101 protein-coding genes and 2 tRNA genes (2 of these 103 running past the window's edge) are annotated in these 112,909 nt (G+C 69.7%); 68 read left to right on the forward strand and 35 right to left on the reverse strand.

Annotation, left to right across the window (positions count from 1 at the left end; translation table 11 throughout):
• The 12 genes from MKP15_RS05010 to MKP15_RS05065 all read left to right on the forward strand — a co-directional run.
• Positions 1-835, forward strand: the 3' portion of a protein-coding gene (locus MKP15_RS05010) for a LysR family transcriptional regulator (protein WP_104939010.1). 173 nt of this gene lie to the left of the window's left edge; the window shows 835 of its 1,008 coding nt (coding positions 174-1,008); the start codon falls outside the window, past its left edge; its stop codon occupies positions 833-835.
• Positions 836-904: 69 nt separating this feature from the next.
• Positions 905-994: transfer RNA gene (locus tag MKP15_RS05015), tRNA-Ser, on the forward strand.
• Between the two features lie 63 nt (positions 995-1,057).
• Positions 1,058-1,522 carry an acetyltransferase gene (locus MKP15_RS05020; RefSeq protein ID WP_240211987.1) on the forward strand — a complete coding sequence of 155 codons (465 nt, stop codon included), beginning with the start codon at positions 1,058-1,060 and terminating at the stop codon, positions 1,520-1,522.
• Complete coding sequence (gene tadA, locus MKP15_RS05025) at positions 1,519-2,031, forward strand: tRNA adenosine(34) deaminase TadA (protein WP_240211988.1); 513 nt, start codon at positions 1,519-1,521, stop codon at positions 2,029-2,031. The genes MKP15_RS05020 and tadA overlap by 4 nt, the downstream gene beginning before the upstream one ends.
• A gap of 97 nt (positions 2,032-2,128) precedes the next feature.
• Positions 2,129-2,713, forward strand: a complete 585-nt coding sequence (orn, locus tag MKP15_RS05030; protein WP_104939007.1) for an oligoribonuclease — start codon at positions 2,129-2,131, stop codon at positions 2,711-2,713.
• Between the two features lie 3 nt (positions 2,714-2,716).
• Entirely contained in the window at positions 2,717-3,571 is an 855-nt protein-coding gene (locus tag MKP15_RS05035; RefSeq protein WP_240211989.1) for an EcsC family protein, read from the forward strand.
• 48 nt (positions 3,572-3,619) lie between these two features.
• Complete coding sequence (locus MKP15_RS05040; RefSeq protein ID WP_240211990.1) at positions 3,620-4,156, forward strand: GNAT family N-acetyltransferase; 537 nt, start codon at positions 3,620-3,622, stop codon at positions 4,154-4,156.
• A gap of 216 nt (positions 4,157-4,372) precedes the next feature.
• Positions 4,373-5,032, forward strand: a complete 660-nt coding sequence (locus MKP15_RS05045; protein ID WP_202626338.1) for a glutathione S-transferase family protein — start codon at positions 4,373-4,375, stop codon at positions 5,030-5,032.
• Between the two features lie 43 nt (positions 5,033-5,075).
• Positions 5,076-7,352, forward strand: coding sequence for a thiamine pyrophosphate-dependent enzyme (locus MKP15_RS05050; protein WP_240211991.1), 2,277 nt, complete (start codon positions 5,076-5,078; stop codon positions 7,350-7,352).
• Positions 7,353-7,360: 8 nt separating this feature from the next.
• On the forward strand, positions 7,361-9,304 hold the full coding sequence (gene asnB, locus MKP15_RS05055) for an asparagine synthase (glutamine-hydrolyzing) (RefSeq protein ID WP_240211992.1): 1,944 nt from the start codon (positions 7,361-7,363) through the stop codon (positions 9,302-9,304).
• Between the two features lie 73 nt (positions 9,305-9,377).
• The gene (locus tag MKP15_RS05060) at positions 9,378-9,935 is read left to right on the forward strand and encodes an NADPH-dependent FMN reductase (RefSeq protein ID WP_240211993.1); all 558 of its coding nucleotides are present in this window, start codon (positions 9,378-9,380) and stop codon (positions 9,933-9,935) included.
• Positions 9,936-10,151: 216 nt separating this feature from the next.
• On the forward strand, positions 10,152-11,567 hold the full coding sequence (locus MKP15_RS05065; RefSeq protein WP_054666361.1) for a replicative DNA helicase: 1,416 nt from the start codon (positions 10,152-10,154) through the stop codon (positions 11,565-11,567).
• A gap of 13 nt (positions 11,568-11,580) precedes the next feature.
• Here MKP15_RS05065 and MKP15_RS05070 read toward each other — a convergent pair whose 3' ends face one another.
• A complete protein-coding gene (locus MKP15_RS05070; protein ID WP_240211994.1) occupies positions 11,581-12,720 on the reverse strand; it encodes a membrane dipeptidase in 1,140 nt (379 codons plus the stop codon).
• 585 nt (positions 12,721-13,305) lie between these two features.
• A complete protein-coding gene (gene acnA / locus MKP15_RS05075) occupies positions 13,306-16,062 on the reverse strand; it encodes an aconitate hydratase AcnA (protein ID WP_240211995.1) in 2,757 nt (918 codons plus the stop codon).
• A 280-nt stretch (positions 16,063-16,342) separates the two neighbouring features.
• On the opposite strand from acnA, the gene MKP15_RS05080 reads away from it, so the two are divergent.
• The 4 genes from MKP15_RS05080 (at position 16,343) to MKP15_RS05095 (ending at position 20,529) form a co-directional block, all read left to right on the forward strand.
• Positions 16,343-16,585 carry an AbrB/MazE/SpoVT family DNA-binding domain-containing protein gene (locus MKP15_RS05080; RefSeq protein WP_104938999.1) on the forward strand — a complete coding sequence of 81 codons (243 nt, stop codon included), beginning with the start codon at positions 16,343-16,345 and terminating at the stop codon, positions 16,583-16,585.
• Positions 16,582-16,983 (forward strand): type II toxin-antitoxin system VapC family toxin, encoded by a 402-nt coding sequence (locus MKP15_RS05085; protein WP_161613677.1) that lies wholly within the window; start codon positions 16,582-16,584, stop codon positions 16,981-16,983. Before MKP15_RS05080 ends, MKP15_RS05085 begins: the two co-directional genes overlap by 4 nt.
• Before the next feature lie 41 nt (positions 16,984-17,024).
• Entirely contained in the window at positions 17,025-19,616 is a 2,592-nt protein-coding gene (acnB, locus tag MKP15_RS05090; protein WP_104938998.1) for a bifunctional aconitate hydratase 2/2-methylisocitrate dehydratase, read from the forward strand.
• A gap of 145 nt (positions 19,617-19,761) precedes the next feature.
• A complete protein-coding gene (locus MKP15_RS05095) occupies positions 19,762-20,529 on the forward strand; it encodes an SDR family oxidoreductase (RefSeq protein ID WP_240211996.1) in 768 nt (255 codons plus the stop codon).
• Positions 20,530-20,562: 33 nt separating this feature from the next.
• Here MKP15_RS05095 and MKP15_RS05100 read toward each other — a convergent pair whose 3' ends face one another.
• Both MKP15_RS05100 and MKP15_RS05105 read right to left on the reverse strand, forming a co-directional pair.
• Positions 20,563-21,126 carry a response regulator transcription factor gene (locus tag MKP15_RS05100; protein ID WP_104938996.1) on the reverse strand — a complete coding sequence of 188 codons (564 nt, stop codon included), beginning with the start codon at positions 21,124-21,126 and terminating at the stop codon, positions 20,563-20,565.
• Positions 21,123-22,358, reverse strand: coding sequence for an ATP-binding protein (locus MKP15_RS05105; RefSeq protein ID WP_104938995.1), 1,236 nt, complete (start codon positions 22,356-22,358; stop codon positions 21,123-21,125). Before MKP15_RS05105 ends, MKP15_RS05100 begins: the two co-directional genes overlap by 4 nt.
• Before the next feature lie 82 nt (positions 22,359-22,440).
• Between MKP15_RS05105 and ispG the strand changes: the two genes are divergently transcribed.
• The 3 genes from ispG (at position 22,441) to MKP15_RS05120 (ending at position 25,300) form a co-directional block, all read left to right on the forward strand.
• On the forward strand, positions 22,441-23,706 hold the full coding sequence (ispG, locus tag MKP15_RS05110) for a flavodoxin-dependent (E)-4-hydroxy-3-methylbut-2-enyl-diphosphate synthase (RefSeq protein ID WP_104938994.1): 1,266 nt from the start codon (positions 22,441-22,443) through the stop codon (positions 23,704-23,706).
• Entirely contained in the window at positions 23,687-24,385 is a 699-nt protein-coding gene (locus tag MKP15_RS05115; protein ID WP_104938993.1) for a phosphatase PAP2 family protein, read from the forward strand. Before ispG ends, MKP15_RS05115 begins: the two co-directional genes overlap by 20 nt.
• 267 nt (positions 24,386-24,652) lie before the next feature.
• Positions 24,653-25,300, forward strand: coding sequence for a response regulator (locus tag MKP15_RS05120; RefSeq protein WP_104938992.1), 648 nt, complete (start codon positions 24,653-24,655; stop codon positions 25,298-25,300).
• A gap of 75 nt (positions 25,301-25,375) precedes the next feature.
• Here MKP15_RS05120 and rne read toward each other — a convergent pair whose 3' ends face one another.
• A complete protein-coding gene (rne, locus tag MKP15_RS05125) occupies positions 25,376-28,519 on the reverse strand; it encodes a ribonuclease E (protein WP_240211997.1) in 3,144 nt (1,047 codons plus the stop codon).
• Between the two features lie 409 nt (positions 28,520-28,928).
• On the opposite strand from rne, the gene MKP15_RS05130 reads away from it, so the two are divergent.
• Positions 28,929-29,918, forward strand: coding sequence for an RluA family pseudouridine synthase (locus tag MKP15_RS05130; protein WP_104938990.1), 990 nt, complete (start codon positions 28,929-28,931; stop codon positions 29,916-29,918).
• Between the two features lie 99 nt (positions 29,919-30,017).
• On the opposite strand, the gene MKP15_RS05135 is transcribed toward MKP15_RS05130, so the two are convergent.
• The gene (locus tag MKP15_RS05135; RefSeq protein ID WP_104938989.1) at positions 30,018-30,431 is read right to left on the reverse strand and encodes an energy transducer TonB; all 414 of its coding nucleotides are present in this window, start codon (positions 30,429-30,431) and stop codon (positions 30,018-30,020) included.
• Between the two features lies 1 nt (position 30,432).
• Complete coding sequence (locus tag MKP15_RS05140) at positions 30,433-30,777, reverse strand: 4a-hydroxytetrahydrobiopterin dehydratase (RefSeq protein ID WP_054668699.1); 345 nt, start codon at positions 30,775-30,777, stop codon at positions 30,433-30,435.
• An 88-nt stretch (positions 30,778-30,865) separates the two neighbouring features.
• On the opposite strand from MKP15_RS05140, the gene MKP15_RS05145 reads away from it, so the two are divergent.
• Both MKP15_RS05145 and MKP15_RS05150 read left to right on the forward strand, forming a co-directional pair.
• Positions 30,866-31,465 carry an NfuA family Fe-S biogenesis protein gene (locus MKP15_RS05145; protein WP_161613682.1) on the forward strand — a complete coding sequence of 200 codons (600 nt, stop codon included), beginning with the start codon at positions 30,866-30,868 and terminating at the stop codon, positions 31,463-31,465.
• Between the two features lie 18 nt (positions 31,466-31,483).
• Entirely contained in the window at positions 31,484-33,250 is a 1,767-nt protein-coding gene (locus tag MKP15_RS05150) for a hypothetical protein (RefSeq protein WP_240211998.1), read from the forward strand.
• Between the two features lie 338 nt (positions 33,251-33,588).
• Here MKP15_RS05150 and MKP15_RS05155 read toward each other — a convergent pair whose 3' ends face one another.
• Both MKP15_RS05155 and MKP15_RS05160 read right to left on the reverse strand, forming a co-directional pair.
• Positions 33,589-34,050, reverse strand: coding sequence for a cytochrome c (locus MKP15_RS05155; RefSeq protein WP_104938986.1), 462 nt, complete (start codon positions 34,048-34,050; stop codon positions 33,589-33,591).
• 9 nt (positions 34,051-34,059) lie between these two features.
• Entirely contained in the window at positions 34,060-34,452 is a 393-nt protein-coding gene (locus MKP15_RS05160; protein ID WP_161613685.1) for a c-type cytochrome, read from the reverse strand.
• 205 nt (positions 34,453-34,657) lie between these two features.
• Between MKP15_RS05160 and MKP15_RS05165 the strand changes: the two genes are divergently transcribed.
• From MKP15_RS05165 to MKP15_RS05185, 5 genes are read left to right on the forward strand one after another with little or no spacing between them, the layout of a single operon-like run.
• Positions 34,658-35,797, forward strand: coding sequence for an efflux RND transporter periplasmic adaptor subunit (locus MKP15_RS05165; protein WP_104938984.1), 1,140 nt, complete (start codon positions 34,658-34,660; stop codon positions 35,795-35,797).
• On the forward strand, positions 35,794-39,285 hold the full coding sequence (locus MKP15_RS05170) for an efflux RND transporter permease subunit (protein WP_240211999.1): 3,492 nt from the start codon (positions 35,794-35,796) through the stop codon (positions 39,283-39,285). The genes MKP15_RS05165 and MKP15_RS05170 overlap by 4 nt, the downstream gene beginning before the upstream one ends.
• Positions 39,286-39,290: 5 nt before the next feature.
• Entirely contained in the window at positions 39,291-42,368 is a 3,078-nt protein-coding gene (locus tag MKP15_RS05175; protein ID WP_104938982.1) for an efflux RND transporter permease subunit, read from the forward strand.
• A gap of 52 nt (positions 42,369-42,420) precedes the next feature.
• Positions 42,421-43,134: a DUF4386 family protein gene (locus MKP15_RS05180; RefSeq protein WP_240212000.1), complete on the forward strand. Its 714-nt coding sequence runs from the start codon at positions 42,421-42,423 to the stop codon at positions 43,132-43,134.
• Positions 43,135-43,145: 11 nt separating this feature from the next.
• A complete protein-coding gene (locus MKP15_RS05185) occupies positions 43,146-43,556 on the forward strand; it encodes a DUF6326 family protein (protein ID WP_240212001.1) in 411 nt (136 codons plus the stop codon).
• Between the two features lie 22 nt (positions 43,557-43,578).
• Here MKP15_RS05185 and MKP15_RS05190 read toward each other — a convergent pair whose 3' ends face one another.
• The 6 genes from MKP15_RS05190 to ykgO all read right to left on the reverse strand — a co-directional run bounded on the left by MKP15_RS05190 (position 43,579) and on the right by ykgO (position 48,211).
• Complete coding sequence (locus MKP15_RS05190) at positions 43,579-44,796, reverse strand: TraB/GumN family protein (RefSeq protein ID WP_240212002.1); 1,218 nt, start codon at positions 44,794-44,796, stop codon at positions 43,579-43,581.
• Positions 44,797-44,800: 4 nt separating this feature from the next.
• The gene (locus tag MKP15_RS05195; RefSeq protein WP_240212003.1) at positions 44,801-45,331 is read right to left on the reverse strand and encodes a GNAT family N-acetyltransferase; all 531 of its coding nucleotides are present in this window, start codon (positions 45,329-45,331) and stop codon (positions 44,801-44,803) included.
• Between the two features lie 15 nt (positions 45,332-45,346).
• Positions 45,347-46,231, reverse strand: coding sequence for a carbon-nitrogen hydrolase (locus tag MKP15_RS05200; protein WP_161613692.1), 885 nt, complete (start codon positions 46,229-46,231; stop codon positions 45,347-45,349).
• A gap of 127 nt (positions 46,232-46,358) precedes the next feature.
• Entirely contained in the window at positions 46,359-47,393 is a 1,035-nt protein-coding gene (locus MKP15_RS05205; protein ID WP_240212004.1) for an agmatine deiminase family protein, read from the reverse strand.
• A gap of 124 nt (positions 47,394-47,517) precedes the next feature.
• Entirely contained in the window at positions 47,518-47,850 is a 333-nt protein-coding gene (locus MKP15_RS05210; RefSeq protein WP_240212005.1) for a hypothetical protein, read from the reverse strand.
• Positions 47,851-48,085: 235 nt separating this feature from the next.
• A complete protein-coding gene (ykgO, locus tag MKP15_RS05215; RefSeq protein ID WP_005409283.1) occupies positions 48,086-48,211 on the reverse strand; it encodes a type B 50S ribosomal protein L36 in 126 nt (41 codons plus the stop codon).
• A 189-nt stretch (positions 48,212-48,400) separates the two neighbouring features.
• Here ykgO and cmk point away from each other — a divergent pair, with 189 nt between their 5' ends.
• From cmk to galU, 8 genes are all read left to right on the forward strand, one after another.
• A complete protein-coding gene (cmk, locus tag MKP15_RS05220) occupies positions 48,401-49,078 on the forward strand; it encodes a (d)CMP kinase (protein ID WP_161613695.1) in 678 nt (225 codons plus the stop codon).
• A 193-nt stretch (positions 49,079-49,271) separates the two neighbouring features.
• A complete protein-coding gene (rpsA, locus tag MKP15_RS05225) occupies positions 49,272-50,963 on the forward strand; it encodes a 30S ribosomal protein S1 (RefSeq protein WP_054666289.1) in 1,692 nt (563 codons plus the stop codon).
• Between the two features lie 89 nt (positions 50,964-51,052).
• Positions 51,053-51,358: an integration host factor subunit beta gene (locus MKP15_RS05230; RefSeq protein ID WP_054666286.1), complete on the forward strand. Its 306-nt coding sequence runs from the start codon at positions 51,053-51,055 to the stop codon at positions 51,356-51,358.
• Between the two features lie 153 nt (positions 51,359-51,511).
• Complete coding sequence (locus MKP15_RS05235) at positions 51,512-51,802, forward strand: lipopolysaccharide assembly protein LapA domain-containing protein (protein ID WP_161613696.1); 291 nt, start codon at positions 51,512-51,514, stop codon at positions 51,800-51,802.
• 6 nt (positions 51,803-51,808) lie between these two features.
• Positions 51,809-52,987: a lipopolysaccharide assembly protein LapB gene (gene lapB, locus MKP15_RS05240; RefSeq protein WP_240212006.1), complete on the forward strand. Its 1,179-nt coding sequence runs from the start codon at positions 51,809-51,811 to the stop codon at positions 52,985-52,987.
• Positions 52,988-52,990: 3 nt separating this feature from the next.
• Positions 52,991-53,977, forward strand: coding sequence for a lipopolysaccharide biosynthesis protein (locus MKP15_RS05245; protein WP_240212007.1), 987 nt, complete (start codon positions 52,991-52,993; stop codon positions 53,975-53,977).
• Positions 53,978-53,979: 2 nt separating this feature from the next.
• Positions 53,980-55,881, forward strand: coding sequence for a nucleoside-diphosphate sugar epimerase/dehydratase (locus tag MKP15_RS05250; RefSeq protein ID WP_240212008.1), 1,902 nt, complete (start codon positions 53,980-53,982; stop codon positions 55,879-55,881).
• The gene (gene galU / locus MKP15_RS05255) at positions 55,881-56,759 is read left to right on the forward strand and encodes a UTP--glucose-1-phosphate uridylyltransferase GalU (protein ID WP_240212009.1); all 879 of its coding nucleotides are present in this window, start codon (positions 55,881-55,883) and stop codon (positions 56,757-56,759) included. The genes MKP15_RS05250 and galU overlap by 1 nt, the downstream gene beginning before the upstream one ends.
• Positions 56,760-57,376: 617 nt before the next feature.
• Here galU and MKP15_RS05260 read toward each other — a convergent pair.
• The 3 genes from MKP15_RS05260 to MKP15_RS05270 all read right to left on the reverse strand — a co-directional run bounded on the left by MKP15_RS05260 (position 57,377) and on the right by MKP15_RS05270 (position 61,717).
• Complete coding sequence (locus MKP15_RS05260) at positions 57,377-58,585, reverse strand: acetyl-CoA C-acyltransferase (RefSeq protein WP_240212010.1); 1,209 nt, start codon at positions 58,583-58,585, stop codon at positions 57,377-57,379.
• A 74-nt stretch (positions 58,586-58,659) separates the two neighbouring features.
• The gene (locus tag MKP15_RS05265; RefSeq protein ID WP_240212011.1) at positions 58,660-61,032 is read right to left on the reverse strand and encodes a 3-hydroxyacyl-CoA dehydrogenase/enoyl-CoA hydratase family protein; all 2,373 of its coding nucleotides are present in this window, start codon (positions 61,030-61,032) and stop codon (positions 58,660-58,662) included.
• Between the two features lie 31 nt (positions 61,033-61,063).
• On the reverse strand, positions 61,064-61,717 hold the full coding sequence (locus MKP15_RS05270; protein WP_240212012.1) for a TetR/AcrR family transcriptional regulator: 654 nt from the start codon (positions 61,715-61,717) through the stop codon (positions 61,064-61,066).
• Positions 61,718-61,926: 209 nt separating this feature from the next.
• Between MKP15_RS05270 and ndk the strand changes: the two genes are divergently transcribed.
• From ndk to guaA, 11 genes are all read left to right on the forward strand, one after another.
• Complete coding sequence (ndk, locus tag MKP15_RS05275; protein WP_104938969.1) at positions 61,927-62,352, forward strand: nucleoside-diphosphate kinase; 426 nt, start codon at positions 61,927-61,929, stop codon at positions 62,350-62,352.
• 23 nt (positions 62,353-62,375) lie between these two features.
• Complete coding sequence (gene rlmN, locus MKP15_RS05280; protein ID WP_104938968.1) at positions 62,376-63,593, forward strand: 23S rRNA (adenine(2503)-C(2))-methyltransferase RlmN; 1,218 nt, start codon at positions 62,376-62,378, stop codon at positions 63,591-63,593.
• On the forward strand, positions 63,586-64,377 hold the full coding sequence (gene pilW / locus MKP15_RS05285) for a type IV pilus biogenesis/stability protein PilW (protein WP_237723439.1): 792 nt from the start codon (positions 63,586-63,588) through the stop codon (positions 64,375-64,377). Before rlmN ends, pilW begins: the two co-directional genes overlap by 8 nt.
• Positions 64,378-64,401: 24 nt before the next feature.
• A complete protein-coding gene (locus MKP15_RS05290) occupies positions 64,402-65,235 on the forward strand; it encodes a RodZ domain-containing protein (protein WP_240212013.1) in 834 nt (277 codons plus the stop codon).
• A gap of 58 nt (positions 65,236-65,293) precedes the next feature.
• Entirely contained in the window at positions 65,294-65,935 is a 642-nt protein-coding gene (locus MKP15_RS05295; protein ID WP_104938967.1) for a tetratricopeptide repeat protein, read from the forward strand.
• Positions 65,935-67,131, forward strand: a complete 1,197-nt coding sequence (gene bamB / locus MKP15_RS05300) for an outer membrane protein assembly factor BamB (protein ID WP_240212014.1) — start codon at positions 65,935-65,937, stop codon at positions 67,129-67,131. Before MKP15_RS05295 ends, bamB begins: the two co-directional genes overlap by 1 nt.
• A 12-nt stretch (positions 67,132-67,143) precedes the next feature.
• Complete coding sequence (gene der, locus MKP15_RS05305) at positions 67,144-68,544, forward strand: ribosome biogenesis GTPase Der (RefSeq protein WP_161613707.1); 1,401 nt, start codon at positions 67,144-67,146, stop codon at positions 68,542-68,544.
• Positions 68,545-68,643: 99 nt separating this feature from the next.
• Entirely contained in the window at positions 68,644-69,783 is a 1,140-nt protein-coding gene (moeB, locus tag MKP15_RS05310) for a molybdopterin-synthase adenylyltransferase MoeB (protein ID WP_240212015.1), read from the forward strand.
• 81 nt (positions 69,784-69,864) lie between these two features.
• Positions 69,865-70,749 carry a bifunctional methylenetetrahydrofolate dehydrogenase/methenyltetrahydrofolate cyclohydrolase FolD gene (folD, locus tag MKP15_RS05315; RefSeq protein WP_240212016.1) on the forward strand — a complete coding sequence of 295 codons (885 nt, stop codon included), beginning with the start codon at positions 69,865-69,867 and terminating at the stop codon, positions 70,747-70,749.
• A gap of 184 nt (positions 70,750-70,933) precedes the next feature.
• On the forward strand, positions 70,934-72,391 hold the full coding sequence (guaB, locus tag MKP15_RS05320; RefSeq protein WP_104940209.1) for an IMP dehydrogenase: 1,458 nt from the start codon (positions 70,934-70,936) through the stop codon (positions 72,389-72,391).
• Between the two features lie 106 nt (positions 72,392-72,497).
• Entirely contained in the window at positions 72,498-74,063 is a 1,566-nt protein-coding gene (gene guaA, locus MKP15_RS05325) for a glutamine-hydrolyzing GMP synthase (protein WP_240212017.1), read from the forward strand.
• Between the two features lie 130 nt (positions 74,064-74,193).
• Here guaA and MKP15_RS05330 read toward each other — a convergent pair whose 3' ends face one another.
• From MKP15_RS05330 to MKP15_RS05355, 6 genes are all read right to left on the reverse strand, one after another.
• A complete protein-coding gene (locus MKP15_RS05330) occupies positions 74,194-75,057 on the reverse strand; it encodes a DMT family transporter (protein ID WP_275692492.1) in 864 nt (287 codons plus the stop codon).
• A gap of 32 nt (positions 75,058-75,089) precedes the next feature.
• The gene (gene murB / locus MKP15_RS05335) at positions 75,090-76,130 is read right to left on the reverse strand and encodes a UDP-N-acetylmuramate dehydrogenase (RefSeq protein ID WP_240212018.1); all 1,041 of its coding nucleotides are present in this window, start codon (positions 76,128-76,130) and stop codon (positions 75,090-75,092) included.
• Positions 76,127-77,182, reverse strand: coding sequence for a quinone-dependent dihydroorotate dehydrogenase (locus MKP15_RS05340; RefSeq protein WP_240212019.1), 1,056 nt, complete (start codon positions 77,180-77,182; stop codon positions 76,127-76,129). The genes murB and MKP15_RS05340 overlap by 4 nt, the downstream gene beginning before the upstream one ends.
• Positions 77,183-77,187: 5 nt before the next feature.
• Complete coding sequence (locus MKP15_RS05345; protein ID WP_240212020.1) at positions 77,188-77,958, reverse strand: class I SAM-dependent methyltransferase; 771 nt, start codon at positions 77,956-77,958, stop codon at positions 77,188-77,190.
• A gap of 7 nt (positions 77,959-77,965) precedes the next feature.
• Positions 77,966-78,253, reverse strand: a complete 288-nt coding sequence (locus MKP15_RS05350; RefSeq protein WP_104938950.1) for a DUF4190 domain-containing protein — start codon at positions 78,251-78,253, stop codon at positions 77,966-77,968.
• A 199-nt stretch (positions 78,254-78,452) separates the two neighbouring features.
• Entirely contained in the window at positions 78,453-79,985 is a 1,533-nt protein-coding gene (locus MKP15_RS05355; RefSeq protein ID WP_104938949.1) for an aldehyde dehydrogenase family protein, read from the reverse strand.
• Between the two features lie 151 nt (positions 79,986-80,136).
• Here MKP15_RS05355 and MKP15_RS05360 point away from each other — a divergent pair.
• From MKP15_RS05360 to thrC, 7 genes are all read left to right on the forward strand, one after another.
• Positions 80,137-80,213: transfer RNA gene (locus MKP15_RS05360), tRNA-Arg, on the forward strand.
• Positions 80,214-80,265: 52 nt separating this feature from the next.
• Positions 80,266-80,967, forward strand: coding sequence for an AraC family transcriptional regulator (locus tag MKP15_RS05365; protein ID WP_240212021.1), 702 nt, complete (start codon positions 80,266-80,268; stop codon positions 80,965-80,967).
• Positions 80,968-81,050: 83 nt separating this feature from the next.
• Positions 81,051-81,983, forward strand: a complete 933-nt coding sequence (locus MKP15_RS05370) for a DMT family transporter (RefSeq protein WP_161613724.1) — start codon at positions 81,051-81,053, stop codon at positions 81,981-81,983.
• A 292-nt stretch (positions 81,984-82,275) separates the two neighbouring features.
• The gene (locus MKP15_RS16960) at positions 82,276-82,407 is read left to right on the forward strand and encodes a hypothetical protein (RefSeq protein WP_275692472.1); all 132 of its coding nucleotides are present in this window, start codon (positions 82,276-82,278) and stop codon (positions 82,405-82,407) included.
• A gap of 88 nt (positions 82,408-82,495) precedes the next feature.
• Positions 82,496-85,006 (forward strand): bifunctional aspartate kinase/homoserine dehydrogenase I, encoded by a 2,511-nt coding sequence (gene thrA, locus MKP15_RS05375; protein ID WP_240212022.1) that lies wholly within the window; start codon positions 82,496-82,498, stop codon positions 85,004-85,006.
• 11 nt (positions 85,007-85,017) lie between these two features.
• Entirely contained in the window at positions 85,018-85,953 is a 936-nt protein-coding gene (locus MKP15_RS05380; RefSeq protein WP_240212023.1) for a homoserine kinase, read from the forward strand.
• A gap of 46 nt (positions 85,954-85,999) precedes the next feature.
• Complete coding sequence (gene thrC / locus MKP15_RS05385; RefSeq protein ID WP_240212024.1) at positions 86,000-87,298, forward strand: threonine synthase; 1,299 nt, start codon at positions 86,000-86,002, stop codon at positions 87,296-87,298.
• Positions 87,299-87,433: 135 nt separating this feature from the next.
• On the opposite strand, the gene MKP15_RS05390 is transcribed toward thrC, so the two are convergent.
• Together MKP15_RS05390 and MKP15_RS05395 are read right to left on the reverse strand one after the other, a co-directional pair.
• Complete coding sequence (locus MKP15_RS05390; protein ID WP_104938946.1) at positions 87,434-87,877, reverse strand: hypothetical protein; 444 nt, start codon at positions 87,875-87,877, stop codon at positions 87,434-87,436.
• A gap of 89 nt (positions 87,878-87,966) precedes the next feature.
• Positions 87,967-88,725, reverse strand: a complete 759-nt coding sequence (locus MKP15_RS05395; RefSeq protein ID WP_161613729.1) for a helix-turn-helix domain-containing protein — start codon at positions 88,723-88,725, stop codon at positions 87,967-87,969.
• A gap of 109 nt (positions 88,726-88,834) precedes the next feature.
• On the opposite strand from MKP15_RS05395, the gene hisS reads away from it, so the two are divergent.
• The 11 genes from hisS (at position 88,835) to MKP15_RS05450 (ending at position 99,410) form a co-directional block, all read left to right on the forward strand.
• Positions 88,835-90,241, forward strand: coding sequence for a histidine--tRNA ligase (hisS, locus tag MKP15_RS05400; RefSeq protein WP_161613730.1), 1,407 nt, complete (start codon positions 88,835-88,837; stop codon positions 90,239-90,241).
• Positions 90,242-90,364: 123 nt separating this feature from the next.
• Positions 90,365-90,691, forward strand: a complete 327-nt coding sequence (locus MKP15_RS05405; protein ID WP_161613731.1) for a YerC/YecD family TrpR-related protein — start codon at positions 90,365-90,367, stop codon at positions 90,689-90,691.
• A gap of 10 nt (positions 90,692-90,701) precedes the next feature.
• Positions 90,702-91,613 carry an ATP phosphoribosyltransferase gene (gene hisG, locus MKP15_RS05410; RefSeq protein WP_240212025.1) on the forward strand — a complete coding sequence of 304 codons (912 nt, stop codon included), beginning with the start codon at positions 90,702-90,704 and terminating at the stop codon, positions 91,611-91,613.
• The gene (gene hisD / locus MKP15_RS05415) at positions 91,610-92,905 is read left to right on the forward strand and encodes a histidinol dehydrogenase (RefSeq protein WP_161613733.1); all 1,296 of its coding nucleotides are present in this window, start codon (positions 91,610-91,612) and stop codon (positions 92,903-92,905) included. The genes hisG and hisD overlap by 4 nt, the downstream gene beginning before the upstream one ends.
• On the forward strand, positions 92,902-93,984 hold the full coding sequence (hisC, locus tag MKP15_RS05420; RefSeq protein ID WP_240212026.1) for a histidinol-phosphate transaminase: 1,083 nt from the start codon (positions 92,902-92,904) through the stop codon (positions 93,982-93,984). Before hisD ends, hisC begins: the two co-directional genes overlap by 4 nt.
• Positions 93,981-95,054: a bifunctional histidinol-phosphatase/imidazoleglycerol-phosphate dehydratase HisB gene (gene hisB / locus MKP15_RS05425; RefSeq protein ID WP_240212027.1), complete on the forward strand. Its 1,074-nt coding sequence runs from the start codon at positions 93,981-93,983 to the stop codon at positions 95,052-95,054. Before hisC ends, hisB begins: the two co-directional genes overlap by 4 nt.
• Positions 95,051-95,653 (forward strand): imidazole glycerol phosphate synthase subunit HisH, encoded by a 603-nt coding sequence (gene hisH / locus MKP15_RS05430; protein WP_240212028.1) that lies wholly within the window; start codon positions 95,051-95,053, stop codon positions 95,651-95,653. The genes hisB and hisH overlap by 4 nt, the downstream gene beginning before the upstream one ends.
• Positions 95,650-96,384, forward strand: a complete 735-nt coding sequence (hisA, locus tag MKP15_RS05435) for a 1-(5-phosphoribosyl)-5-[(5-phosphoribosylamino)methylideneamino]imidazole-4-carboxamide isomerase (protein ID WP_240212029.1) — start codon at positions 95,650-95,652, stop codon at positions 96,382-96,384. Before hisH ends, hisA begins: the two co-directional genes overlap by 4 nt.
• Positions 96,378-97,154, forward strand: a complete 777-nt coding sequence (gene hisF / locus MKP15_RS05440; protein ID WP_240212030.1) for an imidazole glycerol phosphate synthase subunit HisF — start codon at positions 96,378-96,380, stop codon at positions 97,152-97,154. The genes hisA and hisF overlap by 7 nt, the downstream gene beginning before the upstream one ends.
• Positions 97,144-97,779, forward strand: coding sequence for a bifunctional phosphoribosyl-AMP cyclohydrolase/phosphoribosyl-ATP diphosphatase HisIE (hisIE, locus tag MKP15_RS05445; RefSeq protein WP_240212031.1), 636 nt, complete (start codon positions 97,144-97,146; stop codon positions 97,777-97,779). The genes hisF and hisIE overlap by 11 nt, the downstream gene beginning before the upstream one ends.
• Positions 97,780-97,883: 104 nt before the next feature.
• Positions 97,884-99,410: a calcineurin-like phosphoesterase C-terminal domain-containing protein gene (locus tag MKP15_RS05450; protein ID WP_240212032.1), complete on the forward strand. Its 1,527-nt coding sequence runs from the start codon at positions 97,884-97,886 to the stop codon at positions 99,408-99,410.
• 9 nt (positions 99,411-99,419) lie between these two features.
• Here the strand turns inward: MKP15_RS05450 and MKP15_RS05455 are convergent, their stop codons facing one another.
• Complete coding sequence (locus MKP15_RS05455) at positions 99,420-99,884, reverse strand: YciI family protein (protein ID WP_240212033.1); 465 nt, start codon at positions 99,882-99,884, stop codon at positions 99,420-99,422.
• Positions 99,885-99,967: 83 nt separating this feature from the next.
• On the opposite strand from MKP15_RS05455, the gene MKP15_RS05460 reads away from it, so the two are divergent.
• Positions 99,968-100,648, forward strand: coding sequence for a hypothetical protein (locus MKP15_RS05460; protein ID WP_240212034.1), 681 nt, complete (start codon positions 99,968-99,970; stop codon positions 100,646-100,648).
• A 22-nt stretch (positions 100,649-100,670) separates the two neighbouring features.
• Here MKP15_RS05460 and MKP15_RS05465 read toward each other — a convergent pair whose 3' ends face one another.
• Together MKP15_RS05465 and MKP15_RS05470 are read right to left on the reverse strand one after the other, a co-directional pair.
• Positions 100,671-101,648, reverse strand: coding sequence for a C13 family peptidase (locus MKP15_RS05465; protein WP_240212035.1), 978 nt, complete (start codon positions 101,646-101,648; stop codon positions 100,671-100,673).
• 89 nt (positions 101,649-101,737) lie between these two features.
• A complete protein-coding gene (locus MKP15_RS05470; protein WP_240212036.1) occupies positions 101,738-103,009 on the reverse strand; it encodes an amino acid permease in 1,272 nt (423 codons plus the stop codon).
• Positions 103,010-103,223: 214 nt separating this feature from the next.
• On the opposite strand from MKP15_RS05470, the gene MKP15_RS05475 reads away from it, so the two are divergent.
• Together MKP15_RS05475 and MKP15_RS05480 are read left to right on the forward strand one after the other, a co-directional pair.
• The gene (locus tag MKP15_RS05475; RefSeq protein ID WP_345778721.1) at positions 103,224-105,044 is read left to right on the forward strand and encodes a DUF885 family protein; all 1,821 of its coding nucleotides are present in this window, start codon (positions 103,224-103,226) and stop codon (positions 105,042-105,044) included.
• A gap of 239 nt (positions 105,045-105,283) precedes the next feature.
• The gene (locus MKP15_RS05480; RefSeq protein WP_240212037.1) at positions 105,284-106,450 is read left to right on the forward strand and encodes a metallophosphoesterase; all 1,167 of its coding nucleotides are present in this window, start codon (positions 105,284-105,286) and stop codon (positions 106,448-106,450) included.
• A 14-nt stretch (positions 106,451-106,464) separates the two neighbouring features.
• Here the strand turns inward: MKP15_RS05480 and MKP15_RS05485 are convergent, their stop codons facing one another.
• The 6 genes from MKP15_RS05485 to MKP15_RS05510 all read right to left on the reverse strand — a co-directional run bounded on the left by MKP15_RS05485 (position 106,465) and on the right by MKP15_RS05510 (position 112,600).
• Positions 106,465-106,956: an MgtC/SapB family protein gene (locus MKP15_RS05485; RefSeq protein ID WP_104938931.1), complete on the reverse strand. Its 492-nt coding sequence runs from the start codon at positions 106,954-106,956 to the stop codon at positions 106,465-106,467.
• Positions 106,957-107,146: 190 nt separating this feature from the next.
• Entirely contained in the window at positions 107,147-107,845 is a 699-nt protein-coding gene (gene mtnC, locus MKP15_RS05490; RefSeq protein ID WP_240212038.1) for an acireductone synthase, read from the reverse strand.
• A gap of 304 nt (positions 107,846-108,149) precedes the next feature.
• Positions 108,150-108,704 carry an acireductone dioxygenase gene (locus MKP15_RS05495; RefSeq protein WP_240212039.1) on the reverse strand — a complete coding sequence of 185 codons (555 nt, stop codon included), beginning with the start codon at positions 108,702-108,704 and terminating at the stop codon, positions 108,150-108,152.
• 84 nt (positions 108,705-108,788) lie between these two features.
• Positions 108,789-109,436, reverse strand: a complete 648-nt coding sequence (locus tag MKP15_RS05500) for a methylthioribulose 1-phosphate dehydratase (protein WP_104938928.1) — start codon at positions 109,434-109,436, stop codon at positions 108,789-108,791.
• A gap of 187 nt (positions 109,437-109,623) precedes the next feature.
• Complete coding sequence (locus tag MKP15_RS05505; protein WP_104938927.1) at positions 109,624-111,057, reverse strand: amino acid permease; 1,434 nt, start codon at positions 111,055-111,057, stop codon at positions 109,624-109,626.
• A 64-nt stretch (positions 111,058-111,121) separates the two neighbouring features.
• The gene (locus tag MKP15_RS05510) at positions 111,122-112,600 is read right to left on the reverse strand and encodes an amino acid permease (RefSeq protein WP_240212040.1); all 1,479 of its coding nucleotides are present in this window, start codon (positions 112,598-112,600) and stop codon (positions 111,122-111,124) included.
• 182 nt (positions 112,601-112,782) lie between these two features.
• On the opposite strand from MKP15_RS05510, the gene MKP15_RS05515 reads away from it, so the two are divergent.
• Positions 112,783-112,909, forward strand: partial view of an NUDIX hydrolase gene (locus MKP15_RS05515; RefSeq protein ID WP_161613751.1) — the start only. 431 nt of this gene lie beyond the right edge of the window; only the first 127 of its 558 coding nucleotides appear in the window; its start codon is at positions 112,783-112,785; its stop codon lies off the right edge, out of view.

The raw sequence follows: 112,909 nt of genomic DNA on the forward strand, positions 1-112,909 counted from the left end.
GCGCCGCTTCGCGGTGACCGACGTCGGCATGAGCGTGCACCGCCATGCGCAGACCATGCTGGCCGAGGCGCAGGCCGCGCGCGAAGTGGTGGACCGGCTCAGTGCCGAGCCGCGCGGGCTGGTGCGTGCCAGCGTGCCGGTGTCGCTGGCGCAGATGCAGTTGCCCAAGCTGCTGCCGAAGTTCCTGGAGCAGTACCCCAAGGTGCGGCTGCAGCTGAACATCAGCAACCGCCGCGTGGACATCATCAACGAGGGCTACGACGTGGCGCTGCGGGTACGCTCGCGGCTGGACGACGACGGCAGCCTGGTGATGCGAAGCTTCGGCCAGGTGCAGGAGCTGCTGGTGGCCAGCCCGAAATACCTGGACCGCGCCGGCCGCCCCAAGACGCCCGACGACCTGGCCCAGCACGTCACCCTGAGCATCAGCGAGGACGAGGCGCGCCAGCGCTGGGAACTGCACGGCCCGGGTGGCGTGGTCAGCCGCGTGGACCTGCAGCCGCGCGTGGCCGGTTTCGATTTCCCGCTGCTGCAGAGCATGGTCAAGGACGGCTTCGGCATCACCATGCTGCCGGAAACGGTCTGCGCCGAAGCGGTGCGCAACGGCGAACTGGAAGTGGTGCTGCCGGACTGGTCGCTGCCGCAGGGCATCTGCCATGCGGTGTTCGCCTCGCGCCGCGGGCTGTTGCCGGCGGTGCGGGTGTTCATCGACTTCCTCGCCGAACACCTGCCGCCGCAGCTGGAGGCCTCGCGCCTGGACTGCGGCGGCGCCTGCGAACGCGCCAAGGAAAAGATCCGCGCCTCGACCATGGGCGCGCTGGCGATCGAGGCCGGTTGAGCACAATCCCCGGCGGCGTGCGAGAATGCGCGCCCCTGGCCGGTGCGCAGGCATCGGCACGACAGTCACGGGCAGATGGCCGAGCGGTTTAAGGCACCGGTCTTGAAAACCGGCGAAGGGTCAAACCTTCCGTGGGTTCGAATCCCACTCTGCCCGCCATTCCGACGGCCCGGGCGCATGTGGCCCCGGCCCCGTCGCCGGCTCTTTCCGGACTTGCGAACCATGCCGACACTGCGTCCATCGCGCCCGCAAGACGGCGCCCGGGTCATCGACATCTGGCGTCGCGCCGTCGATGCCACGCATCACTTCCTTGCCCCCGCCGACCGCCAGGCCCTCGATGCCGAGGTCAGTGCATTGCTGCCCGCGGCGCCGCTGCGGCTGGCGGTGGACGCCGACGATGTGCCGCAGGCCTTCATGTGGGTCGTGGACGGCCAGCTGGAGGCGCTGTTCGTGGATCCGGCGCAGCACGGCCGCGGGCTGGGACGCCGGCTGGTGGAGCAGGCGCTGCGCGAACACCCGCACCTGTGTACCGACGTCAACGCGCAGAACCCGCAGGCGCTGGCGTTCTACACGCGCCTGGGTTTCGTCGAGACCGGGCGCTCGCCGCTGGATGGGCAGGGGCGCGCATATCCGCTGGTGCACCTGCGCCACGCCGGTGCGCCCACCGCAGCGGACGCGGCAGCATGAACGCTGCCGCCACCGGCCCCGATCCGCAGGCCGACGAACGCTGGATGCGGCATGCGCTGGCGCTGGCCGAACGCGCGCAGCGCGAGTTCGACGAAATCCCGGTGGGCGCGGTGCTGGTCGGCGCCGACGGGCAGCTGCTGGGCGAGGGCTGGAACCTCAACATCGCCCGCCACGATCCCAGCGCGCATGCCGAGATCGTGGCCATGCGCGAGGCCGGCGCACGGCTGCGCAATCACCGGCTGGTCGGCTGCACCCTGTACGTGACGCTGGAGCCGTGCGCGATGTGCGCGATGGCACTGGTGCACGCGCGGGTGGCGCGGGTGGTGTATGCCGCCACCGATCCGAAGACAGGCGCCTGCGGCAGTGTGTTCGACCTGCTGGGCGACCCGCGCCACAACCACCGCGTGCAGGTGGCCGGCGGCGTGCTGGCGCGCGAGGCGAGCCTGCGCCTGACCAACTATTTCCGTGCCAAGCGTGGCCGGCCGCTGCTGCCCGGCGAGGGCAGCTGAGCGGCCGGCCGGCGTCCGGCCCGGTGAACCCGCGGCGTATCATGGGCGCCCGACAACACGGCCGGCGTCGCCGCCGGCCCCCTGCACGAGGCGCCACATGACGGACAACAGCACAGGCAACGACCGGTTGATCTGGATCGATCTGGAGATGACCGGGCTGGACACGGACAACGATTCGATCATCGAGATCGCCACCGTGGTCACCGATGCCCAGCTCAACGTGCTGGCCGAAGGCCCCGAGTTCGCCATCGCCCACCCGCTGGCGACGCTGGAGGCGATGGACGAATGGAACCGCAACCAGCACCGCCGTTCCGGCCTGTGGCAGCGCGTGCTCGACAGCGACGTCAGCCTGGGCCAGGCCGAGGCGCGGACCATCGCCTTCCTGCAGGACTGGATCAAGGCCGGCGCCTCGCCGATGTGCGGCAATTCCATCTGCCAGGACCGCCGCTTCCTGCACCGGCAGATGCCGCGCCTGGAGCGCTATTTCCATTACCGCAACCTGGACGTGTCCACGGTCAAGGAACTGGCCCGGCGCTGGGCGCCGGCCATCGCCGCCGGGGTGGGCAAGAATTCCAGCCACACCGCGCTGAGCGACGTGCACGATTCGATCGCCGAACTGCGCCACTACCGCCAGTACATGGGTGCGCTGGCCGGGCTGCCGGGCGTGGCGGAACCGGCCTGAGCGATGGGCGAACTGGCGCCGACCCTGGCCGACAGCCCGCAGGACATGGCCGACCTGCGACGTGCGGTGGCGCTGCTGGAAGCGCCGACGCTCAGTGCACGCATGGCCAACCTGGTCGGCTCGCCGCTGGAGTTCGCCGTGCGCCGGCTGCCGGCGGGCGTATCCAGGCGCATCCAGGGCGCGGCCGAGGCCGCGCTGCACAAGGCCGCGCAGGCGGCGCTGTGGAGCATGGACCGCACCCGGCCCGGCAAGCCGGCGTCGCCGCGCCTGCACAAGCTGGCGGCGGCCGCGTCCGGTGCGCTGGGCGGTGCCGGCGGGCTGCCGGCACTGGCGATCGAGCTGCCGCTGTCGACCACCATCATCATGCGCGCGGTGGCCGACATCGCCCGCAGCGAGGGCTTCGACCTGGAGGACTTCGGCACCCGCCAGGCGTGCCTGGAGGTATTCGCGCTGGGCGGCAATTCGGGCGGTGACGACGCCAGCGAAACCGGCTATTACCTGGCACGCGGCTTCACCACCGAGCTGATGCGGCACCTGTCGGCCGAGCTGGCCGGGACCACGCTCAGCGGCAGCCACGGCCTGCTGCTGGGGCTGGGGCCGAAGGAAGCCGGCAAATGGCTGGCCCGGATCGTGGAAAAGGTCGCCGCCCGCTTCGGCGTGGTGGTGTCGGAGAAGTTCGCCGCGCAGGCGGTGCCGGTGCTCGGCGCGGTCGCCGGCGCCACCTTGAACACCCTGTTCACCGGCTACTACCAGGACATGGCGCGGGGCCATTTCATTGTCCGCCGGCTGGAACGCAAGTACGGCTTCGAGACCGTGCGCCTGGCCTACGGCGCGGTCAGCGGGCGCATGACCGCCTGAGCGCCACGCGGTGGTAGCGTGGCCTGCCGGATACATGGAGAGCCCGCGATGAGCATTTTCGACCTGCGCCTGGAAACCGAGCGGCTGCTGCTGCGGCCACCGTGCGCGGAGGATTTCGACGCGTTCGCCGCGTTCTGCGCCGACCCGCTGCCGATGCAGCACCTGGGCGGCGTGCAGGCGCCGTCGGTGGCGTGGCGCAGCCTGGCTACCATGGCCGGCAGCTGGCATCTGCTCGGCTATTCGATGTTCTCGGTGATCGAGAAGGACAGTGGGCGTTGGGTCGGACGCGCCGGCCCGTGGCAGCCGCACGGCTGGCCGGGACCGGAGGTGGGCTGGAGCATCGTGCCGGACCGGTGGGGCCGTGGCTACGCGCCGGAGGCCGCGCGCGCGGCCATCGACTGGGCGTTCGACGTGCTGGGCTGGGACCAGGTGATCCACACCATCGCGCCGGACAACCGCAATTCGCAGGCGGTGGCGCGCAAGCTGGGCGCGCGGGTGCTGCGGCATGCCCGCCTGCCACTGCCGCACGAGGTCGACGTCGAGGTGTGGGGACAGCCGCGGGAGGCCTGGAAAGCCCACCGCTGACGCATCGTTGCCGATGTATCCATCGTGGCCGGCCGCGGGTCCGGCATGCGCGGCGGCCGCCCGGCGCATGCGCAGCCTGCGGCGAAGGGCGGCGCCGCCGCGGTGCGGTCCTGGACCGCGCGTGGATTTTGCTGCGGTCGCAGCTTTACCAACCGCCCCCGATTCCGGTCAGATGGCAGGATCGCCTGCCAGTCGGCGGTGTGGGGAATCGTGTCGTTGAGCAATCCAGGTGCTGCGTTGACGGTGTATGGCATGTCCACCTCGGGCAATTGCCACAAGGTCCGTTTGTTGCTGGCGCAGCTGGGCACGCGCCATCGCTGGGTCGAGGTGGACAGTGCCGCCGGCCAGACCCGCACGGCCGCTTTCCTGGCGCTGAATCCGAACGGCAAGGTGCCGCTGCTGGAGCGCGGCGACGGGCGCGTGCTCACCGAGTCCAATGCCATCCTGTTCTGGCTGGCCGAAGGCACGCCGTTCCTGCCGGCCGATGGCTGGCAGCGCGCGCAGGCGCTTTCGTGGATGTTCTTCGAGCAGTACAGCCATGAGCCGTACATCGCGGTGGCGCGTTTCATCCGGGGCTGGACGCCACCGGATTCGCCGCGGCGGCAGGAGCTGCCACGGCTGCGCGAGCGCGGCCATGCGGCGCTGGCGGTGATGGAGCAGCACCTGGCCGGCCACGCCTGGTTCACCGGGCCGGACTACGGCATCGCCGATATCGCGCTGTTCGCCTATACCGCGGTCGCCGCCGACGGCGGCATCGAACTGTCCTCCTATCCGGCCATCGGCCGCTGGTTGCAGGCGCTGCGCGCCCGGCCCGGCTTCGTGGCCATGCCCGATCCCTCGCCGGAGGTGCTGCGCAACTTCGCCGCGTCACCCTGATCCTTCCTTTCCCCAACCCGTCTGCACCGTGGAGTCCTGCCTGATGTTCGCCCGTGTACCCAACCCCATTCCGGCCCGCATGAAGGGCCTGAACCGCGCCGAGATCTGCGATACCAATTTCATCGAATTCGTGAAGGGGCTGGGGCAGGGGCCGGCCGGCGCGCCGCAGGACGGGGCGCCGGTGCTGCCGGGCAGCGCGCTGGACGCGCGCGGATTCCGCGAACTGTTCGAATCGCAGCTGGTGAGCCGCCACCTGGACCTGATGGCGCGCGTGCTGCGCGTGCAGAACAAGGTCTTCTACACCATCGGCTCGTCCGGGCACGAGGGCAACGCCATGGTGGCGCGCGCCACTCGCCACACCGACCCGGCGTTCCTGCACTACCGTTCCGGCGGCTTCATGGCCGAGCGCTTCCGCAAGCTGCCGGGCATGGACCCGATCATGGACTCGGCGCTGAGCTTCGCCGCCAGCGCCGAGGACCCGGCCAGCGGCGGCCGCCACAAGGTGTGGGGCAGCAAGCCGTTGTGGGTGCTGCCGCAGACCTCGACCATCGCCTCGCACCTGCCCAAGGCGCTGGGCACGGCGCTGGCGATCGAGGCCGGCAAGCGGCTCGGGGTGGAGCTGCCGGTGCCGGGCGACAGCATCGCCATCTGTTCCTTCGGCGACGCATCGGCCAACCATGCCACCGCCCAGACCGCCTTCAACGCCGCGTCGTGGACCGCCTACCAGAAGCTGCCGGCGCCGGTGCTGTACGTGTGCGAGGACAATGGCATCGGCATCTCGGTGAAGACCCCCGGGGGCTGGATCGCCGAGAGCTTCCGCAACCGCCCGGACCTGGATTACTTCTACGCCGACGGCCTGGACCTGGCCGCCGGCTACGCCGACGTGCAGCGCGCGGTGGAGCATTGCCGGCGCACCCGCCGGCCGACCTTCCTGCACCTGCGCACCACCCGCATCATGGGCCACGCCGGCACCGACTTCGAGATCGAATGGCGCGCGCTGGAGGAACTGTGCGCGGTGGAGGCGGGCGACCCGCTGCTGCGCTCGGCGCAGATCGCGGTCGAGTCCGGGGTGATGAGTGCCGATGAGGTGCTGGCGTTGTACGAGCGCACCCGCGCGCGCTGTTTCGCCGCCGCCGAGGAGGCTGACCAGCGCCCGCGGCTGACCTCGCTCAAGGACGTCATGGCGCCGCTGGCGCCGTACACCCCGGAGCAGGTGCGCGCCGAGGCGACCCGCGCCGACTACGCGCAGCGCCGCCTGCAGGTGTTCGGCAGCGAGGCGTCGCTGCCCGAGAACCTGCCGCCGCGGCACCTTGCCATCCAGATCAACCAGGCCCTGCACGACCTGTTCTGCAAGTACCCGGACACCCTGCTGTTCGGCGAGGACGTGGCGCAGAAGGGCGGCGTCTACACGGTGACCAAGGGCCTGCACAAGGCGTTCGGCCCGCGCCGGGTGTTCAATACCCTGCTCGACGAGACCATGATCCTGGGCATGGCCCAGGGCTTCGCCAACATGGGCATGCTGCCGGTGCCGGAGATCCAGTACCTGGCCTACCTGCACAACGCCATCGACCAGGTGCGTGGCGAAGCCTGCTCGCTGCAGTTCTTCTCCAACGACCAGTACCGCAACCCGATGCTGATCCGCATCGCCGGGCTGGGCTACCAGAAGGGCTTCGGCGGCCATTTCCACAACGACAATTCGATCACCGCCATCCGCGACATCCCCGGGCTGGTGGTCGGCTGCCCGTCGCGTGGCGACGATGCGGCGATGATGCTGCGCACGCTGGCGGCGCTGTCCAGGGTGGACGGGCGGGTGTGCGTGTTCCTCGAGCCGATCGCGCTGTACATGACCAAGGACCTGTACGAGGCCGGCGACGGCCAGTGGCTGTTCCCGTACCCGGCGCCGGAGCAGGCGCTGGAGCTGGGCCAGGGCCGTGTCTACGGCGAGGGCAACGACGACCTGGTGGTGTTCACCTACGGCAACGGCGTGCCGATGGCGCTGCGCGCGGCGCGTGCCATCGAGGCGGCGCAGGGCTGGAAGGTGCGGGTGGTGGACCTGCGCTGGCTGGTGCCGCTCAACGCCGCCTACATCGCCGAGCAGGCCAGCGGCGCCCGGCGGATCATCGTGCTGGACGAGGGCCGGCACAGCGCCGGCGTGGGTGAGGGGGTGATCACCGCGCTGGTCGAGGCCGGCTTCGGCGGCGTGCCGCTGCGCCGGGTGACCGGCGCCGACACCTACACGCCGCTGGCCGGCGCCGCACTGCTGGTGCTTCCGGGCGACAATGACGTGGTGAGCGCCGCAGCCGAGCTGGCGCGTGGATAACGATCTATATGTGTGGACTGGCGGGAATACTGCAATCGCAGGCGCGGTTGCAGGAAGCGGAGTTGGCGGCGCTGGCCGGCGCGATGGGCGATGCGCTGGCCCATCGCGGTCCCGATGACCGCGGCGTCTGGGCCGATGCCGGCGCCGGCGTGGCGCTGGCGCACCGGCGGCTGAGCATCCTCGACCTGTCGCCGCTGGGCCACCAGCCGATGGCGTCCAGCGACGGCCGCTACTGGCTGGCCTACAACGGCGAGATCTACAACTTCGCCACGCTGCGTGCCGAGCTGGAACCGCTCGGCCATGCTTTCCACGGTCATTCCGATACCGAGGTGCTGCTGGCCGCGGTCGTGCAGTGGGGGCTGGAGGCGACGCTGCGGCGCTGCAACGGCATGTTCGCGATCGCGCTGTGGGACCGGCGCGAACAACGCCTGTCGCTGGCCCGCGACCGGGTCGGCAAGAAGCCGCTGTACTACGGCTGGGCCGGCGACACGCTGGTGTTCGGTTCCGAACTGAAGGCGCTGTGGCGGCACCCGGCGTTCGACAACGGCATCGACCGCGACGCGCTGACCCTGCTGCTGCGGCTGGACTACATCCCGGCGCCGCACTGCATCCACGAGCGTGCGTTCAAGCTGATGCCGGGCCGGGTGCTGCACCTGGACGCGGCCGCGGTGGCCGCCGGTGCCGCCGCGCACCGGCCGGCGCAGGCGCAGGTGGCGTACTGGGACGCGCCCTCGCGCATGGCCGCCTGCCTGGCCACGCCGTTCGCCGGCAGCGCGGCCGAGGCCACCGACGCGCTCGACGCGCGGCTGCGCCAGGCCGTGGCGCTGCGCATGGTGGCCGACGTGCCGGTGGGCGTGTTCCTGTCCGGCGGCACCGATTCGGCCCTGGTCACGGCGCTGATGCAGGCGCAGAGCATGGCCCCGGTGCACAGTTTCAGCATCGGCTTCGAGGACTCCGACCACGACGAGGCGCCGCTGGCCAGGGAGGTCGCCGCCCACCTGGGCTGCGACCACACCGAGCTGTACGTCAGCGGTGCCGATGCGCTGGCGGTGGTGCCGGAGCTGCCGGTGATGTTCGACGAGCCGTTCGCCGATGCTTCGCAGGTGCCGACCGCGCTGGTGGCGCGGCTGGCGCGGCGCGGGGTCACCGTGGCGCTGTCCGGCGATGGCGGCGACGAACTGTTCTTCGGCTACACCCGCTACCAGCGCGCGCTGCGCAACTGGCGCGCGCTGCAGCGCGTGCCGGCGCCGCTGCGCCGCTGGCTGGGCCGTCGTGCCCGGGCACAGGGCGAGGATTCGCGCGCCGGCGGGCTGCCCGCGCTGCTGGCCGAGGCCGGCGCCAGCGGCATCGGCGATGTCTACCGCAACCGCATCTCGCGCTGGCGCGACCCCGCCGCGGTGGTGCGTGGCGCACGCGAGCCGGCCACGTTCTACAGCCTGCCCGACCCGCTGCAGGGGCAGGGCACGGCGGCCGACGCGATGATGCTGGCCGATTTCACCACCTATCTGGCCGACGACCTGCTGTGCAAGGTGGACCGCACCAGCATGGCGGCCAGCCTGGAGGCACGCGCGCCGCTGCTGGACTGGCAGGTGGCCGAATTCGCCTGGTCGCTGCCGCTGGCCATGAAGCTGCGCGACGGCACCAGCAAGTACCTGCCCAAGCAGGTGCTGCGGCGCTACCTGCCCGACGCGATGGTGTTCCGCGGCAAGCGCGGCTTCGGCGCGCCGGTGACGCAGTGGCTGCGCGGCGAGCTGCAGGGCTGGGCCGGCGACCTGCTCGATCCGCGACGGCTGCGCCAGGACGGGGTGTTCGAGGAAGCCGTCATCTCCACGCTGTGGCAGCGCTTCCGCCAGGGCGAGCGCAAGTGGCACACCCACCTGTGGAACGTGCTGATGTTCCAGGCCTGGCAGGCGCACTGGCAGGCGCAGCGGGCGCAGGCGCGGGCGGGCTGACCGCGGCCGGCCTTCACCGGCCAACAAGGTGCGGCCGGCTAGGCTGGCCTTCCCTTACCGCAGCGAGGTCGCCATGCAACCGTACCGCATCGCCGTACTTGTCGGCAGCCTGCGCAAGGAGTCCCACAACCGCCGCCTGGCGCTGGCCCTGGAGAAGCTGGCCGGCGATCGCGCGCGGTTCGACTACCTGCGCATCGACGACATCCCGCTCTACAACCAGGACCATGACGGCGACTTCTCGGCGCAGGGCACGCGCCTGAAAGCCGCGATCCGCCAGGCCGATGCGCTGCTGTTCGTCACCGCCGAGTACAACCGCTCCATTCCCGGGGTGCTCAAGAACGCCATCGATACCGCCTCGCGGCCGTACGGCGACAGCGCCTTCGACGGCAAGCCGGCGGCGGTGATCGGAACCTCGCCCGGCGCGGCCGGCACCGCGATGGCCCAGCAGCACCTGCGCAACGTGCTGGTGTTCGTCAACCTGTCGGTGATGGCCCAGCCCGAGGCCTTCCTGCAGTACAAGGAAGGGCTGATCGAGGCCGATGGCAGCGTGACCAACGACGGCACCCGCCGCTTCCTGCAGGCGTATGTCGACCGCTTCCTGGACTGGATCCGGATCCACGCCCGGCACTGAACGCGCCGGCGCGGCCCGATCGGGCGATAATGCTGACCCCGGCACCGGCGACGCTGCCGGGGTTTGCGTGCCGGTGGCGTCGCAGGCCCTTGTGAAGCGGGGCCGGTGGCCACATCCACGGGCTGCCGACAGCTTGTCCACGGACTTATCCCCACATTGCCGGCCTGCATCGGCCTACCATGGCCGGGTCGTTTTCCCGCTGCACGAAGGTTTTTCATGTCTGCCCGTCCTGGCTTCCGTTCCGACCGCAACGACCGCGCAGAGCGCGGCGAACAGCGCATCGACACCCTGCGCGTGCCCCCGCATTCGGTCGAGGCCGAACAGGCGGTGCTCGGCGGCCTGATGCTGGCGCCGGAGGCCTTCGACCGGGTCAACGAGGCATTGACCGAAAAGGACTTCTACCGCCGCGACCACCAGCTGATCTACCGCGCCATCCGCGAGCTGTCCGAGCGCGACCGGCCGTTCGATGCGGTGACGCTGGGCGAGTGGTTCGAATCGCAGGGCAAGCTGGAGCAGGTCGGCGACGGCGCCTACCTGATCGAACTGGCCAGCACCACGCCGTCGGCCGCCAACATCGGCGCCTACGCCGAGATCGTGCGCGACAAGGCGGTGCTGCGGCAGCTGATCCAGGTCGGCACCGACATCGTCAACGACGGCTTCCAGCCCGAGGGCCGCGACAGCACCGAACTGCTGGCGTCGGCGGAAAAATCGGTGTTCGCCATTGCCGAGCAGGGCGCACGCGGTCGCACCGACTTCGTGGCCATGCCCGGCGCGTTGAAGGATGCGTTCGAGGAACTGCGCAACCGCTTCGAGAACGGCGGCAACATCACCGGCCTGCCAACCGGTTACAACGAATTCGATGCGATGACCGCCGGCCTGCAGCCGACCGACCTGATCATCCTGGCCGCGCGCCCGGCGATGGGCAAGACCACCTTCGCGCTGAACATCGCCGAGTACGCGGCGATCAAGTCGAAGAAGGGCGTGGCGGTGTTCTCCATGGAAATGTCGGCCTCGCAGCTGGCCATGCGCCTGATTTCCTCCAACGGCCGCATCAACGCCACGCGACTGCGCACCGGCCAGCTCGAGGACGAGGACTGGAGCCGCGTCACCAGCGCCATCCGCATGCTCAAGGAAACCAAGATCTTCATCGACGACACCCCGGGCGTGTCGCCGGAAGTGCTGCGCTCCAAGTGCCGCCGGCTCAAGCGCGAGCACGACCTGGGGCTGGTGGTGATCGACTACCTGCAGCTGATGAGCGTGCCCGGCAACAGCGAGAACCGCGCCACCGAGATCTCGGAGATCTCGCGTTCGCTCAAGGGTCTGGCCAAGGAACTGAACGTGCCGGTGATCGCGCTGTCCCAGCTCAACCGATCGCTGGAAACGCGTACCGACAAGCGCCCGGTGATGGCCGACCTGCGCGAATCGGGCGCCATCGAGCAGGACGCGGACATGATCGTGTTCATCTACCGCGACGAGTACTACAACAAGGAAAACTCGCCGGACAAGGGCCTGGCCGAGATCATCATCGGCAAGCACCGTGGTGGCCCCACCGGATCGTGCAAGCTGAAGTTCTTCGGCGAATACACCCGCTTCGACAACCTCAGCCACGACAGCGTCGGCGCGTTCGAGTAACGCGCCGGCGATCTCATCCGTTGCCCCAGATATCGCCGAAGGCGCGGGCGAAGTTGGCGCCCAGGACTTTGTCCACCACGCGCGGCGGGTGCCCGCGGCGCAGCAGCGCATCGGCCACCTGCGCCAGCCGGCGCGGGCTGTTGGCGTCGGGCAGGTAGGGCGTGCGGTTCTCGCCCGGCGCACCGGTGCCGGCCAGCCGGCGTTCGCGCATCTGCCGGTCCATGTCGCGGATGTCCTGCGCGTCCACCGGGAAGAACAGCGCGTCGCTGCCGATCCCGACGTGATCCTCGCCACACACGCGCAGCGCGTGCTCGAGGTGCGCGATGTAGTCGGCCAGCAGCGGCTGGCGGCTGTCTTCGGTGAGGAACGGCAGCATGTAGATGCCGACCACGCCGCCCTTGTCGGCCATCGCCCGCAACTCGGTATCGCGCTTGTTGCGCGGATGCTCGAACACCGCGCTGCAGCCGGCGTGGGTGATCAGCGGTGGCGTGCGGCTGGCCTCGATGCCTTCGCGCGTGGCCAGGGCGCTGGAGTGGCTGAGGTCCAACGCCACGCCGCAGTCGTTCATGCGGGCCACGGCTTCGCGCCCGAGCGGGCTCAGGCCACTGGGCGCGGCGTCCAGGCAACCGCCGCCGAACGGCGAGGCGTGGTTGTAGGACAACTGCATGACCCGTACCCCGAGCCCGCGGAACAGGTCGATGCGCTCGAGCCTGTCCTCGAGCATGGTGGCGGCCTCGAACGAGAAGATCAGCGCTACCCGGCCTTCGCGCTTGGCGCGCGCCAGGTCGGCGTGGTGGACGACCTTGAGGAACATCTCCGGCACCGATTCGACCAGTTGCTGCGCGCGGGCGATGTCGGCGACGGTTTCCTCGAATGACCCGGCCGCGCCGCCGAGCGTGGTCTTGATCGCGCTGATGCCCGAGTCGCGTATCTGACGCAGGTGCAGCGCCTGCGCATCGTCATCCAGCAGCGCGCCGATCGACGCCAGCACATTGGCATCCAGGACCAGGGCGCGGGCATACAGCGCGCTGCTGTCGGCCGAGGCAATGGCGGCGGGCGCTGTCCCGTTCGTCGCGGCGGCCGGCATGGCCAGCCCCGCCAGCAGACCGCCGCCCCAGCCCAGCACGCGACGACGCGATGCATCGATACCCATCGAACTCCCTTCGTGGCGATGACAGACGGCGATCATGGCCCAATGGATACGCCCGGCACAAACCCGGGGTCCGCGCGTGGCACCGGCCGGGACGCCTGTGCGCTCCACGCGATGCCAGTCTCGCCGTCGTTGCCGCCGGTCTTCCGGGTTGCAGCAGGCTGCCCCTGCTGGCGAGTGCGGGAGGCCTGTGCTGGGCACTGCCGCGCGGTACGGACGACTACACCGCGCGTTGCGCGGAGCGGGGCAGGGCCTTCAGGTTGCAGCAGGCGCTTACGTCACCTTCTTCGCTGCCGGTGGGCGAAGTACGTGTGGCGACAGGCCCACTCGCGGATGAGGGCGGACCACCCGCGCGTCGTATTGCCGCGCGGTACGGACGACTACACCGCGCGTTGCGCGGAGCGGGGCAGGGCCTTCAGGCTGCAGCAGACGCCTACGTCACCTTCTTCGCTGCCGGTGGGCGAAGTACGTGTGGCGACAGGCCCACTCGCGGATGAGGGTGGACCAACCGTGCGTGGTACTGCCACGCGGTGTTGACGAACGCCCCGCGCGCTGCGCGGGGCGGGGCTTGGGTGTTGCCGCAGGTGCCTACGCCACCTTCTTCGCCGCCAGCTGGCGGAGGACATACTGCAGCAGGCCACCATTGCGGAAATACTCGACTTCCTTCGGCGTCAGCAGCAGCACATGCGCCTGGAAGCGGGTCACACGGCCGTCGGGGCGGGTCGCGGTGACGCTGGCGCGCTTGGACTGGCCGTCCTCCAGTCCGGTGATGTCGAACACCTCCGAGCCGTCCAGCCCGAGCGTCTGCGCGTTCTCGCCCGGCAGGAACTGCAGCGGCAGCACGCCCATGCCGACCAGGTTGGAGCGGTGGATGCGCTCGAAGCTCTCGGCGATCACCGCCTTGATCCCGAGCAGGTTGGTGCCCTTGGCGGCCCAGTCGCGCGAGGAGCCGGTGCCGTATTCCTTGCCGGCCACCACCACCAGCGGCGTGCCGGTGGCCTTGTACTTCATCGCCGCGTCGTAGATGGACATCTTTTCCGGCGGCTGCACGCCGAAGTACAGGGTGTTGCCGCCTTCCTCGCCGCCGAACATCAGGTTCTTGATGCGGATGTTGGCGAAAGTGCCGCGCACCATCACGTCGTCGTTGCCGCGGCGGCTGCCGTAGCTGTTGAAGTCGGCCGGCTGCACGCCGCGCGACTGCAGGAAGCGGCCCGCGGGCGAGTCCTTCTTGATGTTGCCGGCCGGGGAGATGTGGTCGGTGGTGATCGAGTCGCCGAACAGGCCGAGCACGCGCGCGCCATGGATGTCGGCGATGCTGCCCACGGCCATGGTCATGCCGTCGAAGTACGGCGGGTTCTTGATGTAGGTGGACGCCGCGTCCCACTGGTAGGCCTGGCCCTCCGGCGACTCGATCCGCGCCCAGCGGCTGTCGCCCTTGAACACGTCGGCGTAGTTCTGCTTGAACATCTCCGGGCCGACGGTGGCGGCGATGACGTCGCCGATTTCCTTGTTGCTGGGCCAGATGTCGCGCAGGTAGACGTCGTTGCCGTCGCGGTCCGTGCCCAGCGGTTCGCGGGTCAGGTCGATGTTGACCGTACCGGCGATGGCGTAGGCCACCACCAGCGGCGGCGAGGCCAGGTAGTTGGCCTTGACCTCGGGATGCACGCGGCCCTCGAAGTTGCGGTTGCCCGACAACACCGAGGCGACCACCAGGTCGCCGGCGGCGATGCCGGCGCTGACCTCGGTGGGCAGCGGGCCGGAGTTGCCGATGCAGGTGGTGCAGCCGTAGCCGACCACGTAGAAGCCCAGCTTCTCCAGTTCCTTCAGTACGCCGGCCTTTTCCAGGTAGTCGGTGACCACCCGCGAGCCCGGCCCGAGCGAGGTCTTGACCCAGGGCTGGCGGGTCAGGCCGCGTGCGGCGGCGTTGCGCGCCAGCAGGCCGGCGCCGATCATCACCGCCGGGTTGGAGGTGTTGGTGCACGACGTGATGGCGGCGATCACCACCGCGCCGTCCTTCAGCCGCACCTTGCGGCCGTCGATCTCGATGTCGGCATGGCCCTTGGCCAGCTGCTCGTTGCCCACCGCCGCGCCGCCGCCCTCGTTGATGAACTCGGCGACCTCGCCGTTGCGGTGGTCGCGGTTGGCCGTGAGCCCGACCAGCGCATCGGCGAAGTTCCGGCGCACGTCCTGCAGCAGCACCCGGTCCTGCGGGCGCTTGGGGCCGGCCAGCGACGGCTGCACCGTGCCCATGTCCAGTTCCAGCGTGGCGCTGTAGCGCGCATGCGGGCTGTCCGGCGCATGCCACAGGCCCTGGGCCTTGGCATAGGCTTCGACCAGCGCGATCTGCGCGTCGCTGCGCCCGGACAGGCGCAGGTAGTTCAGCGACTCGGCATCGATCGGGAAGATGCCGCAGGTGGCCCCGTACTCCGGCGCCATGTTGGCGATGGTGGCGCGGTCGGCCAGCGGCAGGTGCTGCAGGCCATCGCCGTAGAACTCGACGAACTTGCCGACCACGCCCAGCGCGCGCAGCATCTGGGTGACGGTCAGCACCAGGTCGGTGGCGGTGGCGCCTTCGGGCAGGCGCCCGCTGAGCTTGAAGCCGACCACCTGCGGAATCAGCATCGACGAAGGCTGGCCGAGCATGGCGGCCTCGGCCTCGATGCCGCCCACGCCCCAGCCGAGCACGCCGATGCCGTTGATCATGGTGGTGTGCGAGTCGGTGCCGAACACGGTGTCCGGGAACGCCCAGCGGGTGCCGTCCACGTCGCGCTCCATCACCACCCGGGCCAGGTTCTCCAGGTTCACCTGGTGCACGATGCCGGTGTTCGGTGGCACCACCTTGAAGTTCTCGAACGCCTTCTGGCCCCAGCGCAGGAAACCGTAGCGCTCGCGGTTGCGCTCGAACTCGATGCGGCCATTGAGGTCCAGCGCGTCGGCGCGGCCGAACACATCCACCTGCACCGAGTGGTCGATCACCAGTTCCGAGGGAATCAGCGGGTTGATCTGCTCGGCGCGGCCGCCCAGCCGGGTGACCGCATCGCGCATCGCCGCCAGGTCGACCACGCACGGCACCCCGGTGAAGTCCTGCAGCACCACCCGCGCCGGCATGAAGGCGATCTCGGTGTCCGGTTCGGCCTGCGGATTCCACCTGGCCACCGCCTCGATGTGCTCGGGGCCCACGGTCTGGCCGCCGTCCTCGTGGCGGAGCAGGTTCTCCAGCAGGATCTTCATCGAGTACGGCAGGTGCGAGAGGTCGAAGCGCTCGCCCAGCCTGGGCAGGCTGCAATAGGTGTAGGTCTGGTCGCCGACGGTGAGTTGGCTGCGGGTGGAGAACGAATCGCTCATGGCTGACTCCTGTTGCGGATGGCGTGCGGCGGCGCCCAAGCGCGCGCTGGCTGGCGCGGTGCGCCCCGTTCAGTGAAGCGGTCGCCCGAGTATGGACGATCTTTCCGGGGGCGGGGCCGGTGCAGGCCCCCGAGCATACGCACCGGTTTGTTGCAGCCATGTCACGGGAGGGGCGCAGACCCTTGCGGCACAAGCCTTGCGGCGCTGCTAGGGGCGCCCCGTGCGCTTGGGTATGCGGGTCAAGGTATGTATAATTCGTGCATACTTTGGAGGGCGCCCGATGGAAGCCACCGTTGCTGAACGCGGACAGATCACCCTGCCCAAGGCCGTGCGCGACGCGCTGGGCCTGACCAAGGGCACGCTGTTGAAGGTCGAGCTGGAAGGCAGCCGCATCATCCTGCGCAAGAGCGTGGACGATGCCATTTCCCGCGCCCGTGGCAAGTTCGCGCTGGACGGCTTCCCGTCCGCCGAGCAGGCCGTGCGTACCGTGCGCGACGAGGCCGGCGAGGCCGGCGGCGCATGATCGCGGTCGATTCCCCGGTGCTGATCGAACTGCTCAGCGACGGCCCCCGCGCCGACGCGGTGGAGGCCTGCCTGCGGCAGGCGCTGGTCGGTGGCCGGGTGGTGGTCTGCGGCACGACCCTGGCCGAGATCTGCGCCTCGCTGCGTGGCGGCGCGCAGGTACAGGAGGCGCTGGAGGAAATGGGCATCCATTTCAGCCCGCTGGAGGCCAAGTCGGCGCTGCGCGCCGGCGAGATGCACCGCCGCCACCGCCAGCGCAACGCCGGCGACAGCCGCCGCATCGACGATTTCATGGTCGGCGCCCACGCCCTGCTGCAGTGCGACGGCCTGATCACCTGGAACGACACGTTTTACCGCGACTACTTCAAGGGCCTGAAGCTGATCGTGCCGCAAGCCTGAGCCCATACCCCATTCCTCATCCGTACCACCCGGGAGTTGTCATGTTGGAAGCCTACCGCCACCACGTAGCCGAGCGCGCCGCGCTCGGCATCCCGCCGCTGCCGCTGAGCGCCCAGCAGACGGCCGACGTCATCGAGCTGTTGAAGAACCCGCCGGCGGGCGAGGCCGAGTTCCTGCTCGACCTGATCACCCACCGCGTGCCGGCCGGCGTGGACGATGCCGCCAAGGTCAAGGCGTCGTACCTGGCGGCGGTCGCCTTCGGTACCGAGAAGAACGCGCTGATCAGCCGCGAGCGCGCCACCGAACTGCTGGGCACCATGCTCGGCGGCTACAACGTCGCGCCGCTGATCCAGCTGCTGGACGACGCCCAAGTCGGCGCCATCGCCGCCGACGCGCTGAAGAACACCCTGCTGGTGTTCGATGCGTTCCATGACGTGCAGGAAAAGGCCAAGGCCGGCAACGCCAACGCGCAGGCCGTGCTGCAGAGCTGGGCCGATGCCGAATGGTTCACCAGCAAGCCGGAAGTGCCGCAGAGCCTGACCATCACCGTGTTCAAGGTGCCGGGCGAGACCAACACCGACGACCTGTCGCCGGCGCCGGATGCCACCACCCGCCCGGACATCCCCATGCACGCCCTGGCGATGCTGAAGAACAAGCGCGACGACGCGCCGTTCACCCCGGAAGAAGACGGCAAGCGCGGCCCGATCCAGCAGATCCTGTCGCTGAAGGAAAAGGGCCACCTGGTCGCCTACGTCGGCGACGTGGTCGGCACCGGCTCCTCGCGCAAGTCGGCCACCAACAGCGTGCTGTGGTGGACCGGCGACGACATCCCGTACATCCCCAACAAGCGCGCAGGCGGCGTGTGCCTGGGCGGCAAGATCGCACCGATCTTCTACAACACCATGGAAGACGCCGGCGCGCTGCCGATCGAGCTGGATGTGTCGAAGATGGAGCACGGCGACGTCGTCGAGCTGCGTCCGTACGAAGGCAAGGCGCTGAAGAACGGTGAGGTGATCGCCGAGTTCGAGGTGAAGTCCGAAGTGCTGTTCGACGAAGTGCGCGCCGGCGGCCGCATTCCGCTGATCATCGGCCGCGGCCTGACCGCCAAGGCGCGCGAGGCGCTGGGCCTGCCGGCCACCACCCTGTTCCGCCTGCCGGTGCAGCCGGCCGATACCGGCAAGGGCTACTCGCTGGCGCAGAAGATGGTCGGCCGCGCCTGTGGCCTGCCGGAAGGCAAGGGCATGCGCCCGGGCACCTACTGCGAACCGAAGATGACCTCGGTGGGGTCGCAGGACACCACCGGCCCGATGACCCGCGACGAGCTCAAGGACCTGGCCTGCCTGGGCTTCTCGGCCGACCTGGTGATGCAGTCGTTCTGCCATACCGCCGCCTATCCGAAGCCGGTGGACGTCAAGACCCACCACACCCTGCCGGAGTTCATCTCCACCCGCGGCGGCGTGTCGCTGCGCCCGGGCGACGGCGTGATCCACAGCTGGCTCAACCGCATGCTGCTGCCCGACACCGTCGGCACCGGCGGCGACTCGCACACCCGTTTCCCGGTGGGCATCTCGTTCCCGGCCGGTTCGGGCCTGGTCGCCTTCGCCGCGGCCACCGGGGTCATGCCGCTGGACATGCCGGAGTCGGTGCTGGTGCGCTTCAAGGGCCAGATGCAGCCGGGCGTGACCCTGCGTGACCTGGTCAACGCGATCCCGCTGTATGCCATCAAGCAGGGCCTGCTGACCGTGGCCAAGGCCGGCAAGAAGAACATCTTCTCCGGCCGCATCCTGGAGATCGAAGGCCTGCCGGAGCTGAAAGTGGAGCAGGCGTTCGAGCTGTCCGACGCCTCGGCCGAACGCTCGGCCGCCGGCTGCACCGTGCGCCTGAACAAGGAGCCGATCATCGAGTACCTCAACAGCAACATCACGCTGCTGAAGTGGATGATCGCCGAAGGCTACCAGGACGCCCGCTCGCTGGCGCGCCGGATCGAGAAGATGGAAGCGTGGCTGGCCGACCCGCAGCTGCTGGAGCCGGATGCCGACGCCGAGTACGCCGCGGTCATCGAGATCGACCTGGCCGACATCCACGAGCCGATCGTGGCGTGCCCGAACGATCCGGACGACGTCAAGACCCTGTCCGAAGTGGCCGGCGCCAGGATCGACGAGGTGTTCATCGGTTCGTGCATGACCAACATCGGCCACTTCCGTGCCGCCGCCAAGCTGCTGGAAGGCAAGCGCGACATCCCGACCCGCCTGTGGGTGGCCCCGCCGACCAAGATGGATGCCTCCGAGCTGACCAAGGAAGGCGTGTACGGCACCTTCGGCAGCGCCGGCGCGCGCATGGAAATGCCGGGCTGCTCGCTGTGCATGGGCAACCAGGCGCAGATCCGCGAAGGCTCCACCGCGATGTCGACCTCGACCCGCAACTTCCCCAACCGCCTGGGCCGCAACACCAATGTGTACCTGGGCTCGGCGGAACTGGCGGCGATCTGCTCGCGCCTGGGCCGGATCCCGACCAAGGAGGAGTACATGGCCGACATCGGCGTGATCAACGCCAATGGCGCGGAGATCTACCGCTACATGAACTTCGACCAGATCGCGGACTACAAGGACGTGGCCGACACCGTCGCGGCGTAAGCCACGGCGGCACGCACTACCCGAAAAGCCCGGCGCATGCCGGGCTTTTCGTTTCCATGCGCTGCGCCAATGCCACGTCCGATAGCGGCGAGCGCCGCGCGCCGCGGGCCTTCATCCTGCGCGCTCCATCCATCGGGAGCCGCATATGAAGGCATTGCACGACAAGACCATACTGATCACCGGCGCCAGCTCCGGCATCGGCCGCGCCGCTGCGCTGCTGTTCGCCGCCGAAGGCGCGCGGGTGGTGCTGGGCGCGCGCCGCGGCGCCGAACTGGAGGCGCTGGCCACGCAGATCCAGGCCGCCGGCGGCGCTGCCACCTGGCTGGCCGGCGACGTGTGCGAGGAAGCCTACGCACAGGCGCTGGTGCGCCATGCCGAGGACACCTTCGGCCCGCTGCATGCAGCCTTCAACAACGCCGGCGTGCTGGGGCCGCTGCAGCCCACGCCCGAGGTCGCGCTGGGCGACTGGCAGCATGCGCTGGCGGTCAACCTGACCGCGGCCTTCCTTGGCGCCAAGTACCAGATTCCGTCGCTGCTGCGCACCGGCAGCGGCGCCAGCCTGGTGTTCACCTCGACCTTCGTTGGCCACACCGCCGGCTTTCCGTGTACGGCCGCGTATGCGGCCAGCAAGGCCGGTGTCATCGGCCTGGTGCAGTCGCTGGCGGCCGAGCTCGGGCCGTCCGGGGTGCGCGTCAATGCGCTGTTGCCCGGCGGCACCGACACGCCGATGGCCCGCGAGATGAACCCCGACGAGGCGGCGCTGGGCGCGGTGGCGCGCCTGCATGCGCTGCGCCGCCTGGCGCAGCCCGAGGAGATCGCGGCCGCAGCGCTGTTCCTGGTGTCGCCGGCATCCTCGTTCGTCACCGGCACCGCGATGCGGGTCGATGGCGGGGTGTCCATCCAGCGCGGGTAAGACACCCCGCTTCCGGAGCGGCGGTGCGCGGCGTCAACGGTGCGGATCGCGCTCCGGGCTCGGCCGCTTGAGCAGCTTGCGCTGCAGCGAGCGGCGGTGCATGCCAAGCAGGCGCGCGGCGGCCGAGACGTTGCCGCCGGTTTCGTGCAGCGCCTGCTGGATGTGTTCCCACTGCAGGCGGCTGATCGGGGTCATCGCATCGGGCGGCTCGACGTCCTCGTGTTCCTCGCCGCCCTCGTCGGCCTCGCCCAGCGCGCGCAGGATCATCGGCACCGTCGCCGGCTTGGGCAGGTAATCGTCGGCGCCCAGCTTGATCGCCTCCACCGCGGTGGCGATCGACGCGTAGCCGGTGACCAGCAGGATGCGCATGTCCGCGCGCAGCGCGCGCAGCGGCTGGATCAGCGCCAGGCCGGATTCGCCGCCAAGCTTGAGGTCGATCAGCGCGAATGCCGGCGGCGCGCGCGTGGCCTGCTCCAGCGCACCTGCGATGTCATGGGCGGTGACGGTCTCGATCTCGCGCCGGGCGAGGCTGCGTTGCAGGGTGCGCAGGTACAGCGGATCGTCGTCGACCAGCAGGCCGTGGGCAGAAGGGCTCATGGATTGGCTTCCATATTGACAAGGGGCAGCCGGAAACCGACGCGGGTACCGCGGCCTTCGGCCGGGCGCATCCACAGTTCCCCGTGCAGCCGTTCGATGGTGGCATGCGACAGCGCCAGGCCCACGCCCATGCCGCCGGTCTTGCCGCTGTTGAACAGGGTGCCGGGCAGCGCCGCGTGGGCGGCGTCGTTGGCCTTGAAGCCGGGGCCGTAGTCGCGGACTTCGCCGTACAGGTGGTCGCCGTCGATGCGGATGTCCAGGTCGACCTGGCCCTGCCCGGTCTGTTCGCCGGCGTCGGCGGCGTTGTTCAGCAGTACCTGCAGCAGGTGGCCGACCCCCGGGTCCAGCGCCAGCTGCAGCGGCGCGTCGGCGTTGCGCCGCAGGTGCACGGTCGGGCGCACCAGGCGCCATTGCTCGAGCACGTCGCCGATCGACACGCGCGCGCGGCGGCGCGCGCCTTCCGCCGGCGCCGCCAGCGCCAGCACCCGCTCGCGGCATTGCACCAGCAGCCCGCGCAGGGTGTCCATGTCTTCCTGCATCAGCGGGTCGCCGGCGTACTGTTCGGCGATGTCGTCGGCCAGCAGGGTCATGGTCGCCAGCGGGGTGTTCAGTTCATGCGCCACCGATGCCGCATGGGTGGCCAGTGCGACGATGCCCTCGTTGCGCACGAAGCGTTCGCGCAGCAGCGCCAGCTGGTTCTCGCGCTCGCGCAGCGCCGCGGCCAGCCGCGTCGAGAACACCAGCACGACCACGCTGGAGAGCAGGAAATTGGCCGCCGCGCCCCACAGCTGCAGGCTCATCGAATCAAAGTAACCGCCGTGCAGCGGCAGCCCGAAGATCGCGCTCACCGCATAGCCGGCAACGCACGCCGCGGCCACCGCATGGGTCCAGCGCAACGGCAGGGCCAGCGCGGCCAGCGCGATCAGGACCAGGAACAGCGAACCGAACGGATTGGTGATGCCACCGCTCCAGCCGACCATCCAGGTCAGCACGGTGACGTCCACCAGGATGTGGCCGAAGGCGGTGACCGGGGCAGGGTCGCTGTCGTGTACCCGCAACTGCACGTACAGGTTGAACAGCGCCAGCACGCACACGCCGCTCCACAGCGGCAGCTGCGGCAGGTCGAGTCCCAGCAGCCCGGTGGCGACCAGGATCGCGCTGGCCTGGCCGGCGGTGGCCAGCCAGCGCAGGCTGCACAGGGTGCGAAGGAACGAGGCGTCGGCGGAATCCATGCGCGCATCGTAATGGGTCCAGGTGGGCGGTGCTCATGGTGGTTCATGCGGTGGCGCGGGGCGGCGCGCTAAAATGCGCGCCATGCACGACGCCGTCACCCGCCCGACACCTCCCGCCGACGCCACCGCCTGGCCCCGCCGCATCACCCATGCCGTCGATATCGGCGGGGTGAAGGTCGGCGGCGGGCATCCGGTGGTCGTCCAGTCGATGACCAATACCGACACCGCCGATGTCGCCGCCAGCGTCCGCCAGGTGGCCGAACTGTGGCGCGCCGGTTCGGAAATGGTGCGGCTGACCGTCAACAACGCCGAGTCCGCCGCGGCCATTCCGCGGATCGTCGACAAGCTGCGGATGATGGGCGTGGAGGTGCCGCTGATCGGCGACTTCCACTACAACGGCCACCAGCTGCTGGCGCAGGAGCCGGCCTGCGCCGAGGCGCTGGCCAAGTACCGCATCAACCCGGGCAACGTCGGCTTCGGCAAGAAGAAGGACACCCAGTTCGCGCAGCTGATCGAGTTCGCCATCCGCTACGACAAGCCGGTGCGCATCGGCGCCAACTGGGGCTCGCTGGACCAGACCCTGGCGGCCAGGCTGATGGACGAGAACAGCCAGCGCGCGCAGCCCTGGGACGCCGGCCGGGTGCTGCGCGAGGCGCTGATCCGCTCGGCGCTGGATTCGGCGCAGACCGCGGTCGAACTGGGCCTGCCGCGCGAGCGCATCGTGCTGTCGGCCAAGGTCAGCGGCGTGCAGGAACTGATCGCGGTCTATCGTGACCTGGCCAACCGCTCCGATTTCGCCCTGCACCTGGGCCTGACCGAGGCCGGCATCGGCAGCAAGGGCATCGTCGCTTCGTCGGCGGCGCTGGCGGTGCTGCTGCAGGAAGGCATCGGCGACACCATCCGCATCTCGCTCACGCCCGAGCCGGGGCAGCCACGCACCCAGGAGGTCATCGTCGCCCAGGAACTGCTGCAGACCACCGGGCAGCGGGCGTTCACGCCGATGGTCACGGCCTGCCCGGGCTGCGGGCGCACCACCTCCGAGTTCTTCCAGGAGTTGGCCAAGGTGGTGCAGAACCATGTCCGCGAGAAGATGCCGGTGTGGCGTGTGAGCCACCCGGGCGCGGAAAACATGACCCTGGCGGTGATGGGCTGCATCGTCAACGGCCCGGGCGAATCGCGGCATGCCAACATCGGCATCTCGCTGCCGGGCACCGGTGAAGCGCCGGCCGCGCCGGTATTCGTCGATGGCGAGAAGAAGGTGACGCTGCGGGGCGAGAACATCGCGCAGGAGTTCGTGGCGCTGATCGACGAGTACGTCGAGAGCCGCTATGCGCGCCACGCCGGCTGAATCACGCCGCGAAGCCGCCGGCGTGCGCGACTGGCTCGCGCACAACGCCTGGCGCGTGGTCGTGCTGTTCCTCTGCCTGCTGCTGCCGCTGGCCGGGTTCGTGGCGCTGGCCGAGGAGATCCACGAGGCCGAGGCGCTATACCTCGACCACGCGCTGCTGTGGCGCATGCACGGGCTGGCGTCGCCCGCGCTGGATGCGTTCTTCCTGCTGATGTCGCGGCTGGGCTACCAGTGGGGCGTGATTCCGCTCGACCTGCTGGTGGTGGCGGTGCTCGCATTCCGGCGGCGCTGGCGCGACACGCTGTTCGCCGCCACCGCGTTCGCGGGCTCGGCGCTGTTGAACATCGGCAGCAAGCAGCTGTTCCAGCGCGAGCGGCCGAGCCTGTGGGAATCGATCGCGCCGGAAAGCACCTTCAGTTTTCCCAGCGGGCACGCGATGGGGTCGATGACGCTGGCCGCCACCGCGCTGTTCCTGGCCTGGAATACGCGCTGGCGCTGGCCGGTGGCGGTTGCCGGCCTGGTCTTCGTGCCGTGCGTCGGGCTGTCGCGGGTCCACTTGGGCGTGCATTACCCCTCCGATATCCTGGGCGGCTGGTGCGCCGCGCTGGCATGGGTGACCGGCGTGCACGTATTGTTGTTCCGCCGCCGCTGGTCACCACCGGTTGCGGTGAATCCCTAACTGGCTGAGAGGGATGCACTGATGGCCGCGCGCCGCTGCGGCATGCAGCATGTCATGGTCGCTCACCCGGGGCTTGTCATGATCGGGTCATGCGTGGACAGGGGAGTCGTCCACGTGCGTCGTCCCCTGGGGGCGGGACCGGCCACTTGATTGATAATGAGGGCAGCTTGCGTGACGGCGCGTGGTGGAAAATCCGCGCCCTGGCTCCAGACCACGGAGCCGCAGCCAGCTGCGACTGTCACTGGGTGTCGGGGGAGGAAGCGGGTAGTGACGATAACGGTATTTCTGATTGACGACCACGCGCTGGTGCGCACCGGTCTGCAGATGATCCTTGCCGGTGAAACGGGCATCGAGGTGGTGGGTGCCGCGGACAGTGGCGAGGTGGCACTGCCGCAGATCCGCCGGCTGAAGCCCGACGTGGTGCTCTGCGACCTGAACCTGCCGGGGTTGAGCGGGCTGGAGATCACCGAGCGCATCGTCAAGGGTGACCATGGCACCCGCGTCATCATCGTGTCGGTGCTGGAAGACGGCCCGATGCCCAAGCGGCTGCTGGAGGCCGGGGCGTCGGGGTATGTCGGCAAGGGCGGCGACGCCCGCGAGCTGGTGCGCGCGATCCACGATGTGGCGCAGGGGCGGCGCTACCTGGCCAACAACATCGCCCAGAACCTGGCGTTGTCCAACATCGACGGCGACGTTTCGCCCTTCGACGAGCTTTCGCCACGGGAACTGGAAGTGGCCCTGCTGCTGGTCCAGGGGCATCGCCAGGAAGAGATTGCGCGTCGCCTCAGCCTGAGTGCCAAGACGGTCAATACCCACAAGTCGCGCCTGTTCCAGAAGACCGGGGTGCAGGACAACATCGCGCTGGCGCGGCTGGCGGCCCAATACGGCGTGGGCGATCCGTCCAAGGTGATCTGACCCGCCTGGCAGTGAGGTCGGCGCATGAAAAAAGCGGCCCGGGGGCCGCTTTTTTCATTGCATGACGCGCTGCCTTCAGGCGTCGCGACGCGGCTCTTCCGCATGCGTCGTGGCGGCGTCGGCCCCGACTTCGGCTTCAGCTTCAGCTTCGGCTTCAGCGGCAGCAACCACCACCGCCTCGGACGCCACCACCGCAACCTGCGGCATCGGTTCGGTGGAGGCGTGCCGTACCTCGGTTGCCGGCGCCGCTGCCGTGGCCTCGGCGAACAGCTGGCCGTTCTCCGGCAATGCCGGCGCCGGAGCGGCTTCGGCAACCGGCAGCGGCTCGGCTTCGGCCGCAGCTGCAACCGCAACCGGCTGTGCGGGCGCGACCACGGCGGTGACCGGCGCGGCGGGCGTGGCGTCCACCAGCGGTTCCGGATCGGCCGCCTGCGGCGCGGCCACAACGGCCGGCTGCACGCTTTCCGCGGCCGGGGCCACGGCGGGCGTGGGTTCCGGTGCCGGCGTCACCACGGCCTGTGCCGCGGCCTCGGGCTGCGCGGCGACCGTCGTCTCCGGACCGGTGGCAGTGCCCTCCCGGTCCGGTGCGGCCGGCGTTGCCGCCGGCGCGGCCTGCTGCGCCACCGGTGCTTCGGTGCGTGCGGGACGCGGCGCGCGTGCGGGCGCACGAACGATTGCCGGCTCGTCCTCGAAATCGAACTCCGGCTGCGCCGCGGTCGGCGCGGTGGCAATCGCGCCGAGCTCGTTGCTGGCGTCCTCGGCCTCGTCGGCGAGGTCGTCATCGTTGCCCAGCACGTCGGCCTCGGCGTTGCCGGTGCCTTCGGCATTGCCGCGACGGCGGCGGCGACCGCCACGACGGCCGCGGCGGCGACGGCTGGCGCCATCCCCATTGCCGTCATCGTTGGCCACGGTGGCGGACTCGTCGGTCACGCCGACCTGCACGGTGGCCGCGGCCACCGCTGCGGTGTCGTCCGCGAGCGGCAGCTGCACCTTGGCAGGGGCCTCGGTGGCGTTGGTGTCCACGCTGGCGACCACGGCGGCGGCGGCCATGGCCGGGGCGTCAGCCACGACCGGGCGCGGCGCGTCGGCCTGCGGCTGCCGTGCCGGCTTTTCGCTGGCCGGCTGCACCGCCTTGTCCACTTCCTGCTGCGGCTTCGGCTGCTTGGGCTGCTTCGGCGGCTTGGGCTGCTGCTGCTCGTTGTTGCGCGGCTGCTTGCCCTGCTGCGCCTGCTGTTCGCCGCGCTGCTTGGGCGGCTGCTGGCCGGCGCTCTGCGGCTGCGGGTTGCCCGCGCCCTGGCGGCGTTCGTCGCGACGCTCCTCGCGGCGCTGTTCGTCACGGCGGTTGCCGTTGCCATTGCCGCCGGCACGCGCCTGCTGGCCGTTGTTGCCGCCGTTGTTATTGCGGCCATCGCGGCGCTGGGTGTTGCGGTCATTGCGGTTGCCGCGGCCGCCGTCCTGGCGCGGCTGCGGTTGGGCCGGTGCCGCGGCGGGGGCGGTCTCGCCGCCAAAGACCCGCTTGAGCCAGCCCATCACGCCGCCGCCGGCCGGTGCCGCGGGGGCGGGCGCGGCGACCGGGGCCGGTGCCGGCGCCGGTTCCGGGATCTCGCGCACCGGGGCCGGCTGGCTGTGCTTGACGTGGGTCACCGCCGGTGCCGGCGGGATGTTCAGCTGCGCCTTGGTCAGGGCGTGCACCGGCAGCTTGCGCGGGGTGCCGCGCTGGTAGCTCGGCCTGCCCGATTCCTCGCCCAGCTCGTTCTCGCGCAGGCGGGTGACTTCATAGTGCGGGGTGTGCAGCTGCTCGTCGGCGACGATGATGATCGGTGCGTCGTGGCGGCGCTCGATCTCGCGCAGCGCACTGCGCTTCTCGTTGAGCAGGAAGTTGGCGATCTCGACCGGGGCCTGGACCAGCACCTGCCCGGTGTTTTCCTTCATCGCATGCTCTTCGGCGACGCGGATGATCGACAGCGACAGCGACTCGACGCTGCGCATGCGGCCCTGGCCGTCACAGCGCGGGCACACGATCTGGCTGGACTCGCCCAGGCTCGGGCGCAGCCGCTGGCGGCTCATTTCCATCAGCCCGAAGCGCGAGATGCGGCCCAGCTGCACGCGCGCGCGGTCGTACTTCAGCGCGTTCTGCAGGCGGTTCTCGACCTCGCGCTGGTGCTTGTTGGAGGACATGTCGATGAAATCGATGACCACCAGGCCGCCCAGGTCGCGCAGGCGCAGCTGGCGGGCCACTTCCTCGGCGGCCTCCAGGTTGGTCTGGAACGCGGTGTCCTCGATGTCGCTGCCCTTGGTGGCGCGGGCCGAGTTGACGTCGATGGCGGTCAGTGCCTCGGTCTGGTCGACCACGATCGAGCCGCCGGACGGCAGGCGCACGTTGCGCTCGTAGATCGCCTCGATCTGCGATTCGATCTGGAAGCGGTTGAACAGCGGGATGTCGTCCTTGTAGTGCTTGAGCTTGCGCAGGGTCTGCGGCATCACCTGCTGCATGAACTCGCGCGCGGTCTCGTACAGCTCCTCGGTGTCCACCAGGATCTCGCCGATGTCGGCGCGCAGGTAGTCACGCAGGGCGCGCACGATCAGGCGCGACTCCTGGTAGATCAGGAACGGCGCCGGCTTGGCCAGCGCGGCCTCGGCGATCGAGCGCCAGACCTGGAGCAGGTAGTCCAGGTCCCACTGCAGCTCCTCGGCATCGCGGCCGACGCCGGCGGTGCGGATGATCACGCCCATGTCGTCGGGGATGTTCAGCTTGTCCAGCGCGTCCTTGAGCGCGGCGCGGTCCTCGCCCTCGATGCGGCGCGAGACGCCGCCGGCCGACGGCGAGTTCGGCATCAGCACCATGTAGCGGCCGGCCAGCGAGATGAACGTGGTCAGCGCGGCGCCCTTGTTGCCGCGCTCCTCCTTGTCCACCTGGACCACCACTTCCTGGCCCTCGCGCAGCAGCTCGCGGATGCCGGCCTTGTTGTGGTCGACACCGGCCTGGAAGTAATCGCGGGAGATTTCCTTCAGCGGCAGGAAGCCGTGCTTGTCACCGCCGTATTCGACGAAAGCCGCTTCGAGGGAAGGTTCGAGCCGGGTGATGCGGCCCTTGTAGATGTTGGACTTCTTCTGTTCCTTGGACGGCTGTTCGATGTCGATGTCGTACAGGGTCTGGCCGTCCACGATGGCCACGCGCAGCTCTTCGGCCTGCGTGGCATTGATCAGCATTCGCTTCATTGTGCGTTCCTCGCGCGCTGCTACCGCGCGGAACGCCATGGCGTTTCGCCTCTGGACACGGGTCGCCGCCCCTCGCGCAGGCGCGGGTAGGGCGGCTTGGGTTTCCAGCGCTACGACACCACGGCAGGCCGCGGGAGCGCTTGTGTTCTTGGTTTCAGGTGTTTCGGGGCCGGCGGCCGCTCCGGCCGTGGCCGGGGCGTCGCACGGGACATGTTGTTTCGTCCAGCACGGATGCTTTTGGCATCCGGCGATGGCCGGGAGCGCCGACGAGCCGCTAACATGGCCGCCCCGGGGGCGGTGGCCGCGCACTGTGCCGGATCCGTCGGAAGCCGGGCTTCTGGCCCTGGTCAACTTCCAACGAAATCAAACCCTTATATCGCTCCCCGAGTGTAGCAGAATAAACAGGCAGATGACTGACTCCGAAGACCGCCGCGCACCCTCCGCGGGCAAATCCAGCGTGCGCATGATCAAGGTTCCGGAAGACCGGGCCGGGCAGCGCCTGGACAACTTCCTGCTGGGCCAGCTCAAGGGGGCGCCGCGCAGCCTGGTCTACAAGCTGGTGCGCAGCGGCCAGGTACGGGTCAATGGCGGCCGGGCCAAGGCCGAGCGCAAGCTGGAGGCCGGCGAGGAGGTACGGGTGCCGCCGGTCAATCTCGCCGAGGTTGGAGACAAGGCGCCACCGCCGGCCGGCTTCCTGCAGCGCATGGAGCAGGCCATCGTGTTCGAGGATGCGCGGCTGCTGGTGATCAACAAGCCGTCCGGCGTGGCCAGCCATGGCGGCAGCGGCATCAGCCATGGCGCGATCGAGACCATGCGCGCGCTGCGCCCGAACCAGGGGCTGGAGCTGGTCCACCGGCTGGATCGCGACACCTCGGGGCTGCTGGTCATGGCCAAGAAGCGCTCGGCGCTGTCCGAACTGCAGGCGCTGCTGCGCGAAGACCATGACGGTGCCGGCCCGGGGGGCATCCGCAAGCGCTACCTGACCCTGCTGGTCGGGCGCATGCCTGACGGGGTGATGAGCGTGGACGCGCCGCTGCACGTGGGCCTGCGCCAGGGCGGGGAGCGCCATGTGCAGGTGAACGCGGCGGGCAAGCCGTCGCTGAGCCACTTCAGGGTGCTGGAGCGGCGCGGTGGCCATTCCTACTGCGAGGTGAAGATCGACACCGGGCGCACCCACCAGATCCGCGTGCATGCCCAGCACATCGGCCATCCGGTGGCAGGTGACGACAAGTACGGCGATCCTGCGGTCAACAAGCGGCTGCGCGAGCAGATCGGCCTCAAGCGGCTGTTCCTCCATGCAGCCTCGCTGGAGTTCGCCCTCGATGCCGGCAAGACGCCCTATGTGCTCAATGCGCCGCTGGCGCCGGAGCTGGTGGAGGCGCTGGACCGGTTGCGCTGACCGCGCGCGGTTGCAGCGGGTGGATGGCGCCCGGCCCGATGCCTGCGCCGACCCGTGGGCGGCGGCCGGCAGGGGGCGCCCCGGGGATGCGAGCGGGGCTCAGCCGCCGCGCCGCATCCGTTCCTCGATCGCGAAGCAGCTGTCCGGCTTCGGCTGCGGCGGGTTGAAGCTCACCGGCACCTGGATGGTGGTCGGCACCGCCTGGCCATTGCGGGTGGCGGCCTTGAACTTCCATTCGCGCACGCGCTGGATCGCCGCATCGTCGAGCTGGCTGTTGCCGCTGCTGGTGAGCAGCGCGACTTCGGTCGGGGTGCCCTGCGGCCCGACCACGACCTTGAGCACGCTCTGGCCGCCGACCCCGCTGCAGGCCAGTTCGACCGGGTAGTCCGGTGGCGGTGTCTGCACCGCGGCCACTTCGGTGGGGGCGACCACCGGCGCGGCCGGTCCGGAAGGGCCGCAGGCACTGAGCAGGAGGGCGGTGACGAGGGAACCCGGCAGGAGATGCGCTTTCATGTCATTGCTCCACAAGTGCGGATGCCTTGGCGGCACAGATGAAATCGTTCTCGCTCAGGCCGCCCACGTCGTGGGTGGAGAAGCGGACGATGGCGCGGTCGTAGTGCACCCCCAGGTCGGGGTGGTGGTCCTCGCGGTGCGCGACCCAGGCCAGGGCATTCACGAACGCCATGGTGCCGTGGTAGTTGTCGAAGCTGAACGTGCGCACCAGGGCGTGGCCGTCCTCGGCCAGTTCCCAGCCCGGGACCTGCGGCAGCAGTTCGGCCAGCCGCGCCGCGCCGAGCCGGTGCTCGCTGCCCCTGCGTGGAATGCAGTGCGCCTGCGCGAGTGGAATCAGATCGGCCATGGGAATCTCCATCGAAGGGGCTGAACGGTGCCGCGCGTGGAATCACTGTCCCATCAGCAGCCACCAAGACACGGCTAGAATACCCCGCATGATCCAGATTTCAGATACTGCCCAGCGCCATTTCCGCAAGCTGATCGAACGCGAGGCCGTGCCCGGCATGGGCGTGCGCCTGAGTGCGGTCGAACCGGGGACGCCGCGCGCCGATGCGCGCCTGGAGTTCGCCGAGCCGGCCGATCTGCTGGGTGACGAGTGGGCGGTGGACTGCGACGGTTTCACGCTCTACGTGGCGGCCACCAGCGTGGCCTGGCTGGATGGCGCCGAGATCGACTACGTCACCCAGGCGGCGGGCACCCAGCAGCTGACCATCAAGGCGCCCAGGATCAAGGGCGAAGCGCCCGGCGAGGCGGCGTCGATGGTCGAGCGCGTGCACTGGGTCATCGAGAACGAGGTCAACCCGCAGCTGGCCTCGCACGGCGGGCGCGTGGCGGTGCAGGAAGTGTCCGCCGATGGCGTGGTTCTGCTGCGTTTCGGTGGTGGCTGCCATGGCTGCGGCATGGCCGACGTGACCCTGAAGCAGGGTATCGAGAAGACCCTGATGGCCCGTGTCCCCGGCGTTACCGCGGTGCGCGACGCGACCGACCACGCCAGTGGCCAGGCACCCTACATTCCGCGCGGCAGCGCGGGCTGAGCGACCCGCCACGTGCCGGTGACGACGGTTGCCGACCTGATCGACCTGCTGGCTGCCCGCCGCAAGGGCAGCCTCCTGCATGACCGCCGCACCGGCTTCCCCTACAGCTGGAGTGCCTGGCTGCGAGGGGGCGGCCAGGCAAAAGGGCTGGCCTTCGCTGGCGCCGATGCCGCTGCCGCAGCGCCGCCGTGGCGTGGCCCGCGTTCCCGCGGAAGCGGCCGTCCGGTTTCGTTCCAGCGTGCCTTGCTGCAGTTGTTGCGCTGGGCCGGGGATGACCCGCCGGCAGACGACCAGCGCCGCATCCGCTGGTTTTCCGCGCTGTGCAGCGTGGCCCTGCATCTGCTGTTCGCGGTACTGCTGGTGTGGGTGGCGCTGGTACGCAGCACCGTGCCCGAGCCGGGTGCGGACGAGGGGGAGCGGGTCCGGGTCGAGTACCTGGGCCGGGGCACCCCGGAACAAGAAGGTGGCGGTGCACCGCGGGATGCGGGCGCGTCGGCGGATGAGGCGCAGGCAGCGGCGGCCGGCGCGCTGGCCGACGCTTCGTCGCCACAGGCACCGCCGCAGTCGCAGCCGCCACCGGCGGTGCAGGACGGCAGTGTCGATCCCACACCGGAGGCAACACCGGCGGACACCCCGCAGCCGGCACCCGACGCGGTGGCGCAGCAGCCGCTGCAGGTCACCGAGGTGGCGCGGCCCACCACCGATTTCGTTCTGCCCGCGCCCACGCTGGCCGAGCCGGCGCTGCGCGTGCAGGTGCCGCAGGTGCGCGAGCGTACCGTCGAGAGCGTGGTGGAGCGGCCGGCGAACGTGCGCGCGCCGCCGCTACCCGATGTCGCCATGCGCGCCCCGGCGATGCCGCAGGTGCAGGTGCGCGAGCGCCCGGTAGAGACTGCGCCGGTGCAGCCGGTGGCGATGGCGCAGGTGCGTCCACGCGAACCCCAGGTGCGCGTGGAGAGTGTCGCGCCGGCCGTACGCGAGCGGCAGATCGAGACCGCGCCGCGGCAGCCGCTGGCGCTGTCCACGGTGCCGGTACGCGAAAGCGGCGTGCAGGTGAAGGCCGCGGACGTGGTGGTGCGTGAGCGGCAGGTGCCGGGCGTGGCCGATGCCGCTCCGGCGCCGGCGGCCGGCGCCGGTGTGGCGACCGCGACCACCACTGGCGCCACGGCGCAGGGATCACGGCCATCGCCGGCGGCTGCGGCCGCGGACGGGCGTGCGGCCAACAGTGCGTCGCAGGCGGGCGCCAGTGCCGGCGCCGGTCCACAGCCGCGGGATCGCAGCGGCGGTTGGGCGGCACCGGTCCGCTCGGACGACTGGGGAGCCTCGCAGCGGCAGGCGGCGGGCGAGGGACGGGCTGCCTCCGACGCCGGGCGTGGCCTGTACAACCGTGATGGCAGCGTGCGCCTGGCGGGCGATGCCGGGAAGGACACGGCGTCGCCTGATCGCGGCGCGCCGGGTGGCGAATCCGACAACTGGAGCAGGGAGCAGCTCGATCGCGCCGGCACCTGGCTCAAGCGTCCGCCCTACGAGCATGCGCCAACTTCGTTCGACAAGTACTGGGTACCCAACGAATCGTTGCTGGCCGAATGGGTGCGCAAGGGAATCAAGAGCATCGAAATCCCCATCCCCGGCACCGGTACCCGCATCTCCTGCGTGGTGTCGGTCCTGCAGTTCGGCGGCGGCTGTGGCCTGCGCAACCCGAACATGCAGGAGCAGCCGGCCACGGCGCGGCCGCCGCCGGACATTCCGTTCAAGCAGGAACTGCAGGACGACAACGGCAGCCGTTGAGTGGGCGAAGGTGCGTTTGCCGTCGTCCTGCCGCCCGCCGCCGGGGCGATAGCGGCTCCTGTGGTGCCGCATGGCGCGCGCCACGGCGGGAACAGCGGCATGCCGCAGACGCGAGACGCGAGGGTTCCAGATGCCGCCCCGGGGCCGATCCGGGCGGGATAGGTGATGAGCGGCTCCGGTTACGCGCGGATACCGGGGAATCCGGCCGTGGCTGCGGGCCGCGCAACCCGCGCGGCGACCAAGCGTTTTCCGGGTGCGTGCTGTCGCGCGGCGCTCACGCCCGGCCCGGCCAGGCCCGGCGCGCGGGGCCGGCACGCGCAGGTGCCGGCGCGGTGCCGTTACTTGAGGCCGTGCAGGTCCCGCAGCTGGCTGGGGCGCGAGCCGAAGTAGGCCGCCAGGTCGGCGATGTCCTGGTCGCTCAGGCCGGCCGCCTGCGGCGACATCAGCATGTGCTCGCGATCGCCGCTGCGATACGCCTGCAGGGCATGGGCGAGGTAGTCGCCATACTGGCCACCGAGCCGTGGATAGCCCGGATCGATCGGCGCGTTGCCGTCGGCACCATGGCAGTCGATGCAGCTCTGGCCGGTGGCCTTGCCCTTGCTGTTGGCCAGCTGCTCGCCGGCGGCGATGCGCCCCTGCGGCAGGCCGGCCGACGAACTGGAACCATGTTCACCGCTGGCATGGCCGGGGTCGGCGGCGGATTTGGCGCTGGACTCCACTTCCGACTGGGTGCAGGCGGCCACCGTGCAGGCAGCGAACAGGGCGATGGCGAGACGCGAGGCGTGCTTGGCTTTCGACATGAGCGGTGCTTACTTGAGAGTGGACAGGTAGGCGGCGAGATCAGCGATTTCCTGCGTGCTGAAGCTCATCGATTGCGCCTGCATGGTCGGATGCTTGCGCTTGCCTTCGCGGTATTCGGTCAATGCCTGGCCCAGGTACTGCGCCGACTGCCCGCCGATCTTCGGCACGCGGTAACTCGGATAGGCGTTCTTGTAGCCGGTGATGCCATGGCACCCCTGGCAGGTGTAGGCCAGGGTGCGCCCGGCCTCGGCATTGCCGGTGGCCGGCGCCGCCGCGGGGGCGGGCGTGGCGGCGGGTGCGGGGGCGGAAGGTTCAGACTGCTGCGGGTCGGCTTGTGCGGCCGCCCCGAAGGGCAGGGCCAGAGCCAGGGCGAGACATACGGCAAACGGCTGCGAGCGCATGGTTTCCTTGTCCGGTATGCGGGTCTGTTCGTTCCGCCGTGGGGACACGGAACGGCCCGAGTATAGCCCGCGTATTCACCGGTTCGGAACCATTCATGAATGCTGCGACGCGGCATGCGGGCATGACCTTTGGGGCATGGTGTCGTCGTGGGGTGGTGCAATACTTTGCTACAACACCAGCCACTGCATCTCTAGGGACCCCACGATGTCGCCAATCCTTACCCCGTACGGCCGCACCGGACGCTGCGCCGCCGCTCTCCTCGTCACTTCGGTGTTGTTGCTCGGGGGCTGCAAGGCCGGTGGCGAGGATGCCAAGGACAAGCCCAAGGAAGAGCAGAAGGCAAGCGACGCGGTCCCGGTCGAAGTGGCCAAGGCGGCACGCCGCGCCATCGCCGCCAGCTACACCGGTACCGCCTCGCTTGAGCCGCGCGCCGAGTCGCAGGTGGTCGCCAAGACCTCGGGCGTGGCGCTGGCGGTGATGGTCGAGGAAGGCCAGCAGGTCAGCGCCGGGCAGCCGCTGGTACGGCTGGACCCGGACCGCGCGCGGCTGGCCGTGGCGCAGAGCGAAGCGCAGATGCGCAAACTGGAAAACAGCTACCAGCGTGCGCAGAAGCTGGTCCAGCAGCAGCTGGTTAGCGCCGCCGACGTGGACCAGCTGCGCTTCGACCTGGAGAACGCGCGCGCGCAATACCGGATGACGGCGCTGGAGCTGTCCTACACCACGGTGGTGGCGCCGATCTCCGGGGTGATTGCCTCGCGCGACATCAAGCCAGGCAATTTCGTGCAGATCAATTCGCCGATCATCCGCATCGTCGACGCCGGCAAGCTGGAGGCCACGCTCAACGTGCCCGAGCGCGAGATCGCCAAGCTCAAGCCGGGGCAGGCGGTGACGCTGGTCGCCGACGCATTGCCGGGGCGCACGTTCGACGGCGTCGTGGACCGCGTGTCGCCGGTGGTGGACACCGGCACCGGCACGTTCCGCGTGGTGGCCTCGTTCTCGGGCGAGGGCGACCTGCAGGCGGGCATGTTCAGCCGCCTGAGCATCAACTACGACCAGCGCGCCGACGCGCTGGTGGTGCCGCGTACCGCGCTGCTCGAGGACGGTGGCGAGCCCGCCGTGTACGTGGTGCGCGACGGCAAGGCGACCCGTACCCGGCTCAAGCTCGGCTATGACGATGCCGGTTGGATCGAGGTGCGCGAAGGCCTGCAGCCGGGCGAGGAAGTGGTGATCGCCGGCAAGGCGGCGCTGCGCGAGGGCAGCGCGGTGCAGGTGATCGGCAAGGAGAAGGCGGTCGCCGCCGCGGCGCCCGCCAAGGCACCGGCCGCACAGGCGGCCAAGCAATGAGTGCGCGCGATCCGTCGGTTCCCGGCGGTGGCGGCTTCGACCTGATCGAGTTCGCCACGCGCCGCCGCGTCACCATCGCGATGATGACGCTGACCCTGGTGCTGTTCGGCCTGATCTCGCTGTCGAGCCTGAAGGTCGAACTGCTGCCCGACCTGAGCTACCCCACGCTCACCGTGCGCACCGACTATGAAGGCGCGGCGCCGGCCGAGGTGGAGACGCTGATCTCGCAGCCGGCCGAGGAAGCGCTGGGCATCGTCAAGGGCCTGCGCAAGCTCAAGTCGATCTCGCGCACCGGGCAGAGCGACGTGGTCCTGGAGTTCGCCTGGGGCACGGACATGCAGCAGGCCGGGCTGGACGTGCGCGACAAGATGGAGACGTTGCAGCTGCCGCTGGAGGCCAAGCCGCCGGTGCTGCTGCGCTTCAACCCGTCGACCCAGCCGATCATGCGCCTGGCGCTGTCCTCCAGGCAGGACGGTGGCAGCGAGGCCGACGCGGTGCGCCGGCTGATGGAACTGCGCCGCTATGCCGACGATGACCTCAAGCGCAAGCTCGAGCCGGTCAGCGGCGTGGCCGCGGTCAAGGTCGGCGGTGGCCTGGAAGACGAGATCCAGGTGGATATCGACCAGCGCAAGCTGGCGCAGCTGGGGCTGTCGCTGGACAGCGTGATCCAGCGTCTGCAGCAGGAGAACGTGAACCTGTCCGGCGGCCGCCTGGAAGAGGGCTCGCAGCGTTACCTGGTGCGTACCGTCAACCAGTTCGCCACGGTCGAGCAGATGCGCGAGATGCTGCTCAACACCGCCGCCGGCTCGGGTGCCTCCTCGGCCGGCGAGAACCGCCAGCTGATGACCGCGATCCTCGGCAGCCGCGATCCGAACGTGATCGCCGCGCTGCGCAGCGATGGCAGTGGCGGCGGCACCTCGCCGGTACGCCTGAAGGACGTGGCCGACGTGCGCCAGGGCTACAAGGAGCGCGAGGCGGTGATCCGCGCCGGCGGCCACGAAGCGGTCGAACTGGCGATCTACAAGGAAGGCGACGCCAACACCGTCTCCACCGCCGATGCGCTGGAGAAGAAGCTCGAAGCGATCCGCAAGCAGATGCCCAAGGACATCGAGATGACCACGGTGGAGGACCAGTCGGTCTTCATCCGCCACGCGATCAAGGACGTCAAGATCGACGCGGTGATCGGCGGCCTGCTGTCGGTGCTGATCATCTTCCTGTTCCTGCGCGATGGCTGGAGCACGTTCGTCATTTCGCTGTCGCTGCCGATCTCGATCATCGCCACGTTCTTCTTCATGGGCCAGCTCGGGCTGAGCCTGAACGTGATGTCGCTGGGCGGCCTGGCGCTGGCCACCGGCCTGGTGGTGGATGATTCGATCGTGGTGCTCGAATCCATCGCCAAGGCGCGTGAACGCGGCATGGGTATCCTCGAGGCCGCGATCAAGGGCACCCGCGAGGTGTTCATGGCGGTGGTCGCCTCGACCCTGACCACCATCGCGGTGTTCCTGCCGCTGGTGTTCGTCGAAGGCATCGCCGGGCAGCTGTTCCGCGACCAGGCGCTGACCGTGTCGATCGCCATCGCGGTGTCGCTGGTGGTGTCGATGACCCTGATCCCGATGCTGAGCGCGCTCAAGGGCCGGCCGCCGCTGGAGTTCCCGGCCGAGGATCCGCGCCAGCCGTGGCGCCCGGAGCGCCGCTGGCAGAAGCCGGCCGCGTTCGCCGGTCGCGGCATCGGCGCCATGTTCCGCTACGGCTTCTATGCCGCGGCGTGGCTGGTGGTGCGCATCTTCCGCGGCATCGCCGCGGTGGTCGGGCCGGTCATGCGCAAAGCCAGCGACATCGCCATGGCCCCGTACGGCCGTGCCGAACGCACCTACCTGCGGCTGTTGCCCGCCGCGCTGGCACGGCCGTGGCCGGTACTTGGCGGCGCGGCGCTGGCGTTCGCGCTGACCCTGGCGGCATTGCCGATGCTGGGCGTGGACCTGATCCCGCAGCTGGCGCAGGACCGCTTCGAGATGACCGCCAAGCTGCCGCCCGGCACGCCGCTGGCGCAGACCGACGCACTGGTGCGCGAAGTGCAGCGCAAGCATGCCGGCGAGGATGGCATACGCCTGCTGTACGGCGTTTCCGGCACCGGCACGCGGCTGGACGCCAGCCCGACCGAGAGCGGCGAGAACATCGGCAAGCTGTCGGTGGTGATGAGCGACACCTCGCGCGAACCGGAGCTGACCGAGAAACTGCGCCAGACCATGAAGGCATGGCCGGCGGCGCAGGTGGATTTCGCGCGCCCGGAACTGTTCGCACTGTCGCCGCCGCTGGAGATCGAGATCGAGGGCAACACGCTGGACGCGATCCGGGTGGCCGGCAACCGCCTGGCCGGCATGCTGCGGCAGAATCCGCACTACGCGGACGTCAAGTCGACGGTCGAGCAGGGCTTCCCGGAAATCCAGGTGGTGTTCGACCAGGACCGCGCCGCGGCGCTGGGCCTGACCACGCGCCAGATCGCCGATGCGGTGGTCAACAAGGTGCGCGGCAACGTCGCCACCCGCTACAGCTTCCGCGACCGCAAGATCGACGTGCTGGTGCGCGTGCAGGAGTCCGAGCGTTCCTCGGTCGAGGACATCCGCCGCCTGATCGTGCACCCGACCGGCGGCAAGCCGGTGGAACTGTCGTCCGTGGCCGAGGTGGTGGCGACCACCGGCCCCAGCGAGATCCACCGCGCCGACCTGCGCCGGGTGGCGATCGTCTCGGCCAACCTGCGCGGCATCGACCTGGGCACGGCGATCACCGAAGTGCAGAAGATGGTGGCCGACAACCCGCTGGGCACCGATGTCGGCATGCACATCGGCGGGCAGGGCCAGGAGCTGGGCGAATCGATCCGTTCGCTGCTGTTCGCCTTCGCCCTGGCGGTGTTCCTGGTGTACCTGGTGATGGCGTCACAGTTCGAATCGCTGCTGCATCCGTTCGTGATCCTGTTCACCATCCCGCTGGCGCTGGTCGGCGCGGTCGCGGCGCTGCTGCTGTCGCGCTCGCCGGTTTCGGTGGTGGTGTTCATCGGCCTGATCCTGCTGGTCGGGCTGGTGGTGAAGAACGCCATCATCCTGATCGATAAGGTCAACCAGCTGCGCGAGGAAGGCGTTCCCAAGCGCCAGGCGCTGGTGGAGGGCGCGCGCTCGCGACTGCGCCCGATCATGATGACCACGCTGTGCGCGGTGTTCGGCTTCCTGCCGCTGGCGCTGGCCTTCGGCGAAGGTGCGGAAGTGCGCTCGCCGATGGCGATCACCGTGATCGGCGGCCTGCTGGTCTCGACCCTGTTGACGCTGCTGGTGATTCCGGTGGTGTACGACCTGCTGGACCGCAAGGCCGACGCGTTCTATGCCGAGCGTGGCCGCCGCGCGCGGCAGCAGGCGCAGCAGGTCGAGCAGGTGCTGGCGCACGAGCATGACGCGCTGGGCGATGGCGCCACCGGCGGCGACGGGCTGAAGGGCTGATACGGATGAACATCACCGAGCTGTCCATCCGCCGCCCCGTCACCACCATCATGCTGTTCGTGTCGATGGTGGCGATCGGCCTGATCGCCGCCTTCCGGCTGCCGCTGGAAGCCGAGCCGGAAGCCACCATTCCCTTCTTCTTCGTGTCGCTGCCGTACCCGGGGTCGACGCCGGAGGAAGTGGAGCGCAACCTGCTGCGGCCGGTCGAGGAAGCCATCGCCACGATGCCCGGCATCAAGTCGATGAACGCCCGCGCCAATGCCGAGGGCGGGCAGATCCAGGTCGAATTCAGCGACTGGAACCGCGATATCGCCATGGCCGCGTCCGAGGCGCGCGAGCGCATCGACGCGGTGCGCGACCAGTTGCCGGACGATTTCCGCCGCTACTACGTGCAGCGCTGGAGCACCAGCGACCGCGAGGCGATGAGCCTGCGCCTGACCAGCGACGAGGACCTGACCGCGCGCGCGGACCTGATCGAGCGCAGCATCAAGCAGCGCCTGGAGCGCCTGCCCGGGGTGGCGCGGGTCGAGGTCGAGGGCGTGGCCAAGCAGGAAGTGCTGGTGGCGCTGGACAAGGACCGGCTGAGCGCGCACGGGGTGGCGCTCAATGAGCTGGTGCAGAAGCTGCAGGCGGCCAACTTCTCGGTGTCGGCCGGGCAGATCACCGAGGCCGGCCGGCGCCTGCGCGTGCAGCCGCGCGGCGAGCTGCTGGAACTGCAGGCGCTGCGCAACCTGCCGGTCGACAAGCGCGGCACCCGGTTGTCGGACATCGCCGACGTCAGCCTGCAGCCGCAGCGCATGAACTACGTGCGGCAGATGGAGGGCAGGCCCAGTGTCGGCGTCGACGTATACAAGGAGCGCTCGGCCAACCTGGTGGACCTGTCGCGCGCGGTGCGCGCCGAGATCGAGCGGCTGCAGGAAGACCCGGCGATGCGCGGCGTCGGCATCGAGGTCACCGACGACCAGGGACAGGCGGTGACCAGTTCGCTGCTGGCGCTGGCCGAGGCCGGCGCGATCGGCCTGCTGCTGTCGGTGATCGTGCTGTACGCCTTCCTGCGCCATTGGCCGTCGACGCTGATGGTGTCGCTGGCCATCCCGATCTGCTTCATCATGACCCTGGGGTTCATGTACTTCGCCGGCATCACCCTGAACATCATTTCGATGATGGGCCTGCTGCTGGCGGTGGGCATGCTGGTGGACAACGCGGTGGTGGTGGTGGAGAGCATCTACCAGGAGCGCGAGAAATACCCCGACCAGCCTTCGCTGGCGTCCATCATCGGCACCCGCCACGTGGCCATCGCGCTGTCCGCCGGCACCCTGTGCCACTGCGTGGTGTTCCTGCCGATGATGTTCGGCGAGAAGAACATCATCACCATCTACCTGTCGCAGCTGGCGGTGACGATCTCGGTCTCGCTGCTGGCCTCGTGGCTGGTGGCGGTGAGCCTGATCCCGATGCTGTCGGCGCGGATGAAGACCCCGCCGGCGCTGAAGTCGCCGCTGATCAACCGGATGCAGGAACGCTATGCGCGTGCGCTGCGCTGGACGCTGCAGCACCGCGGCTGGGCGGTGGGCGGCATCCTCGCCATTTCCCTGGCCAGCGTGTATCCGATGACGCATACCAGCGGTGGCGGCGACGACGACAATCCGAGCGAGATCAACATCTTCTACCAGTGGCGTGGCGCCTACTCCAAGGAGGAGATGGGTCGCGAAGTGGCGCGGGTGGAGGCGTTCGTCAATGCGAACCGCAAGCAGTTCCACATCGACCGCGTGTTCAGCCGCTACAGCGAACAGGGCTGGGCGCAGACCCGCCTGTTCCTGGACACCGAGGACCCGGCGCTGAGCGAGAAGATCAAGGAGGAGGTGCGCAAGGGGCTGCCGCAGTCGGCGCGCGCCAAGATCGGCATCGGCTGGCCGGGTGGCATGGGCAGCGACGGCCAGGGCATCCGCTTCAGCCTGGTGGGCGATTCGACCCAGACCCTGAAGGAGCTGGCCGATGACATCGTGCCGATACTGGCCCGCGACCCGAAGCTGCGCGACGTGCGCGTGGACACCGGCGACGCCAACACCGAACTGGCGGTGCGGGTGGACCGCGAGCGTGCCGCCGCCTATGGCTTCAGCGCACAGCAGGTGGCGCAGTTCGTCGGCATGGCGCTGCGTGGCTCCTCGCTGCGCGACTTCCACCGCGACGACGTCGAGATCCCGGTCAACGTGCGCTTCGCCGGCTCGGAGAACTATGGCATCGAGGACTTGTCCTCGTTCATGGTGCGCACCGCCGGCGGCAAGGAGGTGCCGCTGCTGGCGATGGTGGACGTGAATGTCACCCCGGCGGCCAGTTCGATCCAGCGGCTGAACCGGCAGACCATGCTGCGGGTCGAGGCGGGGCTGGCCAAGGACGTGCCGATGGACCAGGCGCGCAAGGCGGTCGAGACCACGCTGGACGGCGTGCAGTTCCCGCCCGGCTACGGCTACACCTTCGCCGGTGCCGGCTTCAACATCAACTTCGACGGCATGCAGCAGATGGTGAACAGCATCTTCATCGCGCTGATCCTGATGGTGGTGATCATGGCCGCGGTGTTCGAATCCCTGCTGTTCCCGGCGGCGATCATGTCCTGCGTGCTGTTCTCGATCTTCGGCGTGTACTGGCTGTTCTGGATCACCGGCACCGAGATGAACATCATGGCGGTGATCGGCATCCTGGTGCTGATGGGCGTGGTGGTGAACAACGGCATCGTGATGATCGAGCACATCAACAACCTGCGCCGGCGCGGCATGGCGCGCACCGATGCGCTGGTGGAAGGCAGCCGCGAACGCCTGCGCCCGATCATGATGACCATGGGCACGGCGATCCTGGCGATGATTCCGATCGCGCTGAACACCAAGACCGCCGACGGCATGCCGCCGTACTACCCGATGGCACGCGCCATCGCCGGCGGGCTGGCGTTCTCGACCGTGGTCAGCCTGCTGTTCCTGCCGACCATCTACGCGATCCTCGATGACCTGCGCACCGGCACGGCGCGCCTGGTGCGGCGCGCGCGCGGGCTGTCGCCACTGCCGGAGGTGGGGCCGGCGCCGGTGCAGGAGTAACGCCATCGTGCTCCCGCCATGCCGGCGGGGGCCTTTTCCAGGGGAACCGCGGATGCCACATGTACTTCACCCGGGCGGCCGGCTTGCCGGTGTCCTGTACCTGATCGTCGTCGTCACCGGCATTTTCTGCCTGGCCTACGTACCGGCGCAGCTGGCCGGCGCCGACGCCGGTGCACTGCTGGACAACGTGGTCGCCAGGCAGGCGTTGTTCAAACAGGGCGTGGCGGCGTTCGTCGTCGAACAGGTGGCCTACCTGCTGCTGGCACTGGTGCTGTACCGCGCCTTCCAGGATGTCAGCCGCGGCGCGGCGACGCTGATGCTGGCGTTCGTGGCGATGGGCGTGCCACTGGCGCTGGCGGCGTTGTCGCACCGGCTGCAGGCGCTGGCGCTGCTGACCGATGCCGACAGCGCGCAGCTGCTGTCGCCGGAACAACGTCAGCAGCTCGCGCACGCGGCATTGAAGGCGTACCGCGGCGGCATGCAGCTGGTGCGCGTGTTCTGGGGCCTGTGGCTGCTGCCGCTGGGCTGGCTGGTGCTGCGCTCGCGCCGCCTGCCGCGCCTGCTCGGCGCGCTGCTGGTGCTGGGCGGGCTGGGCTATGTGCTGGATGTGCTGGCGGAACTGCTGGTGCCGGGCTACGCGGACTGGTGGATTTCCGCCCACCTGACCCTGCCGGCCTCCGTCGGCGAGATCGGTACCTGCCTGTGGCTGCTGCTGTTCGGCCTGCGCACGCGGGGCCGCGATGCCGTGCCATCCGCTGTCCATTGAGGAGACGTCCCATGCAAAGCCGTTCCCCGCTGTCCGATCCGCCGCTGTCGCCGCGCATCAAGCTCTCGGCGCTGTGGGCCAGCCTGACCTTCTGCTATCTCTACGGTGATTACTTCGGCCTCTACCGGCCCGGCAAGCTGAAGTACATGCTCGACGGCGGCGGTCCGATGGGGCCGAGCAGCCAGGGCTCGCTGCTGTTCGTCGCGCTGCTGCTGGCGGTGCCCGGGCTCATGGTGTTCCTGTCGCTGGCGCTGCCGGCGCGCGTGGTGCGTTGGCTGGGCATCGGCCTGGCCTTGTTCTACGCCGCCTTCGTCGCGCTCACCATGCCGGGGGCATGGTGGTTCTACCTGGCCTACAGCAGTATCGAGATCGTGCTGTGCCTGTTGATCGTGGGCCTGTCCTGGCGCTGGCCGCGGACCTGAGGGCCGCGCCAGCGCCGGCGCATCACACCAGCTTGCCGTACACGGTGAAACCGGTCAGCCACAGGCCGAGCATGCTGCCGAGGTTGGTGAGCATGAAGGTCAGCACGATGCGGGTGACGCGGTTGCGGTACCAGCCCTTGAGCGATTGCGCGTCATCGCGCAGGCGCAGGAAATCGGCATAGGCCGGCCGCCGCAGGCGCGTTTCCACCAGCGCCGAGAACGCGCCGGTGGGGATGCTCAGGCGGAACGGCTTGAACGGCGCCACCAGCACCGCGGTCAGGATGCTCAACGGGTGGCTGCCGGCCAGCAGCGCGCCAAGGCCGGCCAGGCCGCCGGTGTAGAGCGCCCAGGTCGCGAGCATGTCCGCGCCCATGCCCATGCCGCCCTTCCAGAAGCCGACGCCGATGCCGGCCAGGACCACGGCCAGGATGGTCAGCGTGATCCACGGGATGTTGCGCTTCTTCGGTACCGCCTCCAGCGCCTGGCGCAGTGGGCCGGGCGCTTCGGTGTCGGTTTCCAGGTAACGCGCGAGCCCGGCGAGGTGGCCGGCGCCGACCACCGCCAGTACGTTGCGCTGGCTGTCGCTGCGCTCTTCGCGCAGGCGCGTGGCCATGTAGCGGTCGCGCTCGCCGATGATGCTCTCGTACAGCGCCGGGCTTTCGCTGGCGAATTCGCCGAAGCTCGATTCGAGCATGTCGCCCTGCTTCAGCTTCTCGATCTCGTCCTCGCCCACGTCCTCGGACGAGAACAGGCCGGCGCCGAGCCCGGCGACGAGCTTGAGCTTGCCGATGAAGCCCAGGCGCTGCGAGGCGCGGCGGAAGGTCAGGCCGACATCGCGGTCGATCAGGTGCACCGGCAGGCCACGTTCCTGCGCCAGCGTCACCGCGCGCTTGAGCTCTGCGCCCGGTTCGATGCCCAGCTGTTCGGCGAGCCGGCGCTGGTAGGCGGCCAGGGCCAGGTTGGCGGCGAACAGCGCGACCCGGTTCTTGCGGATCACCTCGATCAGGTCCAGCTGCGCCAGCGCGTCCGGGTTGGTCAGGGCCTGCAGCCGCTGCGGATCGAGCTCGACCGCGACGGCGTCGTACTGGCCGCTGCCGATGGCCTGTTCCACCGCCTGCACGCTGGCGGCGGACACATGGGCGGTGCCCAGCAGGGTGTAGCGCACGCCATCGCGTTCGACGATGCGCAGCGGCTGGCCGGCGAGCAGTTCGCTGCCGTTTTCGGAGTGGGTGTCGGTCATTGCGTCATTCATTGGAGGGGGCGCTGCCGGCGCCATCGCCGAGCGCGCGTTGCATCTGCACCGTGTCCAGCCAGCGGCCGTGCTTGCGGCCCAGACCGCGGAACACGCCCACGAGCTGGAACCCGAAACGCTCGTGCAGCCTGATGGAGGCGCTATTGGCGGGCTCGCCGATCACCGCGACCATCTGCCGGTAGCCACGCGCGGTGCAGGCGTCGATCAACGCCTGCAGCAGCGTGCTGCCCACGCCGCGGCCCTGGAAGCGGGCATCGACGTAGACCGAATTCTCCACCGTCCACTGGTAGGCGATGCGGCTGCGATAGGTGTTGGCGTAGGCGTAGCCGGCGACCTGGCCGTCGATCTCGGCGACCAGGTAGGGAAAGCCACGGGCGATGATGTCCTGCATGCGCCGCAGCATCTCGGCTTCGTCCGGCACCTCGTACTCGTAGGTGTTGACGAAGTCGGTCACCTCGATCGCGTAGATCGCGGTGATGGCGGCGATGTCGGCCGCGCCGGCATCACGGATGTGCACGGCCATGCGCAGGGTTCCCGGTCAGTCGATGTAGCGCTTGAGCAGGTCGCCGTACGCATCGATGCGGCGGTCGCGCAGGAACGGCCAGATGCGGCGCACGTGCTCGCTGCGCTGCAGGTCCACCTCGCAGACCAGTACGGTCGGCTCGGTGCCGGCCTCGGCCAGGAACTCGCCCTGCGGGCCGAGCACGTGGCTGTTGCCCCAGAACTGGATGCCCGATGCGCCCAGCGGCGACGGCTCGTGGCCGACGCGGTTGCACGACAGCACCGGCACGCCGTTGGCCACGGCATGGCCACGGTGGCTCAGCACCCAGGCGTCGCGCTGGCGGTTCTTCTCGTCCTGCATGTCGTCCGGATCCCAGCCGATGGCGGTGGGGTAGAGCAGCAGCTCGGCGCCGGCCAGCGCCATCAGGCGCGCGGCTTCCGGATACCACTGGTCCCAGCACACCAGCACGCCCAGGCGGCCGACCGAGGTGTCGATCGGCTTGAAGCCGATGTCGCCCGGGGTGAAGTAGAACTTCTCGTAGAAGCCCGGGTCGTCGGGGATGTGCATCTTGCGGTACTTGCCCAGCAGGGTGCCGTCCTTCTCGAACACCACCGCGGTGTTGTGGTACAGGCCGGCGGCGCGGCGCTCGAACAGCGAGCCGACGATGACCACCCCGTGCTGCCTGGCCAGTGCGCCCAGGCGCGCGGTGCTCGGGCCGGGGATCGGCTCGGCCAGGTCGAACTCGTCCACCGATTCGTGCTGGCAGAAATACGGGCCGTTGTGCAGTTCCTGCAGCAGCACCAGCTTGGCGCCCTGCGCCGCGGCTTCGGCGACGCGGGCCTCGATCACGGCCAGGTTGGCGGCGGCATCGCCGTGGTTGCGTTCCTGGATCAGGGCGACAGTCAGGGAATGTGTATTCATGCGGGCATTGTAAACCTGGGGGAGCAATGGCCCCTGCACAAGGGGCGCTTCGCGCCGGGCATGGGAAAGAGGAGGGCGCCGGGCCCCGTGCCTGCCAGGCAGGCACAGGGCAAGCGGGCGCCGGGCTTCAGCCCAGCAGGCCGGCGGGCAGCTGCATGGTGATGCAGTGCAGGCTGCCGTTCTGCCAGATCAGCGGCCGGCACGGCACCGGCACGATCTCGCGGTCCGGGAACGCGCGTGCGAGCACGTCGCGCGCCGTGTCGTCGGCAGGGTCGCCGTAGGCCGGCATCAGCACGGCGCCGTTGATGATCAGGAAGTTCGCGTAGGACGCGGCCAGGCGGCGCCCCTCGTCGATCACCGGTTGCGCCCACGGCAGCGGGAACAGGCGGTAGGGCCGGCCATCGCGGGTGCGCAGCGCGGCCAGTTCGGCCCCCATTGCCTTGAGTTCGGCATGGTGCGAGTCCTGCGGGTCGTCGCAGTCCTGGTAGACGATGCTGTCGGCCGAGGCGAAGCGGGCCAGGGTGTCGACATGGGCATCGGTGTCGTCGCCTTCCAGATAGCCGTGGTCCAGCCACAGCACGCGTTCCTGGTGCATCCACTGCGCCATGTCGGCGGCCAGCGATGCGCGGTCGCGCTCCGGGTGGCGTTCGTGCAGGCACTTCCAGGTGGTCAGCAGGGTGCCGTCGCCATCGGTGTCGATGGCGCCGCCCTCCAGCGCGAAGGCGATGCTGCGCACCTGGGCGTTGTTGAACACGCCGGCGTCATGCAGCACCCCGACCAGCTGGTCGTCCAGGCTCGCCTCGAACTTGCCGCCCCAGCCGGTGAAGCGGAAATCCAGCAGCTGGAAGCCGCCGTCGGCACGCCTGAGCGTGATCGGGCCGGAGTCGCGCAGCCAGGTGTCGTCGTACGCTGCGGTGATGAAGCGCACGCGCGCCATGTCGATGCGGTTGGAACGCAGGCGCACCTCCGCGTAGGTCTCGATATCGTCGTCAGCCACGCAGATCAGCACCGGCTGGAAGCGGGTGATGGCGGCGACCAGCGCGATATAGGTCTCCTCGACCTCGGCCAGGCGTTCGGCCCAGTCGGTATCGGCATGCGGCCAGGCGATCAGGACGCCGGACTGGGCTTCCCATTCGGCGGGAAAACGAAGTGCATCGGTCATTGCGGGTAGGTGCTCGGATCATGCCCGGCGCGAAAGTCCGGTGCGTTGGCGCGCCTGCCGGTGCCGGGAGGCGCGGGGGAGGGCGCCGCCCGGGGCCGCCATTGCAGCCCCGGAGTGGCGGAGATCAGCGGACCGGCGGTTTGGGGCCGATCTCGTCGGGGCCTGCCTGGTTGGCGACCACGTCGATCACCCGCTGCTTCTCGAAGTAGACGGTGAAGGCCGGGTAGACCCAGCGGTTGATCGTGGGCCACTGGCGCTTCTGGCCGCCGCGCGGTTCCAGCCGTTCCTGCGGGGCGCCGAAGCGCGCCTGCACCTGGCCCATCGACTCGCCGCGCGCCGGCAGCGTGCCCGCCGGCTTTTCCTGGGCCCGCTCGATCAGCAGGGTGTCGGCCAGCGCCGTGGTGGGTGCCGCGATGATCGCGGCGGTCAGGGCCAGGGCCCGGATGGTCTGCTTCATGGTCGCTTCTCCCCGGAGGACAAGTGGCGATTACAGCAAAAAAACAGCGTCGATAAAGTGGCAGGCAGCCCTGTTCCGCGCTGCCGGGCGCGGCATGCGTGCGGCGGACACGGCGGGTGCAGGATACGCGGCCGGCCGTGAGCGGGGCACGAAGATGCAGAAAGCCGCCCGGGGGCGGCTTTCTGCGAAGATCCGGAATCCTCGCGGATTCCGCTGGCGGCGAACGCCAGTCGGCTCAGCGCTGGCGAGCCTTGAAGCGCGGGTTCGACTTGCAGATCACGAAGATCTTGCCGCGACGGCGAACCACCTTGCAGTCACGGTGACGGGCCTTCGCCGACTTCAGGGAGGACAGGACTTTCATGGCATACCTCGGCGGATACGTTGGAGTTCTTCAGGGAGCGTAGCCGCGGATATGCAGGTTGACGCTCGTTCAAGCCCGCCATTCTACCGGGCAATTCCATGTGGGTTCAAGTGGTTGCGTGCAATCGGCGGCAGGCAGGCCGGGCGCGGCGCTAGAATGGGCGGATTCCCGTTCCAGCGCAGGCCGCAGATGAGTCCACTTCCCCCCGTTCTTACCATCGACGGCCCGTCCGGGGCCGGCAAGGGTACCGTCAGCCGCATCGTCGCGCACCGGCTGGGCTGGCACTACCTGGATTCGGGGGCGCTGTACCGGGCGGTGGGGGTGGCTGCCAGCTGGGCCGACATCGATACCTCCGACGCCTCGGCGCTGGTGCGCTGCACCTTCGACACCCGGATCCGCTTCGTCGAGCGCGGCGAGAGCCTGCGGGTGCTGGTCAACGATACCGATGCCACCGACGAGCTGCGCCTGGAGACCACCGGGGCGCTGGCCTCGGCGATCGCCGCCATCCCGGAGGTGCGGGCGGCGCTGAAGGAGCGCCAGCGCGCATTCAGGATGCCGCCGGGGCTGGTCGCCGACGGCCGCGACATGGGGACGGTGATCTTCCCGGACGCCCCGTTCAAGGTATTCCTGACCGCCAGCGCCGAGGAGCGGGCGCACAGGCGGCATAAACAGTTGAAAGAAAAAGGGGTTTCGGTTAACTTTGATGACCTCCTGCGCGAGATCATGGCCCGCGACGCCCGTGATGCACAACGCGCAGTGGCGCCCCTGAGGCCGGCCGATGACGCCGTTCTCATCGACACCAGCGGTATCGGCATCGACGACGTCGTTGCCAGGGTGCTGGGCCTGCTTCCTTCGCCGGAAGCGTGACCCGCGGTTCCGTGAGAGCGGCCGGTGACGGCCGCCGTCGCGCAAATCGAAGTTGTACAAGGCTCCGTCGTGCAGGGTGCACGGCGGTTTTTCCACTCCACACACGGCCGCCGGCACGGGGTCGACCAACAGGCGGGCGGCACGCATTCCCCGAAGGGAGCGGCCTGCCCATGTGTTCAACTGAGTAAATCCAATGACCGAATCATTTGCAGAACTGTTTGAAGCCAGCCAGGCCAATCTGGCCAAGCTGAAGCCGGGCGCCATCGTCGTCGGCACCGTCGTCGACGTCCGCGGCGACGTGGTGGTGATCAACGCCGGTCTGAAGTCCGAAGGCATCGTGCCGATCGAACAGTTCCGTAACGACGCTGGCGAAATCGACGTGGGCGTGGGCGACCAAGTGAAGGTCGCGCTCGACTCGATCGAGAACGGCTTCGGCGAAACCGTCCTGTCGCGCGAGAAGGCCAAGCGCGCCATGGTGTGGGACGAGCTGGAAGAAGCGTTGGAGAAGAACGAGACCATCACCGGCCGCATCAGCGGCAAGGTCAAGGGTGGTTTCACCGTCGACATCAAGGATGTCCGCGCGTTCCTGCCGGGTTCGCTGGTCGATGTGCGCCCGGTGCGCGACCCGGCCTACCTGGAAGGCAAGGAGCTGGAGTTCAAGCTCATCAAGCTGGACCGCAAGCGTAACAACGTGGTCGTTTCCCGCCGCGCTGTCGTCGAGAGCGAGCACTCGGAAGAGCGCGAGCAGCTGATGGACAAGCTGCAGGAAGGCGCGATCCTGAAGGGTGTCGTCAAGAACCTGACCGACTACGGCGCGTTCGTGGACCTGGGCGGCATCGACGGCCTGCTGCACATCACCGACATGGCATGGAAGCGCGTGCGCCATCCGTCCGAAGTCGTGAACGTCGGCGACGAGCTGGACGTGCGCGTGCTGAAGTTCGACCGCGAGCGCAACCGCGTGTCGCTGGGCCTGAAGCAGCTGGGCGAGGATCCGTGGGACAACATCTCGCGTCGTTACCCGGCCAACAGCCGCGTGTTCGGCAAGGTCTCCAACGTCACCGATTACGGCGCGTTCGTCGAGATCGAGCCGGGCGTCGAGGGCCTGGTGCACGTGTCCGAGATGGACTGGACCAACAAGAACGTCAACCCGTCCAAGGTCGTGCAGGTCGGTGACGAAGTCGAAGTGATGGTGCTGGACGTCGACGAAGAGCGTCGCCGCATCTCGCTGGGCATGAAGCAGGTTGCCGCCAATCCGTGGGAAACCTTCGCCGCCACCCACAAGAAGGGTGACAAGGTGTCCGGCCAGATCAAGTCGATCACCGACTTCGGCATCTTCATCGGCCTGGACGGCGGCATCGACGGCCTGGTCCACCTGTCCGACATCAGCTGGAACACCACCGGCGAAGACGTCGTCCGCAACTTCAAGAAGGGCGATACCTTGGACGCCGTCGTCCTGGCCGTCGATCCGGAGCGCGAGCGCATCTCGCTGGGCGTGAAGCAGCTGGAGCAGGATCCGTTCGGCCAGTACATGGCGGCCAATCCGAAGGGCTCCAAGGTCGAAGGCGTGGTGAAGGAAGTCGACGCCAAGGGCGCCGTGATCGAGCTGGCCGACGGCATCGAAGGCTACGTCTCGGCCCGCGACATCAGCCACGACCGCGTCGACGACGCCTCGCAGCACCTGAAGGTGGGCGACAAGGTCGAAGCCAAGTTCGTGGGCATGGACCGCAAGGGCCGTACCATGCAGCTGTCGATCAAGGCCAAGGACGAAGCCGAGACCGCCGAAGCGCTGGCCGAGTACAACAAGTCCTCGACCGAAGCCGCTGCCGGCACCACCAGCCTGGGTGCGCTGCTGCGCGCGCAGCTGGGTGGCAACAAGTCCGAGTAATCGGCCTTGAGCTTGTCGTAGATGCAACCTGGGCGGCCCGGACGAAAATCCGGGCCGCTTCGGGGTTTTACCTTCGTGACGAGTCCGCAATGACCAAATCCGAGCTGATCGAAATCCTTGCGCGCCACCAGGCGCACTTGAAGGCCGATGATGTCGATCTGGCCGTGAAGTCGTTGCTGGAGATGATGGGCGGCGCGCTGGCTTCCGGCGACCGCATCGAGATCCGTGGCTTCGGCAGCTTTTCGCTGCATTACCGGCCGCCGCGCATGGGGCGCAACCCGAAGACCGGCGAATCGGTCGCCCTGCCGGGCAAGCATGTCCCGCACTTCAAGCCCGGCAAGGAGCTGCGCGAGCGCGTGAGCGACGTCGTGCCGCTGGAAAGCGACCCGGCCTGAGTTCCTGGTCGCCGCGATCCGTGGCGGCATTTCCCCGGATCCATCGCCAAGTGGCCCCGGCAACCGTTCGGGGTGGTTTTTTGATCCGCCTGCTGCGGATCGTCGCCACGGCCGTTAAGCTAGTGGCTCTGTGGACATGGAGCAGGCTGCCGCATGAAGGCTGTCCGTCTGTTGATTCTGCTGGCCGTGCTGGTCGGTGGCCTGGTGATAGGCTCGCTCAATTCGCAGCCCGTCGATATCCGGCTGGCGTTCTGGGCGCTCAGCACCACCTCCGGGATCGCGATCATCGTGTCGTTGCTGTTGGGCGCGCTGGTGGGCGGCGGGCTGGTGCTGGCAGGCGTGGTCATCCCGCTGTATGCCCGGCTCCGGCGTGCCAACAAGGCCGCAGCAGGCGCGGCCGGCGCCGTGGCGCCGCAGGCGCCTTCCCCCTTCGACGGACGCTGATCGACGATGGCTTTCATCAGTGAGTGGTTCTGGTTTTTCCTGTTCCTGCCGATCGCCGCGCTGGGCGGCTGGGTCGTGGGCCGGCGTGGCGGCCAGCGCCACAGCGAGAACCAGGTCAGCCGCCTGTCGAGCACCTATTTCCGCGGCCTGAACTACCTGCTCAACGAGCAGCCGGACAAGGCGATCGAGCTGTTCCTGCATATCGCCGAGCTGGACCGGGAGACCTTCGAGACCCAGCTTGCGCTCGGCCACCTGTTCCGGCGCAGGGGGGAGGTGGATCGCGCCATCCGCCTGCACCAGGGGCTGGCCAACCGCCAGGACCTGTCCGACCAGCAGCGGGTCCAGGCCCTGCTCGCGCTGGGCGAGGACTACATGAAGTCGGGCCTGCTGGACCGTGCCGAGACCGTGTTCACCGACCTGGCGCGCATCGACCAGCGCGCACCGCAGGCGTTGAAGCACCTGATCGGCATCTACCAGGCCGAGCGCGACTGGGAAAAGGCGATCGAGAACGCGACCCGCTACGAGCAGGTCACCGACGAGCCGATGGGCAAGCTGATCGGCCAGTTCGAGTGCGAGCTGGCAGAACGCCATCGCGCCGCCGGGCGGCTGGACGAGGCGCGCGCGGCGATCGGGCGTGCCAATGCCGCCGACGCGATGAGCGTGCGGGCCGGCATCATCGAGGGCCGCCTGGAAAGCGACTTCGGCAACGATGAGGCGGCCGTGCGCGCGTTCGAACGTGCGGCGCGCAACGATCCCGATTACCTGCCCGAGATCCTGCCGCAGCTGCTCAAGAACTACCGCAACGTAGGTGATCTGGCCGGCGCGCGCGCGTTCCTGGCGGAAATGACCGAGCACTACCGCGGCATCGCCCCGGTGCTGGCGCTGTCGCGGTTGATGGAGGAGCAGGAAGGCGCCGGCCCCGCGCGGGCCTACCTGGGCCGCCAGTTGAAGGACCGCCCCTCCGTGCGTGGCGAGTCGGCGCTCATCGACCTGACCCTGGCCGAGGGCGCGGACCCGGTGGCGACGCTGCAGGACCTGAAGCACATCACCGACCAGTTGCTGGTGCGCAACCCGGCCTATCGCTGCACCCGCTGCGGTTTCGGCGCGCGCACCCATCATTGGCAGTGCCCGAGCTGCAAGGAATGGGGGACGGTCAAGCCGCTGCTGAATTACGCGGTGCTCTGATCCATGCAGCCGGTGTGGATGATACCGGGCCTCTTATCGGTCTTCGTGGTTGCGGCGCTGCTGACGGCGCTGGCGCGTGGCTATGCGCTGCGCCGACAGTTGCTGGACCAGCCCGGGGAGCGCAGGAGCCATGCAGTCGCGACACCGCGTGGCGGTGGCATCGCCATCGTCGCCTCGCAACTGCTGGCCTGCCTGTGCATCGGCGTCCTGTCCCCGGCGGCCGCGCCGCCGCTCGCGGTGTTTTCCGCGGGACTGTTGCTGGTGGCGGGTATCGGCTGGTGGGACGATCACCGGCCACTGCCGGCGCTCCCGCGCCTGGCGGTGCATGCGCTGGCCGGCATGTTGCTGGGGGGGCTGGTCTGGCACGGGACCGGTGACCTCCTGCTGGGCGGTTTCAGCGCGCTGCTGGCCATCGGGCTGGTCAACGTGTGGAACTTCATGGACGGCATCGATGGCCTGGCCGCCACGCAGGCGCTGCTGGCGGCGCTGGCCTACGCCCTGGTGCTGCCGGCGCCGGTCGCCGCGTTGGCGCTGGTCCTGGCGGCGGGCGTGGGGGGCTTTATCCCATTCAATTTTCCCCGGGCGCGGATTTTCATGGGCGATGTCGGCAGTGGCGCCCTGGGGTACCTGCTCGCCGCGCTGGTGGCCCTCGGGCTGGTCAGCCACAGCGCCCCGCCGGCGGTGCTGCTGATCCCGCTTGCCGCATTTCTGGTCGATGCCGGGCTCACCTTGGCGGGCCGCATTTTGAGGGGCGAGCGCTGGATGGAGGCGCACACCCAGCACCTTTACCAGCGCTGGGTGAAAGCCGGCCACAGTCACGTCACAGTCACACTGGGCTACGCATTGTTCGGGGCTGCCGGAGTCGTGCTGACCGTTGTTTCCGTGCGGCTGCCTTCGCCATGGAGCCAGTGGGCGGCCATTGCGTGGGCGGCGGCGGCAGCGGGTCTCTGGTTCGTTCTGCGCAACAAGTCGATCAATAGGGAAGGATGACCATGGCGGTCTGGCGACGGCTGGCAGGAAATTTTCCACGCATCGCGGTGATGCTGCATGACCTGGTCATGGTCTGGGCGTGTTGGCAGCTGCTGCACGTGGCCCGCTATGCGATGCTGGCGGGCGCGCCGGCCATTCCCCTGTTCAGTTTCGATGTCGCCATCGTGATGCTGCTGCAGGCCATGGCGTTCCATTACGTGGGCCTGTACCGCGGGCTGTGGCGCTTTGCCAGCGTCACCGACCTGGTCAACATCTTCAAGGCCTGCTTCCTCGGCGTCGGTGCGATCGTCCTGGTATTCAGCTACCGGCGCCTGAACGGCATCCCGATGTCGGTGCTGGCGATCTATCCGTTCGCGCTCGCGGCGCTGCTCGGCGGGCCGCGCCTGCTGTACCGCGCGTGGAAGGATCATCAGTCGATCCATTCCGATGCACGCGCGCGCCGGGTGCTGGTGCTGGGCGCCGGTCACGCTGCCGAAGCCCTGGTCAAGGACCTGCGCCGATCGGGCGATTACGAGCCCGTGGGCCTGCTTGACGACTCCCCGCACCTGAAGGGCGCCAAGCTGCAGGGCATTCCGATCCTGGGAACCATCTCCGACGTGGCATCGGTGGCCAGGGAAACGGCGGCGAAACTGCTGGTGATCGCCATTCCCACCCTGGATGCGGCCGGCATGCAGCGGATCGTGGCGCTGTGCGAGAGCACCGGGCTGCCGTTCCGGACCGTACCGAAGCTGAGCGATGTGCTGGAAGGAAACTCGCTGCCCGGGCAGTTGAAGGAGGTGGCGATCGAGGACCTGCTCGGCCGCAAGCCCATCCAACCGGACTGGGCGCTGATCCGGGGGTGGTTGCGCGGGCGCACGGTGATGGTTACCGGCGCCGGCGGATCGATCGGCTCGGAGCTTTGCCGGCAATGCGCGCGTCATGGCGCGCGCAGAATCGTGCTGCTGGAAATCAGCGAGATCCTCATGCTGAACATCCAGAGCGAGCTGTGCCGCAACTTCCCGCACCTGGAGATCGAGTGCGTGCTGGGCGACTGTGGCGACCCTGCGGTCGCCCGCCATGCGCTTGGCCTGTATCGCCCGGACACCGTGTTCCATGCCGCGGCCTACAAGCAGGTCCCGTTGCTGGAAGGGCAGATGCGCGAAGCCGTCCGCAACAACACGCTGGCGACGGAATGCATGGCGCGTGCCTGCCAGGAGCAGGGCGTGGACAATTTCGTGTTCATCTCCACCGACAAGGCGGTCGACCCGGCGAATGCGCTCGGCGCGACCAAGCGCTACGCCGAGATGATCTGCCAGAGCCTCAACGAGAAGAAGGGCACGCGCTTCGTCACCGTGCGCTTCGGCAACGTGCTGGGCTCGGTGGGCAGCGTGGTTCCGCTGTTCCGCGAACAGATCCGCAAGGGCGGCCCGGTCACCGTGACCCATCCCGAGGTCAGCCGCTACTTCATGACGATTCCCGAAGCCTGCCTGCTGATCCTGCAGGCGGCGGCTTCGTCCTCGCGTGGCGCGATCTACATGCTGGACATGGGCGAACCGGTGCTGATCCGGGTGCTCGCCGAGCAGATGATCCGCCTTGCAGGACAGCAGCCGGGTGCCGATATCGCCATCGTCTACACCGGCTTGCGTGCGGGCGAGAAGCTGCACGAAAGCCTGTTCTACTCGGATGAGAACAGCCGCCCCACCGCCCATCCCAAGGTGCTGGAGGCGGGCGTGCGCGAGTTCTCCACCGAGCGCGTGCTGGGCAGCCTGCCGCGGCTGCGCGAGGCGGTAGCCAGCTATGATACCGAGGCCATGCAGGCCATCCTGTCTGCCGTCATCCCCGAGTATTCGCCCCTGCGCGAAACGGTGGAGCAAAGCGCCAGGACCAATATTGTCCCGTTTCCCAAAGAGGCTGGTAGGAACTGATGTCCCGACGCATTCGCAAGGCGGTTTTTCCTGTCGCAGGTCTGGGCACGCGCTTCCTGCCCGCCACCAAGACCGTTCCCAAGGAGATGCTGCCGATCATCGATCGTCCGCTGATCCAGTACGCCGTCGATGAGGCGATCGAAGCCGGTTGCGACACGCTGGTGTTCATCACCAACCGCTACAAGCATGCGGTCGCGGACTATTTCGACAAGGCCTACGAACTGGAACAGAAGCTCGAGCGCGCCGGCAAGCAGGAACAACTGGAGATGATCCGCCACGTGCTGCCCGAAGGCGTCCGCGCGATCTTCGTGACCCAGGCCGAAGCCCTAGGCCTGGGGCATGCCGTGTTGTGCGCGAAGGCGGTGATCGGCGACGAGCCGTTCGCGGTGCTGCTGCCGGATGACCTGATCTGGAACCGGGGCGACGGCGCGCTGAAGCAGATGGCCGATCTGAACGAAGCCAGTGGCGCCAGCGTGATCGCGGTCGAAGACGTGCCGCATGACAAGACCGCCAGCTACGGCATCGTCGCCACCGACGCATTCGATGGCCGCAAGGGCCGCATTTCGCAGATCGTCGAGAAGCCGAAGCCGGAGGACGCGCCCAGCGACCTGGCCGTGGTCGGCCGCTACGTGCTGAGCCCGAAGATCTTCGAGCTGCTGGAACAGACCCGGACGGGTGCCGGCGGCGAGATCCAGCTGACGGATGCGATCGCCGAGCTGCTGAAGACTGAAGAGGTCGATGCCTACCGTTTCGAGGGCACCCGTTTCGACTGCGGCACGCACCTGGGCCTGGTGGAGGCGACGATCCGTTTCGCGCTGGACAACCCGAAGCTGGCCGGGCCGGCGCGGGAGAAGCTGGCGGCGATGTTGGCGGAATAAGGGTTTTATCAAGCGCTCCGTTCGCGCTTTGATTGATACGTGATGGGCGGGACGGGTGGGCCTTTGCAGGACACGCCCTAAAACCGGACCAGGGGGCTCGGTCGCCGCATACAAGCGGCGAACGGTCCTGCAAAGGCCCACCCGTCCCGCCTGTCAGGTTTCCCGCGGGCGCGGACGGCAAGAGCAAAAGCAAACAAGGCAGCCCATGGCTGCCTTTTCTGCTTGTTGGGGTCAGCCCCCCTTTGCGTAGCAAAGGGCTCTGACCCCAACTCTGACCTTGCCTTTGCTCATCCCTCCGCCGCGAGGAGGCTGGGAGGGCCGGGTTGGCAGAGCTGCCTGGGACCGTTGGCGCCATGGGCCCGAGGCATGCCTCGGGCGGGGTGGGCAGAACGCCCAATCCCGGTCTTGCCGTGTGCGCAGGACAGAACACACGAGCAAGGCGCCATCGGGCCCCCAAGGGTGAGGGCGCTTGGCTTGCGAAGCGCTGCTTCGCAAGCGCCCGAACGCCCAGCCGCCAGCGGCTGGGCCGGACCGCGGAGCTGGGGTTACGGCGTGTCCCGGGCAGTCTCACCCACCCGCGCCCCACCGCCAACAATCAGTCGGCAACGCGTTGAACCTTACAGCGCCTCGAAAATACCCGCCGCGCCCATGCCGGTGCCGATACACATGGTCACCATGCCGTACTTCTGCTGGCGACGACGCAGGCCGTGCAGCAGGGTGGCGGTGCGGATCGCGCCGGTCGCACCCAGCGGGTGGCCCAGGGCGATCGCGCCGCCCAGCGGGTTCACCTTGCTCGGGTCCAGGCCGCAATCGCGGATCACCGCCAGCGACTGCGCGGCGAAGGCTTCGTTGAGCTCGATCCAGTCCAGCTGGTCCTGGGTCAGACCGGCCTGCTTCAGGGCCTTCGGGATCGCGGCGATCGGGCCGATGCCCATCACTTCCGGACGCACGCCGGCCACCGAGAAGCTGACGAAACGCGCGAGCGGGGTCAGGCAGTAATCCTTGATCGCCTGCTCCGAGGCCAGCAGCACGGCACCGGCGCCATCGCTCATCTGCGAGGAGTTACCGGCGGTGACGGTGCCGCCGAACTGGCCGTTGCGGAACACCGGACGCAGCTTGGCCAGGCCTTCAGCCGAGGAATCCGGGCGCGGGCCTTCGTCGGTGTCAGCGACCCTGTTGCGGGTGATGATGCGCTGGCCATCGGCCAGGTCCGGCAGGTGCGAGACGATCTCGTACGGGCTGATCTCGTCCTTGAATTCGCCGTTCTGGATCGCGGCCATGGCCTTCTGGTGCGAGGCCAGGGCGAAGGCGTCCTGGTCTTCGCGCGAGACCTTCCACTCTTCGGCGACCTTCTCGGCGGTGATGCCCATGCCGTAGGCGATGGCCACGTGATCGTTGTCGAACACGCTCGGCGCCATCGCGATCTTGTTGCCCATCATCGGCACCATCGACATCGATTCGGTGCCGCCGGCCAGCATCAGGTCGGCGTTGCCCAGGCGGATAGCGTCGGCGGCCTGGGCCACGGCCTGCAGGCCGGAGGAGCAGAAGCGGTTCACGGTCTGCGCGGCGATGGTGTTGGGCAGGCCAGCCAGCAGCACGCCGATGCGCGCCACGTTCATGCCCTGCTCGGCTTCCGGCATGGCGCAGCCGATGATCGCGTCATCGATGCGGTTGACGTCCACGCCCGGGGCCTGGGCGACGACGCTGCGCAGCACGTGCGCAAGCATGTCGTCGGGGCGGGTGTTGCGGAACATGCCCTTGGGCGCCTTGCCCACCGGGGTGCGGGTGGCGGCGACGATGTAGGCGTCCTGGATTTGCTTGGTCATTGTGGTGATCTCTCGAATTTTTTAGCCGGGGTGCCGACCCATGGCCGGCACCCACCGAAAGCAGGGAAGGGCGATCAATTGCGCAGCGGCTTGCCGGTCTTGAGCATGTGCGCGATGCGGGCCTGGGTCTTTTCCTGCTGGGCCAGTTCGACGAAGTGCTTGCGCTCCAGGGTCAGCAGCCACTCTTCGTCCACCACGGTGCCGCGGTCGACCTTGCCGCCGCACAGCACGGTGGCGATGCGCTCGGCGATCTCGTAGTCGTACGCGCTGATGAAGCGGCCCTCCAGCATGTTGACCAGCATCATCTTGAAGGTGGCGATGCCGACGTCACCGGCCACCTGGATGCGGCGTGCCGGCAGCGGCGGGCGGTAACCCGCCTCGGCCAGCGCACGCGCTTCGGCCTTGGCGATGTACAGCGCCTCGTAGCTGTTGAACACCACCTTGTCGGTGCTGCGCAGCAGGCCCAGTTCCTTGGCGTTGACCGCCGAGTTGGAGACCTTGGCCATCGCCACGGTCTCGAAGGTCTTCTTCAGTTCGGCGAACACGTCGCCACCCGGGCCCGCGGCCTGCGAGGCGCGCACGGCCAGTTCCTTCAGGCCGCCACCGGCCGGCAGCAGGCCGACGCCGGCCTCGACCAGGCCGATGTAGCTTTCCAGGAACGCCACGGTCTTGGCGCTGTGCATCTGGAACTCGCAGCCGCCACCCAGCGCCAGGCCACGCACCGCGGCCACCACCGGCACCAGCGAGTACTTGATGCGCTGGCTGGTGCGCTGGAAGTTGGCGACCATTTCCTCGAACTGGTCGACCTTGCCGGCCTGCAGCAGGCCGAGGGCACCGGCCAGGTCGGCACCGGCGGAGAACGGTTCCTTCTGCTGCCAGATCACCAGGCCCTGGAAATCCTTCTCGGCGCGGCTGACGCATTCCTGCAGGCCGTCCAGCACCTGGTCGGACACGGTGTTCATCTTGGTCTTGAAGCTGACCACGGCGATGCCATCGCCGTCGTGCCACATGCGCAGGCCGTCGTTCTCGAACACGGTCTCGCCCGGCGCGAACGTTTCGCCCAGCAGCGGATCCGGGAAGCGCTGGCGCTGGTACACCGGCAGCGACGAGCGCGGCAGCTTGGCGTTGCGCGACGGGCTGTAGCTGCCCTCGGCGGCGTGCACGCCATCGCGGCCATCGAACACCCAGTCCGGCAGCGGGGCGTTGCTCATGCTCTTGCCGGCGACGATGTCATCGGCGATCCACTGCGCGACCTGCTTCCAGCCGGCGGCCTGCCAGGTTTCGAACGGGCCCAGCGACCAGCCGTAGCCCCAGCGGATCGCAAGATCGACGTCCCGCGCGGTCTCGGCGATGTCGGCCAGGTGGTAGGCGCTGTAGTGGAACAGGTCGCGGAAGGTCGCCCACAGGAACTGCGCCTGCGGGTGCTGGCTCTCGCGCAGCCTGGCGAACTTCTCGGCCGGGTTCCTGATCTTCAGGATCTCGACCACTTCCGGCGCGGCGGCGCGGTCGGCCGGACGGTAGTCCTGCTTCTCCAGATCCAGTACCACGATGTCCTTGCCGACCTTGCGGAAGATGCCGGCACCGGTCTTCTGGCCCAGCGCGCCCTTGGCGATCAGCGCATCCAGCCACTTCGGCGACTTGAAGAACTCATGCCAGGGGTCGTTCGGCAGGGTGTCGCCCATGGTCTTGATCACGTGGGCCATGGTGTCCAGGCCGACCACGTCGGAGGTGCGGTAGGTCGCCGACTTCGGGCGGCCGACCAGCGGGCCGGTCAGGCCGTCCACTTCATCGAAGCCCAGGCCGAACTGCTGGGTGTGGTGGATGGTGGACAGGATCGAGAACACGCCGATGCGGTTGCCGATGAAGTTCGGGGTGTCCTTCGCATACACCACGCCCTTGCCCAGGGTGGTGACCAGGAATGCTTCCAGGCCTTCCAGCACGGCGGCATCGGTGGTGGTGGCCGGGATCAGCTCGGCCAGGTGCATGTAGCGCGGCGGGTTGAAGAAGTGCACGCCGCAGAAGCGGTGGCGCAGCTGTTCGGGCAGTACGTCGGCCAGCTTGTTGATGCCCAGGCCCGAGGTGTTGGAGGCCAGCACCGCGTGGTCGGCCACGAACGGGGCGATCTTCCTGTAAAGGTCCTGCTTCCAGTCCATGCGCTCGGCGATGGCCTCGATGATCAGGTCGCAGTCCTTCAGTTGCTCCAGGCCGGAGTCGTAGTTGGCCGGGGTGATGGCTTCGGCCAGCGACTTGCTGGCCAGCGGCGCCGGGCTCAGCTTGCCAAGGTTGGCGATCGCCTTGAGCACGATGCCGTCGGCCGGGCCTTCCTTCGCCGGCAGGTCGAACAGCACGGTGTCGACGCCAGCGTTGGTGAGGTGGGCGGCGATCTGGGCACCCATGACGCCGGCACCCAGCACGGCGGCGCGGCGGATCAGCAGGGAATTGGACATGGTGTAGGGCCTTTGTTGGTACCGGGTGGAATCAGGGGGAGGTGGGCGTGGCGGCGCCGTGTGCGCTGGCGCGGAACCCGGCCTCGGCGAAATGGATCAGTTCATTGGCGGCCTTGCTGCGGTGGGCGGCCTCGCTGATGCCGTGCGGGCGCTTGATCAGGCCGAAATCGGCCATCGCGTAGGTCAGTGCGCCGGCGAGGAAGTCCAGCCGCCAGTACAGCTCTTCCTTGCTCAGGCCGGGCACGCAGGCGCCGATGGCCTTGCCGAACTCACGCAGCACGTGGCCGTAGTGGTCGGACAGGAACTTGCGCAGGTTGTCGTTCTTCTCGGCATAGGCGCGGGCGATCACCCGCACGAACGCGCCCCCGCTCTGCCGGTCCTGCGCCATCGCCAGCGCCGGCTCGACGAAGGCGGCCAGCACCGCGCGCAGGTCACCGGGGCGGATGGCGCGGGCCTGCTCCAGCTGGGCCAGGCGGGCGGCGGTCATTTCGTCCATGCGCCGGCGGAACACCTCGTTGACCAGGTTTTCCTTGGAGCCGAAGTGGTAGTTGACCGCGGCGATGTTGACGTCGGCGTGGCTGGTCACCTGCCGCAGCGAGGTGCCGGCGAAGCCGTACTGCGCGAACAGTTCCTCGGCGGCGCAGAGGATGCGGTCCTTGGTGGAGAAGCTGGCGGGTTTGCCCATGGCGATGCAGTCAATCAAACGATTGTTTGGATGCTACGCCCGGTGGGGCGCAGGGTCATGCTGCTTTGCAGCATCATTTATCTGACGCTGTGCAAAGCCCCCGGGCACCCGTTAGAATTGGCAACCGCAATTCAGGCTAAGCCCGCGTCCGCACGCGGGTTTTTTTCATGTACCCTCGGGCCGACCGGCCCCAAATCCGGAGAATTCCCATGGCGCTGGAGCGCACCCTTTCCATCATCAAGCCCGATGCCGTCGCCAAGAACGTGATCGGCGAGATTTACGCCCGCTTCGAAAAGGCCGGCCTGAAGATCGTGGCTGCCAAGTACAAGCAGCTGTCGCGCCGCGAGGCCGAAGGCTTCTACGCTGTGCACCGCGAGCGTCCGTTCTTCAACGCGCTGGTCGAATTCATGATCTCCGGCCCGGTGATGATCCAGGCGCTGGAAGGCGAGAATGCCGTGCTGGCCCACCGCGAACTGCTGGGCGCCACCAATCCGAAGGAAGCCGCGCCGGGCACCATCCGCGCCGACTTCGCCGAATCCATCGACGCCAACGCCGCCCACGGCTCGGACTCGGTCGAGAACGCCGCGATCGAGATCGCCTACTTCTTCGCCGCCACCGAAGTGGTCTCGCGCTGAGCAGTACGTAGAAGGTTGAAGCCGTGAACGAGGTCGTACAGTCCCCCGCCATCCAGCCGCTGCCGAAAACCACGCCGGCGGCTGGCAAGCAGAACCTGCTCGACCTCGATCGCGCGGGCCTGGAGACGTTCTTCGTCGAGACGCTCGGCGAACAGAAGTTCCGCGCCCACCAGGTGATGAAGTGGATCCACCACCGCTACGTCACCGATTTCGACCAGATGACCGACCTCGGCAAGTCGCTGCGCGCCAAGCTGCAGCAGCATGCCGAGGTCGTCGTCCCCAATGTCGTGTTCGACAAGCCGTCCGCCGACGGCACCCACAAGTGGCTGCTGGCGATGGGCGTGGATGGCAGGAATGCCATCGAGACCGTGTACATCCCGGACAAGACCCGCGGCACGCTGTGCGTGTCCTCGCAGGTCGGCTGCGGCCTGAACTGCACCTTCTGTTCGACCGCCACCCAGGGCTTCAACCGCAACCTGACCACCGCCGAGATCATCGGCCAGGTGTGGGTCGCCGCGCGCCACCTGGGCAACGTGCCGCACCAGATGCGCCGCCTCACCAACGTGGTGATGATGGGCATGGGCGAGCCGCTGATGAATTTCGACAATGTCGTGCGTGCCATGAGCATCATGCGCGACGACCTGGGCTACGGCCTGGCCAACAAGCGCGTGACCCTGTCCACGTCCGGGCTGGTGCCGCAGATCGACCGCCTGTCGGTCGAAAGCGACGTGTCGCTGGCGGTGTCGTTGCATGCGCCCAACGACGCGCTGCGCGAAACCCTGGTGCCGCTCAACAAAAAGTACCCCATCGCCGAATTGATGGCGTCCTGCGCGCGCTACCTGCGCGGCAACAAGAAGCGCGATTCGGTGACCTTCGAATACACCCTGATGAAGGGCATCAACGACCAGCCCGAGCACGCCCGCCAGCTGGCGCGGCTGATGCGCCAGTTCGACAACGCGGTGCAGGCCAAGGACTCGGGCAAGGTCAACCTGATTCCGTTCAACCCGTTCCCGGGCACCCGCTACGAGCGTTCGGACGAGGAGCAGATCCGCGCCTTCCAGAAGATCCTGCTCGACGCGCAGGTACTGACGATGGTGCGGCGCACCCGCGGCGACGACATCGATGCCGCCTGCGGCCAGCTCAAGGGCCAGGTGATGGATCGCACCCGTCGCCAGGCCGAGTTCAACCGGCTGCTGCAGGCCCAGGACGCGCCCCCGGCGCAGCGGGACGCGCTTGGTTGAGCGCCTGCTCGCGTCGGTGCTGGTCCTGCTGCTGCTTGCCGGCTGCGGGCATGGCACCAAGGCGACCAGGGTCCGCTGGGGCCAGGAGATGGCGCAGCCCGTAGAGGTGCATGACGACCGCCAGGTGCGCGCGCGCCTGCGCTACCAGGAACTGCTGCGGCTGGTTGGGGACCGGCTGGGCCGGGGCGACCTGGATGGCGCCTTCAAACACGCCCGCTCGGCGCAGAGGCTGGCGCCGGACGATCCGGCGGCCTACACCCTGCAGGCGGTGATCGAAGGGCGGCGGGGCAACATGGAGGAGGCCGGCCGGCTGTACCGGCGCGCCGCCGAGCTTGCGCCACGCCAGGGCGACGTGCTCAACAACTATGGCGCCTGGCTGTGCGCCAACGGCCATCCGGCCGAGGCGCTGGTCTGGTTCGACCGCGCCGTGGCCGATCCCGGCTACCAGGAACGTGCCGACGCGCTGGCAAACGCGGGCGGCTGCGCGCTGGAAGCGGGACAGGGTGAGCGCGCCGGGCAGGACCTGCGCCAGGCGCTGGAACTTGACCCGGACAACGCATATGCGCTGGAGGCGATGGCGCGCAACGAGTTCCGGCTGGGGCGCTATTTCGAGGCGCGCGCGTTCTACCAGCGGCGCCTGGCGGCTGCGCCGGCCACGGTTTCCGTGTTACAACTTGCCATTCAGATTGAAGAACGGCTGGGCGACAGCAGTGCCGTCAGCCGATACCAGCAGCGGTTGCGTGAGGAATTTCCTGCCGGCGCAACCCCGAATTCCCAGGGCTGATGCATTGTGAGCAATGATCCGGGTATGAACGCTTTTGAGGGGGCGGTGGGCTGCGGGGAGCAGCTTCGCCAGGCGCGCCAGGCGGCTGGCCTGTCGCTGGAGGAAGTGGCGGGGCGGCTGCACATGCCGGTGCAGGTGGTTGCCGCGCTGGAGCAGGAGCATTGGGAGCGCCTGGGCGCGCCGGTGTTCGTGCGTGGCCAGCTGCGCAGCTATGCGCGGCTGCTGGGCGTCAACCTGGACGGGCTGCTGCAGCAGGCGCGGATCGCGCCGGTCGAGCCGCCCAAGCTGGTCAGCCATACGCATACCCCGCGCGTGCGCCGGGTTGTCGAGAGTCTCGGTCGCCGGGCGGTGTACGTGGTGATCACCGCGGTGCTGGCGGTGCCGGTCTGGTACGCCTTCCAGAGCAAGTTCGGCGATGCGCCGCCCAGTACCGCGTCGCTGGACGTGGTACCGGACCCGGCGTCGGTGGCCGCTGCCGGTAGCGCCGGCAGCGACGAAGCGGCGGCACGCCCGCAGCAGGAGCGGGCGCCCTACATCGCATCGATGGCGCCCCTCGCGCGGCAGGCGGCGGAGCCGCAGGCGCTGGCGTCGGCGGGCATGAGCCTGGAGTTCCGCGGCGACAGCTGGGTCGAGGTCTCCGCGCCGGATGGTTCCATCGTCGAGAAGGCGCTGATCCGCGCCGGCGAGAAGCGCAGTTACAGTCCCGGTCAGGTCGGCCGCATGAAAGTAGGCAACGCTTCGGAAGTGGACTTCCGCCAGAGCGGTGGCAATGTCGACCTGGCGCCGTTTACAAGCGGTAATAATGTGGCCCGCTTTACGGTATCCTCTGACGGCTCCGTGGCGCCGGTTTCGCACTGAAACAAGCGCAGATCAAAACATCAAGGCTCCCCCGGCAGGAGTGGAGCGAGAGTTACGCATGGCGATTGACGACCTGCTCGACGAGCATGAACAAGGCGAACGTGTCCGCACCTGGCTGCGCCAGAACGGCGCTGGGATCATTGGCGGGGTGGTGCTTGCGCTGGCCTTGATCATGGGCTGGAAGTGGTGGCAGAACGACCAGGTGGGCAAGCTGGCGCAGGCCAACAGCCGCTATGACGCGGTCAGCCGCAGCCTGCAGTCCAAGAACCTGGACGAGGCCGCCAAGGAAGTGGCGGCGCTGGAAGGCAGCAAGGCCGGCATCTATGCCGACCTCGCCGCGCTGGAGCTGGCCAAGGCGCAGGTCGAGGCGGGCAAGAACGACGATGCGATCAAGACCCTGCGCGGGTTGAAGGTCGAAGGCGAGTTCAAGCTGCTGATCGACCAGCGCATTGCCCGCCTGCTGATCGAAACCGGCAAGGCGGCCGAAGCACAGGCCCTGCTTGGCAAGGCCGATGACAGCGCCAGCCTGGAGATCCGCGGTGACGCGCTGGTGGCGCAGGACAAGCGCGAGCAGGCGCGCGAGCTGTACGCGCAGTCGCTGGCCAAGCTCGACGTCGCCGCGCCGCAGCGTCGCCTGCTCGAAATCAAGCTGATGGACGCCGGCGGTACCGTCGCCGACCCTGCGGCGGAGAAGAACTGATGAAACTCAAGCATGTGGCGGGCATCGCGCTGGTCGCGGTGGCGCTGAGCGGTTGCTCGACGGTCAAGGGCTGGTTCGCGGGCAAGGATGCCGAGGCCAAGAAGGCGCTGGAGCCGGCCGAACTGGTCAAGTTCGAGCCCACGCTCAAGGTCAACCGCATCTGGTCGGCCAACGTCGGCAAGGGTGAAGGCCGCATCGGCGTGCGCCAGGCACCGGCCGTGGCCGATGGCCGTGTCTATGCCGCGGCGGTCGAAGGCGGCGTGCATGCGCTCGACCTGCAGACCGGCAAGCAGGTGTGGGAATACACGCCCGCCAAGGAAAAGAAGAAGGCCAAGCTGCGCCTGTCCGGTGGCCCGGGCGTGGGCGAGGGGCTGGTGGTCATCGGCACGCTGGACGGCCAGGTGATCGCGCTGGACGCGGCCGACGGCAGCGAAAAGTGGCGCGCGCGCGTCCCCGGCGAGATCATCGCCGCCCCGGCGGTCGCGCAGGGGCTGGTGTTCGTGCGCAGCAACGACGGCCGCACCACCGCGCTGGATGCCGGCAGCGGCGAACGGCGCTGGTTCAATGCGCAGGAGCTGCCCTCGCTGACCGTGCGCGGCAACGCGCCGGTAGTGGCGGGCCCGGGCGTGCTGTTCATCGGCAACGACGATGGCACCCTGGCGGCGCTGGCCATGCAGGACGGTCGCCCGCTGTGGGAGCAGACCATCGGCACCCCGGAAGGGCGTACCGAACTGGAGCGCATGGCCGACGTCGATGGCGCCCCGGTGCTGGAAGGCAACAACCTGTACGTGACCAGCTTCAAGAACCAGACCCTGGCGATCGAAGGCCCGAGCGGGCGTCCGCTGTGGTCGCGCGACCATGGCGGCGGTGGCGGCCTGGCCGTCTCCTCCGGCCACGTGGTGGTCACCGACGGCAAGGGTACGGTCTACGGCCTGGACAAGACCTCGGGCGCGGCGATGTGGTCGCAGCAGGCGCTGGCGCGGCGCTCGGTGACCGGCCCGGCGATCCAGGGCGATTACGTCGTGGTCGCCGATTACAAGGGATACCTGCACTGGCTGCAGATGGGCGATGGCGCCCTGGCGGCCCGTGAAAAGAGCGGGGGCGACCCCGTGGTCGCGCAACCCATCGTCGCCGAAGGCGTGCTGCTGGTGCAGAACGTGGACGGCAAGCTGACCGCCTGGCGGTTGGCGAACTAAGGAGTCCAAGCGATGCTGCCTTTGGTCGCCCTGGTTGGACGGCCGAATGTCGGCAAGTCGACCATCTTCAATGCCCTGACGCGCACGCGTGACGCCTTGGTCCACGACCAGCCCGGCGTCACCCGCGACCGCAACTACGGCGTGTGCCGGCTCGACGAAGACAACCCGTTCCTGATCGTCGACACCGGCGGCATCGCCGAGGAAGAGGAGGGCCTGGCCGGCGCCACCGCGCGGCAGGCGCGCGCCGCCGCCGCCGAGGCGGACCTGATCCTGTTCGTGGTCGATGCCCGCGATGGCACCTCGGCGCTGGATGACGAGATCCTGGCGTGGCTGCGCAAGCTGTCGCGGCCCACGCTGCTGCTGATCAACAAGATCGACGGCACCGACGAGCAGGACGTGCGCTCGGAATTCGCCCGCTATGGCTTCGGCGAGATGCTCACGGTCTCGGCCGCGCACCGCCAGGGCCTGGACGACCTGCTCGAGGAGATCGTCGGGCGCCTGCCCGAAGAGGGCACGACCGAGACCCTGGACGACGACCCGGCACGGGTCCGCATCGCCTTCGTCGGCCGTCCCAATGTCGGCAAATCGACGTTGGTGAACCGCCTGCTGGGCGAGGAGCGCATGATCGCCTCCGACGTGCCCGGCACCACCCGCGATTCGATTTCCGTGGATCTCGAGCGCGACGGCCGCCTGTACCGGCTGATCGATACCGCCGGCCTGCGCCGCAAATCGCGCGTGGACGAAGTGGTCGAGAAGTTCTCGGTGGTCAAGACCCTGCGCTCGATCGAGGAGTGCCAGGTCGCGGTGCTGATGCTCGATGCCAGCGAAGGCGTCACCGACCAGGACGCCAGCGTGCTGGGCGCGGTGCTCGATGCCGGGCGCGCGCTGGTGATCGCGATCAACAAGTGGGACGGGCTGACCGACTACCAGCGCGAACAGGCCGAAACCCTGCTCTCGCTCAAGCTCGGCTTCGTGCCCTGGGCCGAGGTGGTGCGGATCTCCGCCAAGCACGGTTCGGGCCTGCGCGAGCTGTTCCGCGCGGTGCACCGCGCGCACGCCTCGGCCACCCACGAATTCAGCACCAGCGAAGTGAACAAGGCGCTGGAAATCGCCTACGAGAGCAACCCGCCGCCGAGCATCCGCGGCCATGTCTCCAAGCTGCGCTACGTGCACCCGGGCGGCACCAACCCGCCGACCTTCATCGTGCACGGCACGCGCCTGAAGGAGCTGCCGGACTCGTACAAACGCTACCTGGAGAACTTCTTCCGCAAGCGTTTCAAGCTGGTGGGCACGCCGGTGACGTTCCTGTTCCGCGAGGGCGCCAACCCTTACGAGGGCAAGAAGAACGTGCTGACCGAGCGCCAGGTCAAGGCCAAGCGGCGGCTGATGAAGCACGTCAAAGGCAGGAAGTGATCACGCAGGGGCGGCCGCAGGACCGCCCTTTTCGTTTGTGCCCTGCCGATGGCGGGATGAATCCCGGCGCGCGCCGGAGCCATGGCCGATAATCCCGCCATGAGCATCCGCGAGCTGACCCCGCAACAGGCCCGTGCCCGGCAGCTGGCCGGCGCGGTGATGATCGACGTGCGCGAAGCGCACGAACGCGCCGGCGGCATGGCCGAAGGCGCGCGCGGGGTTGCCGCTGGCGACCTGCTGGCCGCGCCCGCCAGCGCCCTGCCGTCGCCGCAACAGGAGATCATCCTGATCTGCCAGAGTGGCAGGCGTTCGCTGGATGCGGCGGTGGCCTTGCAGACGGCCGGCTACACGCACCTGGCGTCGGTTGCCGGCGGAACGCTCGCGTGGCGGGCGGCGGGCCTGCCGCTGGTGCAGCCGCTGCTCGACGCGGGCGAACGCGACTTCTACGACCGCTATTCGCGGCACCTGCTGCTGCCGCAGGTGGGCGAGGCCGGGCAGCGGCGCCTGCAGCGCGCCCGCGTGCTGGTGGTCGGTGCCGGTGGGCTGGGCGCGCCGGCCGCGTTCTACCTGGCCGCGGCCGGGGTGGGGCGGCTGCGCATCGTCGACGACGACGTGGTCGAGCGCAGCAACCTGCAGCGCCAGATCATCCACGCCGATGCCGCCATCGGCAGCCCCAAGGTGGAGTCGGCGCGCGCGCGGCTGCTGGCGCTGAATCCTTACATCGAGGTGGAGGCGATCGCGCAGCGGGTGACGTCGGCCAATGTCGACGCGTTGATGGAGGGCGTGGACGTGGTGCTGGACGGTTCGGACAACTTCCCGCTGCGCTACCTGCTCAACGACGCCTGCATCAAGCACGCGCGGCCGCTGGTGTACGCCGCGATCGAGCGGTTCGACGGCCAGGTCGGGGTGTTCGATGCCGGCCGCCGGCGCGGGCAGGCGCCGTGCTACCGCTGCCTGTTTCCGGAGCCGCCGCCGCCCGAATTCGCGCCCAACTGCGCCCAGGCCGGGGTGCTCGGCGTGCTGCCGGGGCTGGCCGGGGTGATCCAGGCCACCGAAGTGCTCAAGCTGCTGCTGGAGATCGGCCAGCCCCTGGCCGGGCGCCTGCTGCGTTTCGATGCGCTGGGCATGCGCTTCCGCGAGACCCGCGTGCATCCGGATCCCGATTGCCCGGTCTGCGCGCCGGGCCGCGCGTTTCCCGGCTATATCGACTACGCCGCGTTCTGCGCCCATCGCGGCTGATCGCGGCTGCCGGGCGCGCGGCGGGATGTCGCGCCGCGCCGAATCGGGGACAATAGCCGGCCCGTTCCCGCCTCCACGCCCATGACCCTGCCTGCCGACGCCTCCACGGCCACTGCCCGCATCCTCGATGGCCGCCGCATCGCCGAAGAACTGCTCGACGACCTGAAGCTGCGCGTGGACGCGCGGATCGCGGCCGGGCGCTCGCGGCCGGGGCTGGCGGTGGTGCTGGTCGGCGGCGACCCGGCTTCGGCGGTGTACGTGCGCAACAAGCGTCGTGCCGCGCAGAAGGTCGGCATCGAGGCATTCGACCATGACCTGCCCGAGGGCACGACCGAGGCGCAGCTGCTGGAGCTGATCGACCGGCTCAACGCCGACCCCAAGATCCACGGCATCCTGATCCAGCTGCCGCTGCCGGGCATCGCCGACGCCAACCGGCTGATCCAGCGCATCGACCCGCGCAAGGACGTGGACGGCTTCCATCCGCAGAACGTGGGGCACCTGGCGCTGCGCGAGTTCGGCCTGCGCCCGTGCACGCCGCGCGGCATCATCACCCTGCTGGCGCATACCGACCAGCCGGTGCGCGGACGCAACGCCACCATCGTCGGGGTCAGCAACCACGTCGGCCGGCCGATGGGGCTGGAACTGCTGATTGCCGGCTGCACCGTCACCAGCTGCCACAAGTTCACCCCGCGCGAGGAGCTGGAGCGGGCGGTGCGCAACGCCGACATCCTGGTGGTGGCGGTGGGCATCCCGCAACTGGTGCCGGGCGAGTGGGTCAAGCCCGGGGCGGTGGTGATCGACGTCGGCATCAACCGCATGGACGATGGCCGCCTGGTCGGCGACGTCGGGTTCGAAGCGGCGTCGCGCCGCGCCAGCTGGATCACCCCGGTGCCGGGCGGCGTCGGCCCGATGACGGTGGCCACGCTCATGCAGAACACCATCGAGGCGGCCGACGCGGCCGGCTGAACGGCCACCGGCGGCGGCCACCGCCCTGCCGGTTCTTACCGGTGCCTGCCGCGCGGGCGCAGGCCGGCCGTGGCCGCGGCCCTGAACCATCGGTGCCGGCGCGACACTGCGTCGCACCGGCCCCCTGCCATCGGCGCCCGAACAAGGGTAAAATGACGCGCTTCCCCACATCTCGGGTATGCCGATGCTGCGCATCCAGGCTGAAGCACTGACCTACGACGACGTCTCGCTCGTCCCCGCCCACTCCACGATCCTGCCCAAGGATGTCGACCTCGGCACGCGCCTGACCCGCGACCTTCGGCTGCGGCTGCCGATCGTCTCGGCGGCCATGGATACGGTCACCGAGGCGCGCCTGGCCATCGCCATGGCCCAGCTCGGCGGCATCGGCATCATCCACAAGAACCTGCCGCTGGAGCAGCAGGCGGCCGAAGTGGCCAAGGTCAAGAAATTCGAATCCGGGGTGATCCGCGACCCGATCACGGTCGGCCCGGAGACCAGCATCCGCGAAGTGCTGGCGCTGACCCGCGCGCACAACATCTCCGGCGTGCCGGTGGTGGGCAGCGACGGCCTGCTGGCCGGCATCGTCACCCACCGCGACATGCGCTTCGAGACCGAACTGGACGATCCGGTCCGCCACATCATGACCAAGAAGGACCGGCTGGTCACGGTGAAGGAGGGCGCGGCCTCGGACGAGGTGCTGTCGCTGCTGCACAAGAACCGCATCGAGAAGGTGCTAGTGGTCAATGACGCGTTCGAACTGCGCGGCCTGATCACGGTCAAGGACATCCAGAAGAAGACCGACAACCCCAACGCGGCCAAGGACGCGGCCACGCGCCTGCTGGTCGGTGCCGCGGTCGGCGTCGGTGGCGATACCGACCGCCGGGTCGAGGCGCTGGTCGCCGCCGGGGTGGACGTGCTGGTGGTGGATACCGCCCACGGCCACTCGCAGGGCGTGCTGGACCGCGTGCGCTGGGTCAAGAAGCACTTCCCGCAGGTACAGGTCGTCGGCGGCAACATCTGCACCGGCGAGGCGGCGCTGGCGCTGCTGGACTGCGGTGCGGACGCGGTCAAGGTCGGCATCGGCCCGGGCTCGATCTGCACCACGCGCGTGGTCGCCGGCGTCGGCGTGCCGCAGGTCACCGCGATCGATCTGGTCGCCGAAGCACTGCAGGACCGCATCCCGCTGATCGCCGACGGCGGCATCCGCTATTCCGGCGACATCGGCAAGGCGCTGGCCGCCGGCGCGTCGACGGTGATGATCGGCGGCCTGCTGGCCGGCACCGAGGAATCGCCGGGCGAGACCGAGCTGTTCCAGGGCCGCTCCTACAAGAGCTACCGCGGCATGGGTTCGCTGGCGGCGATGGAAAAAGGCTCCAAGGACCGTTATTTCCAGGATGCGGCCACCGCCGACAAGCTGGTGCCGGAAGGCATCGAGGGCCGCGTGCCGTACCGCGGCCCGGTCGGCGGCATCATCCACCAGCTGGTCGGCGGCCTGCGCGCGACCATGGGCTACGTGGGCTGCGGCACCATCGAGGAGATGCGCAGCAAGCCGAAGTTCGTGAAGATCAGCGGCGCCGGCCAGCGCGAGAGCCACGTCCACGACGTGCAGATCACCAAGGAACCGCCGAACTACCGCGCCTGACGCGGAACGAGCGAAGAGGAACGAGGACCGCTGTCCCGTTCCTCTTTCTCTATACGCCGCCGGCATCCGCATCGCCCCCGTTTTCCGACTCATCGTTCCAGGCCCCATGACCAACATCCACAACGACAAGATCCTCATCCTCGATTTCGGCGCGCAGTACACCCAGCTGATCGCGCGTCGCATCCGCGAGTTCGGCGTGTATTGCGAAATCTGGGCCTGGGACCACGATCCGGCCGAGATCGCCGCGTTCGGCGCCAAGGGCATCATCCTGTCCGGTGGCCCGGAATCGACCACGCAGGACGGCGCGCCAGCCGCGCCGCGGGAAGTGTTCGACAGCGGCCTGCCGCTGCTGGGCATCTGCTACGGCCTGCAGACCATGGCCAAGCAGCTGGGCGGTGGCACCGAGGCCGCCGACCAGCGCGAGTTCGGCCATGCCGAAGTGAAGCTGCTGGGCCACGACGGCCTGCTCGGCGGGCTGTCCGACCATAACGGCGAACCGCGCCTGGACGTGTGGATGAGCCATGGCGACCACGTCACCCACGTGCCGCCGGGCTTCGTCATCACCGCGGTGACCGACCGCATCCCGGTGGCGGCGATGGCCAACGAGGAAAAGCGCTGGTACGGCGTGCAGTTCCACCCGGAAGTGACCCACACCAGGCAGGGTTCGGCGCTGCTCAAGCGTTTCGTCACCGACATCTGCGGCTGCGCCACGCTGTGGACCGCGGCCAACATCATCGACGACCAGATCGCCCGCGTGCGCGAGCAGGTCGGCAGCGACGAGGTGATCCTCGGCCTGTCCGGCGGCGTCGATTCGTCGGTGGTCGCCGCGCTGCTGCACAAGGCCATCGGCGCGCAGCTGACCTGCGTGTTCGTCGACACCGGCCTGCTGCGCTTCCAGGAAGGCGACCAGGTCATGCGCATGATGGCCGAGAACATGGGCGTGAAGGTGGTGCGGGTGAACGCCGCCGACCGCTATTTCAAGGCGCTCGAAGGGGTCAGCGACCCGGAAGCCAAGCGCAAGATCATCGGCAACCTGTTCGTCGAGATCTTCGACGAGGAGTCGGCCAAGCTGAAGAACGCCAAGTGGCTGGCGCAGGGCACGATCTACCCCGACGTGATCGAGTCGGCCGGCAGCAAGACCGGCAAGGCGCACGTGATCAAGAGCCACCACAACGTGGGCGGCCTGCCGGAAGACATGAAGCTCAAGCTGGTCGAGCCGCTGCGCGAGCTGTTCAAGGACGAAGTGCGCCGCCTCGGCGTCGAGCTCGGCCTGCCGCGCGCCATGGTCTACCGCCACCCGTTCCCGGGCCCGGGCCTGGGCGTGCGCATCCTCGGCGAGGTGAAGCGCGAATATGCCGAGCTGCTGGCCAGGGCCGATGCGATCTTCATCGAGGAACTGCGTGCGGCCGACCTGTACGACAGGACCTCGCAGGCGTTCGCGGTGTTCCTGCCGGTGAAGTCGGTCGGCGTGGTCGGCGATGCACGCGCCTACGAATGGGTGATTGCGCTGCGCGCGGTGGAAACCATCGACTTCATGACCGCGCACTGGGCGCACCTGCCGTACGACTTCCTCGGCCGCGTGTCCAACCGCATCATCAACGAACTGCGCGGCGTCTCGCGCGTGGTCTACGACATCTCCGGCAAGCCACCGGCGACGATCGAGTGGGAGTGATCCGCGGTTGAGGGCCTGTCCCGGGTAGTGCGCGGGACGGGTGAGCCGGGGCCAACGGCAGGCCCTGGCCTCCGCCCTGTATGGCAGTGCGTACCAACCTGGTGCGCAGGGCCGCCTCCGGGGCGGCCGCTCAGGGCGCCAGCTTGCGCCGTTGGCGCGCCAGCACCGCTTCGCGGTGGGCGATGTAGGCGTTGGCGGCGAGGATGATCGCCGCGCCGAGCAGGGTCCAGTGGTCGAGGGTTTCGCCGAACAGCAGCCAGCCCAGCAGCACCACCAGCGGCAGCTGGGTGAAGCTGATCGGGGTCAGTGCCGAGACTTCGCCCAGCCGCAGCGCGCGCGTCCACAGCAACTGCCCGATGGTGCCGAGGATGCCGGTGGCGAGCAGCCACAGCCAGGCGATGCCGGTCGGCCAGGTCCACACGAACAGCGCCGGCAGCAGCGACAGCGGCACCCAGAACACATAGGTGTAGAACACCACCGTATCCGGGCCGTCGATGCGGGTGAGCTGCTTGATCTGGATCGATACCAGCGCGCTGAGCATGGCCGCCGACACCGCGACCAGGCTGCCGGCCTGGAAGCCATGCGCGCCGGGCCGCACGATCACCAGCACGCCGATGAAGCCGGCGATCACCGCCGCCCAGCGGCGCACGCGCACGGTTTCACCCAGCCACAGTACCGCGGCGATGGTCACGAACAACGGCGTCGAATAGGACAGCGAGACCGCCTGCGACAGCGGCAGGTGGCCCAGTGCCCAGAAGCCGCACAGCATCGACGCCAGGCCGATCGCGCTGCGCAGCAGGTAGCGCGGCAGTTGCCGGGTGCGCAGCGGCGCGTGGCCAGGGCGCAGCAGCACCGGCAGCAGCGCGAGCAGGCCGAAGGCGTTGCGGAAGAACGCCACTTCCTGGGTGGGCACGTGGGCCGTCGCCAGGCGGATGGCGATGGCCATCAGGCCGAAGGCCATGGCGCTGCCGAACATCAGCAGCGCCGCGCGCAGCGGGGCAGGGCCGGGAGCGGCCGCGACGGCGTTCACCAGCGCGCGCCGACCAGCCGCGGTTCGGGCTCGATCGGCACGCCGAAAGTCTCCAGTACCGAAGCGGAGATGCGGCGGGCGAAGGCCAGCAGTTCGGCGCCACTGGCGTTGCCATGGTTGACCAGCACCAGTGCGTGGTCGGGCGAAACGCCGGCATCGCCCTCGCGCCGTCCCTTCCAGCCGCAGGCCTGGATCATCCACGCCGCCGACAGCTTGCGCTGGCCTTCGTCCTCCCCCGGGAACACCGGCAGCGCCGGGTGCTGGTGTGAGAGCAGTTCGGCCTGCTCGCGCGGCAGGATCGGGTTCTTGAAGAAGCTGCCGGCATTGCCGAGCACGTCCGGGTCGGGCAGCTTGCGGCGGCGGATGGCGATGACCGCGTTGGCGACGTCGGCGGCCACCGGCAGTTCCACGGCCATGGCCTGCAGTTCTTCGCGGATGCCAGCGTAGTCCAGGCGCAGTTCGTGCAGCAGCGGCAGCCGGAACTGCACCGCGGTGATCAGGTAACGGTCGGCCTCGTGCTTGAACAGGCTGTCGCGGTAGCCGAAGCGGCAGGCCGCCTGGTCCAGCTGCACCCATTCGTGCCGCACGGTGTCCCAGGCCTCGACCAACTGGATGAACTCGCCGACCTGGGCGCCGTAGGCGCCGATGTTCTGGATCGGCGCTGCACCGACGGTGCCGGGAATCAGCGCCAGGTTCTCCAGCCCGGACAGGCCTTCGGCCAGCGACCACATCACCAGTTCGTGCCAGACCACGCCGGCCCCGGCGCGGACCACGGCATGGTCGGCGCGGTGCTCGAGGATCGCGATGTCGCGGTTGTCGAAGCACAGCACGGTGCCTTGCGGGTCGGCGGCGAGCAGCACGTTGCTGCCACTGCCCAGCACCAGCAGCGGCGATGGCGCCACCGCGGCCAGGGCCTCGGGCAGCGCGGCCGTATCGTGCACGCGCAGCAGCCGTGGCGCGCGGGCGGCGACATGGAAGGTATTGAGGGATCGCAGCGGGGCGTCTGTGGTCAGCGACCAGGGTGCAGCGGTTGTCATAGCGGGGCGACGGCGCCTCGGGAAGGTGCCTCGCGGCGGCGGCGGATGGCATCGGCGCACTCGCCGATCAGTGCCGGGCCGCGGAAGATCAGTCCGCTGTAGCACTGCACCAGGGTCGCGCCGGCGGACATCTTGGCCACCGCGTCGGCGCCGGACTGGATGCCGCCCACGCCGATCAGCGGGATGCGCTCGGGCAGGCGCGCGCGCAGCCGGCGCAGCACCAAGGTGGACTGCCCCAGCAGCGGCGCGCCGGACAGGCCGCCGGTCTCGGCCGCGCGCCGGTCATGCTCCACGCCTTCGCGGCCGATGGTGGTGTTGGTGGCGATCACGCCGTCCACTTCCAGTTCGCTCAGCACCCGGGCGGCGGCTTCGATGTCGCGGTCGCTCAGGTCCGGCGCCACCTTGACCAGCATCGGCACGCGCCGGCCGTGCTGGGAGGCCAGGCGTTCCTGCGCGTCGCGCAGGCCGCCGACCAGCCGCCGCAGCGCCTGCTCTTCCTGCAGCTCGCGCAGGCCGGCGGTGTTGGGCGAGGAGATGTTGACGGTGACGTAGTCGGCCAGCGGGTACACCTTCTCCAGGCACACCAGGTAGTCGGACAGCGCGTCCTCGTTGGGGGTGTCCTTGTTCTTGCCGATGTTGATGCCCAGCGGCCCGGTGCGCTGGCTGCTGCGCTCGACGTTGCGCACCAGTGCGTCGACGCCGGCATTGTTGAAGCCCATGCGGTTGATGATGGCTGCGTGCTGCGGCAGCCGGAACAGCCGCGGCTTCGGGTTGCCTGCCTGCGGCCGCGGGGTGACGGTGCCGATCTCGACGAAGCCGAAGCCCAGGCCGAACAGCGCGTCGATATGCTCGCCGTTCTTGTCCAGGCCGGCGGCCAGCCCCACCGGGTTTGGGAAGTCCAGGCCGAACACCGTGGTCGGCATCGGCGCCGGCCGCGCCGCGAGCAGCGGCGTGGTGCCGGTGCGCCACGCCAGCTCCAGCGCGGACAGCGCCAGGCCATGGGCGCGCTCGGCGTCGAAGGCGAACAGGAAGGGGCGTACGAGCGGATACATGGGGTTCAGTCCAGCGTGCCGACGAAGGCACGGGTTCGGTATTCGAAGGCGACCCGTCCGTCCACCGCATGGGTGTCGAACAGGGCGCGCAGGGCGTGCAGCATCGGCTCGTGGCGCGGATGGCCGGCCTGCGGTGCATAAGAGGAGGACAGCAGGCGGCCGCGCAGGCCGTCGAAGTCCAGGTGCTGCGTGTTGGGCAGCTGCAGCTGGCCGCGCAGGCCGCGGCCGAACCACGCGCGCATGGCGTCGTCGTCCGGGTAGCGTTCGGCCACCGCGTCGTAGTCGGTGCCGTAATCCAGCAGCAACTGCTCATAACCGGACAGGAAGGGAGAGGCGTCGAGCAGGCGCGAGTTCCAGTACACCAGCGCCATGCCGCCCGGACGCAGGATGCGGCGCCATTCCGGCCGCAGCGCACCGGTGTCGAACCAGTGGAACGCCTGGGCGGCGCTGACCAGGCCGACGCTGGCGTCGGCCAGCGTGGTCGCTTCGGCGGTGCCGGCCACGAAGGTCAGCTGCGGATGATCGGCGGTCAGCCAGTGCTCGGCGGCCGCGCGCATCGCGGCATTGGGTTCGACCGCGACTACCGGGTGGCCGGCGTCGAGCAGCAGGCGGGTGGAGATGCCGGTGCCGGCACCGATGTCGGCGACCGGGGTGGTGGCCGGGACGCCGATGTCGCGATGCAACCAGTCCAGCAGCGCCGGCGGGTAGCCGGGGCGGTAGCGGACGTAATCGGCCACCCGGCTGCTGAAACGCGCGGTTGGATCGTTCGGCTGCACGCCTGCCTCAGGCGTTCAGCGTGGCCAGCCAGGCCAGACCGCCGAAGAACAGGATGAAGGCGAGGATGGCGATCACCCACAGCGCCACCGACGCCCAGCCCAGCACCAGCCCGGTGATGGCCAGGCCGTCACCGTCGAGCTGGCCGTTGCTGCGGCGGATCTCGCCGCGCGCCATGTGGCCGAAGATGATGCCGCCGAGGCTGCCCAGGAGCGGCAGCAGGGTCCAGCCGAGGATGCCGGCGACCAGGGCGATCACGGCATAGCTGCTGGTCTGTCGTGGTGCGGGAATGCTCATGGTTGGACTCCGTTGCTGGGGGGTGGGGTCGCTCTCCCGGTGGGAGAGGGAGGCGGCGGCGGGCGGCCCGCCGTTGCCTTTGTGCTGCCGTCTGCCGCCCCGATCCGGCGCGGCACCAGCCTGGTTCGGCTACCGGCAGTACCAGGCGCCGCGGCCATGCCGCCGCGGCGCCGTCGTCAGCAGGCGAAGGCCGACGCCATTACAGGTCGAACTTGATGCCCTGGGCCAGCGGCAGCGAGTCGGAGTAGTTGATGGTGTTGGTCTGGCGGCGCATGTAGACCTTCCACGCGTCAGAACCGGACTCGCGGCCACCACCGGTTTCCTTCTCGCCGCCGAACGCGCCACCGATCTCGGCACCGGAGGTGCCGATGTTGACGTTGGCGATGCCGCAGTCGCTACCGGCCGCGGACAGGAACTTCTCGGCCGACTTCAGGTTGGTGGTGAAGATCGACGAGGACAGGCCCTGCGGCACGCCGTTCTGCATGTCGATGGCCTCGTCCAGGGTCGTGTACTTCATCACGTACAGGATCGGCGCGAAGGTCTCGTGCTGGACGATCTGGTCGCTGTTCTTCAGGCCGGTGACGATCGCCGGCAGCACGAAGTTGCCCGGGCGGTCGATGGCGGTGCCGCCGGTCTCCACGGTGCCGCCGGCGGCCTTGGCCTTCTCGATCGAGGCCAGGAACTGCTGCACGGCCTCGGGGCTGTTCAGCGGGCCCATCAGGTTGGCCGGGTCGGTCGGGTCGCCGATCTTGCCTTCCACCTGCTTGTACGCCTTGACCAGGGTGGCCAGCACGTTGTCGTAGATCGATTCGTGCACGATCAGGCGGCGGGTGGTGGTGCAGCGCTGGCCGGCGGTGCCGACGGCGCCGAACACGATGCCCGGCACGGCCAGCTTCAGGTCGGCGGTCTCGTCCAGGATGATGGCGTTGTTGCCGCCCAGTTCCAGCAGGCAACGGCCCAGGCGATGGGCAACGCGCTCATTGACGATGCGCCCGATCTGGGTGGAACCGGTGAAGGAGATCAGCGGCACGCGCTTGTCGTCCACCAGCTTCTCCGACAGCGCGGTGCCGGCATCGTTGATCAGGAAGAAGATGTCCGGGAAGCCGCCTTCCTTGAGCGCCTCGTTGCAGATCCTCATCGTGGCGATGGCGGTCAGCGGGGTCTTGTTGGACGGCTTCCAGATGCAGACGTCGCCGCAGATCGCGGCCAGGAACGCGTTCCAGGCCCACACCGCGACCGGGAAATTGAACGCCGAGATGATGCCGACCAGGCCCAGCGGGTGGTACTGCTCGTACATGCGGTGGCCCGGGCGCTCGGAGTGCATGGTGTAGCCGTACAGCATGCGGCTCTGGCCCAGCGCGAAGTCGGCGATGTCGATCATCTCCTGCACTTCGCCGTCGCCCTCCGGCTTGGACTTGCCCATTTCCAGGGCGACCAGCGAACCCAGCGCGTCCTTGTGCCTGCGCAGTGCCTCGCCGCACAGGCGCACGGCCTCGCCACGGCGCGGGGCCGGGGTGGTGCGCCACGCCTTGAAGGCTTCCTGCGCGCGGGCGATCACGGTCTCGTAATCGGCTTCGGTGGTGGCCTGCACCTGGGCGATGACTTCACCGGTGGTCGGGTTGCGCGGCGAGAGCACGCCCGCGCCGGTGGCCGCTGACCACTGGCCATTGCCCAGGTAGGTGCCAGCGTTGGAAGCCTCGAGGCCGAGCGCCTTGAGCATTTCGAAGGACATGAAATCTCCTGATTGCTTTGCGTTGGGGGGCGCAGCCGCTGGCAACGGTGGGGTGCGGCGTGCAGAACGGCGATTTTAGCAGAGCCGCGCACGCTTCTTGGCCCGGGTGGATGCCGGATGCGGGGGCGGCATGCCACAATACGCGTCCGCAGGCCCCGTAGCTCAGCTGGATAGAGCGGTCCCCTCCTAAGGGACAGGTCGCACGTTCGAATCGTGTCGGGGCCGCCATTGATCCGCCTGCCGCGCGATGCCCGCGGCGCTCCCTGCGCAGACCGCCCGCATGTCCGCCAGCGCCAGCACCCCCCATCTGCGTCGCTATCTCCGGCCCACCGGGCTGGAATGCCACGACCATGCGCAGTGGGTGTTGCCGGTGCGCGGCGAGCTGCCGTTCGAGGTGGGTGGCGCCGGTGGCCACCTGGACCGTTTGCTGGGCGCCTTCGTCGCGCCCGGGCAGGCACACGACCTGGACGTGCTCGGCGACAACTGCTGCCTGGTCGTCGATTGTGCGCCAGGGGTGCTCGACGACGACACGCTCGAACACCTTTACCGCCGCCCCTGGCTGGCGCTGCCGGCGGGCATGCGCCAGCGCCTGCAGGGATTGCCTGGCAGCCGCGCCCTGGGCGACCCGCTGCCGCACCTGCTGCGGCATTTCGCCCCGGCCGGCAGTGGCGCGCGGTTGCAGGGCGTGTGCGGCGCGGTGGTGGCCGCGCCGGGGCTGGACTGGTCGGTGGCGCGCATGGCGGCCCTGGCCGGGGTCGGTTGCAGCCGCCTGCACGCGCTGTTCGTGCGCGAGTTCGGGCTGCCGCCACTGGCCTGGGTCAGCGCCGCGCGGCTGCGCTGGGCCAGGCGGCAACTGCTGTGCAGCGACGCCAGCATCAGCGACATCGCCCAGCGCGCCGGCTATTCGGAGCACAGTGCGTTCACCCGTGCGCTGCGTCGCGAGAGCGGGCGCACGCCACGGCAATGGCGGGCCCGGCAGTAGTCCGGGTCAAGACGCGGCCCGCCGCGGTGCCTACACTGCGCGCCGTTCTCCAGGGCAAGGGTGCGGCAGGCGTGAATCGTTCGATGAGTGTCGGGATCGCCAACGGCGTGGCTTCCGGGGCGCTGTGGGGCGTGGTGTTCCTGGCCCCGGCGGTGCTGTCCGGGTTCGCGCCGCTGCAGCTCGCGGCCGCGCGCTACCTGGTCTACGGCGCCCTGGCGCTGCTGTTGCTGGTGCCGCGCTGGCCGGCCCTGCGTTCGCGCATCGGGCGTACCGAATGGACCGCGCTGGCCTGGCTCAGCCTGCTGGGCAACCTGCTGTATTACGTGTTGCTGTCGGTTTCGGTGCAGTGGAGCGGTGGCGCGGCGGCATCGCTGATCGTGGGCATGGTGCCGGTGCTGGTGGCGGTCACCGCCGCGCGCGAACCGGGCGCGGTGCCACTGTCGAAGCTGGCCCCGGCGCTGGCGCTGTGCGTGGCCGGGGTGGTGCTGATGGGCTGGGCGGCGATGGCGTCCTCGCACGTGCATGCCAGTACCGGGCGGCGCCTGGTCGGCCTGCTGTGCGCGGTGGGCGCGCTGCTGTCGTGGACGGTGTATTCGGTCGGCAATGCGCGCTGGCTGGCACGCTGCCCGGAGGTGTCCGGGCATGACTGGTCGTTGTTGACCGGTGTGGCCACCGGCGCGTTGGCCCTGCTGGTGGCGCCGCTGGCATTCGCCGGGGGCGGGCAGGGCCGTCCGGCCGCCGAGTGGGGCCTGTTCTGGCTGGTTGCCGCGGCGGTGGCGGTGCTGGCCTCGATCCTTGGCAATGCCTGCTGGAACCGCGCCAGTCGTGCGCTGCCGCTCAGCCTGGGCGGGCAGATGATCGTGTTCGAGACGCTGTTCGGCCTGCTTTACGGCTTTCTCTGGCAGCAGCGCTGGCCGTTGCCGCTGGAGCTGCTGGCGGCCGGCTGCCTCCTGGCCGGCGTGGTGCTGGCCGCGGCCGCGCACCGGCCCGCGGCCGAGGCGCTGGCACAGCACTGACGGCGCCACGACCCGGGCGCAGGTGCGCGTTCCGCGCAGATCCGGCGGGTGCCGTGCCGGCGGGGGCGCCACCCGGGCGCAGCCGTGCACCCGTCGCAGGGCAGGGCCCTGCGGCCACTCCGGTGTCCGGGTGCGGCTTTTGCCGGTGCTTGCAGGCCTGATGGCCGATGATCGGCGTTGATGACATTTGCAACCGATGCATGCGTGTTCGCCGACGATCCTTGCAAGTGGTGTTTTGCATCGCAGCACTTGACAGCGCATTCATCGCTGGTGTCCTCTTGGTCGCATGCACATGCCGTCGCCCTTCGTCGCCATCGACCCGCCGCCCGCAGGCGCGCTGCCGGGCGATCGCGGCGGCCTGTCCATTACCACCACCACCATTACCGTCACCACTCGCCCGGTGCGGCCCGTCGTCTTCGCGTAATTTCCGAAAACCACGGCCCCGCACCCGGATCAGGATGCGGGGGCTCCCATCCTGATGCGTGTCGGGGCCTCCAGCCGAGGTCCATCCGATGTCGTCAGTTGCCGCTCCGCTCCCCGCTTCCGCTCCCGCCACCGACGCTGTCGTCCGCAGCGTGGTCCATAAATTCGGCGGCACCTCGGTGGCCGACGCCGACCGCTACCGCCATGTGGCGCGGCTGCTGCTGGCGCGCGACGAGGACCTGCAGGTCGCCGTGGTGTCGGCGATGAAGGGAGTGACCGACGCACTGATCGACCTGGCGCGGTCGGCAGCGGCCGCCGACGCCGGCTGGGACGAGCGCTGGCATGAGCTGCGCGCCCGCCACCGTGCCGCGGCGGTGTCGCTGCTGGCCGAGAACGCCGGGCCGACCATCGAGTGGCTGGACGCGCGCTTCAACCGCCTGCGCGAGATCCTGGCCGCGTTGGCGGTGATCGGGGAGCTGCCCCGGGAAGTGCTGGACCGCGTGCAGGGCCTGGGCGAGGTGTTCTCGGCACACCTGCTCGGCCATCACCTGCAGGCGCTGGGCGAAGACGCCGACGTGCTGGACGCGCGCGAGGTGCTGGTGGTCGACCACGGCGAGCTCGGGGTCGACGTGGACTGGAAGGCCAGTGCCGCCAAGCTGGCGCTGTGGCGCGACGCGCACCCGGCGCGGCGGCTGGTGGTCACCGGCTTCGTCGCCCGCGACCGCCGGGGCAACATCACCACGCTTGGCCGCAACGGCAGCGATTTTTCCGGGGCGATCTTCGCCGCGCTGTTCGCCGCCGACGAGCTGCACATCTGGACCGATGTGGACGGCGTCCTGTCGGCCGACCCGCGGGTGGTGCCCGAGGCCGTGCAGCTGGAGGCGCTGAGCTACGACGAGGCCTGCGAGCTGGCCTATTTCGGCGCCAAGGTGGTACACCCGCAGACCATGTCCCCGGCGATCGAGCGCGGCCTGCCGATCATCATCCGCAACACGTTCCACCCCGAGCATCCGGGTACCCGCATCACCGCGGTCAGCGCCGGCAGGGGGCCGATCAAGGGGCTGACGCTCAGCCCCGAGCTGGCGGTGCTGAACGTCGAGGGCACCGGCCTGATCGGCGTGCCGGGCACCGCCGAGCGCGTGTTCGCGGCGCTGCGCAACGCGCATGTGTCGGTGGTGATGATCTCGCAGGGCTCGTCCGAGCATTCGATCTGCTGCGTGGTGCGCCAGGCCGAGGCGGCGCGCGCCCGCGATGCGCTGGTGCAGGCGTTCTCGCACGAACTGGCCGCCGGCCAGGTGCAGCGGGTGCAGCTGACCGAGGGCGTGAGCGTGCTGGCCGCGGTGGGCGACGGCATGGCCGGCCAGCCGGGCGTGGCTGCGCGCCTGTTCGAGGCGCTGGGGCGGGCGCAGGTCAACATCCTGGCCATCGCCCAGGGCTCGTCGGAGCGCAATATCTCCGTGGCCATCGATGCCGGCGACGCGACCAAGGCGCTGCGCGCCGCGCATGCCGGATTCTGGTTGTCGCCGCAGACCTTCTCGGTCGGGGTGATCGGCCCGGGCAACGTCGGCGCTGCGCTGCTGCAGCAGCTGCACCTGGCGCAGCCGCAGTTGCTGGCGCGGGCAAAGCTTGACCTGCGCCTGCGCGCGGTGCTGTCGCGCAACCGCATGCTGCTGGACGCACGCGGCGTGCAGGGCGACTGGAAGGCCGCGTTCGAGGCCAGCGCCGAGCCGGCCGACCTGGACCGCTTCACCGAGCACCTGCTGTCCGCGCGCCTGCCGCACACCCTGGTCATCGACTGCAGCGGCAGCGCGGACGTGGCCGACCGCTATGCCGGCTGGCTGGCCGCCGGCATCCACGTGGTCACGCCCAACAAGCAGGCCGGTTCCGGCCCGCTGGCGCGCTACCAGGCGATCCGCGAGGCGACCACCGCCACCGGCGCGCGTTTCCGTTACGAGGCGACCGTGGGGGCCGGGTTGCCGGTCATCACCACCCTGCGCGACCTGGTCGATACCGGCGACGAGGTGACGGCGATCGCCGGCATCTTCTCCGGCACCCTGGCCTGGCTGTTCAACAAATACGACGGCAGCGTGCCGTTCTCGCAGCTGGTCGCGCAGGCGCGGGCGATGGGCTACACCGAGCCGGATCCGCGCGACGACCTGTCCGGGGTGGACGTGGCGCGCAAGCTGGTGATCCTGGCGCGCGAGGCTGGGCACGCGCTCAGCCTGGAGGACGTGGCGGTGGAGGGCCTGGTGCCCGCGGACCTGCAGCAGGGCGGCGTGGAAGCCTTCATGGCGCGCCTGCACGAGGTCGATGCCGGCTTCGACCAGCGCCTGGCCGACGCCCGCGGGCGCGGCAATGTGTTGCGCTATGTCGCGCGTTTCGAGCCCGGGCAGCGGCCCACGGTCGGCCTGGTCGAACTGCCCGGCGATCATGCCTTCGCCAATCTGCGCCTGACCGACAACGTGGTGCAGTTCCGCACCCGCCGCTACTGTGACAATCCGCTGGTGGTGCAGGGGCCGGGCGCTGGCCCGGAAGTGACGGCCGCCGGGGTGTTCGCCGACGTGCTGCGGGTGGCTGCGGGGGAGGGGGCGCGACTGTGAGCAGGCAGGCAATGCAGTCCGCCGCCGGCCGGGACGAGGCGCGCGCCTTCGCCCCGGCCTCGGTGGCGAACGTGGCGGTCGGGTTCGACCTGCTCGGCTATGCCGTGGCCGGTGTCGGCGATACGGTGACGGTGCGCCGCATCGACGCCCCGGAGGTCCGCATCGCGGCGATCCGCGGCACCGCCGTGGACCTGCCCAGACAGGCGGCGGCCAACACCGCCGGCGCGGCGCTGATCGCGCTGCGGCAGGCACTGGCGCTGCCGTTCGGGTTCGAGATCGAGATCGACAAGGGCATTCCGCTCAGTTCCGGCATGGGCGGCTCGGCGGCCTCGTGCGTGGCCGCGCTGGTCGCGGCCAATGCGCTGCTGGATGCGCCGTTGGGCCGGGACCAGCTGTACCTGCATGCGCTCGACGGCGAGGCCGTGGCCAGTGGCAGCCGCCATGGCGACAACCTCGGGCCGATGTTCCTGGGCGGACTGGTGCTGTCCACCCTGGAGCGGCTGGTGCCGGTGCCGGTGCCGGCGCACTGGCACAGCCTGCTGGTGCATCCGGACGCGCAGCTGGAAACCCGGCGCGCGCGCGCGGCGCTGCAGGGAAGCTATGCGCTCGGCGAATTCGTCGCGCAGAGCACCAACCTGGCGCTGGTGTTGGCCGGTTGCCATGCCGGCGACGCCGGACTGGTCCGCGCCGGCCTGCGCGACGTGCTGGTGGAGCCGCGCCGTGCCCCGCTGATCGCCGGCTTCGGCGCCGCCCAGCAGGCGGCACTGGCGGCCGGCGCCATGGGCGCCAGCATTTCCGGCGCCGGCCCCAGCGTATTCGCGTGGTTCGAGAGCGCCGATGCCGCGCAGGCGGCCGCACCGGCGGTGCAGGCCGCTTTCGCCGCTGCCGGCTTCGACAGCCAGAGCTGGGTGACGCCGCTGCACAGCCCCGGCGCGCGCCTGCTTTGAACTCCCGCCCTCCCGCGTGGGGGCGCCTTCACGGAATCCTTTTCCCATGCACTTCATCTCCACCCGCAACAACGCGCCCGCCGCCACGCTCAGCCAGGCCATTGCCGCCGGACTGGCGCCCGATGGCGGGCTTTACGTGCCGCAGCAGATGCCGGCGGCGCGCTCCCTGCAGGCGGGCGCTTCGCTGGCCGATACCGCATCCACGCTGCTGCAGCCGTTCTTCGCCGGCGACGCGCTGGAAGCGGAGCTGCCGCGGATCTGCGCCGAGGCCTTCGATTTCCCCGCGCCATTGCGCCGCCTGGCCACCCGCAACGATCACGTGCTCGAGCTGTTCCACGGGCCCACGGCCGCGTTCAAGGACTTCGGCGCGCGTTTCCTGGCCGCCAGCCTGGCGCGGCTGCGTGCCGGCCACGAGCGCCCGTTGACCATCGTGGTCGCGACCTCCGGCGACACCGGCGCGGCCGTCGCCGCCGCGTTCCATGGGCAGCCCGGGCTGGAGGTGGTGGTGCTGTACCCGGACGGACGGGTGTCGCCGCGCCAGGCGCACCAGTTGGGCTGCCTGGGCGGCAACATCCGCGCGCTGCGCGTGGCCGGCGCGTTCGACGATTGCCAGGCCATGGTCAAGCAGGCGTTGAACGACCCCGAGCTGCAGGCGCGGGTGCCATTGAGCTCGGCCAACAGCATCAGCCTCGGCCGCCTGCTGCCGCAGATGGCGTACTACGCCCACGCGGCGCTGGCCCACCAGGCCGCACAGGACACGCTGCTGAACGTCGTCGTCCCCACCGGCAACCTCGGCAACGCCATGGCCGCGGTCATGGCGCGTGCGCTGGGCGTGCCGTTGGGCCGCATCGTGCTGGCCACCAACGCCAACCGCGTGCTGCCGGACTACTTCGCCGGTGCCGCTTACCAGGCCCGTACCAGCGTGGCCACGCTGGCCAACGCCATGGATGTCGGCGCGCCCAGCAACTTCGAGCGGCTGCGCTGGCTGCATGCCGGCGACGACGCCGTGCTGCGTGCCCAGTTCGTCGCGCGCGCGGTCGATGACGACGCCATCGCCGACACCATCGCCACGCGCCACCAGCGGCATGGCGAGGTGCTGTGCCCGCATACCGCTACCGCGGTGCGGGTGCTGGAGCAGCTGCGCGCCAGCGGCGAGGCTGCCGCGCACGAGCACTGGGCGGTGGTGGCGACGGCGCATCCGGCCAAGTTCGAGGCCGTGGTCGAGCCGCTGATCGGCCGCGAGGTGGCGGTGCCGCCGGCACTGGCCGAACTGCTGCGGCGCCCGGCCCAGGCCGAGCCCTGCGCGCCGGAGTACGCCGCGCTGCGCGACGCGCTGCTGCGCTGATGCGTGCGGTCGTCGCGTTGTCCACAGCGGATGTGGAGCGTGGCGAGGAAAGCCTGTGGACAAGTGCCCGCCGCGCCAGCGGCGGCGGGCGTTGGCCCCGGTGTGGCGAAAATGGCGCCAGGCTGGCCCGTGGCCTCAGGCGGCGCGCGGACGCGGCAGGCGGCCGGCCGGACGGTGCCGGTTGCGCCCCGACAGGCCCAGCAGCCAGGTCGCCACCGGCAGCGCAGCCAGCATCAGCAGCCAGCCGGCGATGACGAAGCCCCCGGCCGCGAACACCGGCAGCCCGGCCGCCGCCGTGAATGCGGTGGCGAACGTCAGCGTCGCCAGCGCGCAATGAAAGCGCAGCCGCTCGCGGCCCAGTCGCCGCAGCAGCCACGCCGCGGGCAGCGCGAGCAGTACGTTGAGCACGAAGTCCTGCACGGTCAATGCGGCGTACCACGCGTTGCCGGACAGCCCGGCCTGTGCGAGCCGGGTGGGGAGCGTGTTATGGGCGGCGATGGCCGGCCAGGCGTTGAGGACCAGCAGCATGAAACCAATGCCGATGGCGATCGAGAGCAGTGTGGCGATAGGGCGCGACATGAGGCCTCCCGGGTCAGCCGCCGGCGGTGGCGCGGCGGTCGCGCCCAGCTTGCAGGGCCGGGGCGGGGGACGTCAAACGCCGTCCGGGCTCAGCCCAGGTCGTCGTTGGCCAGCGTCTGCAGGCCGGTGAAATCGAGGATCTCGACCACGTTCAGCTGCGGCAGGGCGATCAGCCCCTGCTGGCGCAGCTTGGTGAAGGTGCGGCTGACCGTTTCCATGGTCAGGCCCAGGTGGTCGGCGATGTCGCCGCGGCCCATCGGCAGCGCCACGCGGTTGCCGACCTGGCCCAGCGCGGCCTCGCGCGCGGCCAGTCGCAGCAGGAAGTCGGCCAGCCGTTCCGGCGGCTGCAGCCGCGCCAGCGCCAAGGCATTGTCCTGCGCGGCATCCAGTTCCTGGCAGGCGCGTTGCAGCAGCTTGCGCTCCAGGTGCGGGTAGCGCTGGCGCAGGTCGCGCATCTGCGTGGTCGGCACCCGGCATACCCGGCTGTCGGCGATGGCCTCGATGTCGTAGCGGTGGTGGTCGCTGCCGCTCAGGCCGACGTAGTCGCCGGGCAGCACGAAGCCGTTGACCTGGCGGCGGCCATCGGCCAGCGTGCGCACCAGCCGCAGCGCGCCCTCGGTCACCGTGAACACATGCGCGCGCGGCTCGCCACTGCGGGCCAGGGTGGCCCCCATCGGCACCGGCATGGAGGTGGTGATCTGCTCCAGTGCCCGCACCTCGTCGCAGGACAGTGCCGAGCACACCGACAGGTGCCGCACCGAGCAGTGCAGGCACTCGCGCGCGCCGCTTCCATCGGAAACGGGGGGCGGTACGGAGTTTGGCTCGGAACCGGGGACGGACCGGGTCATGGCGTCGCAGCGGGGGAGGTGGGCGCATGATACTTCATGCGGTCGGCGCGGGCGGCGTGGCGCTAGAATTGGCGTCCGCTCACCCCCACTGTTTGCAGGAGTTTCGCCCGTGATCAAGCCCCGTACCCCGCCCGGCATCATGGAATTGCTGCCGCGCGAGCAGATTGCGTTCCAGCGCATGCTGGACGTCATCCGCCGCAACTACGAGCGCTTCGGGTTCCTGCCGGTGGAGACCCCGGTGTTCGAACTGTCCGACGTGCTGCTGACCAAGTCCGGCGGCGAGACCGAGCGCCAGGTCTATTTCGTGCAGTCCACCGGGGCCCTGGCCAACGCCGCCGGGTCGGCCGACAAGGGCCTGCCGGAGATGGCGCTGCGCTTCGACCTGACCGTGCCGCTGGCGCGCTACGTGGCCGAGCACGAGCACGAGTTGACCTTCCCGTTCCGCCGCTACCAGATGCAGCGGGTCTACCGTGGCGAGCGCGCCCAGCGCGGCCGGTTCCGCGAGTTCTACCAGTGCGACGTGGACGTGATCGGCAAGGACACGCTGAGCATCCGCTACGACGCCGAGGTGCTGGCGGTGATCCATGCGGTGTTCTCCGAGCTGCGCATCGGCCGCTTCGCGGTACAGCTGAACAACCGCAAGCTGATGCGCGGCTTCTTCGAGGCCCAGGGCGTGTCCGACCCGCAGCAGCAGGCGCTGGTGCTGCGCGAGGTCGACAAGCTCGACAAGCGTGGCGCCGATTACGTGCGCGACACCCTGGTCGGCCCGGATTTCGGCCTGCCGACGGCCGCGGTGGAGCGCATCCTCGCCTTCGTCGAGGTGCGCTCGCAGTCGCATGCCGACGCGTTGGCCCGGATCGACGCGGTGCTGGCCGAGGCCGGTGCCGCCGCCAGCGAATCGCTGCGCAGCGGCGCCGCCGAACTGCGCGAGGTGCTGGAACTGGTGCGGGCGCTGGGCGTGCCGGAGGACGCCTACTGCCTGAATTTCTCCATCGCCCGCGGGCTGGATTACTACACCGGTACCGTCTACGAGACCACGCTGCTGGAGCACCCGCAGATCGGCTCGATCTGCTCGGGTGGCCGCTACGAGGACCTGGCCAGCCACTACACCAAGAGCCGGCTGCCGGGCGTGGGCATTTCCATCGGCCTGACCCGGCTGTTCTGGCAGCTGCGCGAGGCCGGTTTGATCGAAGGCATCGCCGAGAGCAGCGTGCAGGCCATGGTGGCGCTGATGGACGAGGCGGCGATGCCGCAGTCGCTGGACATCGCCCGCCGCCTGCGCGCCGGCGGCATCAATACCGAAGTGCAGATGGAGCCGAAGAAGATCGGCAAGCAGTTCCAGTACGCGGCCAAGGCCGGCATCCGCTTCGTGGTGCTGGCCGGCGACGACGAGCTGGCGCGCGGCGTGGTCGCGGTCAAGGATTTGTTGCGCGAACAGCAGTTCGAAGTCGCCCGCGACGAGCTGGCGTCCACGCTGCAGGTGGAGCTGGAGCAGACCCGGGCGATGGCGCGCTGAGCGCCGCGCAAGCTGAACCGAAGGCCCCGCATCGCGGGGCCTTCTGCTTTCCAGGGGGCGCCGGCGTTTGACCCGGCGCCCTTTTTTGGACTAATGTACTAGCACGCTATTACATTGGTACGTATGAAACCGCGCCCCGACTCCGACCGCGAAAAGGCTTCCGACGCTTCCCTCAGGGCGCTGGCGCGCGCGTTCGCCGCACTGGAACGGCCGCAGGACGTGCAGGCGTTCCTGCGCGACCTGTGTACGCCGGCCGAGCTGGAGGCGATGGCCGACCGCTGGCGGGTGGTGCCGTTGCTGCGCAAGGGCGTGCCGTATCGCGAGATCTACGACCTGACCGGGGTGAGCGTGACCACCATCGGCCGGGTCGCGCGCTCGCTCGAGCATGGCGCCGGCGGGTATGCCGTCGCCATCGAGCGCCTGTCCGCGCGCAAAGCCGAATCCAACTGAGACAAGACCCATGAGTGCTTCCTCCTCCGCGCCGGCCCGCGACCGGCTGCGCATCGCCATCCAGAAGAGCGGGCGCCTGGCCGACCCGGCGCGCAGCCTGCTGGCCGCCTGCGGGCTGAGCTGGCGGCAGAGCCGCGACAAGCTGTTCTGCTTTGGCGAATCGCTGCCGGTGGACCTGCTGCTGGTGCGCGACGACGATATCCCCGGACTGATCGCAGACGGCGTCTGCGACCTGGGCGTGGTCGGACTGAATGAACTGGACGAGCAGGCCAAGGCGCGCCGCCAGCTGGGCCTGGCCGATGCCTACCAGCCATTGCGCGGCCTGGGCTTCGGCCAGTGCCGGCTGATGATCGCCGTGCCCGACGACTGGGAGTGGCAGGGCGTGGCGCAGTTGTCCGGCAAGCGCATCGCCACCAGTTACCCGGCCATCCTGGCCGCCTGGTTGCGGGACAAGGGCGTGGACGCGCAGGTGGTGGAGCTGTCCGGCTCGGTGGAGATCGCGCCCAGGCTGGGCACCGCCGACCTGATCTGCGACCTGGTGTCCAGCGGCGCCACGCTCGCGGCCAACCAGCTCACGCCGGTGGAGACGCTGCTGGACAGCGAGGCGGTGCTGGCCGGCCCGGTGCGTGAACTGGACGACGCCCGCGCCGGGCTGATGGCGATGCTGCTGCGCCGCCTGGACGGCCTGAGCAAGGTGCAGGACCGCAAACTGCTGATGTTCTCGGCCGCCGAGGAGCGCGTGGACGCGCTGGCGCGGCTGCTGCCCGACGCCGAACCGCTGCTGCGGCTGCCCGGCGATGGCGGCGCGGTGCGCCTGCAGACCATGTGCAACGGCGCGCTGAGCTGGCAGCGGCTGGAGGAACTGGAGCGCGCCGGTGCGCAGGGGCTGATGGTGCTGGCGGTGGAGAAGTCGCTGGCATGAACATCCTTGACTGGAATGCACTGGATGCCGACGCCCAGGCGCGCGCGCTGACCCGGCCGGCGCAGGCCGTGGCCACCCGGACCCGCGCCGCCGTCGCGGCCTTGATCGAGCAGGTCCGCGAGGGCGGCGATGCCGCGCTGCGCGACATCACCGCGCGCCTGGACGGGGTGACGCTGGAGCGCTTCGAGGTGAGCGAGGCCGAGTTCGCCGCCGCCGAGCTGGCGGTGCCGGCGGAACTGCGCATCGCCATGCAGCAGGCGGCCACGCGCATCGACACCTACCACCGGGCGGGCATGGCCCAGCCGTACTCGGTGGAAACCGCACCGGGCGTGGTCTGCGGCAAGGTCATCCGGCCGATCGCCCGCGTCGGCCTGTACGTGCCGGCCGGCAGCGCGCCGTTGCCGTCGACCGCGCTGATGCTGGGGGTGCCGGCGAAACTGGCCGGTTGCCGCGAGGTAGTGCTGTGCACACCGCCGCGCCGGGATGGCTCCGCCGACCCGGCGGTGCTGGTGGCCGCGCGCCTGACCGGCGTGCACCGGGTCTACAAGATCGGCGGCGCGCAGGCGATCGCGGCGATGGCCTGGGGTACCGCAACCGTGCCGTCCTGCGACAAGCTGTTCGGCCCCGGCAACGCCTACGTCACCGAGGCCAAGCAGCAGGTGGCGCAGGCTGGCGCCGCCGCCATCGACATGCCGGCGGGGCCTTCGGAAGTGCTGGTGATCGCCGATGCCGGCGCCAACCCGGCGTTCGTCGCCGCCGACCTGCTGTCGCAGGCCGAACATGGCCCCGATTCGCAGGTGCTGCTGCTCAGTGACGACGCCGCGCTGATCGCCGCGGTGCGCGGGGAAGTGGAACGGCAGGTGGCGCGGCTGCCGCGCGAGGCCATCGCCCGCCAGGCGCTGGCGGCCTCACTGCTGCTGCAGGTCGCATCCATCGAACAGGCGTTCTCCATTTCCAACCGCTACGCGCCCGAGCACCTGATCCTGGCGCTGCGCCAGCCGCGCGACTGGCTGGAGCGGGTCGAGGCGGCCGGTTCGGTGTTCCTGGGCGACTACACGCCCGAAGCGCTGGGCGATTACTGCTCGGGTACCAACCACGTGCTGCCCACCGCCGGCGCCGCACGCGCCTACAGCGGGGTCAGCGTGGCCAGCTTCCAGAACCAGATCAGCGTGCAGGCCGCCAGCGCGCAGGGCATTGCCGGCATCGGCCCGTGCGCGCTGGTCATGGCCCGCGCCGAAGGGCTGGACGCGCACGCCAACGCGGTCGCGCTGCGGCTGGAGGTGGCGCCATGAGCGGCGTGCTCGACCTGGTGCGCGAGGACCTGCGCGGCTTCGCCGGGTATGCGTCCGCGCGCAGCACCCGGCTGGAGGGCGAGATCTGGCTCAATGCCAACGAATCGGCGTGGCCCAACCCCGGCGATGCCGGCGGGCTGTGCCGGCGTTATCCGGAGCCGCAGCCGCAGGCGCTGCGCGAGCGCCTGGCCACGCTCTATGGCTGTACGTCCGAGCAGTTGCTGGTCGGGCGCGGCAGCGACGAGGCCATCGACCTGCTGGTGCGCGCGCTGTGCGTGCCCGGCCGCGATGGCGTGCTGTATACGCCACCGGTGTTCGGCATGTACGCGGTCAGTGCGCGGCTGCAGAACGCGCCGGCGCTGGAAGTGCCGCTGCGCGACGACGAGGCCGGCCTGGTGCCGGACATCGAGGCCATCATCGCCACCGCCAAGCAGGGCAACGCGCGGCTGGTGTTCCTGTGTTCGCCCTCCAATCCCGGCGGCCGGAGCATCGCGCTGGCGCAGGTCGAACAGGTGGCCGTGGCCCTGCGCGGGCAGGCGCTGGTGGTGGTCGACGAGGCCTATGCCGAGTTCGCCGACGAGCCTTCGGCGGCAAGCCTGCTGCCGCGCCATGACAACATCGCCGTGCTGCGCACGCTGTCCAAGGCGCATGCGCTGGCGGCCGCGCGGATCGGCTGCGTGATCGCCGATGCCAGCCTGATCGCAGTGCTGCGCCGTTGCCAGGCGCCCTATCCGATACCGGCGCCATGCACGGCGCTGGCCTTGGAGGGGCTGTCCGACGCGGCGCTGGCGCGCACGCGCGAACGCATCGCCGTGGTACGCGCCGAGCGCGAGCGCCTGGGCGCCGCGCTGGCACGCCTGCCCGGCGTGCGCCGGGTGTACCCGTCCGACGCCAATTTCCTGCTGGTGCGCCTGGTCGATGCCGAAGCCGCGTTCCAGCGGTTGCTGGTCGCCGGGGTGGTGGTGCGCGACCAGCGCGGCGCGCCGCAGCTGCACGACGCGCTGCGCATCACCCTGGGTACCCCTGAACAGAACGCGCGCGTACTGGGCGTGCTTGCCACGCTGGAGTCCGCACCATGACCCCCATCCTGTTCGTCGACCGCGATGGCACCTTGATCGAGGAGCCGGCCGATTTCCAGATCGACGCCTACGAGAAGATCCGTTTCGTCAGGAATGTGATCCCGGCGATGCTGCGCCTGCGCGATGCCGGCTACCAGTTCGTGATCGTCTCCAACCAGGACGGGCTGGGCAGCGACAGCTACCCGCAGGCCAGCTTCGACGGCCCCAACGACCTGATGCTGCAGATCTTCGCCAGCCAGGGCATCGTGTTCCGCGACGTACTGGTGGACCCGAGCTGGCCGGCCGACAACAGCCCCAACCGCAAGCCGGGCATCGGCATGATGCTGCCTTACCTGCAGGACCGCTCGATCGACTGGGCGCGCTCGGCGATGGTCGGCGACCGGCCCACCGACATCCAGTTCGCGGACAACATGAAGATCCGGGGCTTCCAGCTGCGCACCCCGCAGTTCGGCGGCGACTGGGACTGGGACGGCATCGCCCATGAACTGGCCGATGCGCCGCGCCGCGCCGTCGTGCAGCGCGACACCAAGGAAACCCGGATCCGCGTGGCCGTCGATCTGGACAGGGTGGCGGCGTCGACGATCGACACCGGCCTGCCGTTCTTCGACCACATGCTCGACCAGATCGGTCGCCACGGCGGTTTCGCCCTGGAGGTGCAGGCACGCGGCGACCTGCATATCGACGAGCACCACACCATCGAGGACACCGGCCTGGCCCTGGGGCAGGCGCTGCGCGAGGCGCTGGGCGACAAGCGTGGCATCGGCCGTTACGGCTTCACCCTGCCGATGGACGAAACCCTGGCCAGCGCCGCGCTGGATTTCAGCGGCCGCCCGTATTTCGTGTTCGACGGCGCGTTCAGGCGCGAACGGGTGGGCGACATGCCCACCGAACTGGTACCGCATTTCTTCCGCTCGCTGTGCGATGCGGCCGGCCTGAACCTCAACCTCAAGGTCGAAGGCGACAACGACCACCACAAGGTCGAAGCCTGCTTCAAGGCGCTGGCGCGCGCGCTGCGCCAGGCGATCCGCCGCGAAGGCACCGAGCTGCCCTCGACCAAGGGGGCGTTGTGAGCACGGTCGGGCTGATCGACGCCGGCGGCGCCAACCTCGGCTCGGTGCGTTATGCGCTGGAACGGCTGGGCATGGCGGTGCGCATGGTGCGCGAGCCTTCCGACCTTGCAGGCACCTCGCGGGTGATCCTGCCGGGCGTCGGTGCCGCGGCAGAGGGCATGCGCCGGCTGCACGCGCAGGGGCTGGTGCAGCCGCTGCGCGACCTGCAGGTGCCGCTGCTGGGCATCTGCCTGGGCATGCAGCTGCTGTTCGAGGGGTCCGAGGAGGGCGGGGTGGACTGCCTGGGGCTGTTGCCCGGGGTGGTGCGGCGCCTGCACCCGGCGGTGGGCGTGCGGGTGCCGCACATGGGCTGGAACAAGCTGCTTGCGCTGCGCGAGTCGCCGCTGCTGGACGGCGTGACACCCGGCGCCAGCGCCTATTTCGTGCACAGCTACGCCGCACCGGTCACCTCCGATACCGTGGCCGCGTGCCACCACGGTGGACTGTTCACCGCGGTGGTGCAGCGCGGCCGCCTGTGCGGCGCGCAGTTCCATCCCGAGCGTTCGGCCGGGCCGGGCGCGCGCATCCTGCGCAATTTCATCGAGACCGATTTTCCATGAGCTTTACCGTCTATCCCGCACTCGACATCCGCGACGGCCAGGTGGTGCGCCTGCTGCAGGGCGACTACGCGCAGCAGACGACCTATGGCGACGACCCGTTGCCGCGCGCGCAGGCCTTCGCCGCCGCCGGCGCGCAATGGATGCACCTGGTCGACCTGGATGCCGCCCGCGCCGGTGGCTACACCCTGGCACCATTGCTGTCACGCATCGCCACGAGCACCGCTTTGCACGTGCAGACCGGCGGCGGCGTGCGCGACCGCGACGACGTGGCGCGGATTCTCGACGCGGGCGCCAGCCGCGTGGTGATCGGCTCGCTGGCGGTACGCGAGCCGGCGCGGGTACTGGCCTGGCTGCAGGAATTCGGCGCCGAGCGGCTGACGATCGCGCTGGACACGCGGCAGGGCGATGACGGCGTGTGGCGCCTGCCGGTGCATGGCTGGACCGAGACCGCCGACGTGACCCTGGACGAACTGGCCGTGCGCTATGCACAGGCCGGCATGCGGCACCTGCTGTGCACCGACATCGCCCGCGATGGCATGCTGTCCGGCCCCAACCTAGGGCTGTACGCCCACCTGTCGCGGTTGTTGCCCGGGGTGGCGGTGCAGGCCTCCGGCGGCGTGCGCGATGTAGATGACGTCGCCGCTGCCCGCGCCGCTGGCTGTGCCGGCGCGGTGCTGGGCAAAGCGCTGCTCGAGGGCCGGATGCGGCTGCAGGAGGCGCTGGCATGCTGAGCCGCCGCATCATCCCCTGCCTGGACGTGCGCGATGGCCGGGTGGTCAAGGGCGTGCGTTTCCGCGACCACGTCGACATGGGCGACATCGCAGAGCTGGCGCTGCGCTACCGCGACCAGGGCGCCGACGAACTGGTGTTCTACGACATCTCCGCCAGCCCCGAGGGACGCTCGGTGGACCGCGCCTGGATCGAGCGCGTCGCGCGCCTGATCGACATTCCGTTCTGCGTGGCCGGCGGCATCCGCGACGTGGAAACCGCGCGCGGCATCCTCAACGCCGGTGCCGACAAGATATCGATCAATACCCCGGCGCTGGAGCGGCCGGCGCTGATTGGCGAACTGGCCGGCGCGTTCGGCCAGCAGTGCGTGGTGGTCGGCATCGATTCCATCCGCGAAGCCGATGGGCAGTGGCGCGTGCGCTCGTATACCGGCGACCCGGCGCAGACCCGCGACGAGGCGCGGCTGACCCTGGACTGGCTGCGTGAGGCGCAGCAGCGCGGCGCCGGCGAGATCGTACTCAACTGCATGGACAGCGATGGTGTGCGCAAGGGCTACGACATCGCCCAGCTGCGCCAGGCCCGCGCCCTGTGCAGCGTGCCGTTGATCGCCTCCGGCGGCGCCGGGACACCGCGCCATTTCGCCGACGTGTTCGAGCAGGCCGACGTCGATGGCGCCCTGGCCGCCAGCGTGTTCCACTCCGGCGCCATCACCATCCCGGAACTCAAGCGCTTCCTGCGCGAACAACAGATCGAGGTGCGCGATGTCTATTGAGAAACCGTTCGACCCGGCCGCGCTGGACTGGGACAAGGTCGGCGGGCTGCTGCCGGTCATCGTGCAGGACGCGGCCACACTGCGCGTACTGATGCTCGGCTACATGGACCGCGCCGCGCTGGACCGGACCCTGCGCGACGGCAAGGTCACCTTTTTCAGCCGCAGCAGGCAGCGCCTGTGGACCAAGGGCGAGACCTCGGGCCACCACCTGGAACTGGTGGCCATCCGTACCGACTGCGACGGCGATGCCCTGCTGGTCACGGCGCACCCGCACGGGCCCACCTGCCACACCGGCAGCAGCAGTTGCTTCGGCGATGCGCCGGGGCAGTTCCTGGGCGCGCTGGACGCGCTGGTGCGGCAGCGCGAGCACGACCGCCCGCTCAACAGCTATACCACCAAGCTGTTTGAGAAGGGCACCCGCCACATCGCGCAGAAGGTGGGCGAGGAAGGCGTGGAGACGGCGCTGGCCGGGGTGGTCCAGCACGACGACGAGTTGTTGGGCGAGTCGGCCGACCTGCTGTTCCACCTGATCGTGCTGCTGCGCGCGCGCGGGCTGTCGCTGGACGACGCGGTGGCGGTGCTGGCGCAGCGCCACGCCAAGGCGGCGGAGAAGGCGGCGCGCTGAGTGATGCGGCCGCCGCGGCGGAGCGCCCGGGCGGCCTGGCGCCATGCGCGCGGCGCATGACGGCGCGATAATGCCGGCCTGTCCGTTCGCCTGACGAGGCTTGCATGCGCCATTACCTGTTCGCCGGCCTGCTGCTGGCCTGTGCGCCGCTGACCGCGGCCGCGTCCTGCGTGGAGGGGGCGGTGTTCGACGATGCCAACGGCAATGGCGTGCGCGACCCCGGCGAACAGCCGCTGCCGGGCATCCGTGTGTCCGACGGCGAGCACATCGCGCTCACCGGCCGCGACGGCCGCTACCGCCTGCCGGATTCGGCGCAGCCCACGGTGTTCGTCATCAAGCCTGCGGGCCGTCGCGCCGCGGCGCGCGCCGACGGGCTGCCGGACATCTGGCGCCCGCGCGCGGGCGAGACCGAAGGCGGGCAGTGCCGGCCGTTCGCGCTGGTGCCGCAGCCGGACGCGCCGGCCAGCTTCCAGGCGCTGGTGATGGCCGACAGCCAGACTTCCAGCGCGCTGGACGTGGACTACTTCGAGCGCGATATCGTCGCGCCGCTGCGCGGCCGTCACTCAGCGCGGCTGGGCATGACCCTGGGCGACATCAGCAACGACGATCCGGCGCTGTACCCGTTGCTGGTCAAGGCGGTGACCTCGCTCGGGGTGCCGTGGCTGCACGTGCCGGGCAACCACGACATGGACCTGGGCGCGCGCAGCGATGCCGCGTCGCTGGACAGCTTCCACCGCCAGCTCGGCCCGGATACCCATGCCTGGGAAGAGCCGTCGATGGTGTTCATCGGCCTGGACGACGTCGTCGCCCAGCCGGGGCAGAAGCCGGCATATGTCGGCGGCCTGCGCGAGGACCAGTTCGCTTTCCTCGAGCGCTACCTGCCGACCGTGCCCAAGGACCGGCTGGTGGTGCTGGGGCTGCATATTCCGCTGTTCGACCACGCGTTCCGCGCCGCGGACCGCGCGCGCCTGTTCGCGTTGCTGGAGCAGGTGCCGCACCCGCTGGTGCTCAGCGGCCACACCCACAACCAGAACCAGGTGTTCTGGAACGCGGCGCAGGGCTGGAACGGCGCGCGGCCGCTGCACGAGTACAACGTGGGTGCCGCCTGCGGTGCGTTCTGGTCGGGAGTGAAGGACGCGCAGGGCATCCCCGACACCACCATGTCCGATGGCACGCCCAATGGCCACGGCCTGCTCAACGTGCAGCCGCAGGGCCGCTACAGCGTCGAGTACCGGGTCGCGCGCGCGCCCGAGGACGAGCAGATCGCGCTGCATGCGCCCAAGGTGCTGCGCCGCGGCGCGTATCCGGCGTGGGGCGTGTACGCCAACGTCTACATGGGCCATGACGGCCTGCCGGTGGAATTCCGCGTCGACGCCGGCGACTGGCAGCCGATGAAACGCGTCGAGCAGCCCGACCCACGGCTGCTGGCCGAGAACGTGGCCGACGACCAGGCCGACAGCCTGCGCGGCTATGACCGCTCGCCCGAAGCCACGCCGTCCACGCACCTGTGGCGCGCGGCGTTGCCGACCCGGCTGGAGGTGGGCGAACACACGGTCGAGGTACGCACCACGCTCAACGGCCGCGAGTACCGCAGCCGCACGACCTACCATCTGCAGGATGCGAGCCCCTGAGCGCGGGGCTCAGGGCTGCGGGCGCTGCAGCCGCCTGTGTACGTCGGGCAGGCCGATCAACGCGGCGCTGCCGTAATAGGCGTGGTATTCGGCCACCATCTCGCCGTTGACCAGCACCGGGTCGGTCGCGGCGAGCCGGCGCGCTTCCTCGATGTCGGCCACGGCGAAGACGAACAGTCCGCGCCAGCCGTCCACGCCGTCCAGCGGGCCGGCCAGCACCAGCTTGCCCTCGTCGGACAGCCGCTGCATGTTGGCGAAGTGGCCACGGAACATCGCATCGCGCTCCGGTCCGGCCGGCATGCGTTTCGGCCCGGTCTTGAGGATGACCAGCACGTAGGCGCGCATGCCGCGCTCGTCGGCGCCGAACCGGGCTGCCAGCGCCGCGTCGTACGCCGGCGGCTCCACCGCGTGCGCGGCCATCGGCAGGGCGGACAGAAGCAGGGCGGCGAGCAGGCCGGCGCGCAGGACGGTCATGGCGTTTTCCCCGGGAGCATGTGCCGGCATCGTAGCGCAGGGCGGCCGCTACACTGCGGCTCCCCCGAACGGCGATCCCTTGCATGCCCACGCTCCGTACCCTCGCGCCCGTCCTGCTTGTCCTGGTGCTCGGTGCCTGCCGCCTGCCCGCGCTGGAAGGCGCGCAGGGAACGGCCGAACCGATGGATGCCGACCGCGTGCTGATCGGCCGGGTGCAGGGGGGAGGGCCCGCCAGCCCGCTTTCCGGGCAGGATGTGGTCATCGAGGCCGTGGTCGTGCGCAGCCTGATGGGCGACGGCGACGACGTCGCCCAGGCCATGGGCGAGACGCTGGGCGAGGGCAACCGCGGCCGGGTGGTGGGCTGGTTCGTGCAGGACGAAGGCGACGGCGATCCGACGACCTCCGACGCGCTGTTCGTGATGGACCAGGGCTACGACACCAGCATCAACCTGCCGGCGGAAGCCGAATACACGCTGCGGCTCGGTTCGCTGGTGCGCACCGGCGACCGCGTCACGGTGCGCGGCACGGTGGCGGAGCTGCCCCTGCAAACCGCCGCCGAGCAGCCGCGCAGCAGCGGCCACCGCGTGGCGCGTGGCGACCCCGCCGGCAGCATGACCGCCGTCCTGGCCCACGCCATCACCCTGCTGGAGCCGCGCGATCGCGCGTGCGCCATCGCGCCGGAAGCCGTAGCCCCCGCGCGGGCGCAAGAGGAAGCGGTGGAGGGCATGCGCCTGCAGGCGCCGGGCCCGGCGCAGCCGCACTGATCCGGCGTCACTTGCCGGCTGTCTAGCGCGACCTGTTGCCGGCCGGCGCCGTATCACCGCCGGCCGACGGCGCGTGCACGAACGGATACGGTACCGGCGCGCTCGCCGGCAGCCCGGCGCGCCAGCGCGCCAGCACCGGTGCGATCGCGGCGCCGACGGCGAACTGCGGGTGCGAGGGCCGTTCGCCTTCCTGCTTTTCGCGGCGGCGCACGGTGTCGCGGGCCATGGCGAAGGCGGCGGCGAAGTCGTCGGTGGCGTTCAGCGCCTCGACCAGGAAGGCGCGGCCGAACCAGGTGGCGCTGTCGCTGTTGCCGCAGCCGAAGGAGGGGCGGTCGCGGCGCGCGGCGGTGATGACCATGCGATCGGGTGCCTTCAGCACCGGCACGAAACCGCCCGAATAGCACGCCGAGACCACGATCACCGCATTGCCGATGCCGGCCTCTTCGAGCAGCTGCGCCAGGTCCTCCGGCGTCAGGTAGTCCTCCTGGTCCGGGCCGGTGTGCAGGTAGAAGCTGCTGTCGTCCAGGCCATGGCTGCTCAGGTACACGAACAGCACATCCTCGCGCGGGTCCAGAACCTGCCCCAGCCCGTCCAGTGCGCGGCCGATGCTCTCGTAGGTCGCCGGCGGCAGCGGCGCCTCGCCGGGCAGCGTGTCCGGCTGGTTGACCAGCGCCAGCATGCGTCCGGCCGCATTCCAGCGCCGCGCCGACAGCTGCCGCAGGTAGGCCACTTCGTTGCGGAACACGTCCTCGTCGGCGTCGCCGGCGACCCCCAGCACGTACAGGTCGGCCACGCCCGGGCGCTGCGCCGGCAACCGCGCGAGCAGGCCGTCGAGCAGGGCGCGTTGCGGGGCATCCAGCGCCGGCGTGGTCGGCACCCACGGCGGCTGGTCGGCGCTGCCCGCCAGCACCGGCCAGCTGCCGGCCAGCATCACCCCGGCCAGCCACAGCCGGCGCAGCGCAAGGGAACGGGAACGCGGCGGTCGCGGTGTTTCCGGCATCGGCAATCGGCTCTCGTGGGACGCCGGCAGCGTTGCAGGGGGCCGCGCCGGACGCAAGCAGGAGCGCCGCCGGATGCGGCGGCGATGGCTCAGCGTCGGTGGCGCAACCCGAAATAGATCGGCAGCCCGGCCACGACCAGGCCCGCGCCCCACAGCAGCGCCTCGGTGCCGATGCCGCCCAGCGCGTAGAGGCTGAAAGCGAGCGCGCCGGCGGCGGCCAGCCGCGAGCCCCTGCCGTCGCCGCGCCACAGCCACGCGGCGGCACCGGCGAGGTAGGGCAGCAGGGTGGCGGCGGTGGACAGCAGCACCGAGAACTTGAACAGGTCCACCAGCGAGCGGTTGTAGTTGCTGATCACCAGCACGCTGGCCAGCACGCAGCTGACGATGACGCCGAACGCCGGGGCGCCGCGCGCGTTCTCGCGGGCGAAGGCGCGCGGCAGCACGCCATCGCGGGCCGCGGCCAACGGCAACTGCGCCGCCAGCAGGGTCCAGCCGTTGAGCGCGCCGACGCAGGACACCGCCATGACCACCGCCAGCAGCACGCCGGCTGCCGGTCCCCACAATGCCGCCGCGGCGTCGGCCATCGGTGCGCTGGAGCGGGCCAGCACGTCGGCCGGCAGCAGGCCGAGCACGGTGGTGCAGGCCAGCACCGTGGCGATGCCGGCGATCGCGGTGCCGGCCACGGTGGCGCGGGCCACGGTCCGCGGCGCATCGTCGACCGATCCGGCCGGCACGGTGGCCGCTTCCAGCCCGATCATCGCCCACAGCGTCAGCGCCACGGTGGCGGCGGCCACGCTGCCCAGCGATTCACCGCTGGGATTGAACGGCACGTAGTGGCGCGCATCGACGAACCACAGCGCCACCAGCCCGAACAGCAGCAGTGGCACCACTTTCAGTACGGTGGTCAGCAGTTGCAGGCGGCCGGCCTCGCGCAGCCCCGCCAGGTTGACGCCGGCGCACAGCCACAACGCGGCCAGGCCGCAGCCGGCCGCGCGCACCGGGGTGGCGGTCAGGGACGGGAAGATGGCACCGATGCTGCCGGCGAAGGCCACCGCGATGGCGGCGATGGCGCACCACATCGAGATCCAGTAGCTCCATGCCACCACGAAACCGGGCAATTCGCCGAAGGCGTTGCGCGCGAACACATACGGCCCACCGGTCTGCGGCCAGCGCCGCGCCAGGCGGGCGAAAGTGACCGCCAGCAGCAGCGCACCGCACAGGGTGATGGCCCAGCCGACCAGGGTGGCGGCGCCGTAGGAGGCCAGCGTGGCCGGCAGCAGGAAGGTGCCGGAGCCGATCATGCTGCCCACGACCAGGGCGGTGGCGGACCAGAAGCCCAGCGGGCGGTGGGGGGTAGTCATCAGGAGCCAGGGAACGGGGCGCGGCCACGGGTACCGGGGCACCGGGTCGGGCGGAAGGGGGAAGCGCCGGCGGCAACGGGCGCGGGAACGGGCGCGGATTATGACGCGTTGCCGGCGCGGCGGCGATGGTCGCCGCGGCAATGACCTTTGGCCCTTTCCCCGGCGGGAGTGCTGCGTGGACGCTGGTGGCTTCCTGCATCCGATGGATTCCCGCATGAAGCTGCGTCCCCTGGCCCTGTCCGTTTCGCTGTCCCTGGCCACCGTGCTGGCTGCCTGTTCCCCCTCCACGCAACCGGCCGCCGGCGACGCCGCCGGCGAGGCGGCGCAGGCCGACAAGGCCGCCCGGCTCAACCAGCTCTATGCCGATTACTGGGAGGGCGTGCTCAAGCTGAACCCGCTGCAGGCCACCTTCCAGGGCGACAACCGCTACAACGACCAGCTGCCGGATTTCGGCTCGGCGCAGTTCCGCAGGCAGAGCCACGACTTCACCGCCGAATGGCTGGCCAAGGCGGAGAAGATCGGCGACGCCGGGCTGACCGGGCAGGACCTGCTCAGCTACCGCATCTTCGTCCAGGAGCAGAAGCAGTCGCTGGAAGGGGAGAAGTTCCCCGGCTGGATGATGCCGGTCAACCAGATGGGCTCGACCGTGAGCTACGCGGTGATGCTGGGTTCGGGCCAGGTCGCGCAGCCGTTCAAGACGGTGAAGGACTACGACAACTGGCTGGCGCGCGCCGCGCGCATCCCGGTGCTGCTGGACACCGAGATCGCCAATATGCGCGAAGGCATGAAGGCCGGGGTGGTGCAGCCGCGCGTGCTGATGGAGAAGGTGGTGCCGCAGTTCGACGAGATCCTGGCGGCCAAGGGCGCCGAGGACAGCCAGTTCTGGGGGCCGATCAAGGCGATGCCGGCCGATTTCGCGCAGGCCGACAAGGAACGCCTGACCGCGGCCTACCGCACGCTGATCGAGCAGCAGCTGCTGCCGGCGATCAGGAAGCAGCGTGACTTCATCGCCAACGAGTACCTGCCGGCGACCCGCGACACGGTGGGCCTGGACGCGCTGCCCGACGGCAAGGCGTGGTATGCGTTCAACGCCAGGGAGAGCACCACCACCACGCAGACCCCGGAGCAGATCCACGAGATCGGCCTGAAGGAAGTGGAGCGCATCCACGGTGAGATCCGCACGGTGATGCAGCAGGTCGGCTTCAAGGGCTCGCTGCAGGACTTCTTCAAGTTCATGCAGCACGACAAGCAGTTCGAGTTCGGCTCCGAAGCGGTGCTGCTGGAGCATTACCGCGGGCTGGAAGCCAAGATCAACGCCAACGTGCCCAAGCTGTTCTCGCTGACGCCGAAGGCCGGTTTCGAGATCCGCCCGATCGAGGCGTTCCGCGCCAAGTCGGCGGCCGGCGGCGAGTACATGCAGCCCAGCGAGGACGGCAGCCGCCCGGGCATCTTCTACGTCAACACCTACGACCTGCCGACCCGCAAGACCTGGGACGCGGAGGACCTGTTCCTGCACGAGGCGATTCCGGGCCACCACTTCCAGCTGGCGCTGCAGCAGGAACTGCAGGGCGTGCCGGCGTTCCGCCGCTTCGGCGGCGAAACCGCCTTCATCGAAGGCTGGGGCCTGTACGCCGAGAGCCTGGGCAAGGACCTGGGCGTGTACACCGACCCGTACAGCTATTTCGGCCGCCTGCAGGGCGAGCTGTGGCGCGCGGTGCGGCTGGTGGTGGACACCGGCCTGCACGCCAAGGGCTGGAGCCGCCAGCAGGTGCTGGATTACATGTTCGCCAATTCCTCGGTGAGCGAGCCCGATGCGGTGGCCGAGGCCGAGCGCTACATCGCATGGCCGGGCCAGGCGCTGGCCTACAAGACCGGCGAGCTGAAGATCCAGGAGCTGCGGCGGCGTGCCGAACAGAAGCTCGGCGGCAAGTTCGACATCCGCCAGTTCCATGCCGAGGTGCTGAAGGACGGTTCGGTGCCGCTGGACGTGCTGGAACAGAAGGTCGACGGCTGGATCGCCGCCCAGGGCGGCTGAGCGGCGCCGGGCACCGACGCGGCGGCCACGTGGCCGCCGTCGTCGCCCGGTACCGGAGCCTGCTGCCGTGCCGGCACCGGCCGGCGCCACCCCGCTGCCGCTGCGCCGCGGGAACGCACTGGTGCAACCGGCGCACTCGCCGCACGGCGGGCGCCTGCCGCATCATTGCTCCCCTCCCTTGAACGCCTTTCCGGCTGCCGGACGGCCGTGTCCGCGCCGGCCCGGCTGCTCCCCCGCCGATGACCCTGATCGTATCGTTGCTCCTGCCGCTGCTTGCCCTGTGGTTGTGGTGGCCCGTGCCGTTCCCGGACCGGCGGCAGCGCCGCTGGCACCTTGGCACCAGCGTGGCGCTGGCCCTGCTGGGCGTGGCCCTGGCCGCGCTGTGGCGCATGGATGTCCTGGCGTACGCGGCCGAAGCCTGGATCCAGCTGGTGTTCGGCTGGGTGCTGGCGATGTTCGTGATGCTGCTGGTGTTCCTGCCGCTGCGCGAGCTGGGCTGGCTGCTGTCGCGGCGTGCGCCGCGCACTTCGACGCTGGCCACCGCATGGCACGGCGTGCGTGGCAACCAGCTGGCCGCCGCGGTGATCGTGCTGCTGGCCACGCTCGGCATCGTCAATGGCCTGAAGCCACCAGCGGTGCATGAGCGTGCGCTGGTAGTGCCGGGCCTGCCACAGGAACTGGATGGCCTGCGCATGGCGGTGATCGCCGACCTGCACGCCAGCCCGGTCAAGCGCACCTGGCGCACGCGGAAGGTGGTCGACGCGGTAATGGCCGCGCGCCCGGACCTGATCGTGCTGCCCGGCGACATGGTCGACGGCGAGGTCGGGGACACGGCGGCGTTCGTCGCCCCGCTGGCCGGACTGGCCGCGCCATACGGCGTATGGGTGGCGCCGGGCAACCACGAGTACTACCACGGCTACCGGCGCTGGATGGCGCACTTCCGCGGCATGGGCCTGGGCGTGCTGGAGAACCAGACCGCGCGGCTCGACATCCACGGCCGCACGCTGGCGGTGTCCGGCGTGGGCGACCTGGCCGCGCTGCGTCCCAGTGCCTACATGCGTGGCGGGCTCGCGCCCGACCTGCCGGCGGTGATCGCCGCCGGCAAGGGGGCCGACGCGCACATCCTGCTCGCCCACCAGCCGAAGCAGGCGCGTGCGGCCGCGGCCACCGGCGCGTTCGACCTGCAGGTATCCGGCCATACCCACGGCGGCCACATGCTGGGGTTCGACCGCTGGGTGGTGGCGCCGGCCAACCACGGCTTCGTCCGCGGCGACTACCGGGTCGGGCCGATGACCCTGTTCGTCAGCAGTGGTGCCGGGCAATGGGACGGCTTCGGCGTGCGCCTGGGCGTTCCCTCCAGCATCGACCTGCTGGTACTGAAGGCTGCGCCCGCCCGCGCCCGCTGAGGGCGCCCGCAGGCTCAGTCGTCGGCGGCCATGCTCCGCCGTTCGGGCATCAGCCGCGGCAGCGCGCTGACCACCGCCAGCGCGGCCACGGTGGTGGCCAGCGCCACCATCTGCATGCCCATGCCCGCGGCCATGCCGATCGCGGCCGTCATCCAGATGCCAGCCGCGGTGGTCAGGCCCTGCACCCGTTCCTCGCGGTCCTGCTTGAGGATGGCGCCGGCACCCAGGAAGCCGATGCCCGAGACGATGCCCTGCATGACCCGGGTGACGTCGGCGCCGCTGATGCCCATCTGCAGCGGCGCCAGCACGAACAGCGCCGAGCCCACCGACACCAGGATGTGGGTCTTCAGCCCGGCCGCACGGCCCTTGCTTTCGCGCTCCAGTCCCAGGGCCCCGCCGAGCACGATGGCGGTGAGCAGGCGGGTGGCGACGACGGTCAGGGTAGCGACGTCGGGTATGGCGAATTCGGCGGCCAGCGCCTGGCCGACCTGTGTGGTGATGCTCATCGTAGGGTTCCGGCACGGGGGGGGGCGTGTCGACGCACGCGATGCCGGCGCACGCTAGCATCGCGCCGATGCAGCCGGGGTGATGGCCGCGTCGATGCGGGCGGGCCGGGCCAGCCGGTCGCCGCGGCGCGCCCATGAAGACGGCCCGCAGGGGGCCGCCGGGGTCATGCATGCCGGATGCGCGGGGCGCTCAGGGCATGATCTGATCGAACGTCTCCACCCGGGCATGGCCGTGCGTGGCGTCGCCGGTGCGCGGCATCGGGTAGTCGTCGCGGCGGTCCAGCAGCACGGTGCGCAGCCCGGCCTCGCGTGCCGCGTCCAGTTCCTCGACGATGTCCGACAGGAACAGGATGTCATGCGCCGCCACGCCGATGGCCGCGGCGATGCGCGCATAGCTGCCGGCCTCGCGCTTGCCACCGGTCTGGGTGTCGAAGTGGCCCGAGAACAGGCCGCCGAGGTCGCCGGCGTCGCTGTAACCGAAGAACAGCTTCTGCGCCGGCACCGAACCGGAGGAGTACACGTACAGCGGGATGCCGGCGGCATGCCAGCCGCGCAGCACCGCGGCCACCTCCGGGTACAGGTGCGCGGTGTAGTCGCCGTTGCGGTAGCCGGCCTCCCAGATCATGCCCTGCAGCGCCTTGAGCGCGGTGTGTTTGCGGTCCTGGTCGATCCAGCCCTGCAGGGCCTCGACGATGACCTCGTCCTGGCAGGCGCTGGCGGCGATCTCGGTGGCGACCGCGTCAAGCCAGCGGCGAACCTCGGGTTGCTGCCCGTGCGCGCGGACGAAGCCGGGCAGGGCGGCACGGGCATAGGGGAACAGCACGTCCTTGACGAAGGAGATGCTCGAGGTGGTGCCTTCGATGTCGGTGAGGATGGCGCGGGTGGTCATGCGGGGAGTCCAGTTCCTTTGCTTGCGGGCGACAGTTTGGCAGGACCGCCACGCTGTGCGCTGAAGCCGCCGGGTGGGTGGGGCACGGGGAGGTGCCGGGTGCGGGTGCCCGAAGGGCGGGAGGGGTACGGCGCAGTGGGGCTGGCAGGCAGGCGCCGCGGGAACGGCGCACGGGTTTGCTGCATGTGCCCTTGCTCCGTGCCCGGTGTCGCGCCGCGCTCCCGGCGCTGGCGCATTCGCGGACCAGCGCAGCGGTGGGGCGCGAACGGCCCCTGCCACCCCGTAGGGAGCGGGGCTCGAAGCATCACCCCGCGTCGGGCTGGTAGCGCGGGAACTGCTGGGCGATGTCGGTGCCGGTGAAGTGGCCGACCCAGCCATCGGGCGCGGTGAAGAAGCGGATCGCGACGAAGCTCGGCTCGGGCCCCATGTCGAACCAGTGGGTGGTGCCGTCGGGCACCGAGATCAGGTCGTCCTTGACGCATTCCACTTCGTAGACCTTGTCGCCCACGTGCAGGGTGAACAGGCCCGAGCCGGCGACGAAGAAACGCACTTCGTCCTCCTTGTGGTAGTGCTCGTCGAGGAACTTGAGCCGGATCTGCTCGCGGTCCGGGTTGTCCGGCGCGATCGAGGCCACGTCCACGCTCTTGAAGCCGTGGGTGGCGACCAGGCGGTCGATGTCCTCGCGGTAGGCGGCGAACACTTCTTCCTGGCTGGCGCCCGGCGCGACCGGGTGTTTCGCCTGCCAGCGCTCGAAGGTGACGCCGATCTTCTCCAGTTCGGCGCGGATGACCCCGCCGTCGCGGCTGTCCAGCAGCACGGTGGCGGGATCGGTGTCGTTGAAGATGCGCAGTCGGCTCATGGCGGCGGCTCGAGGCGTGGGGGACGGGAAGGGTAGCAGGGCACCCGGCGCCATCGGCGCCCGCGTGGCCCGCGGTGCGTGGATTCAGCCGCCGGCGCGCAGCCGGCGCAGTTCCAGTTCGCAGTGGAGCAGGAACTCGAACGCTTCCAGGTGGCGGCGCGCTTCGGCCATGTCGCGGCCCCAGGCATACAGGCCGTGGCCGTCGATCAGGTAGCCCCACATCGGGCCCTTGTCGAGTTCGGCCTCCACCTGCGCGGCGAGCACGTCCATGTCCTGGGTGTTGGCGAACACCTTCAGGTCCACCGCGGTCTCGTGGGTGGAATTGCCGTGCAGCGCCTTGAGCAGCTCGTAGCCTTCCAGGCGCACGTGGCCGTCGCCGCCGTACAGGCGCGAGGCGATGGTCTGCACCGGCGAATGCGTGTGCAGCACGCAGTTCACTTCCGGGAAGCGCGCGTAGAGCTGGGTGTGCAGCAGGGTTTCGGCCGACGGGCGCAGCGGCCGGCCCACGGCCTTGCCGTCGAAGTCCACGACCATGATGTCGGCTTCGACCAGCCGTCCCTTGTCCTTGCCGGACACGGTGATGGCTGCATGGCGGTCGTCCAGCCGGTGCGAGAAGTTGCTGCTGGTGGCGGGTGTCCAGCCGGCCCGGGCCAGTTCGCGGATGTTGTCGATCAGCAGCTGCGCCAGTTCGCTCAGCCGCTGGGCGTCGTAGGGGACAGTGGGGGCGTTCATGGCCCGCATTCTACTCAGCCGGCGGCACGCGTAGGGGCCGCCGGACACCGGGCCCGTGGCCAGGCGGCGTCCTTCGTGCCGGATCGGCCGCATCGCGGGCACCATTGCGCACGGCGCGTGCCGGGCGGCGGAAAAAAGGCCCGGGTGTTTCCACCCGGGCCCGGAAGGCTGGCGCGTGGCCGCGCGGTCAGCCGCGGCGGTCGCGCAGCTTGCTGTGGCGCATGCCGTAGGCGAAGTAGACGATGAAGCCGGTGGCGGTCCACAGCCCCATCAGCATCCAGTTGTGCAGGGTCATCGCGGTCAGCAGGGCGATGCAGCTGAGCACGCCGGCGCTGCAGATCAGCCAGGCCATCGGGATGCGGAACGGGCGCGGCAGGTCCGGCTGGGTGCGGCGCAGGACCAGCACGCCGGCGCAGACCGCGGCGAAGGCGATCAGGGTGCCCATCGAGGTCAGTTCGCCGAGGATGTCCAGCGGGAACAGCGCGGCCAGCAGGGCGATGCCGATGCCGGTGATCACCGTGTTGATGTGCGGGGTGCGGTACTTGGGGTGAATCTTGGTGAACACCGGCGGCAGCAGGCCGTCGCGGCCCATGATCATGAAGATGCGCGGCTGGCCGATCACCATCACCAGCACCACCGAGGACAGGCCGATCAGGGCCCCGACCTCGACGATGATGCGCAGCCAGTCCAGCTGCGGATGCGCGGCCACCGCGGTCACCACCGGTTCGGCGGTGCCGAGCAGCTTGTACGGGACCAGGCCGGTCATCACCGCGGCCATGGCGATGTACAGCACGGTGCAGATCACCAGCGACAGCAGCATGCCGATCGGCAGGTCGCGCTGCGGGCGGTGCGATTCCTGCGCGGCCACCGAGACCGCCTCGAAGCCGATGTAGGCGAAGAACACCATCGCCGCGCCGCGCAGCACGCCATCGAAGCCGTACTTGCCCGGGCCTTCGTTGGCGGGGATGAACGGGGTCCAGTTGGCCGGGTCCACGTACTTCCAGCCGGCGACGATGACCAGCAGGATCAGGCCGGTCTTGAGGATCACCATGGCCATGTTCATCGCCGAGGACTTGCTGATGCCCACGTAGCACAGCCAGGTCAGCAGCAGCACCAGCACCGCGGCCGGAATGTTGGCGATGGCCCCGGTCGGGCGCAGCTGGGCGTCCAGCGGCGCATTGACCAGCGCCGCCGGCAGGTAGATGTCGAAATGGCTGAGCAGGCTGAGGAAGTAACCGGTCCAGCTCACCGCCACCGCCGAGGCGGAGACGCCGTACTCGAGTACCAGCATCCAGCCGATGAACCACGCCGACAGTTCGCCGAAGGTGGCGTAGGTGTAGGTGTAGGCGCTGCCGGAGACCGGCACCATCGAGGCGAACTCGGCGTAGGCCATCGCGCAGAACGCGCAGCACACCGCTGCCAGCACGAACGACAGCATGATTGCCGGGCCGGCGTGGTTGGCCGCGGCCTGGCCGGTGATGACGAAGATGCCGCCGCCGATGACCGCGCCGATGCCCAGCGCGGTCAGCCCCCAGGGGCCCAGGGTGCGGCGCAGGCTCAGGCCGTTGGCCTCTTCATGGGCGGCGTGCGGATGTTTGGTGGCCCACAGTTGCTTGAACATGGTGCGTGTTCGCTCGTCGTGCGTACGGGAACGGCCGGCGCGTGGCCGGCCGGAAGGAAGGGAATCAGGCGTTCCGGTTCAGTTTGCTGTGGCGCATGCCGTAGCCCAGGTAGATGGCCACGCCCAGTACATTCCACAGCACGAACACCAGCCAATGGGCGGCGAAGGCCATCGCGAACAGGCCCAGGCAGATCAGCGCGCCCAGCGGCGCGACCAGCCATACCGCCGGCACCCGGAATGCGCGCGGCATCTCCGGGCGGGTGCGGCGCAGGATCAGCACGCCGATGCAGACCGTGGCGAATGCCAGCAGCGTGCCCATGGCGACCAGTTCGCCCAGCACGTTGAGCGGCACCAGTCCGGCCAGGGTGGCGGCCAGCGCGCCGACGATCACGGTGCTCAGGTGCGGCGTGCGGAACTTCGGGTGCACCCGGCCGAACACCTGCGGCAGCAGGCCGTCGCGGGAAATGGTGTAGGCGATGCGGGTCTGGCCCATCATCATCACCAGCACCACCGAGGACAGGCCGGCGATGGCGCCGATCTCCACCCAGGTCTTGAGCCACGCCAGGTTGGCATAGGCCTCCAGCGCGGTGGCCACCGGCTTGTCGGTGCCGAGCTGGGTGTAGTGCATGAGGCCGGTCATCACCGCGCAGACCACGATGTAGATGATGGTGCACACGGCCAGCGAGCCGAGCAGGCCGATCGGCATGTTCCGCTGCGGGTCCTTGGTTTCGCCGGCGGCGGTGGAGACCGCGTCGAAACCGATGTAGGCGAAGAACACGATGGACGCGGCGCGGAACACGCCGCTCCAGCCGAATTCGCCGAACACCCCGGTGGTGTTGTCCGGGATGAAGGGCGTCCAGTTCTCCGGGTTGACGTACATCGCGCCGAAGCCGACGAACAGGCAGATCACCGCGACCTTGATCGCGACGATCACCGCGTTGACGAAGGTGGACTGGGTGACGCCGACATACAGCAGCCCGGAGATCACCGCGATGATCAGCACCGCCGGCAGGTTGAGCAGTTTGCCGGAGGCGACGAACTGGCCGTTCTCCCAGGCGATCGGCGCGGCGGTCAGCGCGTCGGGGAAGGGCAGGTGCAGGGTGCTGGTGAGGAAACTGAGCAGGTAGGCCGACCAGCCCACCGCCACCGAGGAGGAGGCGAACAGGTACTCCAGTACCAGGCACCAGCCGATGAACCAGGCCATGCCTTCGCCGAGGGTGGCGTAGGAATACGAATAGGCGCTGCCGGAAACCGGCATCATCGCCGCGAACTCGGCGTAGCACAGGCCGGCGAAGGCGCAGGCCAGGCCGGCGAGCACGAACGACAGCATGATCGCGGGGCCGGCGTGGTGGGCCGCGGCCTGGCCGGTGATGACGAAGATGCCGGCGCCGATCACCGCGCCCATGCCCAACAGGATCAGGTGCCTGGCTGTGAGGGTGCGCTTGAGCGTGGCTTCGCCCTGCAGGCTGCCTTCGACCGGTTCGCCGGCGTCCACGTGTGCGGCCGGCTCGACCGGTTTGACCCTCAACAGTGTTTTGAGCATTCGCTGTTTTTCCAGACCTGGTGGTGTTTCCGCGCATCCACCGGCAATGCGCATGGGGTGTGGCAAGCTGAACCGCCGGCAACGGCCTACCTTGCCAAAGCCCGGCCAAACCGACAAGCGCAGGTGCAGCATGGCCGGTGATAATGGCCGCCTGGTCGGATCGATGGGATGTGCCTGCAGTCATGTACGAACACGAGGGACGCCTGCGCGACACGTTGCAGGACTACGCGCGGCGGGTGCCGGAGCATGCGCAGGTGGCGGCGGAATTCCTGGACCTGCTCGACGCGCAGGGCGCCGACCCGTTCCAGC

This window comes from Stenotrophomonas sp. Y6 (assembly GCF_022436665.1).
In the GTDB taxonomy this organism is placed as follows: Bacteria; Pseudomonadota; Gammaproteobacteria; order Xanthomonadales; family Xanthomonadaceae; genus Stenotrophomonas; species Stenotrophomonas acidaminiphila_A.

Excerpts from the sequence above, each read along its gene's own strand:
- MKP15_RS05020 (WP_240211987.1), top strand. The coding sequence starts at position 1,058 with ATGCCGACACTGCGTCCATCGCGCCCGCAAGACGGCGCCCGGGTCATC.
- tadA (WP_240211988.1), top strand. The coding sequence starts at position 1,519 with ATGAACGCTGCCGCCACCGGCCCCGATCCGCAGGCCGACGAACGCTGG.
- orn (WP_104939007.1), top strand. The coding sequence starts at position 2,129 with ATGACGGACAACAGCACAGGCAACGACCGGTTGATCTGGATCGATCTG.
- MKP15_RS05035 (WP_240211989.1), top strand. The coding sequence starts at position 2,717 with ATGGGCGAACTGGCGCCGACCCTGGCCGACAGCCCGCAGGACATGGCC.
- MKP15_RS05040 (WP_240211990.1), top strand. The coding sequence starts at position 3,620 with ATGAGCATTTTCGACCTGCGCCTGGAAACCGAGCGGCTGCTGCTGCGG.
- MKP15_RS05050 (WP_240211991.1), top strand. The coding sequence starts at position 5,076 with ATGTTCGCCCGTGTACCCAACCCCATTCCGGCCCGCATGAAGGGCCTG.
- asnB (WP_240211992.1), top strand. The coding sequence starts at position 7,361 with ATGTGTGGACTGGCGGGAATACTGCAATCGCAGGCGCGGTTGCAGGAA.
- MKP15_RS05060 (WP_240211993.1), top strand. The coding sequence starts at position 9,378 with ATGCAACCGTACCGCATCGCCGTACTTGTCGGCAGCCTGCGCAAGGAG.
- MKP15_RS05065 (WP_054666361.1), top strand. The coding sequence starts at position 10,152 with ATGTCTGCCCGTCCTGGCTTCCGTTCCGACCGCAACGACCGCGCAGAG.
- MKP15_RS05070 (WP_240211994.1), bottom strand. The coding sequence starts at position 12,720 with ATGGGTATCGATGCATCGCGTCGTCGCGTGCTGGGCTGGGGCGGCGGT.
- acnA (WP_240211995.1), bottom strand. The coding sequence starts at position 16,062 with ATGAGCGATTCGTTCTCCACCCGCAGCCAACTCACCGTCGGCGACCAG.
- MKP15_RS05080 (WP_104938999.1), top strand. The coding sequence starts at position 16,343 with ATGGAAGCCACCGTTGCTGAACGCGGACAGATCACCCTGCCCAAGGCC.
- MKP15_RS05085 (WP_161613677.1), top strand. The coding sequence starts at position 16,582 with ATGATCGCGGTCGATTCCCCGGTGCTGATCGAACTGCTCAGCGACGGC.
- acnB (WP_104938998.1), top strand. The coding sequence starts at position 17,025 with ATGTTGGAAGCCTACCGCCACCACGTAGCCGAGCGCGCCGCGCTCGGC.
- MKP15_RS05095 (WP_240211996.1), top strand. The coding sequence starts at position 19,762 with ATGAAGGCATTGCACGACAAGACCATACTGATCACCGGCGCCAGCTCC.
- MKP15_RS05100 (WP_104938996.1), bottom strand. The coding sequence starts at position 21,126 with ATGAGCCCTTCTGCCCACGGCCTGCTGGTCGACGACGATCCGCTGTAC.
- MKP15_RS05105 (WP_104938995.1), bottom strand. The coding sequence starts at position 22,358 with ATGGATTCCGCCGACGCCTCGTTCCTTCGCACCCTGTGCAGCCTGCGC.
- ispG (WP_104938994.1), top strand. The coding sequence starts at position 22,441 with ATGCACGACGCCGTCACCCGCCCGACACCTCCCGCCGACGCCACCGCC.
- MKP15_RS05115 (WP_104938993.1), top strand. The coding sequence starts at position 23,687 with ATGCGCGCCACGCCGGCTGAATCACGCCGCGAAGCCGCCGGCGTGCGC.
- rne (WP_240211997.1), bottom strand. The coding sequence starts at position 28,519 with ATGAAGCGAATGCTGATCAATGCCACGCAGGCCGAAGAGCTGCGCGTG.
- MKP15_RS05130 (WP_104938990.1), top strand. The coding sequence starts at position 28,929 with ATGACTGACTCCGAAGACCGCCGCGCACCCTCCGCGGGCAAATCCAGC.
- MKP15_RS05135 (WP_104938989.1), bottom strand. The coding sequence starts at position 30,431 with ATGAAAGCGCATCTCCTGCCGGGTTCCCTCGTCACCGCCCTCCTGCTC.
- MKP15_RS05140 (WP_054668699.1), bottom strand. The coding sequence starts at position 30,777 with ATGGCCGATCTGATTCCACTCGCGCAGGCGCACTGCATTCCACGCAGG.
- MKP15_RS05145 (WP_161613682.1), top strand. The coding sequence starts at position 30,866 with ATGATCCAGATTTCAGATACTGCCCAGCGCCATTTCCGCAAGCTGATC.
- MKP15_RS05155 (WP_104938986.1), bottom strand. The coding sequence starts at position 34,050 with ATGTCGAAAGCCAAGCACGCCTCGCGTCTCGCCATCGCCCTGTTCGCT.
- MKP15_RS05160 (WP_161613685.1), bottom strand. The coding sequence starts at position 34,452 with ATGCGCTCGCAGCCGTTTGCCGTATGTCTCGCCCTGGCTCTGGCCCTG.
- MKP15_RS05165 (WP_104938984.1), top strand. The coding sequence starts at position 34,658 with ATGTCGCCAATCCTTACCCCGTACGGCCGCACCGGACGCTGCGCCGCC.
- MKP15_RS05170 (WP_240211999.1), top strand. The coding sequence starts at position 35,794 with ATGAGTGCGCGCGATCCGTCGGTTCCCGGCGGTGGCGGCTTCGACCTG.
- MKP15_RS05175 (WP_104938982.1), top strand. The coding sequence starts at position 39,291 with ATGAACATCACCGAGCTGTCCATCCGCCGCCCCGTCACCACCATCATG.
- MKP15_RS05180 (WP_240212000.1), top strand. The coding sequence starts at position 42,421 with ATGCCACATGTACTTCACCCGGGCGGCCGGCTTGCCGGTGTCCTGTAC.
- MKP15_RS05185 (WP_240212001.1), top strand. The coding sequence starts at position 43,146 with ATGCAAAGCCGTTCCCCGCTGTCCGATCCGCCGCTGTCGCCGCGCATC.
- MKP15_RS05190 (WP_240212002.1), bottom strand. The coding sequence starts at position 44,796 with ATGACCGACACCCACTCCGAAAACGGCAGCGAACTGCTCGCCGGCCAG.
- MKP15_RS05195 (WP_240212003.1), bottom strand. The coding sequence starts at position 45,331 with ATGGCCGTGCACATCCGTGATGCCGGCGCGGCCGACATCGCCGCCATC.
- MKP15_RS05200 (WP_161613692.1), bottom strand. The coding sequence starts at position 46,231 with ATGAATACACATTCCCTGACTGTCGCCCTGATCCAGGAACGCAACCAC.
- MKP15_RS05205 (WP_240212004.1), bottom strand. The coding sequence starts at position 47,393 with ATGACCGATGCACTTCGTTTTCCCGCCGAATGGGAAGCCCAGTCCGGC.
- MKP15_RS05210 (WP_240212005.1), bottom strand. The coding sequence starts at position 47,850 with ATGAAGCAGACCATCCGGGCCCTGGCCCTGACCGCCGCGATCATCGCG.
- ykgO (WP_005409283.1), bottom strand. The coding sequence starts at position 48,211 with ATGAAAGTCCTGTCCTCCCTGAAGTCGGCGAAGGCCCGTCACCGTGAC.
- cmk (WP_161613695.1), top strand. The coding sequence starts at position 48,401 with ATGAGTCCACTTCCCCCCGTTCTTACCATCGACGGCCCGTCCGGGGCC.
- rpsA (WP_054666289.1), top strand. The coding sequence starts at position 49,272 with ATGACCGAATCATTTGCAGAACTGTTTGAAGCCAGCCAGGCCAATCTG.
- MKP15_RS05230 (WP_054666286.1), top strand. The coding sequence starts at position 51,053 with ATGACCAAATCCGAGCTGATCGAAATCCTTGCGCGCCACCAGGCGCAC.
- MKP15_RS05235 (WP_161613696.1), top strand. The coding sequence starts at position 51,512 with ATGAAGGCTGTCCGTCTGTTGATTCTGCTGGCCGTGCTGGTCGGTGGC.
- lapB (WP_240212006.1), top strand. The coding sequence starts at position 51,809 with ATGGCTTTCATCAGTGAGTGGTTCTGGTTTTTCCTGTTCCTGCCGATC.
- MKP15_RS05245 (WP_240212007.1), top strand. The coding sequence starts at position 52,991 with ATGCAGCCGGTGTGGATGATACCGGGCCTCTTATCGGTCTTCGTGGTT.
- MKP15_RS05250 (WP_240212008.1), top strand. The coding sequence starts at position 53,980 with ATGGCGGTCTGGCGACGGCTGGCAGGAAATTTTCCACGCATCGCGGTG.
- galU (WP_240212009.1), top strand. The coding sequence starts at position 55,881 with ATGTCCCGACGCATTCGCAAGGCGGTTTTTCCTGTCGCAGGTCTGGGC.
- MKP15_RS05260 (WP_240212010.1), bottom strand. The coding sequence starts at position 58,585 with ATGACCAAGCAAATCCAGGACGCCTACATCGTCGCCGCCACCCGCACC.
- MKP15_RS05265 (WP_240212011.1), bottom strand. The coding sequence starts at position 61,032 with ATGTCCAATTCCCTGCTGATCCGCCGCGCCGCCGTGCTGGGTGCCGGC.
- MKP15_RS05270 (WP_240212012.1), bottom strand. The coding sequence starts at position 61,717 with ATGGGCAAACCCGCCAGCTTCTCCACCAAGGACCGCATCCTCTGCGCC.
- ndk (WP_104938969.1), top strand. The coding sequence starts at position 61,927 with ATGGCGCTGGAGCGCACCCTTTCCATCATCAAGCCCGATGCCGTCGCC.
- MKP15_RS05290 (WP_240212013.1), top strand. The coding sequence starts at position 64,402 with ATGAACGCTTTTGAGGGGGCGGTGGGCTGCGGGGAGCAGCTTCGCCAG.
- MKP15_RS05295 (WP_104938967.1), top strand. The coding sequence starts at position 65,294 with ATGGCGATTGACGACCTGCTCGACGAGCATGAACAAGGCGAACGTGTC.
- bamB (WP_240212014.1), top strand. The coding sequence starts at position 65,935 with ATGAAACTCAAGCATGTGGCGGGCATCGCGCTGGTCGCGGTGGCGCTG.
- der (WP_161613707.1), top strand. The coding sequence starts at position 67,144 with ATGCTGCCTTTGGTCGCCCTGGTTGGACGGCCGAATGTCGGCAAGTCG.
- moeB (WP_240212015.1), top strand. The coding sequence starts at position 68,644 with ATGAGCATCCGCGAGCTGACCCCGCAACAGGCCCGTGCCCGGCAGCTG.
- folD (WP_240212016.1), top strand. The coding sequence starts at position 69,865 with ATGACCCTGCCTGCCGACGCCTCCACGGCCACTGCCCGCATCCTCGAT.
- guaB (WP_104940209.1), top strand. The coding sequence starts at position 70,934 with ATGCTGCGCATCCAGGCTGAAGCACTGACCTACGACGACGTCTCGCTC.
- guaA (WP_240212017.1), top strand. The coding sequence starts at position 72,498 with ATGACCAACATCCACAACGACAAGATCCTCATCCTCGATTTCGGCGCG.
- murB (WP_240212018.1), bottom strand. The coding sequence starts at position 76,130 with ATGACAACCGCTGCACCCTGGTCGCTGACCACAGACGCCCCGCTGCGA.
- MKP15_RS05340 (WP_240212019.1), bottom strand. The coding sequence starts at position 77,182 with ATGTATCCGCTCGTACGCCCCTTCCTGTTCGCCTTCGACGCCGAGCGC.
- MKP15_RS05350 (WP_104938950.1), bottom strand. The coding sequence starts at position 78,253 with ATGAGCATTCCCGCACCACGACAGACCAGCAGCTATGCCGTGATCGCC.
- MKP15_RS05355 (WP_104938949.1), bottom strand. The coding sequence starts at position 79,985 with ATGTCCTTCGAAATGCTCAAGGCGCTCGGCCTCGAGGCTTCCAACGCT.
- MKP15_RS05365 (WP_240212021.1), top strand. The coding sequence starts at position 80,266 with ATGTCCGCCAGCGCCAGCACCCCCCATCTGCGTCGCTATCTCCGGCCC.
- MKP15_RS05370 (WP_161613724.1), top strand. The coding sequence starts at position 81,051 with ATGAGTGTCGGGATCGCCAACGGCGTGGCTTCCGGGGCGCTGTGGGGC.
- MKP15_RS16960 (WP_275692472.1), top strand. The coding sequence starts at position 82,276 with ATGCCGTCGCCCTTCGTCGCCATCGACCCGCCGCCCGCAGGCGCGCTG.
- thrA (WP_240212022.1), top strand. The coding sequence starts at position 82,496 with ATGTCGTCAGTTGCCGCTCCGCTCCCCGCTTCCGCTCCCGCCACCGAC.
- MKP15_RS05380 (WP_240212023.1), top strand. The coding sequence starts at position 85,018 with ATGCAGTCCGCCGCCGGCCGGGACGAGGCGCGCGCCTTCGCCCCGGCC.
- thrC (WP_240212024.1), top strand. The coding sequence starts at position 86,000 with ATGCACTTCATCTCCACCCGCAACAACGCGCCCGCCGCCACGCTCAGC.
- MKP15_RS05390 (WP_104938946.1), bottom strand. The coding sequence starts at position 87,877 with ATGTCGCGCCCTATCGCCACACTGCTCTCGATCGCCATCGGCATTGGT.
- MKP15_RS05395 (WP_161613729.1), bottom strand. The coding sequence starts at position 88,725 with ATGACCCGGTCCGTCCCCGGTTCCGAGCCAAACTCCGTACCGCCCCCC.
- MKP15_RS05405 (WP_161613731.1), top strand. The coding sequence starts at position 90,365 with ATGAAACCGCGCCCCGACTCCGACCGCGAAAAGGCTTCCGACGCTTCC.
- hisG (WP_240212025.1), top strand. The coding sequence starts at position 90,702 with ATGAGTGCTTCCTCCTCCGCGCCGGCCCGCGACCGGCTGCGCATCGCC.
- hisD (WP_161613733.1), top strand. The coding sequence starts at position 91,610 with ATGAACATCCTTGACTGGAATGCACTGGATGCCGACGCCCAGGCGCGC.
- hisC (WP_240212026.1), top strand. The coding sequence starts at position 92,902 with ATGAGCGGCGTGCTCGACCTGGTGCGCGAGGACCTGCGCGGCTTCGCC.
- hisB (WP_240212027.1), top strand. The coding sequence starts at position 93,981 with ATGACCCCCATCCTGTTCGTCGACCGCGATGGCACCTTGATCGAGGAG.
- hisA (WP_240212029.1), top strand. The coding sequence starts at position 95,650 with ATGAGCTTTACCGTCTATCCCGCACTCGACATCCGCGACGGCCAGGTG.
- hisF (WP_240212030.1), top strand. The coding sequence starts at position 96,378 with ATGCTGAGCCGCCGCATCATCCCCTGCCTGGACGTGCGCGATGGCCGG.
- hisIE (WP_240212031.1), top strand. The coding sequence starts at position 97,144 with ATGTCTATTGAGAAACCGTTCGACCCGGCCGCGCTGGACTGGGACAAG.
- MKP15_RS05450 (WP_240212032.1), top strand. The coding sequence starts at position 97,884 with ATGCGCCATTACCTGTTCGCCGGCCTGCTGCTGGCCTGTGCGCCGCTG.
- MKP15_RS05455 (WP_240212033.1), bottom strand. The coding sequence starts at position 99,884 with ATGACCGTCCTGCGCGCCGGCCTGCTCGCCGCCCTGCTTCTGTCCGCC.
- MKP15_RS05460 (WP_240212034.1), top strand. The coding sequence starts at position 99,968 with ATGCCCACGCTCCGTACCCTCGCGCCCGTCCTGCTTGTCCTGGTGCTC.
- MKP15_RS05465 (WP_240212035.1), bottom strand. The coding sequence starts at position 101,648 with ATGCCGGAAACACCGCGACCGCCGCGTTCCCGTTCCCTTGCGCTGCGC.
- MKP15_RS05470 (WP_240212036.1), bottom strand. The coding sequence starts at position 103,009 with ATGACTACCCCCCACCGCCCGCTGGGCTTCTGGTCCGCCACCGCCCTG.
- MKP15_RS05475 (WP_345778721.1), top strand. The coding sequence starts at position 103,224 with ATGAAGCTGCGTCCCCTGGCCCTGTCCGTTTCGCTGTCCCTGGCCACC.
- MKP15_RS05480 (WP_240212037.1), top strand. The coding sequence starts at position 105,284 with ATGACCCTGATCGTATCGTTGCTCCTGCCGCTGCTTGCCCTGTGGTTG.
- MKP15_RS05485 (WP_104938931.1), bottom strand. The coding sequence starts at position 106,956 with ATGAGCATCACCACACAGGTCGGCCAGGCGCTGGCCGCCGAATTCGCC.
- mtnC (WP_240212038.1), bottom strand. The coding sequence starts at position 107,845 with ATGACCACCCGCGCCATCCTCACCGACATCGAAGGCACCACCTCGAGC.
- MKP15_RS05495 (WP_240212039.1), bottom strand. The coding sequence starts at position 108,704 with ATGAGCCGACTGCGCATCTTCAACGACACCGATCCCGCCACCGTGCTG.
- MKP15_RS05500 (WP_104938928.1), bottom strand. The coding sequence starts at position 109,436 with ATGAACGCCCCCACTGTCCCCTACGACGCCCAGCGGCTGAGCGAACTG.
- MKP15_RS05505 (WP_104938927.1), bottom strand. The coding sequence starts at position 111,057 with ATGTTCAAGCAACTGTGGGCCACCAAACATCCGCACGCCGCCCATGAA.
- MKP15_RS05510 (WP_240212040.1), bottom strand. The coding sequence starts at position 112,600 with ATGCTCAAAACACTGTTGAGGGTCAAACCGGTCGAGCCGGCCGCACAC.